This is a genomic window from Bradyrhizobium sp. WYCCWR 12699 (assembly GCF_032144035.1).
In the GTDB taxonomy this organism is placed as follows: Bacteria; Pseudomonadota; Alphaproteobacteria; order Rhizobiales; family Xanthobacteraceae; genus Bradyrhizobium.
Genome location: NZ_JAVTJN010000036.1, coordinates 1 through 113725, shown reverse-complemented (window position 1 = coordinate 113725; position 113725 = coordinate 1). Strand labels below are relative to the sequence as shown.

General features: G+C 64.5%; 104 protein-coding genes and 3 tRNA genes (1 of these 107 cut by a window edge). 51 read left to right on the top strand and 56 right to left on the bottom strand.

The genetic code is table 11. The annotated features are described in order from the left end of the window. The 4 genes from RPS27_RS25270 to RPS27_RS25255 form a co-directional block, all read left to right on the top strand. A protein-coding gene (locus tag RPS27_RS25270) for an efflux RND transporter permease subunit (protein WP_313754698.1) crosses the window boundary here: on the top strand, window positions 1-593 show its end. 2512 nt of this gene lie to the left of the window's left edge; only the last 593 of its 3105 coding nucleotides appear in the window; its start codon lies off the left edge, out of view; it ends in the stop codon at window positions 591-593. 37 nt (window positions 594-630) lie between these two features. Beyond that, on the top strand, window positions 631-1362 hold the full coding sequence (locus RPS27_RS25265) for a tRNA-uridine aminocarboxypropyltransferase (protein ID WP_212066509.1): 732 nt from the start codon (window positions 631-633) through the stop codon (window positions 1360-1362). A 98-nt stretch (window positions 1363-1460) separates the two neighbouring features. Beyond that, a tRNA-Cys gene (locus tag RPS27_RS25260) sits at window positions 1461-1534 on the top strand. A 202-nt stretch (window positions 1535-1736) separates the two neighbouring features. Then, a complete protein-coding gene (locus tag RPS27_RS25255; RefSeq protein ID WP_211417095.1) occupies window positions 1737-1883 on the top strand; it encodes a hypothetical protein in 147 nt (48 codons plus the stop codon). Window positions 1884-1970: 87 nt separating this feature from the next. Here the strand turns inward: RPS27_RS25255 and RPS27_RS25250 are convergent, their stop codons facing one another. Continuing rightward, a complete protein-coding gene (locus RPS27_RS25250; RefSeq protein WP_212066510.1) occupies window positions 1971-2168 on the bottom strand; it encodes a hypothetical protein in 198 nt (65 codons plus the stop codon). Between the two features lie 263 nt (window positions 2169-2431). On the opposite strand from RPS27_RS25250, the gene RPS27_RS25245 reads away from it, so the two are divergent. The 11 genes from RPS27_RS25245 to RPS27_RS25195 all read left to right on the top strand — a co-directional run bounded on the left by RPS27_RS25245 (window position 2432) and on the right by RPS27_RS25195 (window position 14434). Next, window positions 2432-2692 carry a hypothetical protein gene (locus RPS27_RS25245; RefSeq protein WP_212066513.1) on the top strand — a complete coding sequence of 87 codons (261 nt, stop codon included), beginning with the start codon at window positions 2432-2434 and terminating at the stop codon, window positions 2690-2692. A gap of 405 nt (window positions 2693-3097) precedes the next feature. Next, window positions 3098-4261, top strand: coding sequence for a PspA/IM30 family protein (locus RPS27_RS25240; protein WP_212066515.1), 1164 nt, complete (start codon window positions 3098-3100; stop codon window positions 4259-4261). 10 nt (window positions 4262-4271) lie between these two features. Continuing rightward, window positions 4272-4934: an OB-fold-containig protein gene (locus tag RPS27_RS25235; protein WP_194402127.1), complete on the top strand. Its 663-nt coding sequence runs from the start codon at window positions 4272-4274 to the stop codon at window positions 4932-4934. Between the two features lie 20 nt (window positions 4935-4954). Beyond that, the gene (locus RPS27_RS25230; protein ID WP_212066517.1) at window positions 4955-6661 is read left to right on the top strand and encodes a flotillin family protein; all 1707 of its coding nucleotides are present in this window, start codon (window positions 4955-4957) and stop codon (window positions 6659-6661) included. Window positions 6662-6869: 208 nt separating this feature from the next. After that, the gene (locus RPS27_RS25225; protein ID WP_194402125.1) at window positions 6870-7238 is read left to right on the top strand and encodes a hypothetical protein; all 369 of its coding nucleotides are present in this window, start codon (window positions 6870-6872) and stop codon (window positions 7236-7238) included. A 136-nt stretch (window positions 7239-7374) separates the two neighbouring features. Then, window positions 7375-7449, top strand: a tRNA-Asn gene (locus RPS27_RS25220). A 214-nt stretch (window positions 7450-7663) separates the two neighbouring features. Continuing rightward, window positions 7664-7843, top strand: a complete 180-nt coding sequence (locus RPS27_RS25215) for a hypothetical protein (protein ID WP_212066519.1) — start codon at window positions 7664-7666, stop codon at window positions 7841-7843. Window positions 7844-8131: 288 nt separating this feature from the next. Beyond that, a complete protein-coding gene (locus RPS27_RS25210; protein WP_212066658.1) occupies window positions 8132-8764 on the top strand; it encodes a protein-L-isoaspartate O-methyltransferase in 633 nt (210 codons plus the stop codon). 204 nt (window positions 8765-8968) lie between these two features. Next, window positions 8969-10354 carry a TolC family outer membrane protein gene (locus RPS27_RS25205; RefSeq protein WP_194402123.1) on the top strand — a complete coding sequence of 462 codons (1386 nt, stop codon included), beginning with the start codon at window positions 8969-8971 and terminating at the stop codon, window positions 10352-10354. Between the two features lie 303 nt (window positions 10355-10657). Continuing rightward, window positions 10658-11431, top strand: coding sequence for a PopZ family protein (locus RPS27_RS25200; protein ID WP_212066521.1), 774 nt, complete (start codon window positions 10658-10660; stop codon window positions 11429-11431). 126 nt (window positions 11432-11557) lie between these two features. Beyond that, complete coding sequence (locus tag RPS27_RS25195; protein WP_285812570.1) at window positions 11558-14434, top strand: valine--tRNA ligase; 2877 nt, start codon at window positions 11558-11560, stop codon at window positions 14432-14434. A 2-nt stretch (window positions 14435-14436) separates the two neighbouring features. Here RPS27_RS25195 and RPS27_RS25190 read toward each other — a convergent pair whose 3' ends face one another. Continuing rightward, complete coding sequence (locus RPS27_RS25190; RefSeq protein WP_212066525.1) at window positions 14437-15039, bottom strand: DNA-3-methyladenine glycosylase; 603 nt, start codon at window positions 15037-15039, stop codon at window positions 14437-14439. Between the two features lie 130 nt (window positions 15040-15169). Between RPS27_RS25190 and lipA the strand changes: the two genes are divergently transcribed. Together lipA and RPS27_RS25180 are read left to right on the top strand one after the other, a co-directional pair. Further along, on the top strand, window positions 15170-16126 hold the full coding sequence (gene lipA / locus RPS27_RS25185) for a lipoyl synthase (protein WP_212066527.1): 957 nt from the start codon (window positions 15170-15172) through the stop codon (window positions 16124-16126). A gap of 18 nt (window positions 16127-16144) precedes the next feature. Beyond that, window positions 16145-16615, top strand: coding sequence for a type II toxin-antitoxin system RatA family toxin (locus RPS27_RS25180; RefSeq protein ID WP_212066529.1), 471 nt, complete (start codon window positions 16145-16147; stop codon window positions 16613-16615). Window positions 16616-16798: 183 nt separating this feature from the next. Here the strand turns inward: RPS27_RS25180 and RPS27_RS25175 are convergent, their stop codons facing one another. The 6 genes from RPS27_RS25175 to RPS27_RS25150 are packed head-to-tail and all read right to left on the bottom strand — an operon-like array spanning window position 16799 to window position 21931. Continuing rightward, the gene (locus RPS27_RS25175; RefSeq protein WP_211417085.1) at window positions 16799-17614 is read right to left on the bottom strand and encodes a c-type cytochrome; all 816 of its coding nucleotides are present in this window, start codon (window positions 17612-17614) and stop codon (window positions 16799-16801) included. Further along, window positions 17614-19236 carry a b(o/a)3-type cytochrome-c oxidase subunit 1 gene (locus tag RPS27_RS25170; RefSeq protein WP_313754697.1) on the bottom strand — a complete coding sequence of 541 codons (1623 nt, stop codon included), beginning with the start codon at window positions 19234-19236 and terminating at the stop codon, window positions 17614-17616. Before RPS27_RS25170 ends, RPS27_RS25175 begins: the two co-directional genes overlap by 1 nt. Then, on the bottom strand, window positions 19223-19792 hold the full coding sequence (locus tag RPS27_RS25165) for a cytochrome C oxidase subunit II (protein WP_212066532.1): 570 nt from the start codon (window positions 19790-19792) through the stop codon (window positions 19223-19225). Before RPS27_RS25165 ends, RPS27_RS25170 begins: the two co-directional genes overlap by 14 nt. After that, a complete protein-coding gene (locus tag RPS27_RS25160) occupies window positions 19789-19965 on the bottom strand; it encodes a hypothetical protein (protein WP_194402114.1) in 177 nt (58 codons plus the stop codon). Before RPS27_RS25160 ends, RPS27_RS25165 begins: the two co-directional genes overlap by 4 nt. 8 nt (window positions 19966-19973) lie before the next feature. Next, a complete protein-coding gene (locus tag RPS27_RS25155; RefSeq protein ID WP_212066660.1) occupies window positions 19974-21212 on the bottom strand; it encodes a cytochrome c in 1239 nt (412 codons plus the stop codon). Between the two features lie 11 nt (window positions 21213-21223). Next, on the bottom strand, window positions 21224-21931 hold the full coding sequence (locus tag RPS27_RS25150; protein WP_212066533.1) for a c-type cytochrome: 708 nt from the start codon (window positions 21929-21931) through the stop codon (window positions 21224-21226). 935 nt (window positions 21932-22866) lie between these two features. On the opposite strand from RPS27_RS25150, the gene RPS27_RS25145 reads away from it, so the two are divergent. Continuing rightward, on the top strand, window positions 22867-23646 hold the full coding sequence (locus RPS27_RS25145; protein WP_212066534.1) for a mechanosensitive ion channel family protein: 780 nt from the start codon (window positions 22867-22869) through the stop codon (window positions 23644-23646). 6 nt (window positions 23647-23652) lie between these two features. Here RPS27_RS25145 and RPS27_RS25140 read toward each other — a convergent pair whose 3' ends face one another. After that, window positions 23653-24258, bottom strand: a complete 606-nt coding sequence (locus tag RPS27_RS25140) for a CinA family protein (RefSeq protein ID WP_194402110.1) — start codon at window positions 24256-24258, stop codon at window positions 23653-23655. A gap of 3 nt (window positions 24259-24261) precedes the next feature. Continuing rightward, window positions 24262-25443 carry a bifunctional 2-C-methyl-D-erythritol 4-phosphate cytidylyltransferase/2-C-methyl-D-erythritol 2,4-cyclodiphosphate synthase gene (locus RPS27_RS25135; RefSeq protein WP_212066535.1) on the bottom strand — a complete coding sequence of 394 codons (1182 nt, stop codon included), beginning with the start codon at window positions 25441-25443 and terminating at the stop codon, window positions 24262-24264. Between the two features lie 280 nt (window positions 25444-25723). Here RPS27_RS25135 and dusB point away from each other — a divergent pair, with 280 nt between their 5' ends. Genes dusB through ntrC form a run of 3 tightly spaced genes read left to right on the top strand, consistent with a single transcriptional unit; the run spans window position 25724 to window position 29343 of the window. Then, on the top strand, window positions 25724-26725 hold the full coding sequence (gene dusB / locus RPS27_RS25130; RefSeq protein WP_212066662.1) for a tRNA dihydrouridine synthase DusB: 1002 nt from the start codon (window positions 25724-25726) through the stop codon (window positions 26723-26725). Continuing rightward, window positions 26722-27891, top strand: coding sequence for a two-component system sensor histidine kinase NtrB (locus tag RPS27_RS25125; RefSeq protein WP_194402108.1), 1170 nt, complete (start codon window positions 26722-26724; stop codon window positions 27889-27891). The genes dusB and RPS27_RS25125 overlap by 4 nt, the downstream gene beginning before the upstream one ends. Before the next feature lie 9 nt (window positions 27892-27900). Further along, the gene (gene ntrC / locus RPS27_RS25120; protein ID WP_097662565.1) at window positions 27901-29343 is read left to right on the top strand and encodes a nitrogen regulation protein NR(I); all 1443 of its coding nucleotides are present in this window, start codon (window positions 27901-27903) and stop codon (window positions 29341-29343) included. 170 nt (window positions 29344-29513) lie between these two features. Here the strand turns inward: ntrC and RPS27_RS25115 are convergent, their stop codons facing one another. Then, a complete protein-coding gene (locus tag RPS27_RS25115) occupies window positions 29514-29660 on the bottom strand; it encodes a hypothetical protein (RefSeq protein WP_212066676.1) in 147 nt (48 codons plus the stop codon). A gap of 177 nt (window positions 29661-29837) precedes the next feature. Here RPS27_RS25115 and RPS27_RS25110 point away from each other — a divergent pair, with 177 nt between their 5' ends. The 4 genes from RPS27_RS25110 (at window position 29838) to hflX (ending at window position 35505) form a co-directional block, all read left to right on the top strand. Beyond that, complete coding sequence (locus RPS27_RS25110; RefSeq protein ID WP_211417079.1) at window positions 29838-32225, top strand: PAS domain-containing sensor histidine kinase; 2388 nt, start codon at window positions 29838-29840, stop codon at window positions 32223-32225. A gap of 17 nt (window positions 32226-32242) precedes the next feature. Continuing rightward, entirely contained in the window at window positions 32243-33613 is a 1371-nt protein-coding gene (locus RPS27_RS25105) for a sigma-54-dependent transcriptional regulator (protein ID WP_194402106.1), read from the top strand. Window positions 33614-33862: 249 nt separating this feature from the next. Beyond that, window positions 33863-34111, top strand: a complete 249-nt coding sequence (gene hfq, locus RPS27_RS25100) for an RNA chaperone Hfq (RefSeq protein WP_007591126.1) — start codon at window positions 33863-33865, stop codon at window positions 34109-34111. An 11-nt stretch (window positions 34112-34122) separates the two neighbouring features. Further along, window positions 34123-35505, top strand: coding sequence for a GTPase HflX (gene hflX / locus RPS27_RS25095; protein ID WP_211417078.1), 1383 nt, complete (start codon window positions 34123-34125; stop codon window positions 35503-35505). A gap of 12 nt (window positions 35506-35517) precedes the next feature. Here hflX and RPS27_RS25090 read toward each other — a convergent pair whose 3' ends face one another. Continuing rightward, window positions 35518-35895 carry a GNAT family N-acetyltransferase gene (locus RPS27_RS25090; protein ID WP_313754696.1) on the bottom strand — a complete coding sequence of 126 codons (378 nt, stop codon included), beginning with the start codon at window positions 35893-35895 and terminating at the stop codon, window positions 35518-35520. A gap of 94 nt (window positions 35896-35989) precedes the next feature. After that, the gene (gene mazG / locus RPS27_RS25085; protein ID WP_211417076.1) at window positions 35990-36808 is read right to left on the bottom strand and encodes a nucleoside triphosphate pyrophosphohydrolase; all 819 of its coding nucleotides are present in this window, start codon (window positions 36806-36808) and stop codon (window positions 35990-35992) included. A 127-nt stretch (window positions 36809-36935) separates the two neighbouring features. Here mazG and queC point away from each other — a divergent pair, with 127 nt between their 5' ends. Then, complete coding sequence (gene queC / locus RPS27_RS25080; protein WP_212066536.1) at window positions 36936-37649, top strand: 7-cyano-7-deazaguanine synthase QueC; 714 nt, start codon at window positions 36936-36938, stop codon at window positions 37647-37649. 104 nt (window positions 37650-37753) lie between these two features. On the opposite strand, the gene RPS27_RS25075 is transcribed toward queC, so the two are convergent. Genes RPS27_RS25075 through nthA form a run of 3 tightly spaced genes read right to left on the bottom strand, consistent with a single transcriptional unit; the run spans window position 37754 to window position 39413 of the window. Further along, window positions 37754-38131, bottom strand: coding sequence for a nitrile hydratase accessory protein (locus tag RPS27_RS25075; RefSeq protein ID WP_212066537.1), 378 nt, complete (start codon window positions 38129-38131; stop codon window positions 37754-37756). Further along, window positions 38131-38790: a nitrile hydratase subunit beta gene (gene nthB, locus RPS27_RS25070; RefSeq protein WP_211417073.1), complete on the bottom strand. Its 660-nt coding sequence runs from the start codon at window positions 38788-38790 to the stop codon at window positions 38131-38133. Before nthB ends, RPS27_RS25075 begins: the two co-directional genes overlap by 1 nt. After that, on the bottom strand, window positions 38787-39413 hold the full coding sequence (nthA, locus tag RPS27_RS25065; protein ID WP_212066538.1) for a nitrile hydratase subunit alpha: 627 nt from the start codon (window positions 39411-39413) through the stop codon (window positions 38787-38789). The genes nthB and nthA overlap by 4 nt, the downstream gene beginning before the upstream one ends. A gap of 62 nt (window positions 39414-39475) precedes the next feature. Here nthA and RPS27_RS25060 point away from each other — a divergent pair, with 62 nt between their 5' ends. The 5 genes from RPS27_RS25060 to RPS27_RS25040 all read left to right on the top strand — a co-directional run bounded on the left by RPS27_RS25060 (window position 39476) and on the right by RPS27_RS25040 (window position 44698). Further along, on the top strand, window positions 39476-40234 hold the full coding sequence (locus RPS27_RS25060) for a hypothetical protein (protein ID WP_212066539.1): 759 nt from the start codon (window positions 39476-39478) through the stop codon (window positions 40232-40234). Window positions 40235-40264: 30 nt separating this feature from the next. Next, window positions 40265-41071, top strand: a complete 807-nt coding sequence (locus tag RPS27_RS25055) for an enoyl-CoA hydratase/isomerase family protein (protein WP_194402097.1) — start codon at window positions 40265-40267, stop codon at window positions 41069-41071. Window positions 41072-41182: 111 nt separating this feature from the next. Continuing rightward, window positions 41183-42655 carry a DASS family sodium-coupled anion symporter gene (locus RPS27_RS25050; RefSeq protein ID WP_212066540.1) on the top strand — a complete coding sequence of 491 codons (1473 nt, stop codon included), beginning with the start codon at window positions 41183-41185 and terminating at the stop codon, window positions 42653-42655. Between the two features lie 236 nt (window positions 42656-42891). Next, window positions 42892-44043, top strand: a complete 1152-nt coding sequence (locus RPS27_RS25045; protein WP_212066542.1) for a methionine ABC transporter ATP-binding protein — start codon at window positions 42892-42894, stop codon at window positions 44041-44043. Next, window positions 44033-44698, top strand: coding sequence for a methionine ABC transporter permease (locus tag RPS27_RS25040; protein ID WP_194402094.1), 666 nt, complete (start codon window positions 44033-44035; stop codon window positions 44696-44698). Before RPS27_RS25045 ends, RPS27_RS25040 begins: the two co-directional genes overlap by 11 nt. Before the next feature lie 6 nt (window positions 44699-44704). Here the strand turns inward: RPS27_RS25040 and RPS27_RS25035 are convergent, their stop codons facing one another. After that, window positions 44705-45694 carry a helix-turn-helix domain-containing protein gene (locus RPS27_RS25035; RefSeq protein WP_212066544.1) on the bottom strand — a complete coding sequence of 330 codons (990 nt, stop codon included), beginning with the start codon at window positions 45692-45694 and terminating at the stop codon, window positions 44705-44707. 180 nt (window positions 45695-45874) lie between these two features. Here RPS27_RS25035 and RPS27_RS25030 point away from each other — a divergent pair, with 180 nt between their 5' ends. From RPS27_RS25030 to RPS27_RS25010, 5 genes are all read left to right on the top strand, one after another. Continuing rightward, window positions 45875-47071 carry a serine hydrolase gene (locus RPS27_RS25030; RefSeq protein WP_212066546.1) on the top strand — a complete coding sequence of 399 codons (1197 nt, stop codon included), beginning with the start codon at window positions 45875-45877 and terminating at the stop codon, window positions 47069-47071. Window positions 47072-47086: 15 nt separating this feature from the next. Next, complete coding sequence (locus RPS27_RS25025) at window positions 47087-49081, top strand: primary-amine oxidase (RefSeq protein WP_212066666.1); 1995 nt, start codon at window positions 47087-47089, stop codon at window positions 49079-49081. A gap of 583 nt (window positions 49082-49664) precedes the next feature. Continuing rightward, window positions 49665-51659: a TonB-dependent siderophore receptor gene (locus RPS27_RS25020; RefSeq protein ID WP_212066668.1), complete on the top strand. Its 1995-nt coding sequence runs from the start codon at window positions 49665-49667 to the stop codon at window positions 51657-51659. Window positions 51660-51713: 54 nt separating this feature from the next. Then, window positions 51714-53003, top strand: coding sequence for a siderophore utilization protein FsrB (gene fsrB / locus RPS27_RS25015; RefSeq protein WP_212066548.1), 1290 nt, complete (start codon window positions 51714-51716; stop codon window positions 53001-53003). A gap of 82 nt (window positions 53004-53085) precedes the next feature. Beyond that, the gene (locus RPS27_RS25010) at window positions 53086-53901 is read left to right on the top strand and encodes a hypothetical protein (protein WP_212066549.1); all 816 of its coding nucleotides are present in this window, start codon (window positions 53086-53088) and stop codon (window positions 53899-53901) included. A 17-nt stretch (window positions 53902-53918) separates the two neighbouring features. Here RPS27_RS25010 and RPS27_RS25005 read toward each other — a convergent pair whose 3' ends face one another. The 7 genes from RPS27_RS25005 to RPS27_RS24975 are packed head-to-tail and all read right to left on the bottom strand — an operon-like array spanning window position 53919 to window position 62856. Further along, window positions 53919-54914 carry an FAD:protein FMN transferase gene (locus tag RPS27_RS25005; protein WP_212066551.1) on the bottom strand — a complete coding sequence of 332 codons (996 nt, stop codon included), beginning with the start codon at window positions 54912-54914 and terminating at the stop codon, window positions 53919-53921. Further along, on the bottom strand, window positions 54911-55483 hold the full coding sequence (locus RPS27_RS25000) for a nitrous oxide reductase accessory protein NosL (protein WP_211417063.1): 573 nt from the start codon (window positions 55481-55483) through the stop codon (window positions 54911-54913). Before RPS27_RS25000 ends, RPS27_RS25005 begins: the two co-directional genes overlap by 4 nt. Continuing rightward, window positions 55480-56307 carry an ABC transporter permease gene (locus RPS27_RS24995; RefSeq protein ID WP_194402087.1) on the bottom strand — a complete coding sequence of 276 codons (828 nt, stop codon included), beginning with the start codon at window positions 56305-56307 and terminating at the stop codon, window positions 55480-55482. The genes RPS27_RS25000 and RPS27_RS24995 overlap by 4 nt, the downstream gene beginning before the upstream one ends. Beyond that, the gene (locus tag RPS27_RS24990; protein ID WP_212066553.1) at window positions 56304-57224 is read right to left on the bottom strand and encodes an ABC transporter ATP-binding protein; all 921 of its coding nucleotides are present in this window, start codon (window positions 57222-57224) and stop codon (window positions 56304-56306) included. Before RPS27_RS24990 ends, RPS27_RS24995 begins: the two co-directional genes overlap by 4 nt. Continuing rightward, a complete protein-coding gene (locus RPS27_RS24985) occupies window positions 57221-58561 on the bottom strand; it encodes a nitrous oxide reductase family maturation protein NosD (protein WP_212066670.1) in 1341 nt (446 codons plus the stop codon). Before RPS27_RS24985 ends, RPS27_RS24990 begins: the two co-directional genes overlap by 4 nt. 31 nt (window positions 58562-58592) lie before the next feature. Then, window positions 58593-60539, bottom strand: coding sequence for a TAT-dependent nitrous-oxide reductase (gene nosZ / locus RPS27_RS24980; protein WP_212066555.1), 1947 nt, complete (start codon window positions 60537-60539; stop codon window positions 58593-58595). Window positions 60540-60561: 22 nt separating this feature from the next. Further along, entirely contained in the window at window positions 60562-62856 is a 2295-nt protein-coding gene (locus RPS27_RS24975; RefSeq protein WP_313754694.1) for a 4Fe-4S binding protein, read from the bottom strand. A 179-nt stretch (window positions 62857-63035) separates the two neighbouring features. On the opposite strand from RPS27_RS24975, the gene RPS27_RS24970 reads away from it, so the two are divergent. After that, complete coding sequence (locus tag RPS27_RS24970) at window positions 63036-63911, top strand: ferritin-like domain-containing protein (protein ID WP_212066557.1); 876 nt, start codon at window positions 63036-63038, stop codon at window positions 63909-63911. 38 nt (window positions 63912-63949) lie between these two features. On the opposite strand, the gene RPS27_RS24965 is transcribed toward RPS27_RS24970, so the two are convergent. Next, on the bottom strand, window positions 63950-65146 hold the full coding sequence (locus tag RPS27_RS24965; RefSeq protein ID WP_212066559.1) for a M24 family metallopeptidase: 1197 nt from the start codon (window positions 65144-65146) through the stop codon (window positions 63950-63952). Between the two features lie 477 nt (window positions 65147-65623). Between RPS27_RS24965 and RPS27_RS24960 the strand changes: the two genes are divergently transcribed. The 4 genes from RPS27_RS24960 (at window position 65624) to RPS27_RS24945 (ending at window position 71839) form a co-directional block, all read left to right on the top strand. Next, complete coding sequence (locus RPS27_RS24960; protein ID WP_194402081.1) at window positions 65624-66655, top strand: TRAP transporter substrate-binding protein; 1032 nt, start codon at window positions 65624-65626, stop codon at window positions 66653-66655. 15 nt (window positions 66656-66670) lie between these two features. Further along, entirely contained in the window at window positions 66671-68560 is a 1890-nt protein-coding gene (locus RPS27_RS24955; RefSeq protein ID WP_313754693.1) for a TRAP transporter large permease subunit, read from the top strand. 21 nt (window positions 68561-68581) lie between these two features. Continuing rightward, window positions 68582-70231, top strand: coding sequence for an acyl-CoA synthetase (locus RPS27_RS24950; protein WP_212066563.1), 1650 nt, complete (start codon window positions 68582-68584; stop codon window positions 70229-70231). 249 nt (window positions 70232-70480) lie between these two features. Further along, on the top strand, window positions 70481-71839 hold the full coding sequence (locus tag RPS27_RS24945; protein ID WP_212066565.1) for an autotransporter outer membrane beta-barrel domain-containing protein: 1359 nt from the start codon (window positions 70481-70483) through the stop codon (window positions 71837-71839). A 69-nt stretch (window positions 71840-71908) separates the two neighbouring features. On the opposite strand, the gene RPS27_RS24940 is transcribed toward RPS27_RS24945, so the two are convergent. From RPS27_RS24940 to RPS27_RS24900, 9 genes are all read right to left on the bottom strand, one after another. Then, on the bottom strand, window positions 71909-72886 hold the full coding sequence (locus RPS27_RS24940) for a TRAP transporter substrate-binding protein (protein WP_212066567.1): 978 nt from the start codon (window positions 72884-72886) through the stop codon (window positions 71909-71911). Between the two features lie 39 nt (window positions 72887-72925). Further along, a complete protein-coding gene (locus RPS27_RS24935; protein WP_211417051.1) occupies window positions 72926-74239 on the bottom strand; it encodes a TRAP transporter large permease in 1314 nt (437 codons plus the stop codon). Window positions 74240-74241: 2 nt separating this feature from the next. Then, window positions 74242-74823 carry a TRAP transporter small permease gene (locus RPS27_RS24930; RefSeq protein WP_194402075.1) on the bottom strand — a complete coding sequence of 194 codons (582 nt, stop codon included), beginning with the start codon at window positions 74821-74823 and terminating at the stop codon, window positions 74242-74244. Between the two features lie 178 nt (window positions 74824-75001). Continuing rightward, window positions 75002-75799, bottom strand: coding sequence for an MBL fold metallo-hydrolase (locus tag RPS27_RS24925; protein WP_194402074.1), 798 nt, complete (start codon window positions 75797-75799; stop codon window positions 75002-75004). Window positions 75800-75818: 19 nt separating this feature from the next. Beyond that, window positions 75819-76595, bottom strand: a complete 777-nt coding sequence (locus RPS27_RS24920) for a TatD family hydrolase (RefSeq protein WP_212066569.1) — start codon at window positions 76593-76595, stop codon at window positions 75819-75821. An 11-nt stretch (window positions 76596-76606) separates the two neighbouring features. Then, complete coding sequence (gene metG, locus RPS27_RS24915) at window positions 76607-78637, bottom strand: methionine--tRNA ligase (RefSeq protein ID WP_212066571.1); 2031 nt, start codon at window positions 78635-78637, stop codon at window positions 76607-76609. Window positions 78638-78744: 107 nt separating this feature from the next. Beyond that, window positions 78745-79791 carry a DNA polymerase III subunit delta' gene (locus tag RPS27_RS24910; RefSeq protein WP_212066573.1) on the bottom strand — a complete coding sequence of 349 codons (1047 nt, stop codon included), beginning with the start codon at window positions 79789-79791 and terminating at the stop codon, window positions 78745-78747. Next, window positions 79788-80474 (bottom strand): dTMP kinase, encoded by a 687-nt coding sequence (tmk, locus tag RPS27_RS24905; protein WP_194402070.1) that lies wholly within the window; start codon window positions 80472-80474, stop codon window positions 79788-79790. The genes RPS27_RS24910 and tmk overlap by 4 nt, the downstream gene beginning before the upstream one ends. Before the next feature lie 2 nt (window positions 80475-80476). Continuing rightward, window positions 80477-81739, bottom strand: a complete 1263-nt coding sequence (locus RPS27_RS24900) for a D-alanyl-D-alanine carboxypeptidase family protein (protein ID WP_212066575.1) — start codon at window positions 81737-81739, stop codon at window positions 80477-80479. 153 nt (window positions 81740-81892) lie between these two features. On the opposite strand from RPS27_RS24900, the gene RPS27_RS24895 reads away from it, so the two are divergent. Next, a complete protein-coding gene (locus RPS27_RS24895; protein WP_212066577.1) occupies window positions 81893-82846 on the top strand; it encodes an alpha/beta fold hydrolase in 954 nt (317 codons plus the stop codon). On the opposite strand, the gene RPS27_RS24890 is transcribed toward RPS27_RS24895, so the two are convergent. Both RPS27_RS24890 and RPS27_RS24885 read right to left on the bottom strand, forming a co-directional pair. Next, a complete protein-coding gene (locus tag RPS27_RS24890; RefSeq protein WP_211417045.1) occupies window positions 82843-83769 on the bottom strand; it encodes a septal ring lytic transglycosylase RlpA family protein in 927 nt (308 codons plus the stop codon). The two genes, RPS27_RS24895 and RPS27_RS24890, sit on opposite strands and share 4 nt — an antisense overlap. Before the next feature lie 752 nt (window positions 83770-84521). Then, window positions 84522-84776 carry a hypothetical protein gene (locus RPS27_RS24885; RefSeq protein ID WP_211417497.1) on the bottom strand — a complete coding sequence of 85 codons (255 nt, stop codon included), beginning with the start codon at window positions 84774-84776 and terminating at the stop codon, window positions 84522-84524. Window positions 84777-84966: 190 nt separating this feature from the next. On the opposite strand from RPS27_RS24885, the gene RPS27_RS24880 reads away from it, so the two are divergent. Further along, complete coding sequence (locus tag RPS27_RS24880) at window positions 84967-85545, top strand: TIGR00645 family protein (RefSeq protein WP_211417044.1); 579 nt, start codon at window positions 84967-84969, stop codon at window positions 85543-85545. Window positions 85546-85560: 15 nt separating this feature from the next. Here RPS27_RS24880 and RPS27_RS24875 read toward each other — a convergent pair whose 3' ends face one another. Beyond that, window positions 85561-85878 (bottom strand): DUF1476 domain-containing protein, encoded by a 318-nt coding sequence (locus tag RPS27_RS24875; RefSeq protein WP_211417043.1) that lies wholly within the window; start codon window positions 85876-85878, stop codon window positions 85561-85563. Between the two features lie 257 nt (window positions 85879-86135). Here RPS27_RS24875 and RPS27_RS24870 point away from each other — a divergent pair, with 257 nt between their 5' ends. Beyond that, on the top strand, window positions 86136-86360 hold the full coding sequence (locus RPS27_RS24870) for a hypothetical protein (protein WP_212066579.1): 225 nt from the start codon (window positions 86136-86138) through the stop codon (window positions 86358-86360). Window positions 86361-86415: 55 nt separating this feature from the next. On the opposite strand, the gene RPS27_RS24865 is transcribed toward RPS27_RS24870, so the two are convergent. The 3 genes from RPS27_RS24865 to RPS27_RS24855 form a co-directional block, all read right to left on the bottom strand. Next, window positions 86416-86607: a hypothetical protein gene (locus RPS27_RS24865; protein ID WP_194402062.1), complete on the bottom strand. Its 192-nt coding sequence runs from the start codon at window positions 86605-86607 to the stop codon at window positions 86416-86418. Window positions 86608-86733: 126 nt separating this feature from the next. Continuing rightward, window positions 86734-87399 (bottom strand): endonuclease/exonuclease/phosphatase family protein, encoded by a 666-nt coding sequence (locus RPS27_RS24860; RefSeq protein WP_211417041.1) that lies wholly within the window; start codon window positions 87397-87399, stop codon window positions 86734-86736. Next, entirely contained in the window at window positions 87399-89432 is a 2034-nt protein-coding gene (locus RPS27_RS24855) for a VTT domain-containing protein (protein ID WP_212066581.1), read from the bottom strand. The genes RPS27_RS24860 and RPS27_RS24855 overlap by 1 nt, the downstream gene beginning before the upstream one ends. A 298-nt stretch (window positions 89433-89730) precedes the next feature. Between RPS27_RS24855 and RPS27_RS24850 the strand changes: the two genes are divergently transcribed. After that, complete coding sequence (locus tag RPS27_RS24850) at window positions 89731-90456, top strand: hypothetical protein (RefSeq protein WP_212066583.1); 726 nt, start codon at window positions 89731-89733, stop codon at window positions 90454-90456. A 245-nt stretch (window positions 90457-90701) separates the two neighbouring features. Here RPS27_RS24850 and RPS27_RS24845 read toward each other — a convergent pair whose 3' ends face one another. From RPS27_RS24845 to RPS27_RS24815, 7 genes are all read right to left on the bottom strand, one after another. Further along, window positions 90702-91166, bottom strand: coding sequence for a hypothetical protein (locus tag RPS27_RS24845; protein ID WP_212066585.1), 465 nt, complete (start codon window positions 91164-91166; stop codon window positions 90702-90704). Continuing rightward, window positions 91150-92067: a DUF2950 domain-containing protein gene (locus RPS27_RS24840; protein ID WP_212066587.1), complete on the bottom strand. Its 918-nt coding sequence runs from the start codon at window positions 92065-92067 to the stop codon at window positions 91150-91152. Before RPS27_RS24840 ends, RPS27_RS24845 begins: the two co-directional genes overlap by 17 nt. Further along, window positions 92064-93737 carry a DUF3300 domain-containing protein gene (locus RPS27_RS24835; protein WP_313754692.1) on the bottom strand — a complete coding sequence of 558 codons (1674 nt, stop codon included), beginning with the start codon at window positions 93735-93737 and terminating at the stop codon, window positions 92064-92066. The genes RPS27_RS24840 and RPS27_RS24835 overlap by 4 nt, the downstream gene beginning before the upstream one ends. Window positions 93738-93987: 250 nt before the next feature. After that, window positions 93988-95871: a HAMP domain-containing sensor histidine kinase gene (locus RPS27_RS24830; protein ID WP_212066591.1), complete on the bottom strand. Its 1884-nt coding sequence runs from the start codon at window positions 95869-95871 to the stop codon at window positions 93988-93990. Between the two features lie 130 nt (window positions 95872-96001). Continuing rightward, window positions 96002-96412, bottom strand: coding sequence for a hypothetical protein (locus tag RPS27_RS24825; protein WP_211417034.1), 411 nt, complete (start codon window positions 96410-96412; stop codon window positions 96002-96004). 24 nt (window positions 96413-96436) lie between these two features. Continuing rightward, entirely contained in the window at window positions 96437-97669 is a 1233-nt protein-coding gene (locus RPS27_RS24820) for an HlyD family secretion protein (RefSeq protein ID WP_313754691.1), read from the bottom strand. Next, the gene (locus tag RPS27_RS24815; RefSeq protein ID WP_211417496.1) at window positions 97662-98087 is read right to left on the bottom strand and encodes a hypothetical protein; all 426 of its coding nucleotides are present in this window, start codon (window positions 98085-98087) and stop codon (window positions 97662-97664) included. Before RPS27_RS24815 ends, RPS27_RS24820 begins: the two co-directional genes overlap by 8 nt. 166 nt (window positions 98088-98253) lie before the next feature. Here RPS27_RS24815 and RPS27_RS24810 point away from each other — a divergent pair, with 166 nt between their 5' ends. Next, window positions 98254-98706 (top strand): hypothetical protein, encoded by a 453-nt coding sequence (locus tag RPS27_RS24810; protein WP_211417032.1) that lies wholly within the window; start codon window positions 98254-98256, stop codon window positions 98704-98706. A 21-nt stretch (window positions 98707-98727) separates the two neighbouring features. Further along, window positions 98728-99528: a polyphosphate kinase 2 gene (gene ppk2, locus RPS27_RS24805; RefSeq protein ID WP_212066593.1), complete on the top strand. Its 801-nt coding sequence runs from the start codon at window positions 98728-98730 to the stop codon at window positions 99526-99528. Window positions 99529-99599: 71 nt separating this feature from the next. Here the strand turns inward: ppk2 and RPS27_RS24800 are convergent, their stop codons facing one another. From RPS27_RS24800 to RPS27_RS24780, 5 genes are all read right to left on the bottom strand, one after another. Continuing rightward, window positions 99600-100034 carry a hypothetical protein gene (locus RPS27_RS24800; RefSeq protein WP_194402052.1) on the bottom strand — a complete coding sequence of 145 codons (435 nt, stop codon included), beginning with the start codon at window positions 100032-100034 and terminating at the stop codon, window positions 99600-99602. A 20-nt stretch (window positions 100035-100054) separates the two neighbouring features. Continuing rightward, window positions 100055-101755 carry an aspartate:alanine exchanger family transporter gene (locus RPS27_RS24795; protein ID WP_212066595.1) on the bottom strand — a complete coding sequence of 567 codons (1701 nt, stop codon included), beginning with the start codon at window positions 101753-101755 and terminating at the stop codon, window positions 100055-100057. A gap of 18 nt (window positions 101756-101773) precedes the next feature. After that, entirely contained in the window at window positions 101774-104527 is a 2754-nt protein-coding gene (locus RPS27_RS24790) for a decarboxylase (RefSeq protein ID WP_212066597.1), read from the bottom strand. Between the two features lie 135 nt (window positions 104528-104662). Beyond that, window positions 104663-106366 carry a SulP family inorganic anion transporter gene (locus tag RPS27_RS24785; protein WP_212066599.1) on the bottom strand — a complete coding sequence of 568 codons (1704 nt, stop codon included), beginning with the start codon at window positions 106364-106366 and terminating at the stop codon, window positions 104663-104665. Further along, a complete protein-coding gene (locus RPS27_RS24780; RefSeq protein WP_212066672.1) occupies window positions 106363-107043 on the bottom strand; it encodes a YoaK family protein in 681 nt (226 codons plus the stop codon). Before RPS27_RS24780 ends, RPS27_RS24785 begins: the two co-directional genes overlap by 4 nt. Window positions 107044-107180: 137 nt before the next feature. Between RPS27_RS24780 and RPS27_RS24775 the strand changes: the two genes are divergently transcribed. The 3 genes from RPS27_RS24775 to RPS27_RS24765 are packed head-to-tail and all read left to right on the top strand — an operon-like array spanning window position 107181 to window position 110375. Continuing rightward, window positions 107181-108869, top strand: coding sequence for a transporter (locus RPS27_RS24775; protein ID WP_313754690.1), 1689 nt, complete (start codon window positions 107181-107183; stop codon window positions 108867-108869). 10 nt (window positions 108870-108879) lie between these two features. Next, on the top strand, window positions 108880-109767 hold the full coding sequence (locus RPS27_RS24770) for an alpha/beta hydrolase family protein (RefSeq protein WP_212066603.1): 888 nt from the start codon (window positions 108880-108882) through the stop codon (window positions 109765-109767). A gap of 23 nt (window positions 109768-109790) precedes the next feature. Further along, window positions 109791-110375 (top strand): invasion associated locus B family protein, encoded by a 585-nt coding sequence (locus RPS27_RS24765; RefSeq protein ID WP_212066605.1) that lies wholly within the window; start codon window positions 109791-109793, stop codon window positions 110373-110375. A gap of 12 nt (window positions 110376-110387) precedes the next feature. Here the strand turns inward: RPS27_RS24765 and RPS27_RS24760 are convergent, their stop codons facing one another. After that, window positions 110388-110756 carry a response regulator transcription factor gene (locus RPS27_RS24760; protein ID WP_212066607.1) on the bottom strand — a complete coding sequence of 123 codons (369 nt, stop codon included), beginning with the start codon at window positions 110754-110756 and terminating at the stop codon, window positions 110388-110390. A gap of 189 nt (window positions 110757-110945) precedes the next feature. Further along, window positions 110946-111569, bottom strand: a complete 624-nt coding sequence (locus RPS27_RS24755; RefSeq protein WP_212066610.1) for a response regulator transcription factor — start codon at window positions 111567-111569, stop codon at window positions 110946-110948. Between the two features lie 305 nt (window positions 111570-111874). On the opposite strand from RPS27_RS24755, the gene RPS27_RS24750 reads away from it, so the two are divergent. Beyond that, entirely contained in the window at window positions 111875-112558 is a 684-nt protein-coding gene (locus RPS27_RS24750; protein WP_194402043.1) for a helix-turn-helix domain-containing protein, read from the top strand. Window positions 112559-112587: 29 nt separating this feature from the next. Here the strand turns inward: RPS27_RS24750 and RPS27_RS24745 are convergent, their stop codons facing one another. Then, window positions 112588-113043, bottom strand: coding sequence for a potassium channel family protein (locus tag RPS27_RS24745; protein ID WP_211417023.1), 456 nt, complete (start codon window positions 113041-113043; stop codon window positions 112588-112590). Window positions 113044-113549: 506 nt separating this feature from the next. Continuing rightward, window positions 113550-113639 (bottom strand) — tRNA-Ser (locus RPS27_RS24740). Between the last annotated feature and the right edge of the window lie 86 nt (window positions 113640-113725).

Sequence of the window (113725 nt, the reverse complement as noted above, 5' to 3'; positions counted from 1 at the left end):
ACATGCCCGAAGGCATCCGCGGCAGCTTCGACGGCAATGCCGGCGACTTCGCCAAGACCAGCGGCCGCCAGCCGCTGCTCATCCTCGGCGCGCTGGTGGCGATGTATATCGTGCTCGGGGTGCTCTATGAGAGCCTTGCCCATCCGCTCACGATCATCTCGACGCTGCCTTCGGCCGGGCTCGGCGCACTGCTCGCCCTGCAGCTCACCAACACGCCGCTGACGGTGATCGCCTTCGTCGGCATCATCCTGTTGATCGGTATCGTCAAGAAGAACGGCATCATGATGGTTGACTTCGCGCTCGACGCCGAACGCCAGCGCGGCCTGTCGTCGGCGGAGGCGATCTTCGAGGCCTGCCAGGCGCGCTTCCGCCCGATCCTGATGACGACCATGGCGGCGCTGTTTGCCGGCATTCCGCTCGTGGTGGCGACCGGTCCCGGCACGGAGCTGCGCCGGCCTCTCGGCATCACCATCATCGGCGGCCTGTTCGTCTCGCAGATCCTGACGCTCTACACGACGCCCGTGATCTACCTCTTGATCGACCGCCTGCGGCGGCGGTCCGCGCCGCGCCCGCTGCCTGCGCCCGCGGAATAGGTTGTTGATGGCGCGCTTCAAGCGTATAGCAGCGCCCATGTCGAACCCACCCGATAAGGCCAGCGCCGATCCAATTCCCGAATGCCCGCATTGCCAGAAGCCGATGCCGCTGTGCATCTGCGACAGCGTCACGCCGATTGAAAACCGACTGTCGCTCCTGATCCTGCAACATCCGCAGGAGCAGGACAGGGCGCTCGGCACCGCGCGCCTGCTGGCGAAGCATTTCGCCGATGCCACGATGCGGGTCGGCCTGTCCTGGCCGAGCCTGTCTAAGGCACTGGGACGGCCGGTCGAGAACGCCGCGCGATGGGCCGTGCTCTACCTCGGCTCGGCACGCGCCGCCGATCTCGAAGCGGAAGGCGAGATCCTCGCACTCAACCGCAAGGGCGAGATCGCGGAGAACCAGCGCGCGATCCTCGGCAAGCTCGAAGGTGTCGTGCTGCTCGACGGCACCTGGAGCCAGGCCAAGGCGCTGTGGTGGCGCAATCCCTGGATGCTCAAGTGCCAGCGCGTGATCCTGAATCCGGCGCATCCCTCCCGCTACGGTCGCCTGCGCAAGGAGCCGCGCAAGGACGGGCTCTCGACCATCGAGGCCGCGGCGACGATTCTCGCGGGCCTCGAGCGGCGCCCCGATATCGCCGACACGCTGCATGCGAGCTTTGAACGGCTGTTGACGCGCTACCGCGAGGTCCAGGCCGAGATGCCGGAATTGGCCCCCAAGCCTGTCCCGAAAGCCCGGCGCGACTTCCGGCGACGCAAACGAGCCTGACTTCGGGTCGCATCCCCTGTACGGGACAGCCTCCGGTCAAAGTCGGATGAAGGCAGTTGCCTAACCCATTGATCCCCTATATTGCTCCGGCCTTACGGGGCCACGTGGCGGAGTGGTTACGCAACGGTCTGCAAAACCGTGTACACCAGTTCAATTCTGGTCGTGGCCTCCATCACAACCCTCTGATCTCTCGGCATAATTAGAAGCTCGGCGCGGATCCGCCGATGCTGCGCGCCCGCGCTCCGCCAAGCTGCGCGGTGGCACGATCACCGGGTTTGCCCGGAGCCTGCTGGAAACCTCCGATTCAGGCCGGCTGGCATAGAGTTCGCATCTGCGAAGTGATGCGTCTCGTCACCCGAGCACTGGAGCCACAAATGGGCGACATCGTCCGATTTGTCCCGAAATCCGAGCTGGAGCGGGCGCGCCTCATCCGTGAGGCCCGCGCGATCTATGACAGCATCTTCCCATCGGCCGCACCGGACCGGGCGCCGCAGGGTGACGAGGATCGCGTCAAGAATTGATCTTTTGCCGAGCCGGGCTTCCGGCGTAGGCCCCCACAGCAAAACGCCCGCGAGGGCGGGCGTTCGGTTCACCGCGAAGAGCGGCCCTCAGCAGGCCGCGTACCAGCCGTCGGGAAACGGCAGGAGGGGCCAGGCGCCCTCATTGTCATTGGCGGCTTTGGACGTCGCGTCGAAACTCCACGAGCGGGGCACGAATTCCTCCTCCGGCGCGGGAGCGAAATCTTCAATGAGCATGGCGTCCCGGACGGCATCCAGCAGCAAGTTGAATTCGGCTTCGCTTCTCATCGCACCCTCGCAAAACGCGGATGGCGCAATGTCGCAAAGCCGGTTTGTTACCTGATTGAGCCGATCGTTCGCATTTTAACGATCCGGCGATCTGGCCCCGATTGGTTAGCGATTTCTAAAGAAGTCCCGTCGGGAACCTACGTTCCACCCCAGCATCCCCAGTGTGAAAGAGATCACATCCTCCGCGATTTAATTCTCCTACCCCTTCGCACGACGCCGGCCAGCAAGGCCGGGAGGCGGGCAGGGCAGACAGGAGACGGGTCATGAAGGCGAGGTTCTTGCGGTTTGCGGGTGTGAAGTGCCGGGCGCGCCGCGCCTCGACCGTCGGGCTGTTCCTGGCGCTGTTCGCCCCCGCTGCCTACGCGCAAGGGACGGCGGAGCAGCGCCGGGCCTGTACGCCCGATGTCTACCGGCTTTGCGCCGGCGAAATTCCCAATGTCCGCGCCATCACGGCCTGCCTGCGCCGTAACCGCTCCAGCTTGAGCGAGGCTTGCCGAAGCGTGTTCGACCAGGCCGGCGGTTGATTTAGCGGGGCTGTGGGTTTGTGCGCAGCAAGTCGTCCGGTTGGCTGACGAATCCGCGCTACCGGTCCTGTGGATATGCTGCGGACAGGCTGTGGACCGGTGGCAGGTGCCGGTCGCCCTGAGAGAGCGGTAGGTGAACGCAGGTCTCGTACCCCGAGCGCTTTACGGTGCACGCGTCCGGGACACGAGACCGGAGCGAGACGCAAAAGGTCGTGCCGAACGCTCCCGGCATTTCGTCTCAAATTGCAACCCGCGGATGCAAGAAGTCTTGATCGGCCGTGACCTACAGGTGAGTGGCGGTCTTGAACGCGGCTCCGGGGCAGGACGACTAACAGGTTAGCGTGCATGAGGATCAGGGAAACGTGATCAGGCCTCCTCTTTCTAAAGCACCAAAATGGTGCTTTAGTGCTTTCCATGAGCCAGTCGCCCCGAAACGCGCCGTCCGCGCTGCGTTACAGGCTTGCCCCTGACCCGGTCGCCAAGGCCGCGCTGGAGGCGACGTTTAGGGCTTACGACCGCATGATGGAGATCCTCGACGAGGTCGCGCGGAGCCACAATGTCGGCTCCAACGTCGTGCTGCTGCATGCTCACGCCTATGACCCGATCCGCAAGGCGACCGCGCTGCCCTCGCGCCTGGTGACGTTGGGCCTGCGCGACCGGGCCGATTACCGCGCGGCACAGGGCCGCCGTCTGCCGCTCGACGACAAGCTCGCCAAGATCAAGGGTCCCGCGACCATTTCGATTGCGACCGTCGAGGGGCGCTTCAGCGTGCCCTTCGACTACGCCGGCTATGCCGAGGGCTGGGGACACAGCGTGCCCGCGCGCCTGGTCCGTACCGATGACGGTTTCGAAGTTCACTACGGCGTCACGCCGAACACTCTGCCAGAGGAGGAGAACGCTATGGATACCATCGCTGCCGCCCCCGACAATTTCCTGTCCCGGGTCGGGCGCCTGATCGCCGGCATCGCTTACGACGCGATCGAGCAGGCGGAAGGCAAGAACAAGCTCAAGGTGGTCGGCCAGGCGATCCGCGAGATTGAGCGCGCCGAGAGCGAAGCGCGCGACGCGCTCGCCGCCGCGCGTGCCGAGGAATACCGCCTCAGCGCGCGCCGCACCGAGATCGAGCGCGAGATGGCCGATCTCGCGCCCAAGATCGAAGGGGCGATCGCTATTAGCCGCGACGACCTCGCTCGTGCTGGCATCGCACGGCAGATGGATCTGGAGGCGCAGTTCGAGGTGCTCTCCCGCGCCATCGACGAGAACAACGAGAAGATCGAGCAATGTGTCACCTCGCTGCGTGCGGTGCTGTCGGCACTCCAGGACGCCGAGCAGCGCCGCGCCGATCTCGAAAAGAGCGAGGCGGCCGCGAGCCAGCAGGGCTCGACGTCGCCCCGCAAGCAGGGCGGCACGTCCGCTGCAGCCAAGGCCTTGCGTGCGGGCAGGGCGGTAGCGCGGGCCACCGGCGTGCCGCCGGGCATCCCGTATTCGAGCGACATCGACGAGCTCAGCACGCTCCATCGCGACAAGGAAATTGCGGCGAGGCTGGCGCGGCTGAAGTCGCGCTCCTGAGTGCCGTGTCATGAGCGCTCTGCTCGAACACGTCATGTCGCCGGAGGTCAGGCCGTTCGCGATCGCGGCGGCCATGATCGTCATCGTCGGCTCGATCGAGGTGGTCTCGATGCTGGTCGGCGCCTCCTTGAGCGAGATGCTCGGCACCAACATCGACTTTGGTCATCCCAGCGACAATGGCGTGATCAACGCCATCTCCTGGATCAATGTCGGCGGCGTGCCGCTCTTGATCTTTCTGTTGCTGCTGCTCGGCGCTTTCTCCATTACCGGCTTCCTGATCCAGGACATCGCACGAATGGTGGCCGGTCCCTTGCCGGCGACGCTCGCCTCGGTCGGAGCGGTTGCGGTCTCGGTGCCGCTGGTGCGCTCCGCGAGCAGGGCCATCGCGCGGGTCATTCCCAAGGATGAAAGCTATGTCGTCGGCCTCGGCGACCTCGTCGGCCGTGTCGGGGAGGTCGTCATCGGCCCGCTCGATCAGGGCCCGCCCGGCAAGGTCAGCGTGGCCGATATCCATGGCAACCGCCATTTCGTCTGGGCGGTCGCCGCGCCGTCGTCCTCGCCGCTGCCGCAGGGAACCATGGTCCTGCTGGTCGATCGCGACGGCACCCGCTTCGTTGCGGTGAAGGCCGAGGATGAACTTAAGCCGTCGAAGCCACCTCTAAGCAGCAGCTAGGTCATTCATTGGAGAATATCATGTTCGACATCGCAGTCCCGGCCATGATCGGCGTCGCGCTGATCGTCGTCCTCGGGATCGTCTTCACCATCCTCTACAAGCGCGCCACACGCGACGAGGCCTTCGTGCGCACCGGCCTCGGCGGCAAGAAAGTCGTGCTCGACGGCGGCGCCATGATCCTGCCGATCTTCCACTCCTATGCCAGCGTCAATCTGAAGACGCTGCGGCTCACCGTCGAACGCAAGGAGCGGGAATCCCTCATCACCAAGGACCGTTTGCGTGTCGACATCGTCGCCGAGTTCTACGTCCGCGTCCGTCCGGACGAGGAGAGCATCGCGCTGGCAAGCCAGACGCTGGGCGCCCTGACCAACGACGCCGAGGCGCTGCGCAACCAGGTCGAGGCGAAGTTCGTCGACGGCCTGCGCTCGGTCGCCGCGACCATGAGCATCCTGGAGCTTCAGGAGAAGCGATCGGACTTCGTCAAGCACGTGCAGTCCACGGTCGAGTCCGACGTGAAGTCGAACGGTCTCGAACTGGAGTCGGTGTCGCTGACCAAGCTGGACCAGACCGACGTCAAGTTCTTCAACCCGGAGAACTTCTTCGACGCCGAAGGCCTGACCCAATTGAAGACCGTCACCGAGACCCGTCGCCGCGACCGCAACGCCATCGTGCGCGACAACGAGGTGGCGATTGCGCAGAAGGACCTCGAGGCGCGGCAGCAGACCCTCGGCATCGAGCGGACCAAGAAAGAGGCCGAGCTCTCCCAGGAGCGCGACATCGCCAACAAGACCGCAAGCACCCGCGCCGAGGTCGCGACTGCAACCCAGACCGCGCGCCTGACCGAGGAGAACGCCCGCATCGATACCGATAGGGCGGTTGCCGAGAAGGAGGCCGGCGCCAAGCAGGTCAAGGAAACCGCGGTGATCGAGTCGGATCTGGCGATCAACAAGCGCAAGACCGACGCCCAGCGCGAGATCCAGATCGCCACGCAGGAGAACGAGATCCAGATCGCGGCCAAGAGCAAGCAGACATCGGAAGCTGTCGCGGAAGCCAAGACCGCCGAAGCGATCGCCGTCTCCGCGGAGGAAAAGGTCGTCACGGCGCGCGCCGTCGAGGTCGCCGATCGTGCCCGTCTCACCCAGGTGCTGGCCGCGCGCACCGAGGCCGAACGCAAATCGACCGAGCTGATCGTCGCGGCCGAGGCCGAGAAGAAGGCCTCGCTCGATCGCGCCGAAGCCGTGAAGACGCTGGCCACCGCGGAAGCCGAATCCAACAAGATCAAGGCCGTCGGCGTTCGCAACATCGGTGAGGCCGAGGCCGCCGTCATCACCATGAAGAACGAGGCGCAGAACAAGCTCGGCAGCAACGTCATCGACTTCGAGATCGCCAAGAAGCGGATCGAGACGATGCCCTTGGCGCTGGCCGAGATGGTCAAGCCGATCGCAAACCTCAAGGACGTCCGTATCCTGCACACCGGTGGTGCGTTCGGCGGCAATGGCTCAGGTGGAGGCAATGTCGGTTTCGGCGAAGGGCTCGCCGGCGAGCTGCTCAAGGTCCACGCGTTGCGTCCGATGATCGACGAGATCCTGCGCCAGAGCGGCTTTGCGCCGGGCGACGATCCCGTGCAGGCGCTGGTCGGCGCGGTGACCGGGAAGAGTAATGGCGCGGCTGTGCCGGCGCCTGCGCCTGCGCCGGCGCCGGCGAAGACAAACGCCGCCGATCTATGAATGCCCGTTCATTGCTGCGGAGAATTCGAAACGATAGAAGCAAGTCTGCGCGTCTCGCGTCGCGCAACGTTCCGGAGTGCAGATCGACGGCGTGTTGAACCCTTCGATCGCGCTCCGGACATGTCTCGAGGCAACGCTTTTTGTTGCCGCGGCGGCTGCGCCGATCGACGCCGGGCGCCGAGGCCTGTTTCGATCGGAGGATTTTCACATGAAGTATTTTCTGTCTGGATTGATCGCGATCGGTTTATCGGTCGCCGCCATGCCTGCGTTCGCGGCTGACGCCCGCAACGTCACCGTCGTCAACGAGACCGGCTATGCCATCAAATTCCTCGGCTTCAACGCGCCGGACGATGGACTGGACGAGTGGGAGAACGAGCTCGAGAAGGTGCTGCAGAACCAGGCCAGCACCTATGTCGAGTTCGACGAGGACGACGAGGGCTGCGTCTGGAACATCCGCGTTGACTGGCAGAACTACGACGAAGCGGTGCTGTGGAAGAACGTCAATCTCTGCAAGATGACCGCGCTTCGGCTGCGCTACGACCCCGGCACCAAGACCACCTCGTTTCTCGCGGAATAGCGATCGGCCGTCACGGCCTGGAGGAGGGACCTTTCAGGCCCTTCCTCAGCTACGTTCGGATGATGACGAATTCGTCCTTTGCAAGCGCAAGCGGCTTTGTTATACGCAGCCCCGCGCGAACGACTGGTTCGCCTTTTCCTCGGTAGCTCAGCGGTAGAGCATCCGACTGTTAATCGGATGGTCGCTGGTTCGAATCCAGCCCGGGGAGCCAAATCTTACCGTAAATTCAATGAGTTGCGACCGCGTCCTCATGCGGCAGGCGACCTCGTTGCATTGGTTTCTGAGCAGCGCCTTCGCGATTCCTGCCTGGAATCGCATTCAAGCAGATGTGTGGATGGGCGTCGTCACGCCATGCGGGCGGCGCCAAATCGACTCAATTGAAATCGAGCTTCGACAGCTGCCGGAATTTTACGGAGCTGATTCCCATGCCAGACATCCAGGTCGACCGTTCTCAGATGGGCCCCTCGATTCTGCCGGCCGAGATTCCCGAGCTCAGCGACGATGAATGCCTCGCCTGTCTGGCGCGTGCGGTCGAAACGCCCAATTCGGCGCGGCTGGATGAGGTCGCAGCTCTGATCGGCCGCCTCGCGGTGGCAATCGAGTAGGGCTGGTTGCCGCTGCGATCGGGAGGTTGCGGAAAGCTCCGGGTCTAGGGGCGAGTGTCATGTTGCGTTTTCGTCGGGCATGTTCCAAAGATGCCGCGAATTTTGGCTCGCGACCGACGGCTGGAGCTGTCGATCGCACCGCCTCGACAAGGCACCGCGAGACCCGACATGCCGCAGAATGACACGCTTCCCAAGACCGAATCCGGGTACCGGACGGACGCCCTGGAGATCCATCAGGCTGCAGAACGCAAGAAGCAGGCTGCGGAGAGCGAGAAGCGGCGCCTCAAAATGGTCGATGGCCAGGTGCGCACCAATGACGTCACCGACCGTCGTGTTCTCGATGCCATGCTCACGGTTCCGCGCGAGGCCTTCGTGCCGGCCGACAGGCAGGCACTGGCTTACCTCGACCTCGATCTTGACGTCAGCGAGGGTGGAGCCAAGCGCTTCCTCATCAAGCCGCAGCTGACCGGCAAGCTGCTACAGGCCGCCGAGATCGGCGAGGGCGACAACGTGCTGGTGGTCGGCTGTGCGACGGGATATTTCGCCGCGCTGGCAGCCAAGCTGGCGCGCCAGGTCACCGCGACGGAATGCGATTCGGCGCTGGCCGCGAAGGCCACGAATGCCTTCGCTGCCCTGAAGCTTGCCAATGTCGCCTGCAAGGCCGCCGCCTGCGGCGAGGGCGATCCGTCCGCCGCTCCCTATGACGTGATCATCCTCAATGGCGCTGCCGAGGTGATGCCGGAACCCCTGCTCGGGCAGCTGAAGGAGGGCGGGCGCCTGGTGGGCGTGTCCGCCGAATCCAGGCCGCCGCGGGCCGTGATCGTGACCCATACCCACGGTGAATTCGGCCATCGGGCCCTGTTCGACGCCGCCGCCCCGGTCCTTCCCGGGCTGGCGCGGGCGGCCGGCTTCGTCTTCTGACGGCAAAGCCCATTAAAATCCCGTTCTGAATCAGAAGTGTGGCCGGGATGCTGCACGTGAAGAGTTTCCACCGGGAACTACCCTCAGGTAGTTCCGTCGCGCCAATCCGCAGCCTATGTTGCGGCGGGGCAACGACTCCACTCGGTAGACGGTAACCCAGCTCGCGGGCACGAGCCGGGCGTTAGAATGAACGGAAATTTTGGGATGCATGGGGTGAAGCTCTCCACCGGAGCTGCGGTTTCGGTCCTGTTGCTGGCGCTTGCCGGGCCGACGCCTGCCTTGGCGGACACGATCAACGCCGCACTGGTGCGCGCCTATCAGAACAATCCGCAGCTCAACGCACAGCGTGCCCAGGTGCGCTCGACTGACGAAAACGTGCCGCAGGCTTTGTCCGGCTATCGCCCGAAGGTCAATCTGACGGCGAGCGGGGGCATTCAGTACTCGGACTTCAAGAGTTCTTCCACCAGCGATCCGGTCAACGGCAAAGGCTATCCCCGGAGCGTGGGACTGACGGCTTCGCAGACGCTTTACAACGGCAACCAGACGGCTAACAGGACGCGCGCCGCGGAGAGCCAGGTTTCCGGCTCTCGCGAAGCGCTGCGCAGCCTCGATCAAACCGTGCTGCTCCAGGCTGCTACGACCTACATGGACTATCTGCGCGACGCGGCGACGCTCGAAGTTCAGCGCAGCAACGTGCGGGTCCTCGAGCAGACCCTCAAGCAGACCCGTGATCGTTTCAACGTCGGCGAAGTGACCCGCACCGACGTTGCGCAATCGGAAGCACAGCTGGCGGCCGGCAGGACGCAGGCCCTGACCGCCGAGGCGAATCTCACCACGACGCGCGCGAACTTCCGCCGCATCATCGGCAACGAGCCGACGAACTTGGCGCCCGGCTCGCCCGTGGACCGTTTCCTGCCCGCGACGCTCGCTGCCGCGGTCGAGCTCGGCCTCGTCGAGCATCCGAACGTCACGGCTGCGATGTTCGGCATCGACGTCAATTACCTGCAGGTCAAGGTCGCCGAGGGCGCTCTGCTGCCGACAGTCACACTGCAGGCGGGGGTGACCCAAGCCTACGAACAATCTTTGATTCAATACCGTTCGCTCAGTGCCACAGCGCTCGCGCAGATCTCGGTGCCGATCTATCAGGGTGGCAGTGAATATTCGCTGATCCGTCAATCCAAGGAAAACCTGGCTCAGCAACGTCTCAACCTCGAAAACACGCGCGATCAGACCCGCGCGACCGTCGTGCAATGGTGGGGCTCGCTGCAGGCCGGCAAGGCGCAGGTGCAGTCGGCGCAGGCGCAGGTGGCGGCGTCCGAGATCGCGCTGAACGGCGTACGCGAGGAAGCCAAGGCCGGGCAGCGCACCACGCTCGACGTGCTCAACGCGCAGCAGGCGCTGGTCAATGCGCGCGTCGCGCTCGTGACCGCGCAGCACGACCGTGTCGTCGCATCGTACAACGTCCTCGCCGCCGTCGGCCGTCTGGCGCCGCAGGTCCTGGGCCTTGCGACCAATGTTTACGATCCCAGCGTTCACTACCATCAAGTCCGCGACAGCTGGGGCGGTGTGCGCACGCCTGACGGGCGCTGATCCCGTAATCGTCCGGTCGGCCACGCGAATAGCCGAGGCCGACCGGCGCTTTGCTTGCAATCGTCAAAATCCCTGACATAGCCTTGCCAAGAGAATGCGGGTCGATTCGCCTCGCACTGATGCTGTGTGCGTAAAGCTTGAGTGCCGGGGGCAGGGGCGCACCGCCGCACGTTGAGCCGTGATCTGGGGACAAGTCGGGCTGCCGCGACGAAAATGTCGGGCCACTTGGTGCGGAACCGGCCAATCCTGTCCTGCTTGGTGTAAAACAACGCATGCGAGGGCGTTGATGATGTGGAGTCGGAGATGACGCAGCCTGCAAAGGTTACAGAACCCTCGATGGAGGAGATTCTGGCCTCGATCCGGCGCATCATTGCCGACGATGAGGCCAAGCCGCCGCCGGCCGAGACCGCTAAGCCCGAGAAAGCCGCGGCCCCCGCAGCCCCGCCGAAGCCGCAGGTGATGAACGACATTCCGCCCTCCAAGGTCGCACCGCCCAAGCCGGCCGCCGAGAAGCCCGCGCCACCTCCGGCCGCAAAGCCGGCTCCAGCTCCCGCACCTGCGGCGGATGCATCGCCAAACAGCCAGGACGACATCGACGCGCTGCTGGCGGGGCTCGATGCGGCCACACCTGCGCCCGAGGTCCGCACGCCCGAGCCGGAGCCCGAACCCGAGCCTGAGCCCGACGTGCTCGAATTGACCGACGAGATGGCGATGGACCCGACACCGGCTCCGCCGCCACCGAGCTTCCGCAAGGTCGAGCCGCGGGACGATCTCGAATTCGCCGAAGCGCCGCCGCCGCGCCCAACGCCGCCACCGTCCTACGCGCCGGTCGATTTCGATGCCCCGCCGTTGCCGCCGCAGCAGCCCATGCTCGCGCAGTCGACGGTCTCGGCGGTCGAATCCGCGTTCAATTCCCTGGCCCATACGGTGCTCAGCAGCAACGCACGGACGCTGGAAGATCTGGTCAAGGAGATGCTGCGTCCGATGCTGAAATCCTGGCTCGACGACAATTTGCCGGGCCTCGTGGAACGCATCGTGAAGGCCGAAATCGAGCGGGTCTCGCGCGGCGGCCGCTGAGACCGGCGGTCCGGCCCCGATAAAGCCCTGCTCTCAGGGCATATTCGGCCTGCGGAGCGGGCCGAATGCCCTTAGCCGCTGAGCTTCCCGTTGACTTGACCCGCACACGCGGCTTTCTACAGCCCCATGATCGAGAAAAATTACCAGCCCGCCGATATCGAAGCCCGCATGTCCGTGGTGTGGGAGGACAGCCTTGCCTTCAAGGCCGGACGCCCTGACCGCCGCGACGCCGTGCCGTTTACCATCGTGATCCCGCCGCCGAACGTGACGGGCTCGCTGCACATGGGCCACGCCCTCAACAACACGCTGCAGGACATCCTCTGCCGGTTCGAGCGCATGCGCGGCCGCGACGTGCTGTGGCAGCCCGGCACCGATCATGCCGGCATCGCCACCCAGATGGTGGTCGAGCGGCAGCTGATGGAACGGCAGCAGCCCGGCCGCCGCGAGATGGGCCGCGAGAAATTCCTGGAGCGGGTCTGGCAGTGGAAGGCCGAGAGCGGCGACACCATCATCAACCAGCTCAAGCGCCTCGGCGCTTCCTGCGACTGGTCGCGCGAACGCTTCACCATGGACGAGGGCCTCTCGAAGGCCGTCGTCAAGGTGTTCGTCGAGCTGCACCGCGACGGCCTGATCTACAAGGACAAGCGGCTGGTGAACTGGGACACCAAGCTGCTCACCGCGATCTCCGATCTCGAAGTGCAGCAGACCGAGGTGAAGGGTCACCTCTGGTATCTGCGCTACCCGATCGAAGGCAAGACCTTCAACCCCGAGGATCCCTCGAGCTTCATCGTCGTCGCCACCACGCGCCCCGAGACCATGCTCGGCGACACCGGCGTGGCCGTGCATCCCGAGGATGAGCGCTATCAGAAGCTGGTCGGCAAAAACGTCATCCTGCCGCTGGTCGGCCGCAAGATTGCGATCGTCGCCGACGATTATTCCGATCCGGAGAAGGGCTCGGGCGCGGTCAAGGTGACGCCGGCGCACGACTTCAACGACTTCGAGGTCGGCAATCGCCACGGCCTGCGCCGCATCAGCGTGATCGACCGGGAAGGTTGTCTCGATCTCGTCGGCAACGAGGACTATCTGCGCGACCTGCCGGAAGGCGCCTCGCAATTCGCCGAGGAATTCCACCGGGTCGACCGCTTCGCCGCGCGCAAGCGCATCGTCGAGCGCCTGGAGAGCTTCGGCTTCGTCGAGCGGATCGAGCCGCACACCCACATGGTGCCGCATGGCGACCGCTCGGGCAGCGTGATCGAGCCGTACCTGACCGACCAATGGTATGTCGACGCCAAGACGCTCGCGAAACCGGCGATCGCGGCGGTGCGTTCGGGCGAAACCTCGTTCGTGCCGAAAAACTGGGAGAAGACCTATTTCGACTGGATGGAGAACATCCAGCCCTGGTGCATCTCGCGCCAGCTCTGGTGGGGCCACCAGATCCCGGCCTGGTACGGGCCTGACGGCAAGGTGTTCGTCGCCGAGACCGAGGAGGAGGCGATCAGCCACGCCCTCGGCTATTACGTCGAGCAGGAGGTCATCACGGCCGAGCAGGGCCGCGAGATGGCGCTCGACCGCAACAAGCGCGAAGGCTTCATCACGCGCGACGAGGACGTGCTCGACACCTGGTTCTCCTCGGCGCTGTGGCCGTTCTCGACGCTCGGCTGGCCCGAAGACGCCCCCGAGGTGCAGCGCTACTACCCGACCAATGCGCTGGTGACCGGCTTCGACATCATCTTCTTCTGGGTCGCCCGCATGATGATGATGGGCCTGCACTTCATGAAGGAGGTGCCGTTCTCGACGATCTACATCCACGCCCTCGTCCGCGACGAGAAGGGCGCCAAGATGTCGAAGTCGAAGGGCAACGTCATCGATCCGCTCAACCTGATCGACGAATACGGCGCGGACGCGCTGCGCTTTACCCTGGCCGCGATGGCGGCGCAGGGGCGCGACATCAAGCTCGCCACCAGCCGCGTCGAGGGCTACCGCAATTTCGCGACCAAGCTCTGGAACGCCTGCCGCTTCGCGGAAATGAACCACTGCGCCGTGCCCGACGGTTTCGAGCCGGCGAAGGCGAAGGAGACGCTGAACCGCTGGATCGCACATGAGAGCGCGCACACCACGCGCGAGGTGACCGAGGCCATTGAAGCCTATCGCTTCAACGATGCGGCCGGCGCGATCTACCGCTTTGTCTGGAACGTCTATTGCGACTGGTATGTCGAGCTCGCCAAGCCCGTGCTGCTTGGCCCGGACAGTCCCGCCAAGGACGAGACCCGCGCCATGGTCGCCTGGGCGCGCGACGAGATCCTGAAGCTGCTGCACCCCTTCATGCCCTTCATCACCGAGGAGCTTTGGGAGGTGACGGCCAAGCGTGACGGCCTGCTCGCATTGGCGCAATGGCCGCTGAAGCGGGCCGAGCCGACGCCCGAGCAGCTTGCGATGCTGGCTGCGACGACGGGGACGACCGATCCGCTCGTCTCGCCGGCCTGGGTGCTGCCGATCTTCGACCATGCCGACTTCACCGATCCCAAGGCGGAAGCCGAGATCGGCTGGGTGATCGACCTCGTCACGCAGATCCGCTCAGTGCGCGCCGAGATGAATATCCCGCCGGCAACGCTGACGGCGCTGGTGCTCGCCGGCGCCTCGGCCGAAACCAGGGAGCGCGCGCCGCGCTGGACTGACGTCATCAAGCGCATGGCCCGGCTGTCGGACATCTCCTTCGCCGACCGTGCGCCCGATGGTGCGGTCCAGCTGCTCGTGCGCGGCGAAGTGGCCGCGCTGCCGCTCAAGGGCGTGATCGACGTCGCCGCCGAGCGCACGCGCCTCGACAAGGAGATCGCCAAGGCCGACGCCGACATCAAGCGCGCCGAGTCGAAGCTCGCGAACGAGAAATTCGTCGCCAACGCGGCCGAGGAGGTCGTAGAGGAGGAGCGCGAGAAGCGCGAGGCCGCGCTGGCCCGCAAGGCCAAGCTGCTCGAGGCGCTGGAGCGGTTGAAGCAGGCGACGTAAGCCTATTTCGGGAACGGCTTGCTGAGAAACTTCGAGCCTCTGACGCCATAGCGCCAGGGCAGCTCGACCGCCTTGGTGATGCCGATCCGGATGCCGGTGGCGACCTCGACATCCTCCGTCCGCGCGTGCAGTGCGATCGGCGGGCGGTCCAGCGGCAGAGTGTTGTGGGCGATGGTGATGCCGAGCGCCTCGGTCAACTTGCCCGGGCCCGAGCACAGCGCGTGCAGATCCTGGAGATGACGGCGGCGACGCATGGCCCCGATGCCATGCGTCGGCTCCAGCGCGCGGATCAGCACGGCGCTGGCCGAGCCTTCCTCCTCGCAGACGAAGTTCACGCACCAGTGGATGCCGTAGGAGCGGTAGACATAGGCAAAGCCCGGCGGGCCGAACATGATCTGGTTCCGCGGTGTCGGGCCGTTGTAGGAGTGCGCCGCGGGCTCGGTATGATGATAGGCCTCGACCTCGACGATGATCCCGCCGACGCCGCCGACCAGTAGGGTCGCGCCGATCAGGTCGGGCGCGACCTCGTGGACGCTGCGATCGAAAAAGCCGCGCTTCAGGACTTTGCCGAGCCGGGGTGTGGACGTCTTGGAGGTTGGAGCCATTCGAGGTGAGAATCGCTTGAGAACAGAGCAGGATATTGCCCATATCTGCCATGTTCCCTGAAGCGGGGCGAGCCGGGTTGCGATGCACGGCCAGACCGACTAGGTAGGACCTGAACAGACCGGACACCCCATGGTCGTTATTGTCGATACCATCACGAACCCGTTGCGCCCGCGCCACCCCGAAAAGGTGAACCGGCCTGATTCCGTTTCCCCGCCGAAGCCGGACTGGATCCGCGTGCGTGCGCCGACCACCCGCGGCTATGCCGACACCCGCAACATCGTGCAATCCAACGGCTTGCACACCGTGTGCGAGGAAGCGGGCTGCCCGAATATCGGCGAGTGCTGGGACAAGAAGCACGCGACCTTCATGATCATGGGTGACACCTGCACCCGGGCCTGCGCCTTCTGCAACGTCAAGACGGGCCTGCCGAATGCGCTGGATGCGGCCGAGCCGCAGCATGTGGCCGAGGCGACGGCCAAGCTCGGCCTTGCCCATGTCGTCGTCACCTCGGTCGATCGCGATGACCTCGCTGATGGCGGCGCCGAGCATTTTGCCCAGACCATCCGCGCGATCCGCGCCGCGTGTCCCTCGACCACGATCGAGATCCTGACACCGGACTTCCTGCGCAAGGAGGGGGCGCTCGAAATCGTCGCGGCCGCCAAGCCCGACGTCTTCAACCACAATCTCGAAACCGTGCCTTCGCGCTATCTCACGGTGCGGCCGGGCGCGCGCTATTTCCATTCGATCCGGCTGCTGCAGCGGGTCAAGGAGCTCGATCCCACCATCTTCACCAAGTCCGGCATCATGGTCGGCCTCGGCGAGGAGCGCCACGAGGTGCAGCAGGTGATGGACGATCTGCGCTCCGCCGACGTCGATTTCCTGACCATCGGCCAGTATCTGCAGCCGACCCGCAAGCACCACGCGGTGATGCGCTATGTGCCGCCGGACGAGTTTTCGTCCTATGAGAAGATCGCCTACACCAAGGGCTTCCTGATGGTGTCCGCGAGCCCGCTGACCCGGTCGTCGCATCATGCCGGCGAGGATTTTGCGAGACTGAAGGCCGCGCGGGCAGCTAGCGCCCGCTGAACCGCCATCTGAGTCACCATGCCCAAATTTTCGAGCAAGCGCCGTGTCAATCACAGCGCATCCGAGATGTTCGACCTGGTCGCCGACGTCGAGCGCTACCCGGAATTCGTGCCGCTTTGCAGCGCGCTGAAGGTGCGCCAGCGGATGGCCAAGCCCGACGGCACCGAGGTGCTGGTGGCCGACATGACGGTGTCGTTCAAGCTGGTCAAGGAATCCTTCACCAGCCGCGTGACGCTCGACCGCGCCAATTTGAAGATTCTCGTCGAGTATCTGCAAGGTCCCTTCAGTAATCTGGAAAACCGCTGGACATTCGAGCCCAAGGGTGAGGGCGTCTGCGACGTCGGTTTCTTCCTTTCCTACGAATTCAAGAGCCGCATGCTGGCGCTCCTGATGGGCTCGATGTTCGATGCCGCCTTCGCGCGGTTCTCGACCGCGTTCGAAAAGCGTGCGGATGCCATTTACGGTCGACCGAAGCTGGCGTCGACGTAAGCTGTTGCAACTCTCGTGTCCAGGACGCGCTGCAACGCGCAAGCGTTGCTGCGCAGAGCCGGGACCCAGAAAGCAACACGGCAAGACGAGGTGAGATGGGCCCCGGCTCTGCAGCGCACCGCTCCCGGACGATGCTTCGCATCGCCTAGAGAGCTGCGCTGCGTCCGGGGCACGAGACCGTCCTCAATCCACCGCCTTCACCACATCGGGTGGCTGCGAGGCATAATATGCCGCGGCCTGCTCGATCTCCTGCGGTGTCATCGCGCGCGCGATGTTGCGCATCTGCTGGCTGATGTCGTTGCGGCGCTCACCGGAGGCGAAGGCCTGGAGCTGCGCCTTCATGTACGCTTCCGACTGGCCTTCCAGCCATGGACTGCCGGTCTTGTTGTCGAGGCTGCCATGGCAGGAGCCGCAGGGCGCGATGCCGCGCATCGGCGCGCCGTAGATGACGATGTTCGGCTTCGGCAGTTGCGGTGTCGGATGATAGGCCGGCAGCCGGGGCAGATAGGCGTAATAGTTCGCAAGATCGGCGATCTCCTGGTCGGTCAGGTTGACCGCGAACGGCGACATCACGGCATTGGTGCGCGCAGCCGAGCGGAAGTCGTGCAGCTGCTTGTAGATCACGGCGGCATACTGGCCGGCGAGATTGGGCGAGTCCGCGCGGCTGACGCCGGTCGGGCCGTGGCAGATCGCGCAACGCTGCGCCAGGGTCGCGCCGCGGCCGATCGCCTCCTGGCTCGGGCGCGACAGTGTGTTCGAGGTCAGCACGACCTCGGACAGACGCTTGGTCTGCTCGGGGGCGGTGACATCGGGCGCACGCTGCAGCACGCCGGCCGCGCTGCAGATCGCGTCCCAGACGCCCGCGAACTGCACCCAGGGCTGCGCGTAGGGCAGCACGAGGAAGCCGGCAATCGCGGTCACGATCAGGATCGCCGCGGTGACTCCGACGCCGATCCTGAAATGGCTGTTGCGGAGGGTGAAGAGGTCGCGCGTGCTCATCACTGCGCTCCCACATAGACGGCCGGCACCGAGGTGCCCGAGCTCAGTGCCAGGTTCAGGATCGGATAGCCGTAATTCGTCAGCGTGAGGCCGATCATCAGCGCCACCCACAGCGCGTGGGTGTTGAGCGCGACCGGCACGGTCGCGGGCTGATGCACGGCCAGCGCAAAGCGGTACGGGCCCGCGTCAGCCTGCGGCGCACGCATGCCGCGCGCCAGGATGACGATGAACATGATGCCCGAGGCCAACAGGATGAAGCCGCCGATCGCCGAGAGAGTCACTGAAAGCGCCTGCGGCGCGATCGCGGGATCGCCGAAGTCGAAATAGGCCATGCGGCGCGGCATGCCCAAGATGCCGACCCAGTGCCAGGGGAAAGTGGTGACGATCATGCCGACGAACCACAGCCAGAGCTGGGTGCGGATCAGGCGGAGGTCGATCAGCTCGCGCCCGGTCAGATGCGGCCACAAATCATAGGCGATCGCGAAATACATGATCACGATGGCGCCGCCGAAGATCAGGTGGAAATGGCCGGTGATCCACTGCGTGTTGTGAATGGAGGCATCGAGTTGGTAGCTCATGTTGATGAGGCCGCCGGCACCTCCGAAGCCCAGCATGACGAAGGAGAACGCCAGCGCCAGCATCATCGGATTGTCCCAGGGCAGGGCCTTGATCCAGCCGAACATCCCGCGCCCGCCGCGCAGCCGCGCCGCGATCTCGACCGAGGCGCAGATCGTGAACACGGTCAGCAGCGTCGGTAGCGCCACCAGCGCGGTGAAGGCCGAATGGATGAACTTGAAGCCGGCACCGACCTGCGGATCGGCGAAGGTATGATGCATGCCGATCGGCATCGCCACCACCAGGAACAGGATGAAGGAGATCCGCGCCATAGAGTCGGAATAGACCCGGCCGCCGATCGCGCGCGGCACGATGGTGTAATAGGCGATGTAGGTCGGCATCAGCCAGAAATAGACGATGGCGTGCAGCGTCCAGGAGAAGAACACGCGCGCCAAGCCGGCATCGATGGTCGTCTTCAGACCGGCCGCCACCGGGATGATCTGCAGCAGCAGCTCGAGCGCGGCGCCGACCGCAGTCCAGGCCCACAGATAAGAGCCCGCGACATTGGCGAACATCGCGAGCGGCACCGGTGCGCCGGGATTGGCCTTGCGCCAGACCCGCAAATTGATCGACATCAGCGCGACCCAGATCCAGGAGCCGACCACGACCAGGACCACGCCGAGATAGTAGAAGACGTTGCCGATCAGCGGCGGATAGAAGGTGTAGAGGACCGAGGCGCGGCCGAGCGCGATCGGGATTACCGCCATGATGCTGCCGGCGACGATCAGCCAGAAGCCGGCCCAGGCCCAGCGCACGCCGACCAGGCGCTGCTGCAGCCCGGACTCGCTGATGGCGTAGCCAAATCCCATCGCGACCAGCGTCGGGAACACGTAGCCCATCACGGTGCCGTGCGCGGTCAGCGAGCGGTAGTAGAGCTCAGGATTGGACAGCCATGTGCCGATCGGGCTCCGGATGAACATCTGCCAGGCGCCGAGCGTCAGCGCGATGCCGAACACGACAAAGGCCAACCAGAAATGGGCCAGGATGAGCTTTCTATTGACCAACACAGCTCAGCCTCCCGCCACCCTTTGCGCGGTTCGCAAATTCGGCTTTGTCGATCACCTTGACCTTACCCCACATGCCCTCGTGGCCGAAGGAGCAGAACTCCTGGCAGGGCATCAGATAGTCGCCGGTCCTGCTAAAGCGCATCAGCTGCTCGGAAATGTAGCCGGGCACCAACATGGTGTTGACGTTGGTGCCCTGGATCAGGATGCCGTGCACGACGTCGGCGCTGGTGGCGCGCAGCGTGATCGGCGTGTCGGCGGGAACTAGAATGCAGGCCGGCGTAAAGGAGTATTGCTGGCCGATCGCGCGCACCGTGACATTGCCGTTGGTTTCCAGCACGCTGCCGAGATTGCTCTCGACGAATTCCCCGGACAGATGCAGCCGCGAGGGATCGGTGATCTCGACGCGCGGCTGCGGCATGGTCGCGCGATGGATGCCGGCGAAAGCCGCAAGCCCCGCCATCACCACGATGATGATCACGGCAATGGTGGCCCAGCGCCGCTCGACGCGGGCTGCGACCTCGGCGCTGGCGCTGCTGTGGGTTTCGTGTGCGCTCATTGCAGCGGTCCGCGCGGCAGGAAGACAAACAGATAGAAAGCGAACCACATCGCGACGACGCAGGCCGTGGCGATGCCCGCGAGCACGATCGCGCCCGACGGCCCTTGGGCCACGACCTCCTCGACGGCCTGGTCGGCGGCCGCTGGGCTGGTGGGGGGATCGGAATTGATCATGCGATGTCTCAGTTCAGCGGCGCGGAACGCAGCTCGTTGGCCTCGCGCGCCGAGACCGGCGTGCCGCGATTGCCCCAGGCCGTGCGGATATAGGAGACGACGGCGGCGATCTCATTGTCCGACAACAGGCCTGCAAAGGGTGGCATGCCATAGGGCATCGGATTGCCCTTGGTCCCCGGCGGATAGCCGCCATTGAGCACCATGCGGATCGGATTGACCGCCGACTGCATCTCGATCGACTGGTTGTTGGCCAGCGGCGGCCAATGCGGCGGCTTGCCTTCGCCCTGCGTGCCGTGACAGCTCGCGCAGTGCTTGTCGTAGACGGTCTTGCCGAGGCTGATCAGCAGGCTGCTCTCGCTGGTCGGCAGCGTCGAGCTTGCCGGCGGCGGAGGCGAGGGCTCCGCAATGCCCTTGAGGTACACCGCCATGGCGCGCGTGTCCTCGTCGTTGAGATATTGCAGGCTGTTGTGAACCACTTCGGCCATCGGGCCGTAGACCACGCCACGCATGGAGACGCCGGTCTGGAGCAGGTCGGTGATGTCCTTGATGCTCCAGTCGCCAAGCCCGGCCTCGCGGTTTGACGTGAGCGACGGCGCGTACCAGTTCTGCATCGGGATCAGGCCGCCCTTGAAGGCGTCCGATTGTGAGGTGCCACCGAGCGCGTTGATCGGCGAATGGCACATGCCACAATGGCCGAGGCCCTCGACAAGGTAGGCGCCGCGATTCCATTCGGCGGATTTCTTGGGATCGGGCTTGAACTCGCCCTCACTGAAGAACAGCGTGCGCCAGCCGAGAATGAGCTGGCGGTTGTCATAGGGAAAGCGCAGCTCATGCGGTTTGTTCTTCTGGCTCACCTGCGGGATCGAGCGCAGATACGCGTAGATCGCGTCGCTGTCGGCGCGCGTGACCTTGGTGTAGGACGCGAACGGCATCGCCGGATAGATCAGCCCGCCGTCCGGGAAGCGGCCGCTGTGCATCGTCTTGTAGAAATCATCCGCGCTCCATTTGCCGATCCCGGTCTCCGCATCGGGCGTGATGTTGGAGGTGTAGAGCGTGCCGAACGGCGTCGGCATGGCGCGGCCGCCGGCGAACAGGCGACCCTCCGGCGCGGTGTGGCAGGCGGTGCAGTCCCCGGCACGGGCGAGATACTCGCCGCGAGCGATGATATCGCTGCTTTTGTTCTGAGCCTGCGCGACCGTCGTCAGAGCAACCAGGACAAGTAGTGTGATCGACAGTTTCGAGCCCATCATCCGCCTCGTCAGTTGGGCTGGCTGCCGCACGCGAATGGCAGTGCGTAGCTGCCTTTCGGGACGGGGGCCGGATTCGTGGGCGCGGGTCGCGTCGCGAGCCAGGCAGAGACAGCCGTGACATCGGCCTCGGTCAGATGCCCGGCGACGAGCTGCATGCAGTCAGGCGATTTCGCCGTGCGCGTGCCATAGCGCCAGGCGCCGAGCTGGGCGCTGATATAATTGGCGCGCAAACCGAGCAGGCCGGGGATGCCGGGCTGCATGCCTGCCAGCGCCGGGCCGTGACAGCTGACGCAGGCCGGAATGTTGCGGCTGGCATCGCCGCTTGTGGCGAGCAGTTCGCCCTGCGCGAGGACGTCCTTGCTGACGTCGCTCGGCGCCGGCTGCGGCAGCGGCGGATGCTCGCCGGCGAAATATTCCGCCATCGCCTCCAGATATGGATCAGGCAGAAACTCCAGCAGATAGTTCATCGGCGGATATTTGCGCCGGCCACTGCGGAAGGCGAGGAGCTGGTTGTAGAGATAGCCGGCCGGTTTGCCGGCGAGGCGCGGGAAATAGACGTCACTGGTGCCTTCGCCCTTGTTGCCATGACAGGGCGTGCAGGCCTCGACCCGCGCCGCCATCGTGTCGGGCGGCTGATTGACCGTTTGCGCGGCCGCGCCATCAATGGCGGCCAAGGTGATGATCACAGCGACTGACGCCGCGGTGCGAGCGAACACTTTCGTCGCCCTCCATAAGGCTGGTCCGGTTGATTCCGGACCACAAGGTAAAGCGACTTTATTGCGCCAGTATATTCTCGCGCAAGCTCGGACGTGAGCAATGACGTTTGGTCGCGTCGTCGGCATTCGCGATCCGATCGGATTCGACAAGATTTGCGTGTTTTTTTGAAAACTGCACATAACGCAGCAGCCTCGCGACAGTTCCTGTCCGAGTCTTGCATAATCATATCACCCTCTTTGTCAGAGGGCGCAGGGAAGACCGGATGCCGGCTGGCACCCGCGGTCCACTGTGCGAAACCTGCGTGTCAAGAAACTGCACAGCGGCATACAGGTGAAGCCCAACAGCCGGCCTTCCCTGCGCAGTGGTTTGACGGCTTATGCCGAGCTCTCCCCGGGGAGCGATGCACTATTGCCCCCGTCGCCTTGCAGATCGCTGATGCGCGTGCCCGGTCGGGCCGCCACATCACCGCAAGACTTGACGCACAGACCCCGGGCGTCAGGACCACACGGTTTTGCCGTACGCATGTCGCACCGGTCGTGTGCGCGAAGGCGCCTCGCTCACGGTTTTGCCGCCCTGCGATGCCTCTCGCGCCGATGTGACTCGCGTCCACCGCAGCTCACCCCACGTTTCGTGACGATCGCGATACGCCCCTCTGACCGGGGTGAGGTGGCCGGAAGATGCGATAAATCAGAAATTCTGTAAAGGCGAATATTTTTGCGGGCGCGCCTTGCCCCAGCGCTGGCGTGTTTTGCCCGTCGGGCAACGCAAGAGATTGTGCACCGTAGGGCGGATCAGGCGTAATCCGCCGTCCCGGTCGTTCCAGCTAGTGATGCGGCGGATTACGCTTCGCTAATCCGCCCTACGGGGCGGTGTTCCCTTCGGATCATTTCGGGCTGCCGCGAGTTTGGTACGGATTGTCCGGGTTGGAGCCGTCATGACCGTCAATTTCGACACGCTGAAAGCCTCGCTCGTCCTGTATGGCCTGAACGGGATCTACGCGATCCTACTGCTCGCGATCGGCTGGTATCTGTCCGGCGCCATGCAGCGTTTCGTCACGCGCCTGTTGAGCGTCACGCACCGCGTCGACCCGCTCGTCACCTTGTTCGTGGGCAGTCTGGCGCGCTACGGCGTCCTGGCCGTGGTCGGCATCGCCGTGCTTCAGCTGTTCGGCATCCAGACCGCGAGCCTCGTTGCCGTGCTAGGCGCGACATCGCTCGCCATCGGTCTCGCCTTGCAGGGCACGCTCTCCAATCTCGCCGCCGGCGTGATGCTGCTGTTGTTCCGGCCCTTTCACGTCGGCGACGACGTCGAGGTGGCCGGCAAGGCGGGGAAGGTGAAGTCGCTGTCGCTGTTCATGACCGAGCTGGTTGCGCCCGACAACACGCAGATCCTGTTGCCGAACGGACAGGTGTGGGGCGCGGCCATCGTCAATCACAGTGCTTACCCCGGCACGGGCGAGATCAAGGTGGCGTTTCCGGTCCCGGCGGGCGCGGCCAATGCGATGGCCGATCGCATCCTGAAGGAATTGCGCAACGACTCGCGCATCGACGATCACGCGCAACCTGCCGTCTCCGTCACCAAGGTTCTCGATGTCGCCAATCCTGCGGCGCCGATCCTGGAGTTGACGGTCAGTGCGAAAGCAAAGCCGTCGCAAGCTGACGCGGTCAAGCAGTGCGTGCTCGATCACGCAAGCGCGCTGCTCGCAGCCGCATGAGGCGCTTCAGCCCCGCGGCGACCGCGGCGGCCTGCGCTTCACCACATGCCGGCGCGGCGAGCGGGTCGCGCGCGGGCGCAGGCGGGTTGCGGCGGCACGCGGCTTGGTCTGGGCTTGCGGACCACGGGCGAGATCCATCAGCATGCGCAGCGCCTCGACGACGGAGCGCTGACGCACGGCGGTGCGGCCGATCGCGCCGAAGCGGTGCTCGCGGTGGATGATCCGGCCGTCGCGGGCCGCTGCGGCGAAGTGGACGAGACCGACCGGCTTGCCCGGCGTCGCGCCGCCGGGGCCGGCAATGCCGGTGATGGCGACGGCGAGATCGACGCCGGCGCGCTCCAGTGCGCCGATCGCCATCGCGGTTGCGGTTTCCTTGCTGACGGCGCCGAAATGGGCGAGCGTGCCGGCTTCGACGCCGAGCATCGCGCGCTTGGCATCGTTGGAATAGGTGACGAAGCCGCGATCGATCACGTCGGACGAGCCGGGGATGTCGGTCAGCGCGCCGGCGACGAGGCCGCCGGTGCAGGACTCAGCGGTCGCGATCGTCAGCTTGCGCATCCGGCACAGATCGAGCAGCGAGCGGGAGAGGGCGCGTGCGTCGCTGCCGCCCATGGCCTAGACGCCCCAGGGAAGACGGATGGTGGCGCTCGCGGTGGCCGCGATGCCTTCCTCGCGGCCGGTGAAGCCGAGCCGCTCGCTGGTCGTCGCCTTGACCGCGACGCGCGAGATGTCGACGCCGGAGATCTCGGCGATGCGCGCGCGCATCACGTCGCGGAGCGGGCCGATCTTCGGCCGCTCGCAGATCATGGTGACCTCGAGATTGGCGACGCGGCCGCCGCGCGCCGTAACGCGCTCGATGGCGTATTTCAGGAACTGGTCGGAGGAGGCGCCCTTCCACTTCGCATCGCTCGGCGGGAAGTGCGATCCGATGTCGCCGTCGGCGAGCGCACCGAGGATGGCGTCGACCAGCGCATGCAGGCCGACATCCCCGTCGGAATGGGCGAGAAACCCCTTGGTGTGCGGCACGCGCACGCCGCAGAGCATGAGATGGTCGCCTTCGCCGAAGGCGTGCACGTCGTAGCCGGTGCCGGTCCTGACATCGCCGAGCTGGGCAGCCAGGCGCGCTTCCTCGCGCACGAAATCCTCGGGAGTGGTGAGCTTCATGTTGGCAACATCGCCTTCAAAGGTTGCGACCGTCAATCCCGCCCATTCGGCAATCGCGGCATCGTCGGTGAAATCTGAGCGCCCGTCCTTCGCCGCGCGACGATGCGCCTCGAGGATGACGTCGAAACGAAAGGATTGCGGCGTCTGCGCGATCCGCAAGCTTGCCCGGTCCGGCGTATCCTCGACATTGCCGCTCGCGCCGGTGACCTTGATGGTGTCGGTGACGGGGACGACGGGGATCGCGGCGCCGGTGCGGCTCGCCGCCTCGATCGCGCGCGAGATCACGCCGGCCGAGACGAAGGGACGGGCCGCGTCGTGGATCAGCACGATGTCCGGCTTGTGTTTGGCGAGCGCCTCGAGGCCGGCGAGCACGGAGGCCTGACGGGTGGCGCCGCCATTGGTCGGCGGCTCGTGCTTCAGTCCGGCGACCGCGGCCGTGAACATGGCGCTGTCGTCGGGGTTCACCACCGGCTGCACCGCAAACACATCCGCGTGGCGGCTGAAGGCTTCCATGGCGCGATAGATCACTGGCACGCCGCCGATCTCGCGATATTGCTTCGGCCCCCCGGCGCCTGCACGCAGTCCACGCCCGGCTGCGACGAGAACGACTGCGGTGCGCTGTGATTTCGCCATAGGACTCGAATACTCAGTTGGTGATGGAGAGTCGGGGAGTGGGGTGATTGCCGCATGCCTCTAGCACGGCAGGCCCGCAAAAAAAGGGGGTTTCCCCGGATTGTTGGAAACAGCATTTTGCTGCACTGCACTTGAAAGATTTGCAGAATTGTCTAAACTGTAGGCATGGCGCTTGACTGCACAAGAATTGTGCGCAAGATAGGTCATGGCAGGCGCGATGAGGCCCTGCCCAGTCGACGAGACCCCTGTGACCGGTTCGACAGTATCCGGCTCTAAGCCGTTGAAAATAGGCGATATTGATGTCGCCACCCCGGTCTTCCTGGCGCCGATGTCGGGGGTGACTGACTCGCCTGTCCGCAAGCTGGCCGCGGAGCTCGGGGCGGGTCTCGTCGTCTCGGAAATGACCGCCAGCGATGAGCTCGCCAACGGCCACCGGATGTCCCGGTTGCGCTGCGAAGCTACTGGAATTGGCCCGCACGTGGTCCAGCTCGCCGGCTGTGAGGCGCATTGGATGGCCGAAGGCGCTAGGATCGCCGAGGCCGAAGGCGCTGACATCATCGACATTAACATGGGCTGTCCGGCCCGCCACGTCACCGGTGGCCAGTCCGGCTCGGCCCTGATGCGCGACCTCGACCACGCCGTCAGCCTGATCGATGCCACCATCGCCGCGGTGAAGGTGCCGGTGACGCTGAAGATGCGGCTCGGCTGGGACGACCGCAGCCGCAACGCGCCGGAACTGGCGCGGCGCGCGGAGGCAGCCGGCGTCAAGCTCGTCACGGTCCATGGCCGCACGCGCAGCCAGTTCTACAAGGGCGAGGCCGATTGGGATGCGATCCGCGCCGTGCGCGAGGCCGTCGCAATCCCGCTCGTCGTCAACGGCGACATCACCTCCTACGAGCGGGCGCTCGCGGCACTCGAGGCCTCCGGCGCCGACGCCGTGATGATCGGCCGCGGTGCGAACGGCCAGCCCTGGCTGCCCGGCCAGATCGGCCGCCGCCTCAAGGGCGGGGCCGAAGAGGCTGTGCCCTCGCTCGAAACCCAGCTGCATTATGTCCGCACGCTCTATGAGGGCGTCTGCGCGCTCTATGGTCTCCGCGTCGGGCTGAAGCATGCCCGCAAGCACCTCGGCTGGGCGCTCGATGTCGCGGCAGAGGTGAGTGGGGCTTCCGTCGAGAAGCTGAAGTCCTGGCGCCAGAATATCCTCACCTCGGAGGATCCGCGCCTCGTCCACCAGTCGCTGCAGGATGCCTTCGACGACTTCGCATGGAGCGCTGCTGCATGAGCTCAGCCGCTGACCATCGCCAGCCCGCCGACAGCGACGCGATCCTGGATGCGCTTCCCAATCCCGTGCTGATGATCGGGCCCGACGGCAAGATCGTCGCCGCCAACATTGCCACCGAAGCCTTCTTCGAGATCTCGACGCAATTCCTGAAGCGGCAGTCGCTGAAGGAGCTGGTGCCGTTCGGCAGCCCCTTGCTGGCGCTGATCGACCAGGTGCGCTCGTCGAACTCGCCGGTCAACGAATACAAGGTCGATCTCGGCACGCCGCGCATGGGCGGCGACCGCCAGGTCGATCTGCACGTCGCCCCGCTCACCGAGCGGCCCGGCCATATCGTGGTGATGCTGCAGGAGCGCTCCATCGCCGACAAGATGGACCGCCAGCTCACCCATCGCAGCGCGGCGCGCTCGGTGATCGCGCTTGCCGCGATGCTGGCGCACGAGATCAAGAACCCGCTCTCCGGCATCCGCGGCGCGGCGCAACTGCTGGAGCAGCAGGCCTCCTCGGAAGACCGCATGCTGACGCGCCTAATCTGCGACGAGGCCGACCGCATCGTGACGCTGGTCGACCGCATGGAGGTGTTCGGCGACGAGCGTCCCGTGGTGCGTGGTCCCGTCAACATCCATTCGGTGCTCGACCACGTGAAGCGGCTGGCGCAGTCCGGCTTTGCCCGCAACATCCGCTTCATCGAGGATTACGATCCCTCGCTGCCGCCGGTGCTGGCGAACCAGGATCAGTTGATCCAGGTGTTCCTCAATCTGGTGAAGAACGCCGCCGAAGCCCTGATCGACGTGCCCGACGCGGAGATCCAGCTCACCACCGCGTTCCGCCCCGGCGTGCGCCTGTCAGTCCCCGGTCAAAAATCCCGCGTATCGTTGCCTCTCGAATTCTGCGTGAAGGACAACGGACCAGGCGTGCCGGACGATCTTCTGCCCAACCTGTTCGATCCCTTCGTGACCACCAAGCAGACCGGCTCGGGCCTGGGTCTTGCGCTGGTCGCCAAGATCGTCGGCGATCACGGGGGCATCATCGAATGCGAATCTCAGCCGCGCAAGACCACCTTCCGCGTGCTGATGCCGATGTATTCCACATCGGTGAAACATGCCGATCAAAGCAGTCGCGCCGACTCTGCCGGGAAGTCGTCGCCTGTGTCACAGGGGGCGAAATGAGGATTAACGATGCCCGCAGGTAGCATTCTCGTAGCTGATGACGACACCGCCATCCGCACTGTTCTCAATCAGGCACTGTCCCGCGCGGGTTACGAAGTGCGGCTGACCGGCAATGCCGCGACGCTGTGGCGCTGGGTCAGCCAGGGGGAGGGCGATCTCGTCATCACCGACGTGGTGATGCCCGACGAGAACGCGTTCGACCTGCTGCCGCGGATCAAGAAGATGCGGCCGAACCTGCCGGTCATCGTCATGAGCGCGCAGAACACCTTCATGACGGCGATCCGCGCCTCCGAGCGCGGGGCCTATGAATATCTGCCAAAGCCGTTCGACCTGAAGGAGCTGATCGCCATCGTCGGCCGCGCGCTCGCCGAGCCGAAGGAGCGCGTCTCGACGCCTGACGAGGACGCCGAGATGGAGGCGATCCCGCTGGTCGGTCGCTCGCCGGCGATGCAGGAAATCTACCGCGTGCTGGCGCGCCTGATGCAGACCGATCTCACCGTGATGATCACGGGTGAGTCCGGTACCGGCAAGGAGCTGGTGGCGCGCGCGCTGCACGATTACGGCAAGCGCCGCAACGGTCCGTTCGTCGCCGTCAACATGGCCGCGATCCCGCGTGACCTCATCGAGTCCGAATTGTTCGGTCATGAGCGCGGCGCCTTCACCGGCGCCAACACCCGCGCCTCCGGCCGGTTCGAGCAGGCCGAGGGCGGCACGCTGTTCCTGGACGAGATCGGCGACATGCCGATGGAGGCGCAGACGCGCTTGCTGCGCGTGCTGCAGCAGGGCGAGTACACCACCGTCGGCGGCCGCACCCCGATCAAGACGGACGTGCGCATCGTCGCGGCCTCCAACAAGGATCTGCGCGTCCTGATCCAGCAGGGCCTGTTCCGGGAAGACCTGTTCTTCCGCCTCAACGTCGTGCCGCTGCGGCTGCCGCCGCTCCGCGAACGCATCGAGGACCTTCCCGATCTGATCCGCCACTTCTTTGCGCTGGCAGAGAAGGACGGGCTGCCGCCGAAGAAGCTCGACGCGCTGGCGTTGGAGCGGCTGAAGCAGCACCGCTGGCCCGGCAACGTGCGCGAGCTGGAAAACCTCGCCCGGCGTCTCGCCGCGCTCTATCCGCAGGACGTCATCACGGCATCCGTCATCGACGGCGAGCTCGCTCCGCCCTCGGTCAGCCCAGGCGCCGCGGTCCAGCAGGGCGTCGACAATCTCGGCGGCGCGGTGGAAGCGTATCTGTCCTCACACTTCCAGGGCTTCCCGAACGGCGTGCCGCCGCCGGGCCTCTATCACCGCATCCTCAAGGAGATCGAGGTGCCGCTGCTCACGGCCGCGCTGGCGGCCACCCGCGGCAACCAGATCCGCGCCGCCGACCTGCTCGGCCTCAACCGCAACACGTTGCGGAAGAAGATCCGGGATCTCGACATCCAAGTCTACAGGAGCGGGGGCTAGTCTTCGCGGACACCGGCGGTGGCTCAGCTCCCCCTACCAAAGCGGAGCTGAGCCTGTCCGGATCGCGCTGGCCGTTGTGGCTGACGCGGTGAGCAGAAGTCGGGACGGGGCGCAAATGTTCCGCCAGATCCATCCAATTGATCGACGGGCCGCATGGCGCGGCGTCGCACCTAGCGGATCAGGCGGCCCGATGCCGGCATCAGGCTGGCGACATTCGCCGGCGGCTCCTGCAGGCCGGGGCCATTGACCAGCAGGTCAGAGGCCACGATCAGCAGCAGGACGGCCGAGACCATGATCGCGAGAAAAAATCTGTCCATGCCGGGTCAAGCCGGGACGGCGGGAGTCCGTTCCCCCTAATCCGCCATTGACCTGTGGATGTGGCGCTCCGCCCCGCTGCAGACGCCTCGCAATTGTCGCAATTCGGCAACAATGTGGTACGAATACATCAGTATCCGCGCGCCCGCGGACCCGTTTTCAGCACCACCATTGCCGGAATGACCAGCGCAGATACCTCGGCCGCACACTTTGACACGGCCCCAGCGGATGAGCCCCGGCGTTGGTCGGCACGGCGCTGGCTGGCGCCGTTTGCCGTGGTGCTGGCGCTGCTCTCGGCGTTCCTGACCTTCCTGGTTCTGACCGGCCTTACCACGATTGAGCCGACGCCGGCGGTGGTCCGCTCGATCTACCTGACCAACGCGGCCACGATCCTGCTGCTGGTCGGCATCATCATCCGCGAGCTCTGGCAGTTGATCCTGGCGCGGCGGCGGGGCAGGGCAGCGGCGCGCCTCCATGTCCAGATCGTCAGCCTGTTCTCAATCGTGGCGGTGCTGCCGGCGGTGCTGGTCGCCGTCGTCGCCAACGTCACCATCGAGCGCGGCCTCGACCGGCTGTTCTCCGGGCCGACCAGGGAGGTGATCCAGAACTCGCTGACCATCGCGCGGGCCTACATGCAGGATCATGCCCAGCTGATCCGCGGCGACATTCTCGGCATGGCGAACGACATCGCCCACGCCCGGCCGCTCTACGACCAGGATCGCCGCTCGTTCCGCGAGTTGCTCACCGCCAGCGCCGGCTCGCGCAATCTGCCGGGCGCGATGATCATCGACAAGAACACCAACATCCTTGAATCCGCCGACACCGGCATGCGGCTCGCTTATTCGCCGCCCGCGCCCGACTTCCTCAGCAACGTCAACGAGAACGAGCCTGAGATCGCGGTGCTGCCGGACGCGAGCTTCGTCGCTGCGGTGATCCGGTTGCGCGCGTTCAACGACACCTTCCTCTATGTCGCCCGCCCCCTCGATCCGAATGTCGTCAATCAGCTCAAGCAGACCGAGGTCAGCGTCGCCGAGTACGCCCAGATCGAGTCGCGCCGGCTCGGTATCCAGGTCGCCTTCGCGCTGATGTTTGCCGTGATCGCGCTGACCATCCTGATGGCCTCGGTGCTGATCGGCCTCAACTTCGCCAACTCGCTGGTCTCGCCGATCCGGCGGCTGATGAACGCGGCCCACACGGTCTCGACCGGCGATCTCCACGTCCAGGTGCCGGTGCACCAGTCGGAAGGCGATCTCGCCCAGCTTGGCCAGACCTTCAACAAGATGACGCAGGAATTGCGCAGCCAGCGCGACGAGCTCGTCAATGCGAGCGATCTCATCGACAGCCGCCGCCGCTTCATCGAGGCGGTGCTGTCCTCGGCGAGCGCAGGCATCATCGGCGTCGATGCCTCCGGCAGCGTCGGCATATTGAACCGCTCGGCCGAGAAGCTGATCGGTCACGCCGAATCCGAGACGCTCGGCCACCCGCTCTCCGACGTGCTGCCCGAGCTCGACGAGATGATGAAGGCGGCGCGGGAGGGCACCCAGCGCCTGGTGCAGGGCCAGATCACGATCACCCGCGACGGGCAGGAGCGCAATCTGTCGGTCCGCGTCAGTGCCGAGAAGAACCAGCCGCACGACAGTTACATCATCACGCTCGACGACATCACAGAGCTGGTCTCGGCGCAGCGCACCTCGGCCTGGGGCGACGTGGCGCGCCGCATCGCCCACGAGATCAAGAATCCCCTGACGCCGATCCAGCTCTCGGCCGAACGCATCCGCCGCAAGTTCGGCAAGGACATCACCGAGGCCAAGGACAAGCAGATCTTCGAACAGTGCACCGACACCATCGTGCGCCAGGTCGACGACATCAGGCGCATGGTCGACGAGTTCTCGCGCTTTGCCCGCATGCCGAAACCGGTGATGGAGGGCGAGGACGTCGCCGACGCCGTGCGGCAGGCGGTGTTCCTGATGAAGGTCGCCCATCCCGAGATCGATATCGAGGCCGATTTCAAGCAGGACCCGCTCCGGGCCCAGTTTGACCGGCGGCTGATCTCCCAGGCGGTCACCAACATCGTCAAGAATGCCACCGAGGCGATCGAGCAGGTTCCGGCGGAAGAGCTCGGCAAAGGCCGTATCGATGTCGTAGTCTCCCGCGAGGGCGATGACGTGCTGATCGACGTGATCGACAACGGCATCGGCCTGCCCAAGGTCGCGCGCTCGCGGCTGCTCGAACCCTACGTCACGACCCGGGCCAAGGGCACCGGCCTTGGTCTTGCGATCGTCGGCCGCGTGCTGGAAGACCATGGCGGACGCATCGAGCTGAAAGATGCCTCCGAATTCCGCGAGGGCCAGCGCGGTGCCTGGATGCGGATGCGCTTTGCGATCTCCGGGCAGCCGGCGAAGGCCGACGGAGCCGAGCAGGCGCGGGCGGCCACGGAAACCGCCAAAGTTGCGACGGAGCCGGCGAAAGACGCGGCGCCGGAAACAAAAGAGCCGGCGCTCGAAACCAAAGAGCCCGCTGAAAAGACCAATGATTCACCGAAAATCGAAGCCCCCACAGGCAGCTGACAAGACAGGCGCGACCCATGGCAAGTGAAATTCTGATTGTCGATGATGAGGCCGATATTCGGGATCTCGTTGCGGGCATTCTCGAGGACGAGGGTTTCGTCACGCGAACTGCGCGCGATAGCGACTCCGCGCTGGCTGAAATTGCCAACCGCAGGCCGCATCTGGTGTTCCTCGACATCTGGCTGCAGGGCTCCAAGCTCGACGGCTTGCAGCTGCTGGAGCAGGTCAAGAAGGACAATGCCGATTTGCCGGTCGTGATGATCTCGGGCCACGGCAACATCGAGACCGCGGTCGCGGCGATCAAGCGCGGCGCCTACGACTTCATCGAGAAGCCGTTCAAGGCCGACCGTTTGATCCTGGTCGCGACCAGAGCGCTCGAGAACTCGCGGCTCAAGCGTGAGGTCAAGGAGCTCAAGCAGCTCGCGCCGAGCGCCAGCCAGCTCGTCGGCCGCTCGCCCAGCATGAACCAGCTGCGCCAGACCATCGAGCGCGCGGCCAAGGCCAACAGCCGCATCCTGATCGTCGGCCCCGCCGGTGCCGGCAAGGAGCTGACCGCACGCACGTTGCACACGGCCTCGGGCCGCGCCGACGGCCCGTTCGTCGTCATCAACGCCGCTGCGATCACGCCCGAGCGGATGGAGCACGAGCTGTTCGGCGTCGAGCAGTCCAACGGCGAGCACGCGCGCAAGCCGGGCGCGCTCGAAGAGGCCCATGGCGGCACGCTGTTCATCGACGAGATCGCGGACATGCCGCGCGAGACCCAGAACAAGATCCTGCGCGTGCTGGTGGAGCAGTCGTTCCAGCGCGTCGGCGGCACGGCCAAGGTGCAGGTCGACGTGCGCATCATCTCGTCGACCGCGCGCAATCTCGAAGAAGAGATCGCGGCGGGCCATTTCCGCGAGGATCTCTATCACCGGCTTTCGGTGGTGCCGATCCGCGTGCCCGCGCTCTCGGAGCGGCGCGAGGACATCCCGGAATTGATCGACTATTTCATGGAGCAGATCTCGGCCGGCAGCGGCCTGCCCAAGCGGCAGATCGGGCAGGACGCGATGGCGGTGCTGCAATCGCATGTCTGGCCTGGCAATGTGCGCCAGCTCCGCAACAACGTTGAGAGAGTCATGATTCTGGCGGCGGGCGGGCCCGAGGTCATCATCACGGCCGACATGCTGCCACAGGACGTCGGCTCCATGGTGCCGGCGATGCCGACCAGCAACAACGGCGAGCACATCATGGGCCTGCCGCTGCGTGAGGCACGCGAAGTGTTCGAGCGCGACTATTTGATTGCACAGATCAGCCGTTTTTCAGGAAATATTTCTCGCACGGCCGAGTTCGTTGGCATGGAACGGTCGGCGCTGCATCGAAAGCTGAAGGCGCTCGGTGTCGGCTAACGCCGAGTGCTGTGTTTACGGCTTTGGGATAGGTCAGGAAAATCATCGATTTCCGTAGTTTTTCGGGGCAATAGGACGTGCCTTGCCGCGTGAAGCGGCTTGCCTAATAGGTCCACCTGTCCTCTAATCGCACAGCTGTTCCTTCCGAGGGGGATCTCATGAGGGAACGGCAACCGGGAGAGGCCCCGAACCTCACAAAGAGGGTCGCAACCGGCGCAATAAAAAGAAACTCAAAGCGAGAAAAAAACAATGGCGGCAGACCGCGCACAAAACCTGCAGGACACCTTCCTTAATCACGTTCGCAAAACCAAGACGCCACTGACGATCTTTCTGGTCAACGGAGTGAAGCTCCAGGGCATCGTGACCTGGTTCGACAATTTCTGTTTGCTGCTTCGGCGCGACGGTCATTCGCAGCTCGTCTACAAGCATGCGATCTCGACCATCATGCCGGGTGCTCCGATCCAGCTGTTCGAAGGCGGCGAGGATCAGCCGGCTTGAGAGTGATCTGATTGGAACCCCGGAATTTCGACGGGGATGCCGACCGTCCGCGGTCGGCAGGGGCTAAGCAAACGGGGCGGGTGCTTGTCATCGGCCCCTACTTGCGTGTGCGCGCTGGCGGTGCCGACGCGCAATCGGAGAGTCATGTTCAACGCGACGCCGAGGCCCGGCTCGATGAAGCCGCGGGCCTCGCGCGTGCGATTGATCTCGTCGTTGCCGACGCCATCATCGCGCCGGTCAGCCAGATCCGCCCCGCCACCTATATCGGCAAGGGCAAGGTCGAGGAGATCGCCGGCCTGATCAAGACCCTCGATGTCGAGCTGGTTGTGATGGATTGCGCGCTGGCGCCGATCCAGCAGCGCAATCTCGAAAAGGAACTGCACGCCAAGGTGCTGGACCGCACCGGGCTCATTCTGGAAATCTTCGGCCGCCGCGCCAAGACCAAGGAGGGCTCGCTCCAGGTCGAGCTCGCCCATCTCAACTATCAGCGCTCGCGCCTGGTGCGCTCATGGACCCATCTGGAGCGCCAGCGCGGCGGCTTCGGTTTCATGGGCGGCCCCGGCGAGACGCAGATCGAAGCGGACCGCCGCCTGATCCAGGAGCGCATCTCCAAGCTCGAGAGCGAACTGAAGAAGGTGCAGGCGACGCGGCGGTTGCATCGCGCGGGCCGTCAGCGCGTGCCGTACCGCGTCGTTGCGCTGGTGGGCTACACCAATGCCGGCAAGTCGACGCTGTTCAATCGCCTGACCCGCGCCGACGTGCAGGCGGCCGACATGCTGTTCGCGACGCTCGATCCCACCTTGCGCGCGCTCAACCTGCCGCATGGCGGCAAGGCGATGCTGTCGGATACGGTCGGTTTCATCTCCAATCTGCCGACGCAACTCGTTGCCGCCTTCCGTGCCACGCTGGAGGAGGTGCTGGAAGCCGACGTCATTCTCCACGTGCGCGACATCTCGCATGAAGATGCCGAGGCCCAGCAGAGTGACGTCGACGCGGTGCTGCGCCAACTCGGCATCAACCCAGACGACTCCGGCCGCATCATCGAAGTCTGGAACAAGATCGACCGTTACGATGCCGAGCAGCGCGAAGAGCTCTTGAACATCGCCGCACGCCGGCCGGAGGATCATCCGGCCATGCTGGTCTCGGCGGTGTCGGGCGAGGGCGTCGACGCATTGCTCGCCGCGATCGAGGAACGCCTTGCCGCAAAGCGCACCACGCTCGACCTCTCCATCGACGCCGCCGACGGCGCCGGCATCAGCTGGCTGCATCGCAATTCCGAGGTGCTGTCGAAAGAGCTGCACGACGGCCGCTTCGACATGACGGTGCGGGTGGATGAGACCAAGCGGGACATCGTCGTGCACAGGTTCGACGCGGTGCCGCGCCTGTCGGCCTGAGCTACGATGCGATCAATTTGCGAGGTCGAGGCTCATGAACTGGTTATGCGGGCTCGCCTGATAATCGGCAAACGGTCCGCAATTTGCGAAGCCGACGCTACGATAGAGTGAAACGGCCGGCGCATGAAGCGACGCCGTGCCCGTTTCCAGGCTGAGACGCGCATAGCCTCGCTTTCGAGCCTCTGCAACGATGTGGAGCAGGATCGCGCGACCGACCCCGGTCCCGCGCGTGGCGGGCGCGGCCCGCATCGACTTCACTTCGCCATGCGTCTCATCCAATTGCTTCAGCGCACCGAAGCCAGCCAGCGCATCGTTCCGCCAGGCCGTCCAGAACGTCACAGTCGGAGCCGACAAGCCGCTTGCATCGAGCGCCTGCGCATGCTCGCCCATGACGCTGCGGAGCTCTTCCAGGTGATGCGCCAACAAATCGGCCACGTGTCGCGCCTTCGGATCGTCTTGCCTGATTTCCATGGCATGCCTTCCATCACGTCGCCGTCTTCGCTTCATTCCATAGCGCATCCATCTCCGTCAGCGATGCCTGCTCGAGGGTGCGTCCCTGCGTCTGCAGCGCGCGCTCGATATAGGCAAAGCGCCTTTCGAACTTGGCGTTGGTCGCGCGCAGGGCGCTTTCCGGGTCCGCGTCGACATGGCGGGCGAGGTTGACCAGCGCGAACATCAGATCGCCGGTCTCCTCCGCGATCTCCTGCCTGTCGCCACGGTCGAGCGCGGCCTCGATCTCGTCGGCTTCCTCACGGATCTTCGCCAGCACCGCGCGCGGGTCATTCCAGTCGAAGCCGACGGTGGAGGCCTTGCGCTGCAGCTCCATGGCGCGGGTCAGCGCCGGCTGGCCGGCCTTGACGCCCGACAGCAGCGATTTGTGCGCCGGCACGTCCTCCGGGGGGCGGCGCGCGGCGCGCTCGGCTTTCTCCTCGGCCTTGATGCGGTCCCAGACTTCCTTGACGTGGTGCGAGGCGAGATTGCCATCCTTGTCGGCGAAGACGTGCGGGTGACGCCGGATCATTTTTCGCGTGATGGCCTCGACGACGTCTCCAAAAGCAAAGGCGTTCTGCTCCTCAGCCATCTGGGCGTGGAACACGACCTGCAGCAGCAGATCGCCGAGTTCCTCGCGCAAATCGTCGAGATCGCCGCGGGTGATGGCTTCCACCACCTCATAGGCTTCCTCGATCGTGTAGGGCGCAATCGTCGCAAAATTCTGCTCGAGGTCCCAGGGGCAGCCGGTCACCGGCGTGCGCAGCGCCGCCATGATCTCGATCAGGCGGGAAATGTCGCGGGAAGGGGTCATTGCGGGGCGTCTCTCCTGGCTCCGAAACCTTATGCCAAAAGCAGGGCGCCGTTCCCAGCCGGGCGCGGCGGAACAGGCCGATTTCCACCGATTGGCTGAGACGTTCCACAGTGCTAAAGCGCGGGCCATGAGCGACGCATTTTCATCACAAACCGCTTTGGTGCTGTTCTCCGGCGGCCAGGATTCCACCACCTGCCTCGCCTGGGCGCTGAGTCGCTTTGCGCGGGTGGAGACGCTGGGGTTCGACTACGGCCAGCGCCACGCCGTCGAGCTCGATTGCCGCGAACGGCTGTTCGACGGCGTGAACGCGCTCCGCGCGGACTGGGCCGCAAAGCTCGGCGAGAGCCACACGCTGTCGATCCCGACGTTGGCGGCGGTGTCCGAGACCGCGCTGACGCGCGATGTCGCGATCGCGATGGGCGCCGACGGGTTGCCGAACACGTTCGTGCCGGGTCGCAATCTGGTGTTTCTGACGTTTGCTGCTGCGCTGGCGTATCGCCGAGGCATCACCCACATCGTCGGCGGCATGTGCGAGACGGATTATTCCGGCTATCCCGATTGCCGCGACGACACCATCCGCGCCATGCAGGCGGCGCTGTCACTTGGCATGGCGCGCAAGTTCGAGCTGCATACGCCGCTGATGTGGATCGACAAGGCCGCAACGTGGCAACTGGCGCAGGATCTCGGCGGCGACGGGCTGGTCGACCTCATCCGCGAGCACTCCCACACCTGCTATCTCGGGACGCGCGGCGCGCAGCACGATTGGGGCTACGGCTGCGGCGAGTGCCCGGCGTGCAGCCTGCGGGCGAAGGGGTGGCGGGAGTTTGCGGCGGGGAGGTAGCGCGTCTCTCACCGTCGTCATTGCGAGGAGCTCTTGCTGCGAAGCAATCCAGGCTGCCGCCGCGGAAAGATTCCGGATTGCGTCGCTGACGGGCGTGGCGAGAGCTAGCCGAAATCCTCCGGCCTGAGCTCAATCGGCTTGCCGTGCGGCGTGCGGTCCGCCGCGTGGTCCCAGGCATCGCGATAGCGGTGCAGCGTCTCCACGGATGCGACGCCTTTGCTTGAGACGAGGCCCTCCAGCGTGGCGAGCCAGTGCAGATAGTAGGTCTCGCCCGTATCGGGATCGCCGGCCGCCTGCGCGCGCTTGATCTCGGCAGCCAAGGCGGCTGCCCATTCCGGCCAGGTGAACACGCCGCGCTCGTGCAGTGTCAACGCCATGGCGAACGCATGCGCCTCCCAGGGAGCGCGGAACACCGGGCCGTCGTCATCGCGCGGAATGCTTGGAATGGCCGCCGTTGCGGCCGCCGCTGCCGTGCTGCTCATCACGCCGGGTCCAGATAGGGCTCGAAGGCATCGATCGAGACCTTCAGCGTGGGATCGCCGTCATCGCCCCAGAGGTCGCGGCCTTCGAACACGACCGTGTAAAGCCATTGCGGATGCTCGCCGCGCTCCATCGCCGCCGTATCCGGAAATACGTGGCAGCCATGGTTCAGCTCGACGATTCCGACATGGCCGCGCACATAGCGCGGCAGCCGCGTGTGCGTGGCCGGATGGATGTTCTTGGCGCGCACGCGATCGCCGATCCTGAATTTCGCGGGCGCAGGGGCAGGGCGGGCGAACTTGCCGCGGACCATGATGCGCTCGACCTGCGTGATGTCGAACTTGCCGTGCTTGAGCGCCTTTGCGGGCTGCATCGCATGGCCGGCGGCGACCTCCTCCCTCGTGAGGTAGCCCTTCTCGATCAGCATCTCCTCGAGCCCGAGAAACCATTTCTTGTAATAGGAGCTCGACAGATACACGGCTGGCGGCAGCGTCTCGCGGTAGAAGCGCGAGGTGTCGATGTTGAAGGCGCCGGCCGCGCCCATCGCGCGCACCATGGCGAGGACGCGGGACTCCCATTCCTCGTGGAAGACAGGTTCGTTCGGCTCAGCCTCGACCTTGCCGAAGCCGTCCATGCCGCCCATGTCGTGCACGCCGTTCACGACGGCGCTCCCGGCGTCTTGGGAAAGCCCGTGCCGATCATGGAATCGCGCGTGACGAGCTCGGCGAGATGTTCTTCGCTCCAGCCCTCGGTGCCCTCGGGGCGCATCGGCAGCACCAGGAAGCGCGTCTCGGCGGTGGAATCCCAGACCCGGATCTCCATGTCCTTGGGCAGGGTGACGTCGAAATCGGCGAGCACGCCGCGCGGGTCCTTCACGGCGCGCGAGCGGTAGGGCGCGGCCTTGTACCAGACCGGCGGCAGCCCCAGCATTTCCCAGGGATAGCAGGAGCACAGCGTGCACACGACCATGTTGTGTCGCCCAGGCGTGTTCTCGACCACGACGAGATGATCGCCGACGCGGCTGACATGGCCGAGCGTGCCGATCGCCTTCGAGCCGTCCTCCAGCAGCGCCTTCTTGAACGCCGGATCGCTCCAGGCCTTGGCGACGACGCGCGCGCCGTTGTGCGGGCCGATCTTGGTCTCGTAGGCCTGGATGATGGCGTCGAGCGCGGCCGGCTCGACATAGCCCTTTTCGGTCAGGATCGTCTCGAGCGCGCGGACGCGCAGCTCGGTCTCCGACAGCTCGGAATGGTCGTGATCGTGGTCGTGATGATGCTCGCTCATGGCGCAAAGATAGTCCCAGAATCCGGGCCTTGTCGAGGCGAAGACTCTGCTAACATCGCCCCATGGGCTGGGCCGTACGGACCGCAATAACCGCCGCAATCGCGGCTCTCATGACATGCGCGGCGCATGATGCGCGTGCTGCGAATGGCGCTTATGCGGTCGATGCCGCCGACATCTCCGAGGTCGGCTCCTGCAAGGTCGAGAGCTGGATGTCGGCCGCGACGAACACCGATTTTTCGGCGGTCGCCAATCCCTCCTGTGTGGTCGACCCCTTCAGGCCGATCGAGCTGAGCCTCCAGACCATCCGCGCCCGCAGCGATGGCGACTGGAGCACGACCATAGCGCCCAAAGCCAAGACGAATTTCATCCCCACGGGAATCGGACGGTGGGGGTTGTCGGCCTATGGCGGTGGATCGTTCGACGCGGCGACCGGCGAGGCGCTGAGCGCCTTTGCGGTCATCCCCGCGACCTTTCGCCTGTCGGAGACCATGCGCATCAACGTCAATGGCGGCTGGCTCTGGGATCGCACCGCGGACCGCCATTACTTCACCTATGGCGTCGGCTTCGACTGGAAGTTCACCGACACGTTGCAATGGACGATCGAGGCGTATGGCCAGGCCGGCGCGTCCGAGGTCGCGAGCGTCGTGCAACCGCGGCTGCAGACCGGTGTCCGCTACCGGCCGAACGAGATATTTTCCGTCGACGTAATCTACGGCCGCAACATCAGCGGCGAGAACGCCAACTGGATCACCATCGGAACGACGATCCGGTTTCCGGTCAAGGGCAGTGAGCCGGAGCACCGGCGCACCGGACATCTGTGATCAAGAGCAACAAGAAAAGGGGAACTTCCGTTGACCAATTATGTGACGATCGAGAAGGGGCATGGGCCGGAGGGGCGGATCGCTATCGTGCGGTTCGACCGCCATGACGGCATCAACGCGCTGTCGCCCGAAGCGTTGCGGCAGCTTACGGCGGCCGCGCGCAGTTTTGAAGACGACGCGACAACCTCCGTCGTGGTCCTGACCGGCAGCTCGGGCGCATTCAGCGCCGGCTTCGACCTCAAGGATGCCGAGGGACGCTCGCGCAAGGACATGGATCTCGGCGCGCTGCGGCGGCATCTCAAGCTCGGGCCGCGCCTCACCCACGCCTGGCAGGAGATGGAGCAGATCACGATCGCGGCGATCGAGGGCTTTTGTGTCGGCGGCGGCGTCGCGCTGGCCGTGGCGCTCGACTTCCGCATCATGGGACGCGATGCGCACTTGCGCGTGCCCGAGATCGGGCTCGGCATGAACATGAGCTGGCAGAGCATTCCGCGCATGCTGCATCTGATGGGGCCCGCCCGCACCAAGCAGGCGGTGATCCTTGCCGATCAGCGCATCTCGGCGGACGAGGCCTATGAGTGGGGCCTGGTGGAACAGGTGACCGATCCCGGCCATGCCTTCGATTCCGCCATGGAGCTCGCCCGCAAGGTCGCCGCGCAGCCGCCGCTCTCGGTCGCGATGACGAAGCTCACCGTCAACCGGCTCGCGCATGCGCTGGACGATCTCGCCAGCCATATGGACGTCGACCAGTTCGCGCTCGCCAGTCTCAGCGAGGATCACAAGGAGGGCGTCGAGGCGTTCCTGGGCCGCCGCAAGCCGCGCTTCAAGGGGCGATAGATCTTCGCCAGGCCATTGATCGCATCCCCGACAGTCCGTATACGCCGCATTGGGACAAGAGCAGGCTCGGCCAACGAGTCGCACGGGTGACGACAATCGAGGGGAGGGCCCATGACCGCCAATTCGCAGGCGCCTGAGGCAACAGGATTTCGCTGGAAACTGGTCGCACCGCTCGCGGTGTGGCTGGTGATCTATCTGTGGCCGGCGCCTACCGGGCTCAACGTCAATCAGTGGCACTATTTCGCGGTGTTCGCGGCCGTCATCACCGGGCTCATCCTGGAATCGATGCCGGTCGGCGCAGTCGGCTTCATCGGCCTGACGGTCGCGGGCGTCGCCGGCTATATCGATCCCGATCCCGGCAAATCGCTGCGCTGGATGCTGGCAGGCTTTGCCGAGAGCACGGTCTGGTTGATCGTCGGCGCCTTCGTGTTCTCGATCGGCTATCGCAAGAGCCAGCTCGGCCGACGCATCGCATTGGTGCTGGTGCAGAAGCTCGGCCGCAATACGCTCGGCCTCGGTTATGCCGTGGCGATGTCGGATCTCCTGCTGGCGCCGGCAACGCCGTCGAACACCGCGCGCAGCGGCGGCATCGTCTATCCCATCATCAGCAACATCCCGCGCATCTATGGCTCCGAACCGGGGCCGACCGCCGGCAGGATCGGCACCTATGTGATGTGGACGGCCTTTGCCGCGACCGCCGTCACGAGCTCGCTGTTCTTCACTGCGCTCGCGCCGAACGCGGCGGCGCTGGCGATCGCCAAGAAGACGGTCGGGGTCGAGGTCAGCTGGGGCCAGTGGTTCCTCGGCTTCGCGCCGCTCGGCATCCTCCTGATGGTGCTCGTGCCGCTGCTCAGCTATCTCGTTTGCCGGCCCGAGGTGAAGCGCAGCCCGGAGATTTCCGAATGGGCGGCGAAAGAGCTCCAGACGATGGGCCCGATGTCGCGCAACGAGTGGATCATGCTTGGCCTGATCGTGCTCGCGATGTTCCTGTGGATCGCGGGATCGAGCCCGGACATCCATGTGCCCGTGCTCGGCTCGAACTTCGTCAACGCCACCACCGTCGTGTTCATCGTGATCTCCCTGATGCTGGTGACCGGCGTGATCGAATTTGCCGACATCGTCAGCGAGAAGAGCGCCTGGGAGGTGTTCTTCTATTTCACCTCGCTGCTGACGTTGGCCTCCGGCCTCAACGAGATCGGCTTCATCAAATGGTTCGCGACCGAATACGCAAAACCGCTCGCCGGACTATCGCCGTCGACCGCGATGCTGCTGCTGGTCGCGCTGTTCTTCTGGATCCACTATTTCTTCTCGAGCATCACCTCGCATGCCGCCGCCGTGCTGCCCGTGGTGCTCGCGGTCGGATCGGGCATTCCCGATCTGCCAGTCACCACACTTGCGATGCTCTGCATGTACTCGCTCGGCCTGATGGGCGTGATCTCGCCTTATGCGACGGGACCTGCGCCGATGTATTTCGGCAGCGGCTATATCGGGAAGGGCCAGTTCTGGGGCTTTGGCCTGATCTTCGGGCTGCTCTATTTCGCCGGGCTGTTGCTGATCGTGTTGCCCTGGCTGCGGATGGGGTGAGCCGGGCTGGAGTCGGCCCCCGGGGCGGAGGAATATTCTTCTCCGGGGAGGGATTGGGGAATCTTCGTCCATCCCCTCGCAAATCTCTGACATTGCAAGAAAGACTGGAAAAGGCGATGGTACGTGCTGCGGTGCAGCGCGTGCCCCTTTGAGGCGTTTGCTGCTGTTCCACCCCTCGTCGCTGATGCGACCCGGCTTTCGTTTGCCTTTTCCGGCGAGCGAAAGAACTATTGTGCATGAAGGCCGTCTCCATGAACGCTCACCAATCGCTCGCCGTCGGACAGCCGATTGCGCCAGCTCAAGCGATATCGCATCCCGCGCCTGAGCCGGACGCGATGGTCCGTTTCGCCGGCATCTCGAAGACCTATCCGGCCTATCGCGGCAAGTCTGGCGTCAACGCCCTACAAAACATCGATTTCGCCATTCCACGCGGTTCCATTACGGGCGTGATCGGCCGCTCCGGCGCCGGCAAGTCGAGCCTTGTCCGGCTCATCAACGGGCTGGAGAAGCCGACCGCGGGCCGCGTGATCGTGGATGGCCGCGATATCTCGGCGCTGACGGGCCGCGAGCTGCGGCTGGCGCAGCGCTCGATCGGCATGATCTTCCAGCATTTCAACCTGCTGTCGTCGCGCACCGCCGCCGACAACATCGCGCTGCCGCTGGAGATCGCCGGCTGGGCCAAGGCCGACATCAAGGCGCGCGTGACCGAGCTGCTCGCGCTGGTCGGCATCGCAGACAAGCATGACCGCTATCCTTCCGAGCTTTCCGGCGGTCAGAAGCAGCGCATCGGCATCGCCCGCGCGCTGGCGACGCGGCCGAGCGTGCTCTTGTCGGACGAGGCGACCTCCGCGCTCGATCCGCAGACGACGCGTGCGATCCTCGACCTGCTCGCGAACATCAACCGCGAGCTCGGCGTGACCATCGTGCTGATCACCCACGAGATGTCCGTGGTGCGTCAGCTCGCCAGGGACGTCGTGGTGCTCGACGCCGGCCATGTCGTCGAGAGCGGCCACGTCGCCGACATCTTCACCCATCCGAAACATCCGATCACGCAGTCCTTCCTGGCCGAGGTGGTCGGCGACAGCCTGCCGGTCTCGCTAGCGAGCCGGATCGTGGCGGAGCCGCCTGCCGGCGGGCAGGCCGTGATCCGCGTCCAGGTGCGCGGGGCAGGGGCCGGCGACACGCTGGTGGCGCGGCTCGCCCGCGAGCTCGGCCTCGACATGTCGCTGCTGTCGGCGCGCATCGACGAGATCGGCGGCCAGCATGTCGGTTCGCTCGTTCTCGGCATACCTCTCGGTAGTCCTAGCCGCGACGACGTGCAGGCGCGAGTTCTTGCCTGGCTCTCTCAACATCAATTCCCGGCGGAGCATCTCGGCTATGTCGCCTGAACTCATCAACCTGATCATCCAGGCGACCTTCGAGAGCCTGTACATGGTCGGCATCGCCGCGCTGCTCGGCACCGTCTTCGGCCTGCCGCTCGGCGTCTTCCTCGCGACCAGCCGGAAAGGGGAGCTATTCGCGGCTCCGATCGTCAATCGCGTGCTCGGCATCATCGTCAACGCGACGCGGTCGACGCCTTTCATCATCCTGGTCGTCGCCATCATCCCGTTCACGCGCCTCGTTGCCGGAACCTCGATCGGATCGACCGCGGCGATCGTGCCGCTGACCATCGCGTCGGCGCCGTTCATCGCGCGCCTCGTGGAAGCTGCGATCCGCGAAGTCGATGGCGGCCTGATCGAGACCGCGTCTTCGTTCGGCGCCTCGCCGATGCAGATCGTGTTCAAGGTGCTGATCCCCGAGGCGCTGCCGGGACTTCTGTTGGCGCTGACTCTCGCAGTGGTCAGCCTGCTCGGCTATTCCGCCATGGTCGGCGCGGTCGGCGGCGGGGGCTTGGGGGATCTCGGCATCCGCTACGGCTATCAGCGCTTCATGCCCGAGATGATGCTCGCCGTCGTCGTCGTGCTGATCGCATTGGTGCAGCTTGTGCAGAGCGCGGGCGACTATCTGGCGCGCCGGGTCAACCGCCGGCTGCGGCATCACTGAGCCGGATCACACGGCTCGTCTTGTCCGCCGCAGCGTCTCCGAGGGCAGCTCGGAGAAATGGCGCTTATAGTCGAGCGAGAACTGGCTGAAGTGCCAGAATCCGTGCTGCACGGCAACGTCGTAGATGGATCTCCCAGCGCCGCCGGCGCGCTTCAGCTCGCGCCGCACGCGGTTCAGCCGCATCGCGCGCCAGTAATGCATCGGACTCGTGCCCAGCACCTCTTGGAAGGAATAACCGAGCTTACGCGGGCTGGCGCCGACGGCCTTGCAGACCTCCAGCAGCGAAAGTGAACGAGCACCGCTGCCATGCATCAGCTCGCGGGCGCGATCGACGGTTCGCCGCCGCGCGGCCGCGCTGCGTCCGGGATCGCTGGTTCGCGCCGTTGGCAGCATGTCCATGATCTCGACGAGAAGGGCGTCTTCAAGCGCCTGCCGGGCTGCCGGATCGCTGAACCTTTCCGGAGCGGTCGCGATCGTCTCTTGAATGGCGGCGAGGTGCGAGCGCAGCCGCACGACCGGAGCTTCCGCCATTTCGACCATCTGCAATTGGTGCCAGACAGTGCGCGGCAGCTCGATCTCGAGCCGGGCGGCAAGCTCCGAGATCAGCGCCGCGCTGGCAACGATGCCACGCAGCTCGAACGCCTTCGGCGTGCACATATCGACTTCGGCGTCGACGCAGGCGATGACCTGGGCGCCTGCAACGCTGGCGCCGTTGCAATTGACCTCGCCGTCGCCGTGCCAGGGCAGGCCGATACCAAAGCTGTCAGCGCCCAGCTGACCGTACTGCCGGACCTGCTGGCTGGTGATTTCGCGGAATACTTCGACATGGGGCAGGGAGAGCTGAGTGAAGCTGCCGCGAAACGCCCCGGCACTGATCTGGTCGTAGCTCAATCGCCAGCGGCCGAGGCTGGCGCAATGCTCATCGACGTCCGTGCTGCTGGCCTGGAACAGGCTGACAGCCGAGTCTTGAATCGGAAGAGTTGCGCGCAAGGTCATGACAGAATTTCGAAATTTGGCGGCAAAGTCCGGCAAGGACCTAGGGCAAGACTGGCATGACCATCGCCCGTGTCCAGCAAAATATTGCCGGATCTCGATAACGTCCGATACCGCCCCGGTGCAGTCTTCTCGCTCACCGTCCCAACACCATCGCGGGGCGAGGCTTCGCGGAGGATCGACATGCGGCCGACCGAGATCATGCGTGGCAGCCCACCAGCGCCAGAGGCCCAGGTGACGCGCGCCAACTGGCGCAGCTTCCCGGCGATCCGCTGGGGTTTCACCCACACTCGCGAAGTGTTGCCGACGGCCGAGGTTCGCCGCTCGGCCCACCCGAGCCCGATCACCAGCGCGCCGCGCGAGCTGAGCATGATCGGCTTCACCTCGCCCGACGGCACGCCGACCACGATCGCGGCGACGTTACGCGAAACTTTCGCCGACACGCTGCTCGTGATGCACCGGGGCACGCTGGTTCACGAATGGTATGGCGATGGCATGAGCGTGACCACACCGCATCTGATCTGCTCGATCAGCAAAGCGGTCGCCGGCACCCTCGGCGGCATTTTGGCCGCGCGCGGATTGCTCGATCCGGAGGCGAGGGTGGTGCGCTATGTGCCGGAGCTGGAGACCTCGGTCTATGCGGGCTGCACTGTCCGCAACCTGCTCGACATGGCCGTCGCCATCAAGTTCGAGGAGGATTACGAGGATCCCGCCGGCGACGTCGCGCGCTACCGATTCTCCTCCGGCTGGGACTTGCCGCCGCCGGGCGTCGAGCCAGGTCATCAGCGCGCCTATCTCACGACCTTGCGCGGCACCGGCAAGCCGCACGGCAAGGTGTTCCACTATGTCTCGCCCAATACCGAAGTGCTCGGCTGGGTCTATGAACGTGCCTGCGGCATGCCCTACCAGTCCATCCTCTCCGAATATCTCTGGCAGCCCCTGGGCGCGGAGGAGGACGGCTCGCTGACTCTCGACAGCCACGGCATGGGCCGCATCGCGGGCGGCCTGTCGGTCACGGCCCGCGATCTCATCCGCTTCGGCGAGATGATCCGCTGCCGCGGCGTGGTCGAGGGACGGCAGGTGGTGCCGGGCTGGTGGATCGACGACATCAGAGAGAACGGCGATCCCAAGGCCTGGGCCGACGGCGACCTCGCCGAATTCTTCCCGGGCGCGCGCTACCGTAGCAAATGGTTCACGATCGATCCGACCCGCAACGCGATCACTGCGATCGGCATTCATGGCCAGTTGCTCTATGTCGACCTGGACTCGGACACCGTCATCGCCAAGCTCGCCACGCAGCCGAAAGCGATGGACGTTCCGATCGACCAGCGCTGGTTTGCCGCCTTCAACGCCATCACTGCGCATCTCGCCCCGCGCTGAATCATGGACGTCCTCATGCTCGGCACCGTCACGTCCAAACCGTCAGCCCAAGCTGTCGCGCCACATCCGCTGGATCCGCTGACGGCCGAAGAGATCACCGCGGCCTGCACGCTCGCGCGCGCCGCCGCAGTTTCGCCGGAGAACTGCCGCTTCCCGATGGTGCGACTGGAAGAGCCGACCAAGCAGGAGCTGGCTACCGGGGGAGCTGGACGCTGCGCCTTCGTGCTGACCCTGGACATCACCACGGGCGAGGCGATCGAGCACATTATCGATCTCGGCCGCAGCGCGATCGTCGACCGCAATATCGTTCCCAACCGAGCAGCGCCGTACGGACAGCCGCCGGTGATGCTGGAAGAGTTCTTCAAATGCGAGGCCGTGGTGAAGGCCGATCCCGCCTGGCGTGCGGCGATGGTCCGGCGCGGACTCTCCGACAAGGATATCGAGCTGGTCCAGGTCGATCCATTCTCGTCGGGTTTCTTCGACAAGGAGTTCGAGCGCGGCGCCCGCATCGTGCGCGCCGTCAGCTATTTCCGCGAGCATCTCCAGGACAACGGCTATGCGCATCCGATCGAAGGGGTGGTCGCCGTGGTCGACCTGATCGGCGGTAAGGTCATTGATCTCACCGACGAAGATCCGATCGTGCCGATCCCGCGCAAGAAGCGAAATTACGGCGCGCATGACCTCGAAAAACCGCGCATCGGCATCAAGCCGCTCAACATCGAACAGCCGGAAGGCGCGAGCTTTGAGGTCGAGGGCTGGAAGGTCGACTGGCAGAAATGGAGTTTCCGCGTCGGTTTCACTCCGCGCGAAGGGCTGGTGCTGCATCAACTTGCTTACCAGGACGGTGAGCGCAAACGCTCCTTGATTCATCGCGCCAGCGTCACCGAGATGGTGGTGCCCTACGCCGACCCGACTGCCAATCATTTCTGGAAGTCGGCGTTCGATGCCGGCGAATACGGCCTCGGCATGCTCGCCAATGCGCTCGAGCTCGGCTGCGATTGCCTCGGTAACATCCACTATTTCGACGTGCCGGCTGCCGACAGCAAGGGCGAGCCCTTCGTCATGCGGAACGCCATCTGCATGCACGAAGAAGATTATGGAATTGCCTGGAAGCACTATGAGTTCCGCAATGGCCTGTTCGAGGTCCGCAGATCCCGACGACTCGTGATCTCGTTCTTCGCGACCGTCGGCAATTACGACTACGGCTTCTATTGGTACCTCTACCAGGACGGCACCATCCAGTTGGAGACCAAGCTCACCGGCATCATCCAGACCGCCGCCGTGCCGTCGGGCGAGACGTATAAATGGGGCGGCATGGTCGACGACAATCTGGGCGGGCCGACGCACCAACACTTCTTCAACGTTCGGCTGCACATGGATCTCGATGGCGGCGGCAACACGGTGACGGAGCACGAATTCGTGCCGCGGCCCTGGGGCCACGACAATCCACACGGCAATGTCTTCGACGTCACGACGCGCGTGCTGTCGCGCGAGCGCGACGCCGCGGCCATCGCCAACGGCGAGACCGGCCGGTTCTGGAAGATCAGCAATCCCAACGAGACCAACTCGGTCGGCAATGCTCCCGCCTACAAGCTCGTGGTCAACCCGAGCCCGCTGATGCTGGCACAAGAGGGCAGCTATGTGCGCGGGCGCGGCGGCTTTGCCACCAAGCATGTCTGGGTCACCGCGTTCGACAAGGACGAGAAATACGCCAGCGGCGACTATCCCAACGTCCATGCCGGCGGCGACGGCCTGCCGCGCTATGCGGCGCAGAACCGCAACATCGAGAACGCCGACATCGTGGTGTGGCATTCGTTCGGCCACACCCATGTCTGCAAGCCCGAGGATTTTCCGATCATGCCGGTCGAATATGCCGGCTTCATGCTGAAGCCGACCGGATTTTTCGCGGCGAATGCGGCGGGCGACATCCCGCCGGACCGCAATAGCCGCAGCGTGCTGGCGGGCGCAAAGGGCGCCGCCGCAAACTGTTGCCACGCGGACCCGGGGTAACATTCAGTAACTCGCGCGCCATTGGCTTCGGCCGCAACGCTGACCGCGATGCAGCCATGCGTGCGGCCCGTCTCGTGCAGATTGCCGCCGCCAGTTTGGAAATATTCCAATTCTAAAGAAGCGACGCCGCAGCGCGCGTGAGCGCATTGGTCGCACATGCTACGGACATCTCTGGAGAGATTCTAACGCTGTTCCTATCGCACTCGCAAACCGCCTGAGTTAGGGCGGGACATCAAGAATGATACCGGCAAAGCCGGCAGTGCGTGGGGCTTCGAAAGACGTGACCGACTTCCACTTTTCTTCGCGTGAGGATACGCGTCGTCGACAAATTCAGATGCTCTTGCTTGGAGCGGTCAGTACCTTCTCCGTCGTTATTCCCGTCAGTTCCGTGGAAGCGCAGACGCAGATTCCCGCCGTCACTGTCGATGCGCCGGCCCAGCGCGCCCGTCCTGCGGCGATCGCGTCGTCGAAGAGGGCGGCAACACGGACCTCGCGCGCCAATCGCCGCTCTCCCGCGCAGCAGTCCGCGCCAACGCAATCGGCATCATCGAACGACGCGACGGGCGAACGCGCCAACGGTCCTGTGCGCGGCTTCGTCGCCACGCGCAGCGGTACCGCCAGCAAGACGGATACGCCGCTGATCGAAACCCCGCAGTCGGTGTCCGTCGTCACCACCGATCAGGTCCGCAACCAGGGCGCGGTCTCGATCGGCGAGGCGCTGCGGTACACCGCCGGCGTCAGCGGCGACGTCAATGGCGGTTCCGATACCCGCTTCGGCGCGCTCCAGATCCGCGGCTTCGACACGACCATGTCGGGCCTCTACATCGATGGCCTGCGAATCCCTTCGAGCAATTACGTGCATTTCAACGGCCTCGATCCCTACGGCGCCGAGCGTCTGGAAGTGCTGAAGGGTCCGTCGTCGGCGATGTATGGCGGCAGCGGCACCGGCGGCATCCTCAACTACGTGACCAAGCTGCCGACCGCGCAGCAGTTCGGCGAGGTCTCGATCTCCGGCGGCAGCTTCAACCGCTACCAGGGCCAGTTCGACATGGGCGGACCCGCCAACAAGGAAGGCACGGTGCTGTGGCGCCTGACTGGCGTCGTTCGCGACGGCGAAACCCAGGTCGACTTCACCAAGGACAATCGCGTCTTCATCGCACCGGCCGTCATCTTCAAGCCGAACGAGGACACCACCATCACCCTGCTCGCCAACTACCAGCGCGACCGGGCAGGGTGGGGCCTGCAATTCCTGCCGGCCTCGGGCACGGTGTGGCCGAACAAGGGCCGCACCATTCCGGTCTCGTTCTTCGCGGGCGTGCCGGGATTCAACGCGTTCAACACCGAGATCGCAACCGCCGGCTATCAGCTGTCGCACAATTTCACCGACAACATCACGTTCCGGCAGAACCTGCGCTACGCCTACCAGCACAACGAGGAAAAGACCTTCTACGGTACCGGATACACCGACGAGGCGGCGGGGCAGCTGGGGCGTTTCGGCAGCTACAGCAACTCGTATATCAATTCCCTTGCGGTGGACAACCAGCTCCAGGGCAAGTTCAACACCGGCATTCTCAGCCACACCACGCTGGTCGGACTCGACTATCGCAACACCACGTTCCGCGACACCGCCTTTGCCGTCACGACGTCGTCGCCGGAGATCAACGTCTTCAATCCGGTCTACAGCAACGATTGGGCCATGGGCGGCCTCTACGACAACAAGGGCGTGAAGCAGTCGCAGCTCGGCCTCAATGCGCAGGACCAGATCAAGCTCGGCCGGCTGTCGTTTCAGCTCGCGGGCCGTCAGGATTTCGTGACGACGCAGCTGGACACCAATCTGCCTCCTGCCGATACATCAGTCACGAAGGACGCCTCGGCCTTCACCGGCCGCGCCGGCGTGATGTACAATTTCGACAGCGGCATCGCTCCCTACTTCAGCTATTCCGAGTCGTTCCTGCCGCAGCTCGCGACAAGTCCGTCCGGACAGATGCTCAATCCCGAGACCGGCGTGCAGTACGAGGTGGGCGTCAAGTATCAGCCGCTCGGCTGGAACGCGCTGTTCACCCTCGCTGCCTTCGACCTGACGCGTGACAACGTCGCTGTGTACGTGCCTGCGACGACCTTTTACGAACAGATCGGGCAGGTGAAGTCGCGTGGCATCGAGCTTGAAGGCTCGATGTCGCTCGCCGACGGCTGGAACCTGCGGGCGGCCTATGCCTATGTCGATGCCATGGTCACGCAGGATCCGGTCAATGTCGGCAAGGCCCCCGTCACCGTGCCGCTCAACCGCGCCTCGTTGTGGAGCGACTACACGCTTCAGAACGGACTGCTGGCGGGCCTGCAGTTCGGCGGCGGCGTTCGCTATGTCGGCGCGACCTGGGGTGATGATGCCAACACTTTCAAGGTGGGATCGGCCACCGTGCTGGATGCGCTCCTTGCCTACACCAGGGACAATTGGCGCCTGTCGGTGAACGTCACCAATCTGGCGGATACGCGTTATGTCGCCGCCTGCTACGGCCTGTCGGGCTGCATGTATGCCGAGGGACGGAAAGCCATCGGCAAGCTGACTTACCGCTGGTGAACCGAAGACGGTCCGGCAAAGCGAGCCGGACCTGCCGGATGAGAGTGCAAGACGATGAGGGCGATATTCGGCAAGCTGCATCGCTGGGCGGGACTGCTCACGGCCGGATTCCTGTTCTTCTCCGGCATCACGGGCGCAATCATCTCCTGGGATCACGAGATCGACGACGTCCTGAACAGCCATTTGTTCGACGTCACCAGCAAGGGGCCCGCCATCCCCTCGATCGAGCTCGCCAGGATGATCGAGCAGCGCGATCCCCGCGCGCGCGTCGTCTATCTCTTCATGACGCCGGAGGAGGGCCACTCGCTGTGGTTCTTCGTCATGCCCAGGATCGATCCCGCGACCGGCAAGCGTTACGCGCTCGACTACAATCAGATCTTCCTCGATCCCAAAACCGGCGCCGAACTCGGCCGGCGCTATTGGGGTGCGGTGTGGCCGGTGACGCGGGAGAATTTCGTCTCCTTCCTCTACAAGCTGCACTACACGATGCACATCCCGGAGTTCTGGGGCAGCGATCGCTGGGGCATGCGCCTGCTCGGCGTGATCGCCATCATCTGGACCATCGACTGCTTCGTCGGCTTCTATCTGACGCTGCCTTCGCGGCGCCGGACCAAGGCGGTGCGGGCACCTGAAGTCACGCGCCAGCTCGAGCGCGGCTTCTGGGCACGCTGGACGCCGGCCTGGTCCATCAAGACCTCGGGCAGCGCCTACCGGATCAATTTCGACATCCATCGCGCCTTCAGCCTGTGGACCTGGGGCGTGCTCTTCGTCATCGCCTTCACGGCGTTTTCGCTAAACCTCTATTTCGAGGTGTTCTCTCCGATGATGAAGATGGTCTCGAACTACACGCCGACGCCCTATGAGCAGCGGCCCTATCGCGATCTCGACAATCCGATCGAGCCCAGGGTCACCTTCGCCGAGATCGCTGCGCGCGCGGCGGCCGACGGCAAGGCGCGAGGCTGGACGATCCCGGTCGGCTCGGTCAATTACGGCCCGGCTCATGGCGTCTATGCCGCCGCCTTCTTCCACCCCGGCGACGATCACGGCGCCGGCGGCGTCGGCCCGGCGCAGCTCTATTACGACAGCGAGGATGGCCGCCCCATCGGCGAACGGCTGCCCTGGGTCGGCACCGCCGCCGACATCTTCGTCCAGGCCCAGTTCCCGCTGCATTCGGGCCGCATCGTCGGACTGTTCGGCCGCATCCTGATCTCGATCATGGGGCTCGTGGTTGCCGCGCTCTCGGTCACCGGCGTCGTGATCTGGTGGCGCAAGCGCCGCGCCCGCGTCCGGGTTCGTGAGACTGCGGCGGTGCGGCTCGATCGGCAACTCACGCCGGCGGAGTAGGGCGCGCCCGCCGACCGAGGATGAACCTTCCGGCTTGGCGCCGCCACCAATGGGGGACCGCTCCCAAGCCCCCGGACGTCGAATGAAATCGCTTGCCTTGCTCTGCCTGCTCGTCCTGGCGACGCCCGTTCATGCGGCGACGCCCGAGCAACGCTATCTCGACCTGCGCGATCGCTACATCGCAAAGTTCTCCAAAGCCAAGGAGAGCGAGGAGATCTACAAGCAGCACGAGGCCGCCCTGAAGGAGCTGGCGGGCGTGCTCCGCGGCCTGGTCGGACCGGTCGCGATCAAGGGGCTGCCCGCGGACGGCAAATCGAACGCCGACACGCTGTTCAAAGGTGACTCGGGCTTCGGCCATCTCGACGGTCTCGGTTTCGCCTCCGAAGGCGACAAGAGACAGGCTGTGGTGACCACAACGGGGCTGCTCAAGCACTGGCTGGGTGAGCACCGTGAGGACGGCATGCCGCAAGAGATCCGCGCGGCCTTCAAGTCCGACCGCTTCTACTATCAAGCAATTCAGGACTCGGCCTTCGCCAAATATGCGGAGCTGCCGATCATCAAGCCGGCGTCTGCGAGCGTCGCCGCCGCGGTGCTGGGCGTGCGCGGCAATGGCGATCTGAAAGCGCCGCCGCGTGAGATCGACGTCGTCGCGATCCAGGGTGACAAGGTCTTCTTCCTCGCCGACAGCGACGCCGTGAAGACGTCCGAGATTCCGGCCTGCGAGAAAGTCTGGAAGCAGATGATGGCCCGGAAAGCGCCGCAAGACGCCATGGCCAAAGAAGACCAGGCGATGGACGCCTACACCAAATGCTTTGCCAAGGAAGCACCAAGCCAGAGCTGGTACGGAGCGGCCGTCAAAGAGGCACAGAGCCAGTTGGAACTGTTGCTGTCGCGATAGCCGTCCCGACTGCTCTGCTACGCGGACAATTCGACCGCCTTGCCGGCCTCATCGATCAGGTGCACGCGATCGATATCGACGCGCGGCAGCAATGATCGGATCTGCTCCGTCGGCATCAGGCTGAACGCCGTCGACAGGGCGTCAGCGGCAGTCGCGCTGCGGGAAACGGTCGTCACGCTGCGATAGCGCAGGGCGCAGCCGCCCGATCGGGGATCGAACAAATGGTTGAAGCGCGCCCTGGAATCGAACTGGCAGCCGTAGCCGCCCGAGGTAGACACGGCACGATCGACGACCGGCAAGACCGCCTTCGTCTGGCCGACAATGTCGGGATCGGCGATGCCGACCTCCCAGGGATGTCCGTCCGGACGCGCGCCGATCGCGCGGGCTTCGCCCATGTCGACCAGGCTGTGCGAGACGCCGTGCGCCCGCAACAGGTCGACCACTTTGTCGGTGACGTAGCCTTGCGCGATCCCGTTCAGGGTGACGGCCATGCCCTTGGGCATCACGATCCGGGCGCGGCTGACTGACAGCCGGTGGCTTCCGATGCGCGCCAGCACCGCCTCGATTTCGGTTGCCGCAGGACCCGCCGGATCGGCATCGCCGCGCGCGAAGTAGCTGGAATAGAGCTCCCACAGCGGCTGCACCGTGACGTCGAACAGACCGCCCGTGACCATGGAATAATGCTGCGAAATCGAGAGCAGCTCGACCATTTCGGCGGCGGGATCGATCAGGACACCCGTCCGGTTCAGGACGACCAAGGCGGAATCCTGGAGGTAGAGACTGAACTGTCGCTCGAGCCGCCGCGCCTCGGCACAGGCCAACGTGATCAGCCGCTCCGCCCGGCTGCGATCCTCGTCGTGGATCTCCAACGTTGCAACCGCGCCCAGCATCGTGCCGCGCCAGGTGACCGGCGTGACCTCTGCACGAGCGGGATGGCCTGAGGACAGCGCGCCGAGGCTCGCTGCCGCCGCGCTGATCCGGATGAAGCGTCGCCGCGTCAGGGTTGGCGTCATGGCGTCCTCCTCGGTCGTTCGCCCGGCGGGCCTTCCGCTGCCTCGTCGGCCGCCGCAGTGCCGGGGACAGTCGCCGACGCCAGGACATAGTCCCGCGGCACATCGTTGAAGCCGACGATCCTGCCGCCGTTTTCACCGGCGAACTTCTCCGCCGCCGCCTTGTCCGAGAACGGAACGGCCTCGTCGCCGCCCATGCCGCTCTTGACCCGGCTCTCGATCACGAACAGCGCCTTGCGCGCCTCGATCCAATTGTCGGCGCCCGGCTTGTCCCAGTCGGGGGTCTTGCCCATGTCGGACACGTAGATCGCCAAAATGTCCTTGGGCTCGTCGGGCAGCATGGTGAAGGCGATGGTGTCCCGCACCGACGAGAACCACACGGGCTCAATGAGGCTCGCGGCAAAGATATGGCCCTTCGGTCCCGGATGCTCGAGCACGTTCATGCCGCAGTAATGGCCGATATCCTCCGCGGTCATCCGATGCGGCGGCGGGACCTTCGCCGCCTGCTTGTCGTTGCAGCCCGCGAGCGCCAGCGGCACGAGCAAGGCGAGCAGGATCGTTCGGCGCCTCATAGCTCCCTCCGCGAGAAGGCGAGCGCGGCCAGCGCCAGCGGCACCGAGGTCCAGCCGAGCAGGGCGGTCAGCAGGACCGGTATCGTCAGGGACGTTGTCTGGGCAAGGCCGGCCATGCCGGCGAAGGTGCTGACATTGGCAAATCCGGTGAGGTTGATCAGACGATAGGCGTCGGTCGGGTTCGCCAGCAGCATGGCGTTGAGCACGGCGGCCGAGATGCTGCGTCCCTGATCGAGCGCGAGCACGCCGAGCAGCGCCATGTCGTAGATCAGCACCAGCAGCAGCCACAATCCGATGCAGATGCCGGCTGCCGTTCCGCGGTCCCGCACGAGCGCGCTGACCAGATATCCGATCGCGACGAAAACGGCGCCGAGGAGCACCGAGGAGCCCACCATGGCACCGAACGCCAGCAGACTATCGCCGTCGATCTGGCTGCCCGTCGCCGCCAGCGCCCCAACCGCCGCGCCGTAGCCGAGGCACGTCGCAAAAGCGAGGACGGCGAGATGGCCCAGGAACTTGCCGAGCAGCACCTGCCATCGCGCGACCGGATAGCTCAGCAGCAACAGCATCGTCCCGCGTTCCATCTCGCCGACGATGGCGTCATGAGAGATCAGAAGCGCGATGAGCGGAACGAGAAAGATCGTCAGGCTCGACAGGCTGACGACGACCACGTCCAGCGTGCGAACGCCCACATTCCCGGTCGGCGCGCTGCCGAGAAAGGTCAGTGACAAAGCAAGCCCGGCGAGCAGGAGCGTTGCGGCAAGCACCCAGCGATTGCGGATGGCCTGATGGATCTCCTTGGCGGCGATGATCATGACGTTCATGGCGCCTGCTCCGATTGCCGGAGGAAATGAGCATAGAGCTCGTCGAGGGTCGGCGGAACCACATCGACATCCTCGACGGCATTGCCGGCGGCCGTGGCGCGATGCAGCAGCTCGATCTTGCGCTCCGGCGCGGCGTCGATCTCGACGATGTGGCCGTTCAGGCGGCGGCAAATCGCATCTTGCGGCGCCCAGCCCGGCATCTCGCTCGGAGCGAGGCCCGCCACCTTGAGGCGGATCCTGGTGGGCAGCCTGGCGAGACGACGCAGCTCGTCGATCGATCCGTCCGCGACCTTGATGCCGCGGTTCATGATGATGACCCGGCCCGCACGTTCCTCGAGTTCGGTCAGCGCATGCGACGACAGCAGCACGGTCGCGCCGCTGGCCGCCAGCCGCGCGATGATGTCGTAGAAGGTCTGCCGCAGCTCGGGATCGAGGCCGGTGGTGGGCTCGTCGAGCAGCAGCACGCGCGGCTGGCCGAGCAGCGCCTGCGCGAGCCCGAGCCGCTGGCGCATGCCTTTCGAATAGGTGCTGACCCTGCGGCGGCTCGCCGCGCCGAGCCCGACGCCTTCGAGCAGATCGAGCGCCTTGGCCACCGGCTCCCGCTTCAGCCTGGCGTAGAAGGCCTGCGTCTCGCGGCCGGTGAGGGCAGGGTCGAAGGAGACGTTCTCCGGGAGGTAGCCGAGCTGGCGCCGGCCCGCGAATTCGCCGGCGGCAGGATTGTCTCCGAGAACCTCGATGGCGCCGCTGGTCGGCCGGATCAGCCCCAGCATGAGCTTCATGAGCGTGGTCTTGCCGGCGCCGTTGTGGCCGATCAAGGCCACCAGCTCGCCCTGGCCAAGCGTGAACGAGGCGCCGCGCACGGCCTCGACCCGGCCATAGGTCTTGGTGACGTCGCTGACGCGTACCGTGCTGGTCATCGCGTCTCCTTCTGCGCTGCGCCCCGTGGCGGCGCTACCAGCGGATGGCTGTCGACCACGCCGCCGGGCAGCAACGCCGGAAACTGCGCCTGCGCCCAGCGGATCACCTGGACGGCGGGGCTGTTGATCAGGACCTTCGCAGCGGGCGCCGTCCACAGCACGCGATCGATGAGGTCGTTCGGCCGGTACGCCGTGTCGGCGATACCGTCGCCGTTGAGGTCGAAGGCCGGATTATCGCTCCAGTAATTGCCGCGCCCCCCGGTCGACCAGTCGAGATGCCGTGTGCCGACATATTTCACCTGGTTGGCGTTGCTGACGAAGGCGTTGCCGGTGATCTCGTTGCCTTCGGAGCCGGCCGTGAAGTGCACGCCGATGGCGCAGCGCTCGAACCAGTTGTTGCGGAATTTGTTGTGATTGGTGTTGTAGATGAACACGCATTTCTCGGGGCCGCTCCGCAGCGTGCTCTCCCGTTTGGCTTGCGGCAGCATGCCTCGCTCGTCGTCGGGACCTTCGTCCGCTTTCTGTACAGTCGAGCCGAGCGGGCCACCGATGACCCGATTGTCTTCGATCTGGGCATAGTTCGCGTAGTTGAAGAGCATGCCATAGTCGCGATCGCGATCGGAGGAATTGCCGCGGATCACGAGACGGTTCGAATACATGATGGCGTAGCCGACATGGTTGCCAACTGAAACGTTGCCGCTGATCTCGCTGTCGTTGGTGTACATGTAGTGGACGGCGAAGCGAACCTGCTCGAAGCGATTGTCGAGGAAACGGTCCTTGTTGCTGGAGATCGAGAAGATGCCGTCGCGGCCGTAACGGAAATTGTTGTTGGCGATGGTGACGTCAGGCGCATTCCAAAGCGAAACGCCGTTGCCGGCCTCGCTGAGACGTCCTCCGCGCAGTCCCTCGATCTCGTTGCGGACGACGCGGGAGCCCCTGGCGCCATGCACATAGACGCCGAACAGGTTTCCCACCAGCCGGTTGTCCTCGATCGTCGCGCGCTCGGCCGTCTTCTGCAGGAAGATCCCGGAATTCATCGCCTGAAGATCGCGGCCCGATCCCCGGATGGTCAAGCCGCGGACAGTGACGTCGGGTGCGCTGACGGTGATGACGTTGCCGTCGCCGTCGCCATCGAGCACGGCCTCGTGGTTGCCGACCAGCTGTAAAGGACGGTCGATGCGGATCGCGCCGTGATATTCGCCGGCCGCAAGCGCGACGACGTCGCCGGCGCGCGCGCTGTCCAGCACGGCTTGCAGCGACTGGCCAGGCGCAGCCGTCAACGTCTCCGCACTGGCGAAGCCGGACAATCCGGCGGCGACCAGCGCCGCCGGAAACATGCGTAACAATGGACCCACGAGGTCGCTCCGATCAGACCGATTTCGGCTCGACGAACATCCGGCCCTTCATCTCCATGTGCATGGCGTGGCAGAACCAGGAGCAATAGTACCAGTAGACACCCGGCCTGTCGGCCGTGAAACTCACGGACGCCGTCGCCATCGGCCCGATCTCCATCTGGATGCCGTAGTTCACGATGCAGAACCCGTGCGTCAGGTCTTCCACCGCATCGATATTGGTGACGAATACCGTCACTTCGTCACCTTGCTTGACCTGGAACTGCTCGAGACCAAAGGCTGGGGCGGTGGACGTCATGTAGACGCGCACCTTGTTGCCGTCGCGAATGACCTTCGAATCCGCCTCGAGGTTGATGCCGTCGGCCTTTGCCTGCTTGACCGCGTCCGCAAACATCGGATCCGCGCGGTCGTAGATCGAGATCGGGTTGATCTTGGAGCGGTGAACGATAGTCGCGTCATGCGGCTCGGCGAAGCTCGGGCCGTCATGCACCAGCTTCATCTGATCGCCGGAGATGTCGATCAGCTGATCGTTCTCGGGCTTGAGCGGGCCGACGTTCAGGAAACGGTCCTTCGAGAACTTGTTCAGCGAGATGAGCCACTTTCCATCCGCCTCCTTGGTCTGGCCCATCGAAGAATGGTTGTGACCCGGTTGATAGTGCACGTCGATCTTCTGAAGGATGGGATTGACCTTCTCGCCCTTGAACGCCCGCTTGGCGAGATCAATGCTCCACTTGCAGACCTGGCTGTCGAGGAACAGCGTCGTGTAGGCGTTGCCCTTGCCGTCGTAGGCGGTATGCAGCGGGCCGAGGCCGAGCTCGGGTTCCGCGACCACGACGTCGCGCGGCTTGATCTTGTCGTCGAACAGATCGTCGAATTTGCGGACGTCCATCACGGTCACGGTGGGCGAGAGCTTTCCGGCCGCCACGATGTGGATGCCGTCCGGCGCCGTGTTCATGCCGTGCGGATTGTTCGAGACCGGAACGTAGCGGGTGTAGGCCGAGCCCTTGCGGCCGTCGATGACGGGGACGCCGTTCATTTCCTTGAAGTCACCCTTCTTCAGGGCTTCCTCGATCCGCTTGATGTTGAAGATGACGACCCAGTCCTGTTCGCTGGCAGTCATCTCAGCGAGCGTGACGCCTTCCTCGCCGTTGTAGCAGGTCGCGAAGCAGTATTTGCCCTGATAGTCGGCATCGACGTTGTCGAGGTTGCCGCTGACGATCACCTGCCAGGCCACCTTCATCGTGTCGCCGTCAATCGCGCTGAAGATGGAGCGATACTGCTTGGCATCGTCGAGGACCTTGCCGTCATTGGGCAGAGGCACGCCATCCTCGCCATTGGCAAACACATACCCCGTGCGCGGATATTTCTGCACCCGCAGGCCGTGGACCGTGTGCTGGTTCGGCAGCTCGACGATCTTGTCGCATTTCATGATGTCGAGCCGCACCCGCGCGACGCGGCTGTTGGCCTTGTCGTTCATGAAGGCATAGCGGCCGTCATAGGTGCCGTCCGTGAACGAGATGTGCGGGTGATGGAGATCGCCGTTCAGGTACGTGCCGCCGCGGTTCTTGAGGAACTCGCGGGTCGCGGGCTGCATGCCTTCGGTCAGGACCTTGATGCTCTCGTTGGTCTGGCCCCAGCCGGTCGCGCTGCAGCGGTTGAAGACCGGGACGCGCATCAGCTCGCGCATCGAGGGAAGGCCGATGATACGCATCTCGCCGGACTGTCCGCTCGAGAAGAACACATAATATTCGTCGAGCTCGCCGGGCGCGACCTCGGTCTTCTGAACGGCCGGCCTCGCCGCCGGCGCTTTCGGCGCGGCATTCTTGGTTTGCGCGTCCGCGGAGGAGACGAAGCCGCCGTCCGTCAGCGCTACTCCGCCGGCAAGGCCCACGCCCGCTGCGGCCGCCGTCGTTCCCAGCACTGTTCGTCGGCTGACGCCCTTTGCCTTATCGTTCTCGCTCATGATTGCCTCCTCGGCTTTCGGTTCAGTTCGGTGGTGGAGAGATGGCGGGTGACGCGCCGACAGTCTTGCCGCCGGCGGTGATGACGGTCGCGGGACCCTTGCCGCCAGAGCGCATCGTGGGCGAGGACATCGCCGCGAACTTCTCGCGCTTGAGCCGCACCTGGATCATGTGCGGGCAGCGGTGGTCGTCGTAATAGAGTTCCTGACAGTGCATGCAGTAGATGCACTCATTGACGTTGATGTGACCCTCGGGATGGATCGATTGCACCGGGCATTCCTTGGCGCAGCGCTGACAGGGCGAGCCGCACTCTTCCCAGCGGCGCAGCCATTCGAAGGTCCGGATGCGGCCGGGAATGGCAAGCGCAGCGCCGAGCGGGCAGAGGTAGCGGCAGAAGAAGCGCTCGATGAAGAGGCCGATGACGAGCAGGGCGACGGCATAGGCGACGAACGGCCAGCTCCGCGAAAACTTCAGGATGATCGCGGTCTTGAACGGTTCGACCTCGGCGAACCGTTCGGCCATGTCGACCGAATAGAGCGACAGGCCGAACAGTCCGAGGAAGATGATGTACTTGATCGGCCACAGCCGCTCGTGGAGTCCCCACGGCACGGTGATTTGCGGCACCTTCAGCCATTTCGCGGCCGTGTTGGTGAGCTCCTGGAGCGCGCCGAAGGGACAAAGCCAGCCGCAGAACGGGCCGCGGCCCCAGAACAGAAGCCCGCCGGCCGTCGCGGCCCACAGGATGAAGATCAGGGGAGCGGCGAGGAAGAATTCCCAGCGGAAGCCCGTCACCAGCGCATTGCTGAAGGTGACGACGTTGACGACGGACAGCTGCGCGTTGGCGTACCAGCCAAGCCAGACCAGGACGAAAGCGAGATAGCCTCGTCGCACCCAGGTGTAGAGCACCGGCCGGCGCACGAGCAGGTTCTGGAAGAAGAAGATGCCGGTGAGGGCGGCCAGCATGAATGCGGTGATGCCGATCGACACGGTGCTCGACCGCCAGATCCGCATCCAGAGGGGCTCGTCTTCCTCCGCCGGCGGTGTGGCCGCAGCTTTTGCCTGCGAGACCGGAGGCGCCGCGCTCTCCGGCACCGTCACCGTGCGTTGCTCGCGGCGAATGTAGCTGTCGGGTAGGGCGTAGCCGAGGTCGAAGGTCAGGAATGCCTTGTCGCGGCCGCCGAGGCTCCGCTGCACCAGCAGCTGAAGCTGCCACGGCTGGGTGGGATCCAAGGTGAACTCGGGCGGGGTGACGAACAGGCCGATTTCTTTGAACTCGGGCGTGCCGACCGCCTCCAATGCGCCAAGACGGGTGTGATTACGGTCGCGGAAGCGGGTGCTGTTGCCGTCCTGCAGAATCTCGATGCGATCGAAGATGCCGCCGCGGACGTAGGCCGAACCCTTGAACGAGTAGGGACCGTTGCCTGCGACGACAATCGCCTGCTGTCCGGGCTTCAGGCCGTCCTTCAGCCGCCGATAGCCGTCATCGCCGAGCAGGCTTCGGCCGATCGTGGGCGCGCTCACGAGCGCGACATAGAGGTCGATGAAGGTGTCGCCGGCGTCACCTGGCTCGGGATACTGGCTCGCTGCCGCGCTGCCGGATTTTGCAAAGGCATCGTTGATGTCGCCGATGCCAAGATGAAGCCGGCGTATCGAGCCGTCGCCGACGAGGCTTTCCCAGTCGCGCACCTCACTGCGTTCGAGATCGAGCGTCTTGATGACGGGGGGCAGGGCTGCCGAAGCCGCCGCGCCGTCGCCGCCGGCCACGCGACCGCTTCGGATGAGCTTGGACGCCGCGCGAACGATACTGTCGCCCATCACCAGCACGGTGACGGTTGCGCCGCTCACGATGTCGACCTGCGGCGGTTTCTCGGCGCCACTTGCGACAGGCTTCATGTCCTTGCCGATCAGCCCATTCACGGCGGCGACGATGCGCGCTTCCGGAATGCCGACCAGCACGATCGGCTCCTTGTGATCGACCAGCTTGATGCCGGTGATGACGCCCTTGGGATCGATGCCGGCCAGCAGGTGAATCGGTTTGCCGGAGTAACCGACGGAATTGGCGAAGTCGGAGTTGAGGAAGACAAATCCCTGCAGCTGATCGCCGCGGTATACAGGTACAATCGGCGGATCACCTTGTGGCGGTCCGAAACGATCAGCGCCCGGGAAAAATTCCGCAGGCGCGATCTTCGGCAGGTATGTCGGTAAGTCAGCCGCAGCGCAGGCGGGCGAAATATAAGTCAGACACACCAGCAGCAAGCCTGCGAGCGCCAGCGCTGCACGCCTTGCGAAGGTGGACTCTTCATGCGGTCGCTTCGACATGTCGGTCAAATGCCATCTGCGCGACCAACCGGGTCGCGCGTGCCTTGAGACTCTTCGTCGATGATTTGTCGCCGCTGACGTGCCACAGTCGTCGTGCGCGACTACATCTGTCAAGCTAAAGTGGAATGATTGCGCATTCGAACAACCAAGTCACACATTTGCATCGGGAAACCCTCGCCATGCCATTCCTGCGCACTTCATTGCTCAGTGCTGAGCCCGCGGGTGTATTGGAGTCGATCGACGAGCTCTTTGCGCTAGGTCATGCAATGGAGCAGGAAGCGGCCAAAAAATACGATTCCCTTGCCCAAGAGATGCGCGGGCAGGGCAAGGATGATCTGGCGGAAGTGTTCACGCGGCTCGCCGCCGCCGAGCGCGAGCACGTGGACAGTGTGACGCAGTGGTCGCAGTCGCGCCGGGGCAAGCGCCCGGATCCCGCCATGGTGCGCTGGGAGGCGCCGGAAGCGCTGGCCCCGGAAGCTGCAGCCGAGATGAAGACATCGCGGCTGATGACGCCGTACCGCGCACTCGCCATGGCGGTCCGCAACGAGGAGCGGGCCTTCGCCTTCTGGTCATATCTGGCAGCCTATTCGCATGATCCAGAGGTCAAGAAGGCGTCCGAGGCGATGGCCCGGGAGGAACTGGGCCATGTCGCCACCCTCCGCAAGGAGAGACGCCGCGCTTATCATCACGAACACGACCGCAGCGGCGCCGAGGCATCGTCAGCGCCGGTGCGGCAGATTGATGCGCGAGAACTCGAGCTGCGCCTGGTCGCGCAGCTCGCCGAGATGGAACAAAGCCTGAGCGGACCAGAGGCGATCCGCATACGGGACATCCGCCAACAGGCCATCGGGATGGCCGACGCCGCAACCGGCCTCGGGAGCTTTCCAGCGTCGATGGAGAATAAAGGCCCATTGGAGATCGCCGAGGCGCTCGTCGATGGTTATCTCGAAGGCGCCGAGCGGTCGAACGACGCTGCCGATCTCGAACGTTTGCAGCAGCTCGCCGAACGCGCGATCTCGCGACTGGCCTGGCTGCGATCGCTCGCGATGAATTAAAGGCAGCCCGCCGCTTACGGCGGGTTTCGCTGCGCCGTCTAGGCGGCAGCGTTCCGGCCCAAATTCCACCCGCGTCCAGCTTCGCCGAAAATCTGGTAGCCGCTATCCGTCACAGCAACCGTATCCTCAAGCTTGATGAAGCCGCGCTTTGGATGCTTCATCGTGGTCTCGATTGAGATCACCATGCCGGCTTCGAGAGGGCGGCGGGCGTCGCTGTCGTCATAGGGAACCGGACCCGTTGCGGTCAGGCGAGGGGCCTCATGGCTGACGAGGCCCATACCGTGGGCGAGGAAATCCGTGCAGTCGCGTTGGGTGATCTGCGCAAGCTGGCGCTCGGCCGCAACATAGATGTCGCCGCCCATCGCGCCTGGCCTGACCGCAGCAAAGGCGGCTTGCTGGACCGCCTCGATCTCGGCCAGATAGTCCTTCAACTCGGCATCCGGCTCGCCCAGGACCGCCATGCGCGCGACGTCGCCGATATAGCCGAGGTAATTGCCACCCGAATCCAGCGACAACACCTCGCCTTGCCCCCAGCGCTGCGATGACGGCGCCCGATTATGGCTGCTGCCGCAGGCAAGCAGACAATACTCGAAGGTCAGGCCGCGGTTGACTTCGGCAAGACGCAACGCATCCGACAATTGCTGTTTGGTCGTACCCCGACCGTGACCGCAGATCACTGCCAACATGGATGCAATGACGAGCTCGGACGCCGTCTTCAACTTCGCCAATTCCTCCCCCGATTTGACTGCCCGCAGCCGCTCCAGCACCAACACTGCGTCCCCGAGCTCGGCGCCGGGCAGGGCGTCGGCCAGCGCCTTTCCTGCATCCATCGGCATAAACGGCATCTCCACCCCAACCCGCTTCCAGGGCACGCCCGCCTGACGGATCAGCTGTGAGGCGCGCTGGACGGCGTCCATCGAACCATTCGATTCGGTCCGGACCAGCGGCACCCAAGGCGGCGCGACCGTGCGCTGGTGGGTTTCCAGCCGATGCCCGACATAGATCGACTTCTCCGGAGCGCCCTTGGCATAGACCAGCACTGGCAGATAGCGGCTGACGCCCAAGGCATCCATGTAGTCGAAGAAGATCGCCCGTTCGGCCCCCAGCAGGTATTGCACGTTGTGCTTGGACGTCGCGATCAGGACATCGAGGCCTGCCGCCTCCATGAGACGGTCGAGCTTGGCAGTATCGAACGGAATGGCGCGCGAGGCGGCACGAGCAACAGTTTCCTGCATGACGGACCTCCGGGTCGCCGCTGATCTGATCTGTCCTGGATGTCTGCGACCTCGGAGTTAACTGCCGGATGGTCCGTTAGCTCCTGATGTGGCTGGAAGGAGGGATGCTGGAGGCCCAGGCAGCCGGCCGATCAATTCATTCTACGCCCAATCCGTAATTCGCATAAGGTATATTATGGAATATCTTTATATACAATCAGATCAGTTATTTAGGCGACTTTCCTGCCATCGCGCCTTCGCTTGCGCTGGTTTTTCGCACCCGCGCCTCACGCCTCGTCCCGGTCGTCGGCGGCTACTGTGCATGGGGTTGTTTTTCAGATTTTGAATCGGCCCGATGCCTCCGAAAGCCGATATTGCCGTGACCTTGTCCGGCTGCAATAAGCGAGGCTTCCGCGAGATCGCAGATGACCTTCTGACCTGACGTCCGTATAGGTTTGCATCTCAGAACAACAACAAACCTTCCGAGGAAGCAGACCCATGGTCTTTTCGACGCGCTTTTCCCGACGCACGCTTCTCAAGGCCTCCGCCGCGACCGCGGTCCTGGGCGGCCTCGGCGCGCCCCATGTGGCCCGCGCCCAGAGCGCCGAGTTCACCTACAAATACGCCAATAACCTGCCCGACACCCATCCGCTGAACGTTCGCGCCAAGGAGATGGCGGCGGCGATCAAGAGCGAGACCAACGGCAAGTTCGACCTCCAGATCTTCCCGAACAACCAGCTCGGGTCCGACACCGACATGCTGAGCCAGATCCGCTCCGGCGGCGTCGAGTTCTTCACGCTGTCCGGCCTGATCCTGTCGACCCTGGTGCCGGCCGCGTCCATCAACGGCATCGGCTTCGCGTTCCCGGACTACGACACGGTCTGGAAGGCCATGGACGGCGACCTCGGCGCCCATGTCCGCGGCGAGATCAAGAAGGCCGGCCTCGAGGTCATGGACAAGATCTGGGACAACGGCTTCCGCCAGACCACGTCGTCGAGCAAGCCGATCACCGGTCCCGACGACCTCAAGGGCTTCAAGATCCGCGTGCCGGTGTCGCCGCTGTGGACCTCGATGTTCAAGGCGTTCGACGCGGCGCCCGCCTCGATCAATTTCAGCGAAGTGTATTCGGCGCTGCAGACCAAGATCGTCGAAGGCCAGGAGAACCCGCTGGCGATCATCTCGACCGCCAAGCTCTACGAGGTCCAGAAATACTGCTCGCTGACCAACCACATGTGGGACGGCTTCTGGTTCCTGGCGAACCGCAGAGCCTGGGAAAAGCTGCCGCAGGACGTGCGCACCATCGTCGCCAAGAACATCAACGCCGCCGCGGTCAAGGAGCGTGAGGATACCGCCAAGCTGAATGCCAATTTGCAGCAGGAGCTCGCGGGCAAAGGCCTGACCTTCAACCAGCCCGCCGTGGCGCCGTTCCGCGACAAGCTGCGCACCGCCGGCTTCTATGCCGAGTGGAAGGGCAAGTATGGCGATCAGGCCTGGGACCTCCTGGAGAAGGCCGTCGGCAAGCTGTCGTAACGCGTTGGGGCCATCATGGCTCATGTCGAGGTCGAGGTAACCGCAGTGGTGGGCAAGGCGGCGTTGCAGTCCCCTCGCCGACCTTCGTTGCTGACTTCGGTCGAGCGCGCGCTCGGTCTCCTCGTCGAAATCCCGGCGGCGATCCTGGTCGTCGCCGAGATCGTGATCCTGTTTGCCGGCGTGGTCGCGCGCTACGGCCTGCACCGGCCGCTGATCTGGTCGGACGAGCTCGCCTCGATCCTGTTCCTCTGGCTCGCCATGCTGGGCGCGGCGGTTGCGTTCCGTCGCTCCGAGCACATGCGCATGACCGCGGTCGTCGCCAGCGCGCGGCCGGCCATGCGGGCCTATCTCGATCTGGTTGCAACTTGTGCGGCCCTGGCGTTCCTGGCCCTGATCGTCTGGCCCGCCTGCGACTACGCCTATGAGGAAAGCTACATCACGACGCCGGCGCTGCAGATCTCCAACATGTGGCGCGCCGCCGCGCTGCCGGCCGGCATCGGCCTGATGGCGGCCTTTGCCTTGCTGCGGCTGCTGCGCGCCGCCGATTGGCGGATGGTCGCGACGGCCGTCGCCACCGTTGCCGTCGTGATCGGCCTGTTCTGGCTGGCGGAGCCGTTGCTGCGGCCGCTCGGCAATCTCAACCTCGTCATCTTCTTCGTCGGCGTCGCCGGCTTCTGCGTCTTCGCGGGCGTTCCCATTGCGTTCGGCTTTGGCCTTGCGATCTTCGGCTATCTCGCACTGACCACGCGCACGCCTGTCATGGTGCTGGTCGGGCGGATGGACGAGGGCATGAGCCACCTCATCCTGCTCTCGGTGCCGCTGTTCGTCTTCCTCGGGCTGCTGATCGAGATGACCGGCATGGCGCGCGCCATGGTGGCGTTCCTGGCGAGCCTGCTCGGCCATGTCCGCGGCGGCCTGCATTACGTGCTGGTCGGCGCCATGTACCTGGTCTCGGGCATATCAGGCGCCAAGGCCGCGGACATGGCGGCCGTCGCGCCCGTGCTGTTTCCGGAGATGAAGCAGCGCGGCGCCAAGCCCGGCGATCTCGTCGCGCTGCTGGCGGCGACCGGCGCCCAGACCGAGACGATTCCGCCGAGCCTCGTGCTGATCACGATCGGCTCGGTCACCGGCGTGTCGATCGCCGCCCTGTTCACCGGCGGTCTTCTGCCCGGCGTCGTGCTCGCGTTCACGCTTTGCATGCTGGTATGGTGGCGCTACCGCCACGAGGACATGAGCCATGTCCGCCGCGCCACGGGTGGCGAGATCGGCAAGACCTTCATCGTCGCCCTGCCCGCGCTCGCGCTGCCCTTCGTGATCCGTTACGCCGTGGTCGAGGGCATCGCGACCGCGACCGAGGTCTCTACCATCGGCATCGTCTATGGCGCGATCGTCGGCCTCCTCGTCTATCGCCGCTTCGACTGGCGGCGGCTGCTTCCGATGCTGGTCGAGACGGCCGCGCTGTCGGGCGCCATTCTGCTGATCATCGGCACGGCGACCGGCATGGCCTGGGGGTTGACGCAATCCGGCTTCTCGCGCTCGCTGGCCGCCGCCATGACCGGATTGCCGGGCGGAGCTGCGACCTTCATCGCCGTCTCGATCCTGGCCTTCACGATCCTCGGCAGCGTGCTGGAGGGCATCCCGGCGATCGTGCTGTTCGGACCGCTGCTGTTTCCGATCGCCCGCGCTGTCGGGGTGCACGAGGTGCACTACGCCATGGTGATCATCCTCGCCATGGGCATCGGACTATTCGCGCCGCCCTTCGGCGTCGGCTATTATGCCGCCTGCGCCATCGGACGCGTCGATCCGGCGGAGGGTATCCGGCCGATCTGGGGTTATCTGCTGGCGCTGCTGGTGGGATTGATCATCGTCGCGATCTTTCCCTGGATCTCGATCGGATTCCTTTGAGACGTTTGACGGAGGGTGTCGATGAGTGAGCGGCAGAACCAGTACAATATCGGCCTCGACAAGACGCCCGCCAACTACGTGCCGCTGAGCCCCCTAAGCTTCCTCGCGCGCAGCGCCGCCGTCTATCCCGATCATGTCAGCACGGTCTATGAGGGCCGCAGCTTCACGTGGGCGCAGACCTATGAGCGCTGCAGGCGCTTTGCGTCCTGGCTTGCGCGCAAGGGCATCGGCGTCGGCGACACCGTAGCAGCGATGCTGCCGAACATCCCGGCGATGAACGAGGCGCATTTCGCGGTGCCCATGACCGGCGCCGTGCTCAACGCGCTCAACATCCGTCTCGATGCGCCCTCGATCGCGTTTCAGCTCGACCATGGCGGCGCGAAAATCATCCTGGTCGATCCCGAGTTTTCGGGTGTGATCACCGACGCGCTGGCGCAGATGACAGGCCCTCGGCCATTCGTCGTCGACGTCGACGACGCATCGTTCAAGGGCGGCAGTCGCATCGGTGAGATCGAGTATGAGGCGGCCGTCGCGGAAGGCGATCCCGCTTTCACGGCGATCCCGCCGAGCGATGAATGGGACGCGATCGCGCTGAGCTATACCTCGGGCACCACGGGCAATCCCAAGGGTGTCGTCACCCATCATCGCGGCGCGTATCTGAACGCTGTCAGCAACATCCTCGCCGGCAATCTCGGCCAGCATCCGGTCTATCTCTGGACGCTGCCGATGTTCCACTGCAACGGCTGGTGCTTCCCCTGGACCATCGCGGCCGCGGCCGGCATCAATGTCTGCCTGCGCAAGGTCGAGCCGACCAGGATATTCGAGCTGATCAAGCGCCATGGCGTCACCCACATGTGCGGCGCGCCGATCGTCTACAACACGCTGATCAACGCGCCGGACGCGCCCAAAGGCAATGCGGCCCGCCGCGTCGTCGGCCTGATCGCCGGCGCCGCGCCGCCGGTCGCGGTGCTGGAAGGCGCCGAGAGCATCGGCATCAAGCTGACACACGTCTATGGCCTGACCGAGGTCTACGGCCCCGCCTCCGTCTGCGCCGAGCAGCCCGGCTGGGACGAGCTTCCGCCCGCCGAGCGCGCGCGCATGAAGCGCCGGCAGGGCGTACCCTACCCGCTCGAGGAAGGCGTCACCGTCATCAACCCGCAGACCATGCAGGAGGTGCCGCGCGACGGCGAGACCATCGGCGAGGTCATGTTCCGCGGCAACATCGTGATGAAGGGCTATCTCAAGAACGAGAAGGCGACCAAGGAAGCGTTCGAGGGCGGCTGGTTTCACACCGGCGATCTCGGCGTGCTCGACGAGCATGGCTACGTCATCATCAAGGACCGTTCCAAGGACATCATCATCTCCGGCGGCGAGAACATCTCCTCCGTCGAGGTCGAGGACATTCTCTACAAGCACCCGGCCGTGCTGTTCGCCGCCGTGGTCGCAAAGCCCGATCCGAAATGGGGCGAAGTGCCCTGCGCCTTCGTCGAGCTGAAGGACGGCGCCAGCGCCAGCGAAGCCGACATCATCGCGTTCTGCCGCTCGCACATGAGTGGCTTCAAGACGCCAAAGGCCGTCGTGTTCGGACCGATCCCGAAGACGTCCACGGGCAAAATCCAGAAATTCCTGCTGCGCAACGAGGTGGGATCCGCGAAGGCGATTACGGCCTGAGGTCGTTCGGTCGTAGAAACATTTGGAAACATAAGCTGCGTGTTCGCGGCAAGCATGCGTCGTCCGACATCGATTGTGCGGCTTCGACGACATCGCGACACGCCAGGAAAAGATTGGAAAGCGTTAGAGACGCATTTACGATTCCACTTCACCGGATTCGCTGATTCCAGACGATTCGCCGTGCGGGCTGCGCGGCTGGCAACCGGCGCGGTTGGGGCGCTTCATGCGGTTGGTGTCGTGAGCACGGACGTGCGTGTGCGTCTGGCGCTGCTGCTATCGGCGGCCTGGCTGCTGCTGCCGGATGCGGCCGCTGCGCAAGCCACGCGCGAGTTCGGCGCATTCGCGGGCACGCAAGGGTTTGGCCCCGGCAAGCCGAATGCCCCAGCAGGGTTCAACAGTTTCTCGGCCGGAGCATTTGGCGGACCGCAGCCGGCAGGTTTCCCGGGAGCTTCGTTCGGCAATGGCGGCGGAGGCGGCGTGCAGTCGGCCTATGGCTGGAATGCCGAACCGCCCGGACTTGCCAGCGCGGCACGCTTCGACATGCGGCAGGCCTTCGGCGGCGGCGCCGATCGCGTCCCGCAGGCCGAGACGGCACAGGCGACATTTCTTGCGATGACGCAGTTCACGCAGACCCTGCTCGATCCTGCCATCGACGGGCGCGGCATCGGGCCCGCCGAGGTCGATGCGGAGCTCACGGCCTACGCCGAAATCGGAAACGAGCGGACGCATGGCGGCATCGGCCGCGAGGCCTACGGCGCGCTCTACGGCAAGCCCTCGCTCGCGGCCCCGCAATGGCGTGTCTGGGTTGCCGGCTTTGGCGGTTCGCAGATGTCGACCGGCGGCAACGGCTCGGCCACTCGGAGTTTTGGCACGGTGGCCGGCGCGGATTATTCGCTCTCGCCGCAGACGCGGATCGGCTTTGCCCTCGCCGGCGGCGGCACCGGCTTTGCCAGCAATTTCTCGAGCGGCCGCTCCGACCTGTTCCAGGCCGGCGGCTTCGTCAGGCACTCGGCTGGGTCGGCCTATGTCACGACCGCGCTCGCTTACGGCTGGCAGGCCATCACCGGCGACTATCAGGTCACGCCGGCCGGCACGGACCAGCTCAACGCGGCGGTCAACGCCCATGCCTATTCCGGCCGCCTCGAAGGCGGTTATCGTTTGGCCACGCGCTGGCTTGGCATCACGCCCTATGCGGCTGCGCAGATCACCAATTTCCGCCTGCCCTCCGACACGCCGCAGCCCGCCTCCGTGGCCGACAGATTCCCGACGGCCGCCGGCGGCAACAGCTTCACCGACAGCCGCACCGAGCTCGGTCTGCGCGCGAGCACCTCCGTTGCGCTGTTCGGCAGCCTGATCAGCCTGCGCGGACGGCTCGCCTGGGCCCATGATTTCAGCGCGGGACAGTCGATTCCAGCGGCGTTCCAGTCGTTGCCGGGCCAGCGGCTCGTCACAGGCGGCGTGTCATTGGCGCCGAACGCAGCGCTGGCAGGCGTTGCGGTCGAGCTACGCGATTTGAACGGCTGGTCTGCCGTTGCGAACTTCGACAGCGAAGTGTCGGACCTGGTGCGCTCTTACACCGGCAGGGCCACGCTGCGTTACGCCTGGTGACCCTGCCCTGCGATCAAGTGACCGATGTCCGCCGGCGCCGGAACACGCCGGACGAAAAGCGGCTCGTCCTCACATCTTCTTGTAGGCGTCGACGATGGCTTGACCGTCGGCGCCGGCCTTCTTGAGCCAGTCGGCCGTGAGCTGTTCGCCGATCTTCTGGAAGCCGGCCTTGAGCGCCGGGCTTGGCGGCTCGACATTCATGCCTTTCGCCTTGAGCTGGTCGAGGTACCAGGTGCTCTTGTCCTGCCAGGCCTTCCAGCCGCGGGTTTCCGCCGTTGCCGCCGCCTTGAGGATGGCCTCCTGGGTCGGCTTGTCGAGCGCGTCGAACGCGGCCTTGTTGACGAAGGTGTAGTCCTTGGGGATCCAGGCCTGCACGTCGTAGAAATACTTCAGCGACTCCCAGGCTTTCGCGTCGTAGCCGGTGCCGCCCGACGACATGAAGGAATTCACGACGCCGGTCGCAAGCGCCTGCGGCAGTTCGGCGGCCTGAATCGTGACCGATTGTGCCCCGACCAGCTCGCCGATGCGCGCCGTCCCGACGTTATAGGCCCGCCATTTCAGGCCCTTCATGTCCTCGATGGAGGCGAGCGGCTTGTTGACATAGACGCCTTGCGGCGCCCACGGCACCACGAACAGCAGCTTGAGACCCTGCGCATCGAGCTTCTTGGCGATCGCGGGCTTGGATGCCTGATACAGCTTCATCGCGTCCGGGAAGCTGGTCGCGAGGAACGGCACGACGTCGACGCCGAACAGCGGATCCTCGTTCTCGTGGATCGAGAGCAGCACCTCGCCCATCTGCGCCTGCCCGGTCACCACCGCGCGCTTGATGTCGGGTGCCTTGAACAGCGAGGCGCCGGGATGAACCGTGATCTGAAGTTTTCCGGACGTGGCGGCTTCCACGTCCTTGGCGAAGGCGACCAGGTTTTCGGAGTGCGGATTATCCGCAGGATACGCGGCCGGCAGATTCCATTTGGTTTGGGCCAAAGCGGGCGTTGCGGCCAGCATGGCGCCGGCAATCAGACCTGCGCGAACTAAACGAGACTTCATCGGACTTCTCCTCACGGTCGAATTGAAAACGTGGCGTGATCAATCTGGAAAGGCAAGCTTCGGCAGGAACATCACGATCTGCGGATACTCGGTGATGATGAACACGGCGGCCAGCAACAGCACGAAGAACGGAAACGCCGCCCGCGCGACCGTCAACGTATCGCGACCGCTCATGTTCTGCAGCACGAAGAGATTGAACCCGACGGGCGGCGTGATCTGCGCCATCTCGACATGGATGATGAGATAGACGCCGAACCAGACCAGATCGAGCCCGGCCTGCTTGACCATCGGCAGCACGATGACGGCAGTGAGGACGATCATCGAGATGCCGTCGATCAGGCATCCGAGGATGATGTACATGATGCTCAGATACAGCGCGAGCATGCCGGGCGTGAGCTCCTGCCCCTGCACCCAGGTGGCAAGCGCCGCGGGGATGCCGGTATAGGCCATCGCCGCAGTGGTGTAGGCCGCGCCGGCCAGGATCAGCATGATCATGCACGTCAAGCGCGTTGCGCTCATGATGCTCTCAAACAGGGTCTTGCGCGTCAGCGTGCCGCTCCACCACGCCAGCAGCAAAGCGCCCGACACACCCCATGCAGCGCATTCCGTCGCCGTCGCGAAGCCCAGCACGAGTGACAGAAAGACCCCGAGGATCAGCAGCAGACACGGTGCGAGCTTGGCGGATTGCCGCAGCTTCTCCCGGAACGGCATCGGCGGGTCGCGCGGCGGGATCTTCGTCGGGTTCAGCAGCGACCAGATGATGATGTAGCCCGAATAGAGCACGATCACGAGCAGGCCCGGCAGGAAGCCGCCGAGGAAGACCTGAAGCACCGAGACGTTGGCCGTGACGGCATAGACGACCATCGGAATTGATGGCGGAATCAGCAGGCCGAGGGTGCCGGAGCCCGCCAGCGAGCCCAGGCTCAGGCCCTTGTCATAGCCGCGCTTGTCGAGCTCGGGCAGCGCGATCTTGCCGATCGTTGCGCAGGTCGCGGCCGACGAGCCCGAGACCGCCGCGAAGATCCCGCAGCCGATCACGTTGACATGGGTCAGGCGCCCGGGCAGCCACTGAACCCAGGGCGACAGGCCACGGAACATCTCTTCCGACAATTTGGTGCGGAAGAGGATCTCACCCATCCAGATGAACAGCGGCAGCGCGGCCAGTGTCCACGACGAGCTGGCGCTCCAGGTGGTGGTCGCGAGCACGGCGCCGAGTGGCAGGCTAGTGGTCAGCGCCATCGCGACGAAGCCGACGAGCCCGAGCGAGACGGCGATCCAGACGCCGCTTCCCAGCAGCAGGATCATGACGCCGAGCAGGACGAATGACAGCTCGATCATGCCGAGATTGGCCATGGTCAACCTCCGCCGCCTTGCGAGATGCGTTCGACGAATTCTTCCGGCGTCTCGTCCGGCGAGCCCCTCTCGTAGGTCGGCCGGTTACCGCCGATGACATTGACCATCTCGTCGATCAGCGCGATCGACAGGATCGCAAGACCGCCGGCAAAACCGAGCTGCGGAATCCAGAGCGGAAGCGCGACGACGCCCTGCGCCACATCGTTGAAGCGCCAGGAATCGTACGTCATCTGCACGGCATAGCGGGTGAAATAGAGGACGAAAGCGGTCGCGATCCCGAGCGCCACGATCTCCGCGATCCACTTGGTCCGCCCGCGCAGCCGTTCGAGCAGAAGGCCGACACGGATCATCTCTCCGCGCTTGAAGGTATGCGCAAGGCCGAGGAAAGCCAGCGCGGCCATGCACCAGGAGGCGAAATCATCACCTGCGGGGATGTTGATCGCAAATTGGCGCCCGACCGACATGATCATCATGATTGCAAAGATCGCAACCAGGAAGACGCCGGCGGCGTAGCCTGCCCCGAGATAAAGGAGATCGAGCGCGCGGCGCACTGGTCCCCCGGCCTTTACGTCGTTCCCTGCCACACCATCCCCATCATCGCACGAGGCGATTCAGCCGGCCCGGCGATCGCATGTCGCTCGCCGCCGGTCCGCCTCAATATCGCCCCTGGCCAACCGCCTGTCTTTCAGACGTTAGATCAACATGATGCAGCCGGTGCAAGCAAGGACTATGCCTGCTCGCGACGGAATTTCTACCGCAGGTTCAATGCGTCTCCAGCCGCAGCCCGTCAAAGGCGGGCACGACGCCCGCGGGCAGCGATTGCCGGATCACCTCGTAATCGACGTCGGCCGTCATGTTGGTGATGACGGCGCGTTTCGGCTTGAACCGCTCGATCCAGGACAGCGCATCGTTGATGCTGAAATGGCTGACATGGCTGGTGTAGCGCAGGCCGTCGACGATCCAGAGGTCGAGGTTTTCCAGGGCGCCCCAGCTCTCGCGCGGGATGTCGTTGAGATCGGGTGTGTAGGCGGCATCCCCGATGCGATAGCCAAGCGCGGGAATGGCGCCATGCTGTACCAGGAAGGCCGTCATCGTCACGGCGCCGCCCTTCCCCAGGATGGTCTGGCTTTCGCCCGCCTCGATCGAATGCCGCGTCAGGATCGGCGGGTAGTCGCTGCCCTCCGGCGAAATGAAGCAGTAGGAGAAGCGCGCCAGGATATCCTTGGCCGTCGACTGGTTGAGATAGGTCGGGATCCGGCGGCGCATGTGCATCACGACCGGGCGCAGATCGTCCATGCCGTGGGTCTGATCGGCGTGCTCATGCGTCAGGAACACCGCGTCGATGTGATCGACATTGGTCGAGAGCAATTGCTCGCGCAGGTCCGGCGAGGTGTCGATCAGGATGCGCGTGGTGCCATGCTCGGAGATCCGTTCGACCAGCAGCGAGCAGCGCCGGCGGCGGTTTTTGGGATTGTCGGGATCGCAGGCGCCCCAGCCGAGCGCCGGACGCGGCACGCCGGCGGAGGAGCCGCAGCCCAGGATCGTCAGCGTCAGCGTCAGCGTCATGCGGTTTCCAGTTTCAAGCCTTCAACTTCGAGAACAGGCGGAAGAAGTTTTCGCTGGTCTGGCGCGAGATTTCGTCGAACGACACGCCGCGCGTCTCTGCCAGCACCTTTGCGACCTCCACCACATAGGCAGGCTCGTTGCGTTTGCCGCGGAACTTGCCCGGCGCAAGATAGGGCGAGTCCGTTTCGACAAGGATACGATCGGCCGGCAGTTCGGCCGCGAGCGCGCGCAACGCTTCCGACTTCTTGAAGGTCAGGATGCCCGTGAAGCCGATATAGAGCCCGAGCGACACCGCCTTCAGCGCCAGCTCGCGCCCGCCCGTGTAACAATGCAGCACGGCGCGAAACGATCCGCGTCCCGCCTCCTCTTCCAGGATACGGGCGCAGTCCTCGTCGGCTTCGCGGGTGTGGATCACGAGCGGCAGGCTGGTGGCGCGGGCCGCGGCGATGTGGGCGCGAAAGCCCCTCGCCTGCGCTTCCGGCGAGCCGTTGTCGTAGAAATAGTCGAGCCCGGCCTCGCCGAGCGCGACGACCTTGGGATGCTCCGTGAGCGCGATCAGCTCCTCCGGTGCGATGCCGTCCTCCTCGTCCGCGTTGTGCGGGTGAGTGCCGACCGAGCAGTAGACGTCGTCATAGCGCTCCGCGATCGCGAGCAGGCCCTCCAGCTTTCGCACCCGCGTCGAGATCGTGACCATGCGCCCGATGCCGGCCGCGCGTGCCCGCGACACGATCCCGTCGAGATCTTCCGCAAAGTCCGGAAAATCCAGATGGCAGTGGCTGTCGACCAGCATCGCGAGCGCCTTCAGGCCGCCGGCTCGATGTAGCGCGGGAACGCCGGCGTCGGCGCCGGCAGCGTCGAGCCCGGCGCGATCCGCTTGGCCCCGCCGAGCATGGCAAAGCTGCGCTCGCCCTCGGGGATACCAAGAGAGTCGAGCAGCTTGTTGGACGCGACGGGCATCGCGGGCTGAGCCAGGATCGCAATCTGGCGCACGACTTCAGCGGTGACGTAGAGCACTGTCTTCTGCCTGGCCGGATCGGTCTTGGCGAGCGCCCACGGCGCCTCGCCCGCGAAATAACGGTTCGCCTCCGCGACCACGGCCCAGACGGCGTTGAGCCAATGATGGATCTGCTGCGTCGCCATCGCCTCACGTGACGCCGCGATCATGCCGTCGGCCATCGCCAGGATCGCCTTGTCGCTGTCGCTGAATTCGCCGGGCTCGGGCAACACACCGCCGAGCTGCTTGGCGATCATCGACAGCGAGCGTTGCGCGAGGTTACCGAGATCATTGGCGAGGTCGGCATTGATGCGCGCGACGATGGCCTCGTGGTTGTAATTGCCATCCTGCCCGAACGGCACTTCGCGCAGGAAGAAATAGCGCATCTGGTCGACGCCGTACTGGTCGGCAAGGTTGAAGGGATCGACGACGTTGCCGACCGACTTCGACATCTTCTCGCCCCTGTTGAACAGGAAGCCGTGGGCATAGACCCGCTTCGGCAGCGGAATCCCGGCCGACAGCAGGAAAGCCGGCCAATACACCGCGTGGAAACGGATGATGTCCTTGCCGATGATGTGCACGTCGGCCGGCCAATAGCGCCAGTTCTTGTCGCTCTCGTCGGGGAAGCCGACGCCGGTGATGTAGTTGGTCAGCGCATCGACCCAGACATACATCACATGGTCTTCGTCGCTGGGCACCTTCACGCCCCAGTCGAACGTGGTGCGCGAGATCGAGAGGTCGCGCAGGCCACCCTTTACGAAGCTCACCACCTCGTTGCGGCGCGAGTCCGGGCCGATGAAATCGGGGTGATCCGCGTACAGCTCGAGCAGCTTGTCCTGGTACGCCGACAGGCGGAAGAAATAGCTCTTCTCCTCCACCCATTCGACCGGCGTGCCCTGCGGTCCGAGCCGCACGCCGTCGTCATTCAGGCGCGTCTCGTCCTCGGCGTAATAGGCCTCATCGCGCACCGAATACCAGCCGGCATAGGTGTCGGCATAGATGTCGCCATTCGCCTCCATGCGCCGCCAGATCTCCTGGCTGGAGCGATGATGCTGCTCTTCGGTGGTGCGGATGAAGCGATCGAACGATACGTTCAGACGCTCGTCCATCTCCTTGAAGCGGCCGGCATTGCGGGTTGCGAGGGCTGCTGCGGACATGCCCTCGCCGGCCGCCGTCTGCACCATCTTCTGGCCGTGCTCGTCGGTGCCGGTCAGGAAGAACACGTCCTTGCCGTCGAGCCGCGCAAAGCGCGCCAGCACGTCGGTCGCGATCGCCTCATAGGCGTGACCGATATGCGGGCTGCCGTTGGGATAGGCGATCGCGGTCGTGACGTAGAAGACGTTGTCGCGCGCGGGGGCGGCAACGGGCGCGGCAGGCTTCGGTGCAGCTACGGGCGCTGAGGCTTGCGGAGCCGCCGCGGGCTTCGGCGCGCGCGGCGCCTTCGGCTTGGCAGCCTTCGGCGGTGCGACGACGGGCGCCGGCGCTGCGATCGCAGCGGGCGGCGTCACTCTGGCCTTCTCGGCCACTTTCCTTGCCGGAGTCTTGGTCGGCTTCTTGGCTGGTTTCTTGGCTGGTTTCTTGGTTGGCGTTTTGACCGCTTTCTTAACCGCCTTCGAGGCGACGGCCTGCTTCTTCGCGGACTTCTTGCCTGCCTTCTTTGACGCCTTGGCAGCGCTCTTCTTCACGCCCTTCCTGGCGGCAGCCTTCTTCGGCTTCGCGGCCTTCTTGACGGCCTTGGCAGCTTTGCGCGCACGCGCCTTCACCGCCGTCTTTGCGGCCTTCTTCGCAGCCCTCTTGCGGCTCTTGCCTTTAGCTGTTTTCTTAGCTCGCGTTGCCACGACGAATTCCTTTACCGGCTTCTCAAAATTGGAAACGAGCCTGCGTCAGGCCGTTGTTTGCACATGATCCCGTCGGAAAACCGCTGCGCACCTTTCCGGATCATGCTTTAGCGCGTTGCGTCCGCCAGCCAGCCGAACACCGAGAAAACCAAGGGCTTGCGCTCCAGATTGTAGGTTTCGGTGTCGCGCGCGGCGCGGACGATCTTTTCCCATACCTCAGCTAGCCGCGCAAGGCGCGGCAGGTTCTGGTTGGCATTGGCCTCGTCCGCGTGCAGGCGTTCCGCGATCCAGCGATCGATGCCGTCGATGAAGGCGGCGAGCGCGACGCGGTCGCTGCTGCCGAGCGAATCGCCGAGCGTGTGCAATTCGCGCGGATCGACTTGCGGCAGGCGCGCCAGCAGTGCGGCCGTGCGTTGCTGAAGCTTCAGCGCGTCGCCGCCGAGCAGCGTCAGGGCCCGTGCAACGCTGCCCTCGGAGGCCTCCGCCGCCTCGCGCAGCGCGGGGTCTTTCGGATCGAGCTCGGCGGCCGAAGCCGCGGCGCTGATCACGTCGTCCGTCGCGAGCGGCCGCAGGCGCAGCTTGCGGCAACGCGACTGGATGGTGGCGAGCACGCGCGCGGGCGCGTGGCTCACCAGCAGGAACAGCGATTGCTGCGGCGGCTCCTCGAGAATCTTCAGAAGCGCGTTGGCGGCGTTCGGATTGAGTTCGTCGACGGTGTCGACGATGCAGACGCGCCAGCCTTCGGCCGCCGCGGTCGAGCCGAAGAAACCGATCGTCTCGCGCGTCTCGTCCACGGTGATCACGGTGCGCATCACGCCGCGGTCGTTGGCGGTACGCTCCAGCGTCAAGAGGCCGCCATGCGAACTCGCCGCGACCTGGCGCGCCACGGCGTCATCAGGATCGATCGCAAGGTCTTCGGCCCGCTGCACGGCATTTGCGAGCGGCTGGCCGTGGGCGAGCACGAAGCGCGCCATGCGATAGGCCAGCGTCGCCTTGCCGATCCCTTGCGGCCCGCCGATCAGCCAGGCATGCGGGATCCGCCCACTGCGATAGGCCGTCAGCAGTGCCGTCTCGGCCTCGCGATGGCCGAACAGACGGCTGGTCTCGCGCGGATGCGGAATGGCGCTTTCGCGCTCGGTCGGACGCCGGCTCATGCGGAAACCACCGAGGCCGGTGTGGGCAGGAGACGATCGCGCAGCGCCGCCCAAACCCGGGCCGCGACCGTGTCAGGGTCGGAATTGGCGTCGATCAGCACGCAGCGCGCTGGGTCCTGCGCGGCGATCTTGCGATAAGCCTCGCGCAGGCCCTGGTGGAAGCTGAGCTTCTCGCCCTCGAACCTGTCGGGCGTGCCGTTGCCGCGGCGCGCGGCGGCGCGCTGCAGGCCGATCTCGACCGGCAAATCGAGGATGATGGTGAGATCCGGCTTGAGATCGCCGATCGTGACCCGCTGCATCGCGTTGATCAGTCCTTCGGGCACGCGGCCGAGGCTGCCCTGATAGGCCCGCGTCGAATCCGCGAAACGGTCGCACAGCACCCAGGTGCCCTGGTTCAGCGCAGGCAGGATCACGGTACGGACATGGTCATCGCGCGCGGCGGCGAACAGCAGCGTCTCCGCCTCGGGACCGAGCAGCCTGCCCATGCCCGACAGCACCAGATGACGCATGATCTCGGCGCCCGGCGAGCCGCCCGGCTCACGGGTGACGCGGATGCGGAGCTTGGCGGCCTTGAGGCGGTCGGCAAGCTTCTTGATCTGGGTCGACTTGCCGGTGCCCTCGCCGCCTTCAAAGGTGATGAAGCGTCCGCGTCCGGACGGCCGCTGTCCCGCGCTCTCACTCATGATCAGAGCTTCTCGGCGCCTGCGCGGAACATGCCGATCACGAGCTCGCTGGCGCCGTCGATCGCGCGTCGCACGGTCGAGCCGGTACCGATCGCTTCGGCCGCGTAGACCGGCGTCTCCACCGCGATGTTGCCGCTGCGCCAGACCCTGACCACGCCGACCTGCTGGCCGGCCTCGACCGGCGCTCGTACCGGACCGCTATAGACGACGCGCGCGATCAGCTTGTCGCTGCCGTTCTTGTGCACCATCACCTTCACCGGCGTCTTGGCGACGAGCTTGACCGAGCGGCTCTCGCCGCCGAACACCTTGGCGTAACCGACAGGCTGGTCGGCCGCGATCAGCGTGCGGGTCTCGAAATTGCGAAAACCCCATTCCAGCATCTTCTTGGCTTCCGTGGCGCGATCCTCGGGGTCTTCCAGCCCGTTGACGACGACGATCAGCCGCGTGCCGTTCTGCACGGCCGAGCCAACCATGCCGTAGCCGCCTTCCTTGGTGTAGCCGGTCTTGAGGCCGTCGGCGCCTTCCATCGAATTGAGCAGCGGATTGCGGTTGGGCTGGCGGATCTTGTTCCAGGTGTACTCCTTCTCGCCGAACAGTTTGTAGAACTCCGGGAAGTCCAGGATGATGTGCCGGGCGAGGATGCCGAGCTCGCGGACGGTCATCTTGTTGGCGGGGTCGGGCAGCCCGTTCGAATTGCCGAAGGTCGACCTGGTCATGCCGAGCTCGCGGGCGCGCTTGGTCATGAAGTCGGCCGCGAAGATCTTCTCGTTGCCGGCCATGGCCTCGGCGAGCGCGATGCAGGCATCGTTGCCGCTCTGGATGATCGCGCCGTGCAGGAGATCGTCGACCGAGACCTTGCTGTTGATGGCGGCAAACATGGTCGAGCCGCCCGAGGGCGCACCGCCCCGCCGCCACGCGTTCTCGCTGATCCGATACTCGTCGGTCAGCTTGATGTCGCCCTTCTTGATGGCGTTGAAGACGACCTCTGCCGTCATCAGCTTCATCATGCTGGAAGGCGCGCGCAGTTCGTCGGCGTTCTTCTCGAACAGCACGCTGCCCGAGGAGGCTTCGATCAGGATCGCGGTCGGAGCATCGCCGTCGAAGCCGGCATCTTCCGTTTTCTTGGCGCCCTGGATGCTCTGGTTGGCGGCCAGAAGCGCCCCGCTCCAGCCGATGCCGACAACCAGAGCCGCAGCGACCAGCCCGCGCGCCAGCGTTCCGGCGGTGAGCCGGTTGCGACCAAGCAAAGGAAGACGAAATGCCATGGCGAAGCCCTGAGAGAGGCGTTCTAACAGTTGGAACAGATGCGAACAACACGCGGTTCGATACCTGTCCCCGAGATTGCACGATTCTCGCCGCGCCCCTATCGTGGCGTCTTATGTTTTTCGACCAAACCCCTGAAACAAGGCGGAAAAGCGATGTCATCCACCCGCGTGATCAAGGCCAACGGCATCGATCTCTTCATCCGCGAAGCCGGCCAGGGTCCACTGGTCGTGCTGTGCCATGGCTGGCCGGAGCTGTCCTATTCCTGGCGCCACCAGATCTCCGCCCTCGCCGCGGCCGGGTTTCACGTCGTCGCCCCCGACATGCGCGGCTACGGCCAGAGCGCGGCGCCGCCTGACGCTGCCGCCTATTCGATCTTCGACACGGTCGGCGACGTGGTCGGCCTGGTGCAGGCGCTGGGCGAGAGCAAGGCGATGGTGGTCGGCCACGATTGGGGCGCCCCGGTCGCCTGGCATGCGGCACTGTTCCGGCCCGACATCTTCACGGCGGTCGCTGGCCTGAGCGTGCCGCCGCCGTTCCGCGGCCGCGGCAAGCCGCTCGACCTGCTGCGGCAGGGGGGCGTCACCAATTTCTACTGGCAGTATTTCCAGGCCCCTGGTGTCGCCGAGGCCGAGCTGGAGCGCGACGTCGCCCGCACCATGCGCATCGTGCTCGGGGGACGAGGCCTTGCCGACCCCACCGCCGCCATGTTCGTGCAGGAGGGCAAGGGCTTTCTCAGCCACGCGACGACAGAGGAACCACTGCCCGACTGGCTCAGCGAGGCTGATCTCGCCTACTTCACCGAAAGCTTCCGCAAGTCCGGCTTTCGCGGCGGGCTGAACTGGTACCGCAACATCGACCGCAATTGGGAGCTGACGGCGCCCTGGCAGGACGCGCAGATCCGTCAGCCCTCGCTGTTCATCGCCGGCTCCAAGGACGCCGTCATCACCGGCTTGATCGGCGCCAAGCGCGTCAACGAGCTCGAACGCGTCCTGCCCAACTTGAAGCAAAAGCTGATCATCGAGGGTGCCGGCCACTGGATCCAGCAGGAACGACCCGACGAGGTGAACACGGCGCTGGTAGCGTTCCTGAAGGCCAGCGCGGCTTAGTAGAGCCCGCGGCCGCTCAGGATGCTGCGAGCCTCGGCGGCGCCGTCGGTCGACGAAGCAGCGCGCTCCGGCGCGTAACGGCCGTCCTCGTCATAGGACACCGCGCGGGCGTTCTGCACCGCCCGGCCCCGGCTACGGCTCGAGGCCGACATTTCCGAGGTCGCATTGAGCGAGGCCATGTCGGCGGAGGTGTTGCCGAGATTGTAGGGCCGCCCCTCCGGCATCGGCACGTCGCCGCGAATGGCGCCGCGGCTCGATCCCGGCAATTCCGGCACGAACGGCTTTGCCGAGGCGACCCTGACCATCGAAGGCGACGGCGCCGGAACGCCGGTGCGCAGGGTCGCCAGGAGCTGGCGGTCGTCGGAGCCTTCCAGCGGCGCCCGGCCGACATATTCGACGCGGACCTTGGCGACACCATTTCCTTTGAATTCAAGGAGTTCGGCGGCCTTGTTCGAGACGTCGATGAGGCGGTTGCCGTGATAGGGGCCGCGGTCATTGACGCGGACGATCAGCGACTTGCCGTTCGAGACGTTGGTGACCCGGGCGTAGGACGGCATCGGCAGGGTCGGATGCGCCGCGGTCAGCGACGTCATGTCGAACACTTCGCCATTGGCGGTCAGGCGACCGTGGAAATCATCGCCATACCAGGACGCCATGCCCTCGGCGCGATAGTTGACGTCCTCCTCCGGCACGTAGGTCCTGCCTGCCACGACATAGGGCTTGCCGACGCGGTAGGTGCCGCCGCCCTTCGGGACCGGCTCCCCGAACGCCACAACCCGGGGGCTCGATGACACGCCGTATTTGGGATCGACGCGGCTGGCGAATTTGTTGGAGGAGGCGCAATTGGCAAGCGCAACGCAGGCCGCGACCGCCGCAACACCGCGCGCGGCCCGCAAAACCGAATCTGACCGTCGGATCCCCATTCGCCCCAAATACCACTTTGCCGGAGACGAACCCAACCCCGCTTTGGCTACGGGGAGCGCCGTCCGGTCATCTGATCCAAGGCGGCCCACCACCGTCTCGGAAGCGGTAACGATAACGCAACCCGAACGCGGCGGAAATGGGGAGGCCTCAGCGATCCCGCCGGGATGGTAAACGAGACGTTCGCATTTTTCCGTTGTTCTACGGAGCGATGGCGCCCGCGCTGTCTCAGGGCTGGACATTCTGTTGCGCCAAATCCTCACTCCACCCCCATTGTCGCTGCCTTCACTGGAATTCTTTTGACTGTGCAAGGCCGCACGCGTTCTCTCGGATGCAAGGGCGGGATTTGGAATTTAACGATGATCGAGACGGTTTCGGCACTGATGGGTCTGGTAAGCGCGGGGATCTTCCTGGCCCATGCGTTTGAAGGCTACCGCACGCGGGCCTGAGGGCACTCGCGCGGGAGACAAGCATCACCTCTTTCAAGACGGCATGTTCGGACAATTTTAATCGATCCGACCGAGCATCGAAGACGAGAGCGGCAGGTGTCCCATGCGCAACCATGACCTGGTATCTGACGGCTTCCTGGCATTGACCGCCGGCGGTTTGGTCCTGCTGTGCTCGAGCCTCGTGGCCCTGGCCTTCGCCTGAGCCCCTCCTCTCCTCGGCATTTTCCATCCGCGGCACCGCCGAGACTCAGCTCGCAACGTTGCCGATCTCACATCCACTTAAATTTGGACTGCGCAGGCGCCGTTCAGCGCAGGCCCAGCAGGGAGCGGCGATAGAGGCCGCCGCGGGCTTCGTTCTGGCAGACGAAGCTGCCGTCGAAGCCCTGGCCGTACCGCTTCTGACCCTTGCGGTAGTAGACGCCCTTCCTGAAATCGAGCCAGACCACCTTGTCGTGCGGACAATGACGCTGCGCCTGCGCCTCGTAGCGAAACGGCGTCAGCGGTGTCGCCGACACCTCCGCAGAGCCAGCGCCCACCATGATCGCGCCGGCGAGCGCCATCCCACTGGCCCATCTGCCCAAGCCGCTTCCCCTCACTCCCCGCCTCCCAATCCGGGCCGTCGCACGACAGCCGCGCGGCACGCTATCACGGATGGCGCGATCCGCCGAAGGCGGCTGGCGCGCCGCGTCTTCCGCCGGCCATCTTACCGGGTTAGAAAGCGATCGTCTCGATTGCGAGGATGCGGCCTGAATGTCGGTTGAGCCTTCACCCCAATCCGAACCGCGCCCGCCCTTGCCGCGCCTCGGCGTCCTGCCGATGATCATCTTCGGCTCGCGCTGGCTGCAGCTGCCGCTCTATCTCGGACTGATCGTGGCGCAATGCGTCTACATCGTTCTGTTCCTGAAGGAGCTTTGGCACCTCTCGTGGCACGCGATCGATCTCACCGAGCAGCAGATCATGATGAGCGTGCTTGCGCTGATCGACGTCGTGATGATCTCCAATTTGCTCGTGATGGTGATCGTCGGCGGCTACGAGACCTTCGTCTCGCGGCTCGACCTGCAGGGCCATCCCGACGAGCCGGAATGGCTCGGCCACGTCAACGCGAGCGTCCTCAAGATCAAGCTCGCCATGGCCATCATCGGCATCTCCTCGATCGCGCTGCTGCGCACCTTCATCGAGGCCGGCAATCTCGGCTCGAACCGCGCCGGCTACACCGAGACCGGCGTGATGTGGCAGGTGCTGATCCACCTCACCTTCGTGGTCTCGGCGATCGGCATTGCCTATGTCGACAAGCTCGGCGATTCCGGCGCGCGCAAGCAGGCCGAATAGCGCCTGACGGCCGCCTTACCTGTCTGTCTCGAGCTGCTGCATGGCCTGATGCAGGCATTCCTGCAGCTTGACCGCGATCTGCTCGCGCGCAAGGCCCGTGCCGGCAAGATCGCCTGACACCTTGTCGAGCACCTCGTCCATCGTCCTGTCTTGCAGATGGTCCGTCACCAGCGTCGTTGCGTAGCTCGTCGCGGCATCGCCGTTCAGACCGAGCCGGCCTGCGGCCCAGAGACCGAGCAGCTTGTTGGACCGGGCCGTGGCCCTGAACATGAGTTCCTCGTCGTGGACGAATTTGGCCTCAAAGCCCTGCTCGCGCTTGTCGAACGTGGTCATGGTCAGCTCCATTGCGCTTTCGCTGATGAGGGTCGGACTGGCTGGGGGGCGAACGTCTCCGCGGTTCACGCTGGTTTAGGATCATTTGAAGCTTCCGGCGGAAGGAAGACGCCGTCAAGCCTGCCAATGCCCCCTTGGCCCGGCGCGCGCATGGCTGCACAAGCTCAGCGCCAGCCAGCCCGGCTAAGTCGAGGTCGTTTACCGTTCGTTAAGCAGACTCAGCGCCGCATGGCCTTGGGCACACCGGGAGCTGACGCATGAACAGAGAGCTTCGGGAATTTCGACGGCTTGAACGGGTCTGCCTGGAGCAGGCCGCCCTCTCCAACATGGACCTCACGCGAAGCGGGCTGCTCAAGGTCGCCGACGATTGTCGCATCGCAGCCGAGGCGATCGAAGCGCAAATGCCGCGCCGCGCCTTCACAGGGGCCGTCCAGGCGCTCATGCTGGTTCTGAGCACCGCGCGGATTTCCCCCCGGCACTAGCGCCGCCGTCCGGACGATCGTGTCGGAGGATTGCGGACGAGAGCCCGCGCGAGCTTCAGTCCTTTGCCGCCGCGGCTTCGCGCGCCAGTCGTTCGGCTTTCAGCCGCTCCTTGTTGGCGTAAAACGCCTTCTGCGCCTCTTCATGATCGCGCATGGCCTTTTCGGCCTCGATCCGGCGAGTCGCATCGCGCGCCTGGCGCTGCTCGGGGGTCAGGGGTTTGCGTCGGAAGGAAAGATCTTCAGCCATGGGAAGATAACGCCGCTGTGAGGAAAGAGTTCCTTACCTCCTCTGAACGCGCCTTACCCAAATGTGGAAAAACAACCCCATGCACAGTAACTATGCTATTGTAAAATAACGCCTTTCTCTATGCCCCTAAAGCTCGATTTCGGCAATGACGGGCAGATGGTCCGAGAAGGCTCGCGCCGCCTCGTCGGTCCAAACTTTCACGATTTCGCTGTCGGACGTCGCATAGATCCGGTCAAGCCGCAGGAGCGGCAAACGCGACGGGAAAGTCCGCAACCGCGTACGGTTCGGGCAGACCTGTGCGAGCACGCGCCGCACTGACTTGACCCAAAACCAATCGTTGAAGTCGCCGAGGACGACGGTCCTCGCCGGCTTGACGAGGCTCACCAAAGCCTGAGCCTGCGCATAGCGCTCGTGGATGCTCAAGCCCAGATGCGTGGCGACGACCCGCACGTCGCCGGCGGGGGTCAGCAGGCTTGTCGCAATGGCTCTGCGCGGCTCACGCTCTCGATACGACACGTCGGCGATCTCGGGCGCACCGGAGAACGGAAAGCGGCTTAGAAGCATCTGACCGTAATCGCCATCCGCAGTGACGATCGACTTGGCGTGAACGCGGTGATCGCCGACGACACTTGCGAGCTTCGAAAACGGATCGTCCGACCTCGATCGCGAATCCACCTCCTGGAGCGCGACGACATCGGGAGCCCATTTGCGAATAATGGAGCACACGCCCTCCAGATCGAACTTCGGATTGAGGTTGAACGTGCCATGCACGTTCCAGGTCATGAAGCGCATCAGCGCCTCCCGGCGAGCCAGGTCGCGACGAATTGCGCGCCGGCGCAGATGCCGAGCCAGCCCAGGAACGCCAGCACGAGCAGCAATATGCTGCTCCAGGACGCATTGCGGGCCACATCCGCGATCTGCGCCCCGAGAACCGCCATGGCAAGGATGCCAGGGGTCATGCCCAGCAGGGTTCCGACCAGGAAGTCACGCAGAGGCAGCGTGCTCGCACCGGCCACGACATTCACCACCGAGAACGGTGCGATGGGAATCATCCGGATCACGACGACAGCCAGGATGCCCTTGCCGACAACGCGGTCCTGGATCCGCGCCGCACGCCGTCCGAGCAGTTGCTGGAGCCGCTGTCGTCCGAGTGCCCGTCCGATCACGAACAGGATGAAGGCGCTGAGCAAGACTCCGGCGATCGCCGTGACGAAGCCCAGCCATGGCCCAAGCGCGGCCGCCGTGGCCGCAATGAGCACGAGCACCGGAAACACCACCAGGCCGCCGACGACAAAAGCCACGACCGCAAGTGGAGGCCCCCAGACCGACTGCGAATAGGCGGACAGCAAATTCGAGATGCGTCCCGTGTCAGCGAAACCGCTCAAGGACGTGTATGACCACGCCATGGCGAGGCCAAGGAGCGCCACGGCGATCGAGACGATCCCGATGATGGTCTTGGTGCTCCACATGCGAGAGGCCGCACGCTCGAGGTGAAGGGGCCGCTCGGGATCCGCCACCGGCTGAACCATCGTGGCCAGCGTGCTGTTGAGGACCGAGGCCTCCACGCCCCGCAGCATCTTCGCCCTATCGGTTCCCGAGACCTCGTCCAGGAGAGCAAGGAGACGATGGTCGTTTTGCGCGACGGTGTGTTGGTCGACGCCACAGAAATGGGCGACCAGGCGATGGCGAACTGAAGCGACGAAATCCCGATGCTCATCGGACGCGGCTTCAAAGATCAGGTCACATTCGCTATCGGCCCCCATCGACCGGTTGTTGAGATTGGCCGATCCGATGCGCAAGATCCTGTCGTCGACGATCATGAGCTTGCTGTGCACCATGACGGCCGCTTCCGTCTCCCCATCGCGCGAGACCGGGTAGACGAAGCGGATACGATCGGCGACTCCGGCCTCGCTGAAACAGGCGATGAAGGCGCCGCGGCCGTTCTGCATGGCCTGGGATTCCAGCCACGAGGAATGCAGTTTCGGCGCAACGACCAAGACCCGCAGCGCCGGCACGCGCTGCATCTGCGCGGCCAATTCCTGAGCAATCTTGTTGGCGCTGGTGAACTGATTTTCGATGTAGATGAAGCTCGTCGCGGACCTGATCGCTGCGATCAGCGAACGCTCGACCTCCCTGATGGTCGAGTCGATGGGGCAGACGACATCGGTCCTGGCGATGCCCACGGGCATGTGCTCGGCCTCGACCGGCACATGCGACGGCCAGCGCGCACGACTCCGCCCGCGCCGCTCATGCGTCAGTTGGCCTGCCGCACGCCAGCGCTCCTCCGCCAGTTCGAACAGCGAGGCGGCGGCATCGCCGTCGACCAGGCATTGAACATCATGAAACGGCGGATATGGCTTGCCTTGCGGATCGCAGCGCAACGGTTGATCGGCGCAATGCTCGCTCGTGTCCCAGCGCCTGATCGTCAGATCGAGCCCGCCGACGAACGCCAGTGAACCGTCGATGCAGACGATCTTCTGGTGCTGCGCCGAGCCGAACGGAAGCGTGGAATCCAGCTGGAATTGGACGCGGCCGTCGGTGTCGGCGGTGAATTTCGCCGCGGAATTCCATTCCCTTTCGGAGGCGTAGAACGAGACGAAATCCCAGACCAGAATGTTGATCCGCAACTCGCGGCGGCGATGCACGAGCGCGCGCAGAAATGGACCCAACTGCTCGGGCAAGCCGTCATCCGCACGTCCGGCGGCCCCGACCAACGTCGTCTCGCTATGGATGTCCCACCCGACGATGTAGACGAGATCCTGCGCATCGAGCAGCGCCTCGCGCAGGGCCGCAAAATATGCGGCAGCATCGTTCAAAACCGCCACGCGCCGCGTCTTGCACCGTCGCCAGACGGTATCGCCGGGGATCAGGGTCGATGAGCTCTGAAGCAGGTTGACCTCGCAATTCGCGTTCGCGTCTAAACGCACTGAACGCTCAAGGGGTTCCAGAGCTTGCGAGGGGCGGTTCGGTGGGGCCGCGACCTGCAAGCGCAGCAGCACTGCACAGCCGAAATTCCGCCGCCCCGTATTCTCACGGAAGTCGATAACGCGCGAGTTCTATTGATGTCCCGCAAGGGTTGCGCTTGGATGATGGCTTTACGGCTGGGGGGCCAAAATGCGTTGTTTGAGCATACTCGCGCTTTGCGCGTTATTGGGCGGCTGTGTCACCGCCGAGACCGTGCAATTCAAGGCTTCCAATCCGCAACAACAGGCGCTGATGCGCGATGGCCAGCCCGCCCTGGTATCGCGGCAGAAGACATCACTGGTGCTGGTCCGTCCAGCAGCCCGTCAAATGCAGGCAAATGGCCGGCCAGTCTTCGTTGTCGGCATCAATAATCTTGGCAAGCAGCCCGTCGACTTCCGAGTCTCCCAGGTTGAGGCCGTGCAGCACGCAGCCGGGTCGGATTTCGAGATGAAGGTGGTGACCTATGAGATGCTGGTGCAGGAGGAAAAGAACCGCCAGGTCGCGGCCGCACTCCTTACGGGTGTTGCCGCCGCCGGCAACGCGTATAGCGCTTCCCGAGCCGGTTACGGCCACTACACCACGCCCGGCGGGCGTACCGGAACGTTTTATAGTCCCACAGCGGCTGCGATAGCCCAGAACAACGCGGCCGCTCAAAACGAAGCCATGATTGCAACCACTGTCGAGACAGGGCAGCGAAACATGGCGGTGCTGGAGCAAGCGGTGATCAAGGACAACACCATGATGCCGGGGGAATGGTATGGTGGACAGCTCCACATTGCACCACCGACCGACCAAGGCGGTGGTCCCAAGATGTACACGATCGTGATAACGGTCGGGAGCGATCGGCACGTAATTGATATTTCGCAAGGACCAGCCGGGGTCTAGAGCCAGCGCTTTGCGTTCTGAACCGGCACTGCAGGCGATCGGTTTCACGCGCCCCTGTCGCGTTTCCACCTCCGCTGATCGAGGGCCATAAAGTCCGCCTGATGCTGGGGAGCGGCAGCAGAGCGGCGGCGCCATCGAGCTTCTTCGGCGCAGACGAGGCTGGGTCACATTGGGCGGGCGAAGTCCATCGTTGCGTCACCATGTTCCCCGGCGGCTCTCGTACCGCCATGACGACGAATACTTCCTCATCTCATGGAAATCATGATCGCGCTCAGATTGGCGGCGAATTCTGCGCCCAGCTTTCCTCCTTGCAGGACCATTGTCACCCCTTTGTCGTTCCGCAGGTGAGCGCCGTTGATGCCCCCGACAACGGCCGCACCACCGCCGACCGAGCTATAGACGCCGGCGAAGTCGCTCACATCCTTTATGCCAGAGGCCCAGCCCTCCAGCCGTGCGACACTTGCCCCTGCCGTGATGCCAAGGCTCGCTCCCGTTACGCGGAATGGATAATTGCGACCGCGATAGGTCAGAACGCCGTTGCCGGCGCCGCCTCCGATCAGCAGGCCAGCCTTCACGATCTTGACGCGCACTTGCCCCGCTGCTTGGGCGAACGACGGGGCGGCAGGCGCGGCAAAGGCGAGCAGCGCGCCCGCAGCAAGACAACGCGCGATCGACAGAAGGGCTGCTCTCACCTCACTTTGCCGGGGCATCGACCTTCTTCCAGGTCTCATCAGGATCGAACAGCGTGGTGCGCTCGGCGACGAAGGCCGTGCGCTTGCCGAGATCCTTCTGGTAGACGGTGCCCGCATGATTGACCAGGAAGGTCATGATGCCCGAATTGCCGTATTCGGCAGGCCAGGCGATCAAGGCGAAGCCCCCGATCATCTTGCCCTTGACGACGTAATTGAGCGCGCCGCCGGGAGCATCCCGGCCCTGCCCTTTGAGAATCCGGAAGTAGTAGCCGTGATAGGGCGCAGGTCCGACATCGCCGGCGCGGTAGCCCTCCTTCGAGGCCTCGGCCGCCAGCGCGCCGAGTGGGCTCGGGTCGTTGTCGTCGCGCCAGAACAGGCCGTCCTTCTTGCCCGGCGAGGAGACGATGCGCTGCGCATAGACGCCGGCGCCCTCGCCGCGGTCCTTGTCGGCATATTCATTCTGCGCGTCGACAAAGGCGAGCGCGGTCTGGATCGCATCGAGTTCGTTGCGGCCGATACGCCGGCGCAGCACTTCGATGCGTCCCTCGTCGGTGTCGAATTCCCAGCCGGCCTTGGTGTTGACCAGCGGAATGGGGAACGGGAAGTCATCCGGACCCAGCACCAACGTCGCGGTCTTGTTGCCTTCGGCCTTGATGGCGTGCCTGGCGTCATACATCGACGTGAAGCGCGCTCGGATGTCGTTGTCGGCGATCTCGTCGCCGGAGGACACGATGTCGTCGGCGGCACGCCCAAGCACTTTCAGGATGTCGTCCGGTCCGCTCTTGACCGCGGCGGCGAGCGCAGCCGCCGCATCCTCCGGCGTCTTGAAGGATTGCTGCGCCTGCAGCTCGGAGCCGAGCAGCACCAGCGTGATGATGCCCGGCAACATTGCGCGACGGAATGAGTCTAGGACAGTCATGGCGTCACCTCCGCAGGGACCTTCGCGCCGCCAGCGAGCCAGTCGCGGTAGGTGCGGAATGTCAGCCCGAGCTTTTCGTAATGGACCCGCAGATAGCCATCGCTGCCGCGCGTCACCGCGGCAGGCATCACCTGCTCGACCTCCTGCGCCATGACGCCGACATAGGCCTTGTCGCTGCCGATGTAGCTGAAGCGATAGTAGCCGATGCCGCTCGAGAGATGGCCGAGGAGCGTGATGTCGTGCTTCAGCGCGATATCGGAGCGCCGACCACCGCCGCCACCGCCACGGAAGCCGCCGCCGCCACCGCCTCCACGCATCGCCGCTCCGCCACCGCCGCCGCGGCCGGCAAAGCTCGGGCCGCCGCCGCCACCGCGCGGCATGCTCGCCATGCTCGACCGTCCACGGGCGGATGCTGCAGCTGCCGAGCGGCCGGAGGAGACGTTCATGGCACCGCCACGATTGCCGCCGCTGCCACGATTGGCCGCAGCGCCGCCGGCGCGGTTAGCAGCCTTTGCGCGATCGCCGCCGGCCTTGTTGGCAGCCTTGGCGCGGTCGCCGCCGCCCTTGGCGCGATCCGCAGCTCCAGCACGATCACCTCCGCCGGGCCGATCACCGCGGTTGCCGGCACGATCGCCCGCACGATCTCCTGCCCGGTCACCGCGATCACCAGCACGATCACCAGCACGGTCGCCTGCCCGATCTCCCGCGCCCTGATTGGGACGCAGCACCTGATTGCCATCACGACCGCGGAAATCCATGCGGTCCGACACGCCGGCCTTCAAATTGTTGTTGCCGAAGCGCTGCTGAACGTTGCTGTTGTTGTAGCGGACGCCGCCGCGATGCGCCGGATTGTGCTGCCAACCATTGCCGATATTGGTGGTGCGGTGGTTGACGTAAACGTTGCGATTGCCCCAGTTGCAGCCGCCGCCCCAGTAATTGCCCCACCGCCCGATCGCCCATGCGGTGCCGAAAGCAAGCCCCGCCGCGACCACACCCGCGCCGATATAGGACGGATAGCCCCAGTAATAAGGCGGATATTCCGCATAGGGCCAGCCGCCATAGACCGTGGCCGGATCGTAGTACGGCACATACATCTCCGCGGGATTGGCCTGCTGGATCACGACGACCTGCTTGCCTTCCTGAGACTGAACGCTGACCTTCTGCTGCTTGGTGGTGACCAGCTTCTTGTTGTCATAGGCCTTGGTGCGCAGGCGCTGGATCGCATCCATCACATCGGGCTGCTGCGCGAGAAAGGCATCGCCGAGCTTCTTGGTCCACTCGAGCTGGTCGCTCATCATGGTCAGGACGTCGGCGGTGCTGGCGAGCGCCTTGACGCTGTCGTCCCAGGCCTGCTTGTCCACCTCCGCCTTCAGTGCGTCACCCTTGAGGGTCTTGCGCTCCTTCAGCCAGCGGTCAGCCTGCACCACCTCGAGCGGATAGGTCGAGGCGGCCAGAACGTTGGCGAGGAGTTCATCCGGATAGAGCGCAATCGGCGCAACGAGGGCCTCGAGCTGCTCGGGTTTCAGAAGCTCGGCCGACGGCGCCGCGGGACTTGCCGGCTGCGCCTGCGGAACCGGGGCCGCAGGCGTCGTTGGGGTCTGCGCCATTGCAGCGAACGAGGTCGCAATTATGAACGCAAGCGCCATCAGGATCTTGCCGCAGCGAAACATCACACCCTCCTTCGTACTTCCAACTGGGGAAGATCGAGCCGGATCGGAGGCGTTCGTTGATCGAGATCAACGAAACGAGATCCTCGGGACTGCTGCAGCGCAAGACCAAACCCTCATTCGATCAGTTCGGCATCCATCATGAGCCGGCACGCGGCGCTGCGCCAACAGGGTAATCGTCACTTCTGCGACCGCGGAAGAGGAACGGCCGCGGCGCCCAGGAGGCTCGATCAAGATCAAGGGTATCGCCTCTTCAGCCCGCGATCGGGAGCCGCATCGTGAACAAGGCGCCGCCAGCGGCGCGGTTTGCCGCGACAATTTCGCCGTGATGGGCCTCGATGATGGTTTTGACGATCGCCAGTCCCATTCCCATGCCTTGCGGCTTGGTCGTGAAAAACGGATCGAAAACCTGAGCGAGGTCGGCCGGGGCTATTCCGGGTCCGGTATCGGCGATCCTGATCTCGGCCTGATTGCCGGCCCGAAGGGTCGAGACGCTGATCTCCCGCCTTCCGGCGCCCGCATCCGACACCGCATCCATCGCGTTGATGACCAGGTTGAGGATGACCTGCTGAAGCTGGACTGGATCGCCCTTGACATGGAGATCGGTCAGGACAGGCGCGTAGGTCAAGGCGATGCGGCGTCCGTCGGCGACGGCCTTCAGAAGGTCGAGCGCTTCGCGAACGGTACCGTTGAGCTCGATGTCCTTGATTTCGAACGGCGTCTTTTTCAGGATGGAGCGCAGCCGGCGGATCACCTCGCTTGCCCGTTGGTCGTCGCGCCTGATGTCGGCGAGAATCTGACGAACCTCGTTGATGTCGGGCGCCTTGGCGCTCAGCATGAGTTCTGCCGTCTCGGCATTGGTCAGGATGGAGCCGAGTGGCTGGTTCAGTTCGTGCGCGATGGACGTGGTCAACTCGCCGACAGCGGAATAGCGATTGGCGTGAGCGAGCTCGGCGAGACGCTGGCGCGATTCGACCTCGGCAACCCGCCGCCGCCGCCGCTCGTGCAGCAGGCCGCTGATGAGACCGCCCTGCACGAGGAACGCAGCAGCGATCATCAACATCTCCCAGCGATAACGCTCCCAGATGTTCGGCTCGCGAAACAGGATCTGGCTGTCAGGAGGCAAACGGCTCTCGCTGATGCCCCAGCGCTGCAATTCCCGCCAGTCGTATCGGGGCGCGGAGAAGCCGATCGTCTCGTAATTGATGTTCGCAGGTTTCGCGCCGCCGAGGATGCCGATCGCGGCGCGAACAGTCCTTGAAGTCGTTTCCGCGATCAAATGCATCGGTCCTCCGACGGGACCGTCACCGAAAAAAGGCTCCTGGTAGGAGAAGATCGGAGCATTCGCGACTGCATGAAGGCTGCGCAGGGCAATGTCGCTCTCGTGGACGACGCCGGCCGCATCGACCGACATCAGCCCCCAGAACAGCACGGTCTCCGGCGGGAGCTTCGATGCGCGCCTCAGGATCTCCTCGAATGACAGATCCGAATACCAGACCAGCTCGACTCGCCCGTCGAGAGGTTTCAGCTCCCGCTTGACCTCCTCGACCCAGAACTTCTCGAGTGGCGAGGCTCCAACCACGACGGCAACGGACTTGGTGCCCGGCAGAAGCTGCAGGATGTTCTCAAATGAGGCCATAAAATCGTTGCGAATTGCCACGACCACATCGTTGGAGCCGAGACCTGCGCGATCAATCAGCCGATTCTCGACCGCGGTGAGAATGAGCGGCGCATCTGGGAACAGTCTTGCTCGGTATCTCTGCGCAAACCGGGCGGCAGGCGCGCCGATGCTCAACACCACGTCGGGCTTCGCGCCCTGATACAGCGACTGCAGATATTCGACGAATGGCGCCTCGGGGCCAGGATTGTTGAAGCGCGCTGTGAGCAGCGCGTGCTCCTGGATATCCAGCGGCCAGGGCGACTGTCGCTCGAGTTCATTCTTGATGTCGCGGGCATATTCGCTCCACGGCCGAAACTCGCGGCCGAAGGAGTGCAACACCAGCACGCGCTTGAGCTCGCCGCGCCGGCTTCGTTCGACGGCTTCGGCGCGCGCGGACGGCAGGCTCACGGCGACGAACAGGCCGAGATACAGCAGTGCGGCCGCGACTGACCACGGCCTGACCGAAACACCGCACATGCCCCGTTCAGCTCCATTAACGCAGCTTCCGACGGCTGCTTACCAGACCATTCTATCGGAAATTGCGACGCGCCGACAGGCCGCAAGCCCACGCCTGTTAGAGACGCGTCAACATTACCACGTGTTCTCGCTATAGGCCCGGGCAACGGTGATAGCGGATTTCCATGTCCTCCATGCCCGGGAATAGCCGGGCGAGACCGTTTGCATCCAGCTCTTTCAGGCTGAACTGAACGCTCGAAAGCATCATGTCGGTGGCGCAAGCCGCGATCAGATTGACGTTTTGTCCGCTGTCCTTCCTGGCCTTGATCCGGCAACGGGCAAATTTTCCGATGATCTGATCGCCATCGACGATGAAGCCGCCACCATAGGCGTCGGACATGTCGGTGAAGCCGAGCTGCGTCCCCTTGCGCGCAAACACCTTGGGACAATTATCGGCGTCGGTCACCCATGCACCGTCGAGATCGAGCGCATCGGCACCCACGCTTCCAAGCAGGGAGATCATCAACGCGGCGCCAAGCGCGGCAATCTTTCGCGAATACATATCGTCTTTCCCTCCTGAGGCCGATCAATGACCGCTCAGCACCAATGTCTGAATCGGCAGCAGCAGCGCCTGGATACGCAGCAGCAGCGCGTGGACGAGGCCGACGCCATCGACGACGTGGAGCGCGATCTTCCGGCTGGTCGACGTGCCCTTGGCGGAGATCTCCTCATGATTGCTGGTATAGGCATTGACGATGCAGCTCGAGCCCGGTGTGACCCCGTCCAGGCCCCCTTTGTAGAGCGGCTCGAGGAACACAAGGATGGTGCCGGGACGCACGGCGTTCTGCGGATCGATCAGTTGCTCGCCGGATCGAAACTGCCCGGCCGCGATGTAGTCCTGCACTGTCGTGATCACCATGGGGATGATCACCCATGGCTTCGAAATACAGGTTGCCTCCGCCACCATACCTTCCTTCATCACCTGGGCCTCGATCTGGCCGAAGCCGGCTTGCAGGGCCTTGCGGCCGGCGCCTTCCGGAACGAGCACGCCGGCCGGCCGCATCAGCTGGTTGACGACGTCGCCCGGTCGAACCAGGAACTGCTCGACGCGCCCATCCACGCCGGCGCGGACGAGCGTCTTGTCGAGATCGACCTGAGCCTGGGCCAGCGCAGCCTCCGCACTCGCCTTCTGCGCCGGCAGCAGAATCGAGATCTGCAGCGACGCCGATTGTTTCGCGGCCGTCGCCGCATCGATGCCGGACTGACGCTGGTCGACCAGGACCTGGAGCTTGTCGATGTCGCGCTGCGGAACGATTCCGGGATTGCGGCGCTGGAGTTCGCTCTTGGTCTCCAACTCGTCCCTGGCCTGCTGATAGTTGGCTCTCGCCTCCCCGACCTGCGCCTCGGCCTTGGCCACATCGGCTTGCGCCGTCTGCATGGTCGCATCGACCTCCGCAACCTTCCGTTTGGCGGTTTCGAGCGCGGCTTGCTGCTTCGAGCTGTCCAGGGTGAACAGCACATCCCCCTTCTTGACCGGCGCGCTGAAGCCGACCTTGACCTCGGCGACGCGTCCGGAGCCTTCAGGCAGGATTGGAACCGTGCGGAAATACAGCGTCACCGACGACGTCGCCGGATGGAAATAGAAGATCATGGTGATCAGCGACACCGTCAGCATCAGGCAGCCGGTGATGCCCCAGCGCAGCTCGTACCAAATGGAGAAGAACGTGATCTCCTTGCCGAACCGTTTGCCCTGAGCATAGCGGCGGTAGAGGTAGTCCGGCAGGATCGTGACCAGGGAGCAGATCAGGAGCTCAAGCATGGCCGGGCTCCTTCGCCTTGGCCGGTACCGGCTTGTCTGCTGGAGGCGGCGCGGTCACCGCCTCCCTCTCCGGCTCAACGTCCTCGCCGGCCGGCGTGGCGTCCGCGATCCGCTCGACAGAGCCGGCAATGCTGCGCAGCGGCGTGCCAAAATCGGGCAGATCAATCATTGCGAGCAAGAGTCCTGCGATCCAGAAGATGTGCATATGCGTGAACAGCGAGATCAGACCGAGCACAGCGACGAACTCGAATTGCAGCTTCTGCGACTTGTGCGCCATCCGCTCCGGCAGGCTGTGCAGCTTCCAATAGAGCGTACCGACCCAGAACACGGTACCGAGCAGGAAAATTCCCATGACGACCATGAGCGTGTCGATCCCGCTTCCCGGCGCGAGATAAAACGGCAAATGGTGCGGAGCCATCGGGTGAAGCTGGTCGCTCAAACGTCTCTCCCGGTCAGTGAAACGGCACTTCTGGTACCCTGTTCAGGTAGTCTCGCTGTTTGCTTGATTTGAATCAAGGGAACGCCTTTCGCCCGACCTAGCGTCTTCCCGATGCTGATTGGATAATCATCAGGAGCCGCCAGCCATGCCGGGTCTCGACGATCTCATCCCCAACGCCGCCCAGATTCGACAAGAAGCCGCTCTCAAGGAGGCGGAGAAGGCTGACGAATATGTCCGCCTCGCTGCGGCGGCCGATGCGGAGAAGCGCGCTCTGATCGAGCGTCTGAGCAAGCCCTCGGGCAAGAGCGAGGAGGAGAAGATCCAGCTCGCCTCCACCATCATCAAGCGTGCGGTGCGAAATGGCCTGACCGAAGTGCTGGTCTATCGCTTCCCCAACTCGCTCTGCACGGACAAGGGCCGCGCCATCAATCAGATGGAAAAAGGTTGGGAGAACACCCTGACCGGAATTCCAAAGGAAATATTCCAGCTGTGGGTCGACTATCTCAAACCGCGCGGCTATCGCATTTCCTATCAGGTCATCGATTTTCCCGGCGGCGTGCCCGGCGATATCGGCGTGACCATCTCCTGGGACGAATGACGCGCAACAGGAGGCAACGGCATGGCCAAGGACGCGCCTGCGGAGCGGATGAAGCGCAAGGACTACGAGAAGGAGCTCGGCAAACTCCAGGTCGAGCTTTGTCACCTGCAGGAATGGGTCAAGGTCCAGAAGCTGAAAGTGATCATCATCTTCGAAGGGCGCGACGCCGCCGGCAAGGGCGGCACCATCAAGGCCCTGACCGAGAAGGTGTCACCGCGCGTCTTCCGTGTCTGCGCCCTGCCCGCCCCCTCGGACCGGCAGAAGTCCCAGCTGTTCATGCAGCGCTATATCGAGCAATTTCCCGCCGGCGGCGAAATCGTGATCTTTGATCGCAGTTGGTACAATCGCGCCGGGGTCGAATACGTCATGGGCTTCTGCTCGCCGACCGAGCACAAGCGTTTCCTGGAATTGTGCCCGCTGGTGGAGAAATTCGCCGTCGACGCCGGCATCATCCTGATCAAGCTCTGGCTGGAGGTCGGGATGGAGGAGCAGGAACGCCGCTTCATGGCACGGATCGAGGACCCGCTGCGGCAGTGGAAGCTGAGCCCGATGGACACCGAATCGTTCGGGCGCTGGTACGATTATTCGCGCGCGCGCGACATGATGTTCGAGGCGACCGACACCAAGCATGCGCCGTGGCGATTGATCCGCTCCGACGACAAGCGCCGCGCGCGGCTCAACGGCATCTCGCACGTCTTGAGGACGATCCCCTACAAGAAAGTCAAGCGGGACAAGGTCCAGCTGCCGCCGCGATCTCACAAGGGACGCTACAACGACCAGGCAAGCCTGCGCGGTCTCAAGTTCGTGGAAGAGCGTTACTGAAACCCAGCATGATGAAATACGAAACGGGCTGCGACGACGCAGCCCGTTCTGTTTGCGACCTCCGGCTTGGACTATTTGAGCTTTATCGTGACGCCGCCAACCGCGGCCGACACTTCCGCGCCGACCCTGGGTCCGCTGAGCTGAAGGATCACGCCATTGGCGTTCTGAAGTTGAACCGCACCCGCGCCTGCCGCGACCGCACCGCCGGCGCCTCCAACCGCATACGATCCTTCGATCGACGCGGGCCCCTTCAGACCGATGGCCTTGCCGACGAACTTCGTCGTCGAGGCGCCGACCGTGAGGCCGACGCTCATGCCGGAGACGGTGAACGGATACTTCTTGCCCCTGTAGAGCAGCACGCCTTCCCCTCCGCCGACGCCGACGATGAAACCGCCTTTGGTGAAGACGACCGCGACCTGGCCGGTATCGGCACGCGCCGGCGTACTCACGGTGATGGCCGTTACGAGCATGGCGGCCGCAACCGCACCGAAGCTGACTTTTCTCATGAGTCTGTTTTCCCTTTTCATCATTGCGCCAGGAGCATCGCGAAGTAGCCGAAGATCGTCAGGAGGATGCCCGAGACGGCATAGCCGACCGGGAATCCGATCCATGGCACCGAGCTCTGGATCTCGACCGCGGCTTCGCGGCACGGACCTGAATGCGATCGCGCGCCGGCAACGCCGCCCATCAAGACGGCCGGGTTGATCTTGAAGACGTGGAAGCCGATCGCCCAGACGATGAACGGCGGGATGGTGCAGGCGATGAAGCCGACGATGAAGATCTTCAAGGCGATGGCGCCTGTCAGCTGCGACAACAATCCTGCGCCCGCATTGACGCCGACGATGGCGACAAAGACGACGAGGCCGAGATCCTCGAGGACGTTGCGTGCCGCATTCGGCGTGTTGCCGAAGAAGCGCAGCCGCGACACGACCGAGGACACGATCACGCCCGAGAGGAGCAAGCCACCTGCGTTGCCTAGGCCAACCTTGGCGCCGAAAGCCGGAAACTCGATCATGCCGATCAGGAAGCCGATGATCATGCCGAGGGACAGGGTCAAAAGATCGGTCGACGTGTTGGCGCGCGCGATGCGGCCCCACATCTCCCCGAGCTCGTTGACGGCCGACTTCAGGCCGACCACCGAGACGATATCCATGCGTTCCAGCTTGGTCTTGAGACCAGCCGGAATCTGCACACCACCGCGCTCGACCTTGGTGACCTGCAGCTGGCCGGCGATCGCCGTGTCGCGGAAGGACTCGAACGTCCGCCCCACCATGTCCTTGTTGATGACGAGGATGTCCGCCTGGTCCATGGGAATGCCGAGCGTCTTGGCGTCAGCGACCTCCGGGCCGATAATGCCCATCTTTTCTGTGAGGTGCTCGGTCGATCCGCCAAGGGCGACGATATCGCCCTTTTGCAGCACGAAATCGGGGTCGGCGCCTTGGGGCTCGCCGTTCCGCCCCACATTGACGATCCGGTACTCGGGATTGACCGTCCGGAATTTTGCGATGCTCATCCCGACGGTTGCCGGGTTCTCCAGCCGGTACGCGCGCAGGCCGAACTGGCGGTAGCCGGTCAGGCCGCCACCTTCGAGATCCTTGACGCCGAACTCCTGCTCGTACTGTTTCGCGGCGGCCTTGGCGTCGACGCCCCACCAGCGCGGCAGATATTTGCAGATCAGGATGATGCCGACGGTGCCCCAGATATAGGTGATGCCGTAGGACAGCGCGATCATGCCGGATGCGTCCTCAGGCTTCATGCCAGCGGGCAGCTTTACGACGCCGGACGTAACGGCCTGCTCGGCGGAGCCGATCGCCGCCGACATAGTCTGGGAACCCGCCAGCATGCCGCCGGCAGCGCCGGGCGGAAGCGCAAACAGCTTGGCGCCGATGACCACAAGCGCCAGGCCGAGCACGCTCGATACGAGGGCGAGGATGCAGAACTTGAGGCCATCGCCCTTCAGGCTGTTGATAAAGGAGGGGCCGACGCGCAAGCCCACACCGTACATGAACAGATAGTAAAACAGGCTCTTGGCGAAATTGTTCAGCTCGAGCTTCACGCCGTAAGTCGAGGCCCAAACCGACAGGCCCGCCCCCACCACGATGGCTCCGGCAACCATGCCGAGGCCATAACCCTTGATGCTGGCCCGGCCGATATAGACGGCGAGACCGACGACAAAAAACAGCAGCAGATACGGATACTGCCGCAGAAACTCGAAAAATGCCTGCATGTTGGTCCCCTCCAAGCGCTAAGATGCGGCCTTGAGCTTCGGCTTCGCGTCGGCCTTCGGCCGGCCGAGCTTCGCCAAAGCTTCGCTGCGCACGAGCTTCAACCCTTCCTTGGCGTCGTAGCCATGGATCTCCTTCACATCGAGCTTGCGCATGAAGTCGATGGTCTCCTGAGTGATCACTTGGCCCGGCACCATGATCGGGAAGCCCGGCGGATACGGGATCACGAAGTTGGCGGAGACGAGTTCGGGGCCGGCCTTCAGCCGCCGGTCGATCTCGGGATCGCTGAGGCGGATGTGCTCGCAGCCCGCGGCGTCGTAGGCCGCATAGAAGCCGGTGCGAATATCGCCCTCGTTGGTCTTGGTGCCGGCATCGCCGCGGAAGCTCGGGTGGAAATGCGAGAAGTTCGGCAGATCCGGCACATCTTTCATCAGGCTCGTGACCCGAGCTTCGAACGTCTTCCTGGCATTGGCACCGCCCTGGGTAAGGCCGCGGTCGATCTCGCCCGCGATCTCGGCGAGCACGCGGATGAGATGCGCGACGTCACTGCGGGTGTTGTTGATGTTGGACTGGACCAGGACCGAGTTGCGCGACGTCTTGTTGACCTGGATGTTGTAATCGTTGGCGAGAATGCCCTTGAACTGCGTCCCGTCATAGCCGGCCGTGCCGCACACCAGCGTCATGCGGGTCGGATCGAGGCAGAACTCGTCCTCGTCCAGGCTCTTGAGCGTATTGGCCCAGTTGACGCCGGGTGCCAGAAAATCGGTGAAGCCGCTCTGGCGGTATTGCGCCGGCACCATGGCATCGGCGCCGAGAATGCGGAAGTATTTCGAGATCAGCGGATTGTTGTTGACCGCCTGGCGGATCGCGAACGCAATCTCGATGGCATTGGCGACAAGGCCATAGCCTTCGAGCTCCATCTGCCGCCGCGAGATGTCGAGGCTCGCGATCAGCTGCTGGTTCGGACTGGTCGAGGCATGGGTGAACACCGCCTCCTTGAACTGCTGCTCGACGGTGTGGAATTCGACGTCCTTGACCGACAGCATCGAGCCCTGGCGGATCGCCGACATCGACTTATGGGTCGAATTGGTCTGGTAGACGCGCAGCCGAATCTGTCGCGGATCCGGGATCAGCCTGGTCTTGAGCAGCACCTCGTTGGACGGGGTCTTGCCAAGCTCGGCCTGCTGCTTGTCATAGGCCGCGACCGACTTCGGATCGCGCATCCACGCCTCGATCTCGTTGGCGGCGCCCATGGCGGTGCGTCGGCGCAGGAAGGGCGAGAAACGCGCGAAGCCGAACCAGGCCTCGTCCCACAGGAAGATCAGGTCGGGCTTGATGGCGAGACATTCTTCCATGACCCGCCGGGTGTTGTAGATGTGGCCGTCGAACGTGCAGTTGGTGAGATCGACCATCTTGACGCGGTCGAGCCGGCCGTCGGCCTTGGCGTTCAGAAGCGCCTGCTTGATGGTCTTCAGCGGTACCGCGCCGTACATCGAATATTCCGTCATCGGGAAGGCTTCGACATAGAGCGGCTGCGCACCTGCCAGCACCATGCCGTAGTGATGCGACTTGTGGCAGTTGCGATCGACTATCGCGATGTCGCCCGGCGCGAGCAGCGCCTGCACCGCCATCTTGTTCGAGGTCGAGGTGCCGTTGGTGACGAAGAAGACGCGGTCGGCGCCGAGCGCCCTCGCCGCCTTCTCCTGCGCCTTCTTGATGTTGCCGGTCGGCTCCAGCATGCTGTCGAGGCCGCCTGTGGTGGCACTGCTCTCGGCCAGGAACAGGTTCGGGCCGTAGAACTCGCCCATGTCGCGGATCCAGTCGGACTTGAAGATCGACTTGCCGCGCGCGATCGGCAACGCGTGGAACGTGCCGATCGGGCGTTGCGCGTATTTCTTGAGATTGTCGAAAAATGGCGTGTCGTATCGATCCTGGATGCCCTCGAGGATCGACAAGTGCAGCTCCAGGAGCTCTTCCACCGAATAGAAGATGCGGCGCACCACGGCCGCCTGCGGATTGCCTGCCAGTTCCTCGACGTCGCGATTCGAGATCATGTAGAGATCGAGCTCGGGCCGGACGCGCTTGATGATCTGGGCGAGCCGCAGCGCCGAGGCGTCGGTTTCGTCGTTGAGCCCTGCCCCAGCCATGATCGAACGCAGGACCGGCGCATCGTGGCGTGAGCGCAGCCCGAAGCCTTCGTTGATGATCACAGCGCCGAGGTTGGGATTGAGCATCGTCGCGCAGAAGGCGTCCTCCAAGCTTCCGACGATGACCGGTTCATAGATGAAGGCATCGACCGGGCGCCGCAGCTTGCGCCATTCGGCCGCGAGCGCAGGCCATTGGCCGGGCGACAGGCCGGTGACGATCAGCGTCTCGAAATAGGGGCGACGCGCGCTGTGCGCGCCAAAAGACGGCGGCACCAGCTCGGGCGTATCGCCATTGCCGTCGTCCTTGGCGCTCCAGTCGCCGGCATGCTGGCGAAAGGATCGCGTGGCCAGCGCCTGGGCGATCCGCGTTGCAAGGGCGAACGAGGTTGCGCCGTCGCCCGCGGACGCGGCCTCCCGCAACGTTGCCATCAGTTGCAGGCCGGGATAGCCGTGAAACTCCTCGGTCACCGAGAGATCGGCCAGCGCCGCGTCGTAGGCCGCGCGATTGCCGACCCGAGCCCAGGTCTTGGCGGCTTCGACCAGATCGCGCCAGTCGTCCGCCCGTGCGCCGGGTCCGGAGAAGAACTGGTCAATGCGCTTCAGCGCGGCCTTGGGCTCTTTGGACATGTATCTCTCCCGATCCATGAGGGCAAAGGTGATGCCGGATCGTGAGTGCGGTGCCGGTCGTTCCATTGATCCAAGTCAACGGTTCCGTGCATTCTGACGGATGATGCCATGCCGCTCGCGACGCAATACGAGGCGTCAGGCTGTTCCTTGCCCGCACCTTGCCTGATCATCGGCAAGCAGCTTGTCGAGCGACCGCAGCCACTGGGTGCTGTCGGTCCTGTCCGCAAGTCCTTCGGCGCGCAGGAGGTCGCGCAGCTGCGCGTGGGCGCCGACGATGCAGAACGTCACCTTGCGTGACGCAAGTTCGTCGTGGAGATCACGCAGCATGCGGGCACCAGCCAGATCGATATAGGGTGAGGCCGAGAGGTCGCAGGCGACCAGGCGCACGGCCGGTGAGGTCCGCAACGCCGTCAGGACGGTGTCCAGGATCGTCTCGGCGTTGATGTAGAGCAGCGAGGCTTCGGGCCGGAATGCAATGACGCCCTCCAAGGGCTCCACGCCCTCATGTCTGGCGCTGTCCGAATAGCGGCCGCTGCCCGGCAACCGGCCCAGGAACGCGACGTTCGGTCGCGAAGCGCGCGCCAGCAGCAGGAAAATCGACGCGATCGACGCCAGCAGGACGCCCTGGAGAATGCCGAGCAGCAGCACGGCGATCAGCGCGATCGCTGCCGCGTGGAAATCGATCCGGCTGACACGCCACATTCGGAGCAGCGCACGAACGTCGACCAGCCTGTAGACGGCGGCGAAGACGATTGCCGCGAGCACCGCCTTGGGCAGATTGGTCAGCAGCCCCGTGAAGAACAACAAGCACAGCCCAAGCGTCACCGAGCAAATGACCAGCGCGAGCGGCGTCCGCGCTCCCGCGTTGTCGTTGACGGCCGATTGCGACAAACCCCCGGCGACGGGATAACCATGGCCGAACGCAGCGGCGAGGTTTGCCGCGCCCAAGCCCAGAAACTCCTGGCGAACATCGAGCGGATAGCCGTGCTTGGCAGCAAAGCTGCGGGCCGCCGATACGCCCTCGATATAAGCCAGCAGGACGCAACCGGCTGCGAGTGGAAACAGATCGTCGAATTCCAGCAAACCGAACGTCGGAATTCCCAGCGCTGGCAGCCCTTCCGGTATCTTCCCAGTAACGGGCACACCCAAGGCCGGGAGGCCCAGCAGCGTTGCCAGAAGGATCGCGAGCGCAACGACGGTGATGCCAACCGGCTTGCCGGGCAGGAGCCGCTCGCCGAGTAGCAGCAACATCAGCGCGACTGCCCCAATGGCGAGCACAAGCGGGTCAATGCCGCCGAGCTGCCCGACCAGCTTGACGGCGCGATCGAAGAAATTGTGGCCGCCACCGGTAACTCCGAGCAGGCTCGGCAACTGGCTCATGATGATGGTGAGCCCCGCCCCCGCCTTGAAGCCGACCAGAATACTGTCGCTGACCAGCCGGACGAGGACGCTGAGCTTGAACAGCCAGGCGATGAGGCACAGCACCGCCACGGCAAACGCCGCAAGGCTCGCGATTTGCGCATAGCGGACCGCATCGCCCCCCGCGAGCGCGCCCACGGTCCCCGCGATCATCAGGGAAATCGCCGACGTTGGACCGATCGCGAGTTGGCGCGACGTCCCGAGCAAGGCGTAGCCGATGCCGCCGAGCATGTAGCCGTAGACGCCGATCTGTGGCGGCAAGCCGGCGAGCGCCGCATAGGCCAGCGAGACCGGGATCGCGTAAGCGGCGAGCGTGATGCCAGCGATCGCATCGGACCGCAACCATTGGCTTCGATATGCTGCAAGCCACTGAGCCGGTGGAAAGAATCGCATCCAGGTCGGCTCCGGAGGCGAGTTCATCTGGTCACCTCCTGCGGGGTCGCTTCGCAACGCAACAGAACGATCAACAGCGCGACCACGGGAATGCCGAGTGCGAGATCAGGAATGATCTTTGTAGCGTATGCGCCGGCCGCCGCGCCGAAGCCGAACACCGCACACAACGCAAAAAAGATTGCCGACTTGCGCAACGTCCCGAGCGGTGCACCGCCATGCACGACCAAGAAAACGTTCTCGATGGCTTGACGCATGTTTCCCGTGATCATGACCGTGCTGCAAAGAGTGCCTTCGACCCTTGCGAACATCGCCGATTGCATGGCTGCGACCACGGAGATGCCAAGCGTTCCCGCCAGGTCCGGCAACCGGTTGTGCAGAACACCAATCGCGATCAAGAGCACGATCTCGACGACGGTACTAATGGCCCCGGCACGCTGGCCGGCGACACGGCGCAGCCAGGCCGCGATCACGATGCCGACTGCGAAGGCCAGGATCGGCGGCACGAAGTGCAAGGCCTTCGCCCAATTGCCGGCCATCGCATAGACCCAGAGGAAGATCAGATTGGCGGTCTGCGCATTGGCCAACACACCATGGATGATCCAGGTATAGGCGTCGATGAAGCCGCCGGCGAAGGCGAGCAGCAGCACGATCTCGACCGTCTCGTCGCGGCGGATCGCGTCGGCAGCGACGTCCATCGTCGTCATGTCCGTCATGAGGGCTGTCGCAAACGCATCATCAAGTCATAGGGATCGCCCCGTGCTGCCTAAAGCTTGATCTGGATCAAGCAATGTTCCGTGCGCGAGCAATCAAATCGCAGCAGAGCGCCGGGGGAACTGCGACCATGGATACCGTCAGGTGGATCATCTCCGCCGCACCGGAAATTTTCCTGCTGCTCGCCATCGCGATCGGTACCCTCCTCGGCCGGATCAAGGTGCGCGGCTTCTCGATCGGGACCACCGCCTGCATCCTGGTCGTCGCGGTCCTGATTGGACAGCTCGGCAGTTTCTCGTTTCCGCCGATCCTCAGGGCGCTCCTGTTTAGCCTGTTCGTGTTCACGATTGGCTACCGTTCCGGGCCGGAGTTCTTCGCCTCCCTGAGCGTGCGGACCCTGGCGCAGGTCGTGCTGACGCTGGTGATCGGAGGGACCGGGCTCGTCATTGTGCTCATCTTCGCGCGCGTCTTCGCGCTGGATACGGGGACGGCCGCAGGCTTGACCGCCGGCGCGCTGACACAGTCCTCCGTGATCGGGACGGCCTCGGGCGCGCTGACACAGCTCGGACTGCCCCCCGACGTGCTGAAGCAGCAGGAAGCCAATATCGCCGCCGGCTACGCTGTGACCTACGTGCTCGGTTACATCCTGACGCTGCTGTTCGTCCCGTTCGTCGCGCCCCGGCTGATGGGCATCGATCTGAAGGCGGAGGCGAAGAAGCTCGAAGCCGAGCTCGCCGGCGGCGCGCCGCCGAAGACGGAAAACCTTTCCTATCGCAAATTCCAGGCGCGCGCCTATCGCGTCTCGGCCGGAGCGGGCCGTAGCATTGCTGCGATCGAGGACGAGATCGGCAGCCGCACGGTCGTGGAACGCATCGTACGCCGCGGAGCCGACCTCAAACCGCAGCATGACACGTTGCTCGAGGCCGGCGACGACCTCGTCATTACCGGTCCAACCGCTGCGATCGTCGCCGCCGAACCCGTCATCGGGGACGAAATCGACGCGGGGGAATTGCTGCGCAGCCTGCCGGGCAATGTGATCGAGGTGCTCGTGGAAAGTCGCCACCTGCACGGCCGCTCGCTCCGCGACATCGTTGAGCGGCTTGGCGACAATGCGCGTGGCGTCTTCCTGCGAGCGCTCACGCGGATGGGTCGGGAGGTCCCGCTCGGTCCCGATACGCGGGTCTATATCGGCGATGTCATGACGCTGGTTGGCAGCACCGGCAACATCGCGCGGGCCACGGCGAAGGTCGGACATGCCCTCAATACCAGCGACCGGACCGACATCGCCTTCGTTGCCGCGGGCATCGCGGTGGGTCTGCTGGCCGGACTTGCCAGCTTTAAGGTCGGCACTGTCGCTCTGACGCTCGGCGGCGGTGGCGGTGCATTGATCGCGGGGCTCGTCTGCGGCTGGCTGCGGACGCGCAGGCCCGGTATCGGCGCCATTCCGCCGGCGGCGCAGCAAACCTTGAGCGATCTCGGCCTTGGCGGCTTCATCGCGGCCATCGGCCTCGGCAACGGGCTTGCCGCCTGGTCTGCGATCCAGGCGCACGGCCTGCTGCTGGTCGGGATGGGCACCGTCGTCACGCTGGTCCCGATGACGATCGGGACGCTCGTCGCCTATCATCTGCTGCGCATGAACCCTGTGGTGACCTGCGGTGCGCTGGCCGGTGCCATGACCGTCGATGCCGCCGTCACCGGCGCATGTGACGTTGCCGAGAGCCAGACGCCGGTGCTCGGCGTCGCCGTGCCCTATGCGGTCGGCAATGTCGTCCTCACCGTGCTGGGCCCGATCGTCGTGGCCGCCACGTTCAACGGGTGACGAGGCAGGCATGCACTCCCCTCTCCCCGCAATCGGACAAGTCCTTGCAGTCATCCTGTCCCTTCTCGGCGCGCTTGCGGCACCGGCGCATGCGGAGGACGAGATCCGCATCCAGGAGGAGATCTGGGCCCTGCCGCTGCCGCTGCCGATGTTCGCCTATCTGGTCCGCCCGGTCGGTGACGGTCCCTTCCCGCTGGTGATCATGAACCATGGCGTCTCGCTCAATCCGACCGATCGCAGCTTCTTTCCGCTGGTGGAGTTTCGCGATGCCGCCACGTGGTTCGCAAGGCGCGGCTATCTCGTGGTGGCGCCGGTCGGTAGCGGCTATGGCGCAGCCGCCATCGACATTCCAGAGCGTGCGATCTTCGGTCCGTTCTTCTCCAAGATCGGCAAGTGCAGCAATCCGAACTTCCGTGATGCAGGCATGGCCGTCGCCCAGGTCGATCTCTGGATCATCAATTATTTGGCTGCGGAAAAGCGGATCATCCCAAAGGACGTGATCGTGGTCGGACAGTCCGCCGGCGGCTGGGCGTCGATCGCGTTGTCGAGCGTGAACCCGCCCCAGGTGAAGGCGATCATCACTTTCGCCGCCGGCCGCGGGGGGCGCGTCGGCGGCAAGCCGAACAACAATTGCGCGCCGGACAAGCTCGTTGAAGCCACTGCGGATTTCGGCCGCACCTCGCGCGTGCCGATGCTGTGGATCTACATCGAGAACGACACGTTTTTCGGGCCCGACCTGTCAAAGCGCATGCATGACGCATTCACCGCCGCGGGCGGCCGGGCCGAATATCATCTGATGCCGCCGTTCGGCAATGAAGGCCACTTCTTCATCGGCTCGCCCGAGGCGATCCCGCTCTGGTCGCCGCTGGTCACGAAGTTCCTCGATGCGCCGAAGTGAGTTCAGACCCCGGAGATACGCCGATGCCCCGCCCGCTTAATTGTCTCTCTGGCCTCCTGATGGCTGCAATCGCCGGGGCTGCGACGAGTTCGGGCGTCGCCGCGCCGAAGGCGGCGCAAGCCGGCAAACCCGGCGAAATCGCAACGCGCGGCCAACGCGAAGCAAAGGACATCAGCTATGGCAGTTGGGAGAAACTCTGCTTCAGGGCGGGCGGTGCGCCCATCCTGTGCCGGACCTCCATCACCGGCCAATTCGCGACTGGACAGACGGCCGTTCGCCTCGATCTGATCCAGCGGGAGGACGCCCCCACGGCCCGCCTGCAACTGTTCGTACCTGCCGGCATGTATCTGCAACACGTGCCGAAATTGAGCGTCGACAACGGCGGGGTCGTCCGCCTGCCCTATACCTGGTGTCTCGCCAATCTGTGCGTCGCTGCCGACATCGCAACGCCAAGAATGATCAAGGAGATGGAAACCGGCAAGGTGCTTGTGCTGGAAGTCGTCGATTCAAATCTTCTCGCTCTGACGACCTCGATCCCGTTGGCGCAATTCGCCTCCGTCCACCGGGGTGCGCCGGCCAGGACTCTCGAGCAATATATCGACGAATGACGGCTCGAGCAGCTACGAGACGCGGGCGCGCTCGACGGAATCGATCAACGACTGCGCGGCAAATGGTTTGGTCAGATAGGCAACGCAGCCGGACGCAAGGGCCGCCGCGCGGTTTGCGGGGCAGTCGTTGCCGGTCACATAGATCACAGGCGCTTCGACGCCCTTCTCGGCCAATGTTCGCCGCAAGTCGATGCCGGACTTTTCACCAAGATTGACGTCGAGGATGATGCAGACCGCGGTGTTGAACCTGCCATGATCGAGCAAGGCCGCCGCATTGCCGAACAACTTGGTGTCGAAGCCGCGGCCACGCAAAAGCCGGTCCATGCTGGCACGCACGGACGGATCGTCATCAACGATAAAGACGGACTTTCGCAGGGGCAAGGCAAGCTGCCTTTCGTCAAACCAATGAAAAGCGGCGGCGGTTACGAGACATCAACTTTGAAGGCTTCGCATTCCGAGCGCACCATCTGTGCACTATTGCACACGGCAGGCCCAACGCTGTCAACGCGCCTCAGGATTGTCCTTTGGTGCAGGTTTGTGTGGTGGGACCGAACCTAGCCAACGCGCCAGCTAATTCTCGTTCGGATCAAGCATTCCAAGCCGCTCCGCGATCGAAACGAGTTCCGCAAGTGAATGAACCTGCATCTTCTCCATCACCTGCTGGCGATGCGCCTTCACTGTGCGTTCGGTTGTCCCAAGCTCGTGCGCGGCCTGCTTGTTGATTCGGCCGCGCACGATGAGATCGAATACCTGTCGCTCACGGTGGGTCAGCCTGGCCAGATCACCGCGAAGTGCATCGAGCCTGTTGCGGCGAACCCGCGCCGCCCGTTGGGTTGCCAACGCGCGCTCGATTGCCTCGATCAACTGCTCGGAGCTTATCGGTTTGGTCAGGAAGTCTTCCGCACCTGCCTTGATCGCTCGCACGGTGGTCGGCGTGTCTGCATGCCCCGTCAGGAAGATGATCGGCAAATGCGAGCCCGACTCGATCAACCGGGTCTGCAATTCGGGGCCGCTCAGTCCCGGTATCCGTACGTCGAGCAGGATGCAGCCCGCCTGTTCGTCGTTCGGTGTCATCTCCAGCAACGCTTGTGACGACGCGTAAGTGACGACGTCGTAGCCCGCAAGCTTCAGGCGGCGTTCGATCGCCGTACGAAAGGACTCGTCGTCATCAACAACGTGAACGAGGCCCGGCACCTTCCACCTCCAGCCTTCCAACGGGACCGTTGAGGTCCTCTCATCTTGGAGCAGTCATTCCCAACAGATTGGAGGATAACATTCCTGCCTGGCAATGAGCCAGTTTCTCGCAGGGGCAGCGCCTTCTCATCCTGCGCATCAAAATCTCTTCCTGTCCCTTGGTACAATGAACCTTGGAACAATGGATTGAACCACTACCGACGGCGTAAATCAACTTCGGCGGGAGTGGGACTGCCCGGCGCGTTTCGCGCTTGGGATATTTTCGTCTTACGGACCAATTCGGCGATGAGCTGAGGAGTTGGCCTATGTTTGTTCGCATCACAACGGATTCCCCGCTCCGCCCTCATTCTCTCCGCGTCTTTGGCATGGATAGTGAATCAAATGCGCGGGTCAGTTTAAGCGAATTTTCCTATCGGAAGGGCACCGAGATCTACGGCGAGAAAGAGCCGGCGGAATATGTCTACCAGGTCAAGTCCGGAGCCGTACGAAGTTACAAGCTGCTAACGGACGGCCGGCGGCAGATCGGAGCATTCCACCTTGCAGGCGACATCTTCGGGCTCGAAAATGGCAGCGAACACCGTTTCACGACCGAGGCGATCGTCAACACCACCGTGCGCCTCGTTAAGCGTCAGAGTCTGGAGACGGTCGCCGACAGCGACGCAATGGTTGCCAAGAATCTGCTGAGCATGACCACCAACAATCTCCAACATGCCGAAGACCACATGCTGCTTCTGGGACGCAAAACCTCGCTGGAGCGAGTTGCGGCCTTCCTGCTGGAAATGGACAAGCGATTGACGGCGGCGGGTGTGCTGGCGCTGCCGATGTCGCGGCGCGATATCGCCGACTATCTCGGCCTGACGCTGGAAACCGTCTCGCGCGCGCTGTCACGCCTGCATGAACTCGGCGTTCTCGGCTTCGTGGGCAACACCCAGCGCCAGATCGTGCTGCTCGATCGACAACAGCTCGCCACTCTCGATCTGCAGTCGTGAATGGCCGGGCTCGCGGCGATTGTGCTCGTTTAGGCCTCCGGGGACCGATATCCGTGAACTTCGGTGATCCCGAGGTGCTCCAGTGTCTTGCGCAGCACCTCGAACAGGATCGCGGCGGACCAGCCGAACAGCAGAACGCCGTTCATGGCTGTCATGGGCCCAATCAGCCGCCATTCAGGTACAGGCGTGATATCGCCGTAGCCGAGCGTCGTGTAATTGACGAAGGCGAAGTAGAGAATATCGCTATCGGCCGCGACAGCGCGCAGAGCGAGGTATGTCGCGGCCCACACCAGGATTTCGAACGCATGCGAGATCATCAGGACGACCGCAGTCGCAATCATCACACCCATCAGATGTAGCCTCGGCCGTCTGCTCGGCCGCAGACCGGCACGGCGGGCAATTGCCACCGCCAGAACCGTAACGAGTGCATGAAGGCCGATATTGATGACGCTGACAAGCGTGCCGACCAGCAACTGTAGGAGCATAGCTCAGCCCTTGTGGCCTGACGATCGATGTCTTGGATAGCAACGCCTGCCAACCGGCGAATGCGGCGGTCGCCAGTGCTCCGCCAATCACGTCAATCAAGATAACGAGCGTCGGCGTCGTCAGCCAGCGCTCCATGACGAGCGGTTCCAGAATGTTGTCGAGAAGGCCTACGACCAAGAGATATGATGCAGAGCAAGGCCACGACGACTTGCTTGTCGATCCAGATCCAGACGACCTCAGGCAGGAGAACGATGGCAACTCCGATCTGCAGGATCGACAGTTACCGCACGACCATCATCGCTTTTGCACCGCTGCATCGGACGCGAGCGCCCAAGCTCAGGGGGACCAAAGCGCCCAACTCTCCTTCAATTCCGTGCAATGTCGGAATTCGCCGCGCCCCGATCTGTAGCTCTCACCAGGGCTGCTCACGTTGTTCTTGGGCAAGCTGGCGCAAATTGGCGTCAACTCAATGGCTTAGCGCGTCCCGCTTGGAGGGGGCCCGTATTGGCGGAAGGGGTGGGATTCGAACCCACGGTACCCTTGCGGGCACGCCGGTTTTCAAGACCGGTGCCTTAAACCACTCGGCCACCCTTCCAAGTCCGGAACGGCTGTCGCTTAACGCAGTCGACCGCGTAAGGCAACGCGAAGTTGGCCCCCTCGCCTCAAGCCCCTCCCGCCCGC

What these genes read in the sequence shown, in the direction of transcription:
- RPS27_RS25025 (WP_212066666.1), top strand. Translation starts at nt 47,087, where the DNA reads ATGCTCGGCACCGTCACGTCCAAACCGTCAGCCCAAGCTGTCGCGCCA.
- RPS27_RS24790 (WP_212066597.1), bottom strand. Translation starts at nt 104,527, where the DNA reads ATGTCCAAAGAGCCCAAGGCCGCGCTGAAGCGCATTGACCAGTTCTTC.
- RPS27_RS25135 (WP_212066535.1), bottom strand. Translation starts at nt 25,443, where the DNA reads ATGGCGAAATCACAGCGCACCGCAGTCGTTCTCGTCGCAGCCGGGCGT.
- RPS27_RS24995 (WP_194402087.1), bottom strand. Translation starts at nt 56,307, where the DNA reads ATGAACGTCATGATCATCGCCGCCAAGGAGATCCATCAGGCCATCCGC.
- tmk (WP_194402070.1), bottom strand. Translation starts at nt 80,474, where the DNA reads ATGAGTGAGAGCGCGGGACAGCGGCCGTCCGGACGCGGACGCTTCATC.
- RPS27_RS24920 (WP_212066569.1), bottom strand. Translation starts at nt 76,595, where the DNA reads ATGCTGGTCGACAGCCACTGCCATCTGGATTTTCCGGACTTTGCGGAA.
- RPS27_RS24810 (WP_211417032.1), top strand. Translation starts at nt 98,254, where the DNA reads ATGCCGGGTCTCGACGATCTCATCCCCAACGCCGCCCAGATTCGACAA.
- RPS27_RS25255 (WP_211417095.1), top strand. Translation starts at nt 1,737, where the DNA reads ATGGGCGACATCGTCCGATTTGTCCCGAAATCCGAGCTGGAGCGGGCG.
- RPS27_RS25035 (WP_212066544.1), bottom strand. Translation starts at nt 45,694, where the DNA reads ATGACCTTGCGCGCAACTCTTCCGATTCAAGACTCGGCTGTCAGCCTG.
- RPS27_RS25045 (WP_212066542.1), top strand. Translation starts at nt 42,892, where the DNA reads ATGAAGGCCGTCTCCATGAACGCTCACCAATCGCTCGCCGTCGGACAG.
- RPS27_RS25245 (WP_212066513.1), top strand. Translation starts at nt 2,432, where the DNA reads ATGAAGGCGAGGTTCTTGCGGTTTGCGGGTGTGAAGTGCCGGGCGCGC.
- RPS27_RS24775 (WP_313754690.1), top strand. Translation starts at nt 107,181, where the DNA reads ATGGATACCGTCAGGTGGATCATCTCCGCCGCACCGGAAATTTTCCTG.
- RPS27_RS24940 (WP_212066567.1), bottom strand. Translation starts at nt 72,886, where the DNA reads ATGAAGTCTCGTTTAGTTCGCGCAGGTCTGATTGCCGGCGCCATGCTG.
- RPS27_RS24840 (WP_212066587.1), bottom strand. Translation starts at nt 92,067, where the DNA reads ATGACTGTCCTAGACTCATTCCGTCGCGCAATGTTGCCGGGCATCATC.
- RPS27_RS24770 (WP_212066603.1), top strand. Translation starts at nt 108,880, where the DNA reads ATGCACTCCCCTCTCCCCGCAATCGGACAAGTCCTTGCAGTCATCCTG.
- RPS27_RS25115 (WP_212066676.1), bottom strand. Translation starts at nt 29,660, where the DNA reads ATGGACAGATTTTTTCTCGCGATCATGGTCTCGGCCGTCCTGCTGCTG.
- RPS27_RS24780 (WP_212066672.1), bottom strand. Translation starts at nt 107,043, where the DNA reads ATGACGACGATGGACGTCGCTGCCGACGCGATCCGCCGCGACGAGACG.
- RPS27_RS24965 (WP_212066559.1), bottom strand. Translation starts at nt 65,146, where the DNA reads ATGCAGGAAACTGTTGCTCGTGCCGCCTCGCGCGCCATTCCGTTCGAT.
- RPS27_RS24860 (WP_211417041.1), bottom strand. Translation starts at nt 87,399, where the DNA reads ATGCGCTTCATGACCTGGAACGTGCATGGCACGTTCAACCTCAATCCG.
- RPS27_RS24885 (WP_211417497.1), bottom strand. Translation starts at nt 84,776, where the DNA reads ATGGCGCTCGCCGGCGCGATCATGGTGGGCGCTGGCTCTGCGGAGGTG.
- RPS27_RS25230 (WP_212066517.1), top strand. Translation starts at nt 4,955, where the DNA reads ATGTTCGACATCGCAGTCCCGGCCATGATCGGCGTCGCGCTGATCGTC.
- RPS27_RS25190 (WP_212066525.1), bottom strand. Translation starts at nt 15,039, where the DNA reads ATGGCTCCAACCTCCAAGACGTCCACACCCCGGCTCGGCAAAGTCCTG.
- RPS27_RS24935 (WP_211417051.1), bottom strand. Translation starts at nt 74,239, where the DNA reads ATGGCCAATCTCGGCATGATCGAGCTGTCATTCGTCCTGCTCGGCGTC.
- hfq (WP_007591126.1), top strand. Translation starts at nt 33,863, where the DNA reads ATGGCGGCAGACCGCGCACAAAACCTGCAGGACACCTTCCTTAATCAC.
- RPS27_RS25235 (WP_194402127.1), top strand. Translation starts at nt 4,272, where the DNA reads ATGAGCGCTCTGCTCGAACACGTCATGTCGCCGGAGGTCAGGCCGTTC.
- RPS27_RS24970 (WP_212066557.1), top strand. Translation starts at nt 63,036, where the DNA reads ATGCCATTCCTGCGCACTTCATTGCTCAGTGCTGAGCCCGCGGGTGTA.
- RPS27_RS25200 (WP_212066521.1), top strand. Translation starts at nt 10,658, where the DNA reads ATGACGCAGCCTGCAAAGGTTACAGAACCCTCGATGGAGGAGATTCTG.
- RPS27_RS24765 (WP_212066605.1), top strand. Translation starts at nt 109,791, where the DNA reads ATGCCCCGCCCGCTTAATTGTCTCTCTGGCCTCCTGATGGCTGCAATC.
- nthA (WP_212066538.1), bottom strand. Translation starts at nt 39,413, where the DNA reads ATGAGCGAGCATCATCACGACCACGATCACGACCATTCCGAGCTGTCG.
- RPS27_RS25040 (WP_194402094.1), top strand. Translation starts at nt 44,033, where the DNA reads ATGTCGCCTGAACTCATCAACCTGATCATCCAGGCGACCTTCGAGAGC.
- RPS27_RS25195 (WP_285812570.1), top strand. Translation starts at nt 11,558, where the DNA reads ATGATCGAGAAAAATTACCAGCCCGCCGATATCGAAGCCCGCATGTCC.
- RPS27_RS25155 (WP_212066660.1), bottom strand. Translation starts at nt 21,212, where the DNA reads ATGGGCTCGAAACTGTCGATCACACTACTTGTCCTGGTTGCTCTGACG.
- RPS27_RS25125 (WP_194402108.1), top strand. Translation starts at nt 26,722, where the DNA reads ATGAGCTCAGCCGCTGACCATCGCCAGCCCGCCGACAGCGACGCGATC.
- RPS27_RS25050 (WP_212066540.1), top strand. Translation starts at nt 41,183, where the DNA reads ATGACCGCCAATTCGCAGGCGCCTGAGGCAACAGGATTTCGCTGGAAA.
- RPS27_RS25110 (WP_211417079.1), top strand. Translation starts at nt 29,838, where the DNA reads ATGACCAGCGCAGATACCTCGGCCGCACACTTTGACACGGCCCCAGCG.
- ppk2 (WP_212066593.1), top strand. Translation starts at nt 98,728, where the DNA reads ATGGCCAAGGACGCGCCTGCGGAGCGGATGAAGCGCAAGGACTACGAG.
- RPS27_RS24835 (WP_313754692.1), bottom strand. Translation starts at nt 93,737, where the DNA reads ATGTTTCGCTGCGGCAAGATCCTGATGGCGCTTGCGTTCATAATTGCG.
- RPS27_RS24820 (WP_313754691.1), bottom strand. Translation starts at nt 97,669, where the DNA reads ATGCTTGAGCTCCTGATCTGCTCCCTGGTCACGATCCTGCCGGACTAC.
- RPS27_RS25180 (WP_212066529.1), top strand. Translation starts at nt 16,145, where the DNA reads ATGCCCAAATTTTCGAGCAAGCGCCGTGTCAATCACAGCGCATCCGAG.
- RPS27_RS25010 (WP_212066549.1), top strand. Translation starts at nt 53,086, where the DNA reads ATGAAATCGCTTGCCTTGCTCTGCCTGCTCGTCCTGGCGACGCCCGTT.
- RPS27_RS25265 (WP_212066509.1), top strand. Translation starts at nt 631, where the DNA reads ATGTCGAACCCACCCGATAAGGCCAGCGCCGATCCAATTCCCGAATGC.
- RPS27_RS24890 (WP_211417045.1), bottom strand. Translation starts at nt 83,769, where the DNA reads ATGGGGATCCGACGGTCAGATTCGGTTTTGCGGGCCGCGCGCGGTGTT.
- RPS27_RS24950 (WP_212066563.1), top strand. Translation starts at nt 68,582, where the DNA reads ATGAGTGAGCGGCAGAACCAGTACAATATCGGCCTCGACAAGACGCCC.
- RPS27_RS25215 (WP_212066519.1), top strand. Translation starts at nt 7,664, where the DNA reads ATGCCAGACATCCAGGTCGACCGTTCTCAGATGGGCCCCTCGATTCTG.
- RPS27_RS24785 (WP_212066599.1), bottom strand. Translation starts at nt 106,366, where the DNA reads ATGAACTCGCCTCCGGAGCCGACCTGGATGCGATTCTTTCCACCGGCT.
- RPS27_RS25225 (WP_194402125.1), top strand. Translation starts at nt 6,870, where the DNA reads ATGAAGTATTTTCTGTCTGGATTGATCGCGATCGGTTTATCGGTCGCC.
- mazG (WP_211417076.1), bottom strand. Translation starts at nt 36,808, where the DNA reads ATGACCCCTTCCCGCGACATTTCCCGCCTGATCGAGATCATGGCGGCG.
- RPS27_RS24795 (WP_212066595.1), bottom strand. Translation starts at nt 101,755, where the DNA reads ATGCAGGCATTTTTCGAGTTTCTGCGGCAGTATCCGTATCTGCTGCTG.
- lipA (WP_212066527.1), top strand. Translation starts at nt 15,170, where the DNA reads ATGGTCGTTATTGTCGATACCATCACGAACCCGTTGCGCCCGCGCCAC.
- RPS27_RS25000 (WP_211417063.1), bottom strand. Translation starts at nt 55,483, where the DNA reads ATGAGGCGCCGAACGATCCTGCTCGCCTTGCTCGTGCCGCTGGCGCTC.
- RPS27_RS24895 (WP_212066577.1), top strand. Translation starts at nt 81,893, where the DNA reads ATGTCATCCACCCGCGTGATCAAGGCCAACGGCATCGATCTCTTCATC.
- RPS27_RS24910 (WP_212066573.1), bottom strand. Translation starts at nt 79,791, where the DNA reads ATGAGCCGGCGTCCGACCGAGCGCGAAAGCGCCATTCCGCATCCGCGC.
- RPS27_RS25175 (WP_211417085.1), bottom strand. Translation starts at nt 17,614, where the DNA reads ATGAGCACGCGCGACCTCTTCACCCTCCGCAACAGCCATTTCAGGATC.
- nosZ (WP_212066555.1), bottom strand. Translation starts at nt 60,539, where the DNA reads ATGAGCGAGAACGATAAGGCAAAGGGCGTCAGCCGACGAACAGTGCTG.
- RPS27_RS25205 (WP_194402123.1), top strand. Translation starts at nt 8,969, where the DNA reads ATGCATGGGGTGAAGCTCTCCACCGGAGCTGCGGTTTCGGTCCTGTTG.
- RPS27_RS24865 (WP_194402062.1), bottom strand. Translation starts at nt 86,607, where the DNA reads ATGGCTGAAGATCTTTCCTTCCGACGCAAACCCCTGACCCCCGAGCAG.
- RPS27_RS24985 (WP_212066670.1), bottom strand. Translation starts at nt 58,561, where the DNA reads ATGTTTCCGGCGGCGCTGGTCGCCGCCGGATTGTCCGGCTTCGCCAGT.
- queC (WP_212066536.1), top strand. Translation starts at nt 36,936, where the DNA reads ATGAGCGACGCATTTTCATCACAAACCGCTTTGGTGCTGTTCTCCGGC.
- RPS27_RS24750 (WP_194402043.1), top strand. Translation starts at nt 111,875, where the DNA reads ATGTTTGTTCGCATCACAACGGATTCCCCGCTCCGCCCTCATTCTCTC.
- RPS27_RS25165 (WP_212066532.1), bottom strand. Translation starts at nt 19,792, where the DNA reads ATGAGCGCACACGAAACCCACAGCAGCGCCAGCGCCGAGGTCGCAGCC.
- RPS27_RS25140 (WP_194402110.1), bottom strand. Translation starts at nt 24,258, where the DNA reads ATGGGCGGCAGCGACGCACGCGCCCTCTCCCGCTCGCTGCTCGATCTG.
- RPS27_RS24900 (WP_212066575.1), bottom strand. Translation starts at nt 81,739, where the DNA reads ATGGCATTTCGTCTTCCTTTGCTTGGTCGCAACCGGCTCACCGCCGGA.
- RPS27_RS24745 (WP_211417023.1), bottom strand. Translation starts at nt 113,043, where the DNA reads ATGCTCCTACAGTTGCTGGTCGGCACGCTTGTCAGCGTCATCAATATC.
- ntrC (WP_097662565.1), top strand. Translation starts at nt 27,901, where the DNA reads ATGCCCGCAGGTAGCATTCTCGTAGCTGATGACGACACCGCCATCCGC.
- RPS27_RS24960 (WP_194402081.1), top strand. Translation starts at nt 65,624, where the DNA reads ATGGTCTTTTCGACGCGCTTTTCCCGACGCACGCTTCTCAAGGCCTCC.
- RPS27_RS24800 (WP_194402052.1), bottom strand. Translation starts at nt 100,034, where the DNA reads ATGAGAAAAGTCAGCTTCGGTGCGGTTGCGGCCGCCATGCTCGTAACG.
- RPS27_RS24830 (WP_212066591.1), bottom strand. Translation starts at nt 95,871, where the DNA reads ATGTGCGGTGTTTCGGTCAGGCCGTGGTCAGTCGCGGCCGCACTGCTG.
- RPS27_RS24870 (WP_212066579.1), top strand. Translation starts at nt 86,136, where the DNA reads ATGAACAGAGAGCTTCGGGAATTTCGACGGCTTGAACGGGTCTGCCTG.
- RPS27_RS25145 (WP_212066534.1), top strand. Translation starts at nt 22,867, where the DNA reads ATGACCGTCAATTTCGACACGCTGAAAGCCTCGCTCGTCCTGTATGGC.
- RPS27_RS25160 (WP_194402114.1), bottom strand. Translation starts at nt 19,965, where the DNA reads ATGATCAATTCCGATCCCCCCACCAGCCCAGCGGCCGCCGACCAGGCC.
- RPS27_RS24990 (WP_212066553.1), bottom strand. Translation starts at nt 57,224, where the DNA reads ATGACCAGCACGGTACGCGTCAGCGACGTCACCAAGACCTATGGCCGG.
- RPS27_RS24880 (WP_211417044.1), top strand. Translation starts at nt 84,967, where the DNA reads ATGTCGGTTGAGCCTTCACCCCAATCCGAACCGCGCCCGCCCTTGCCG.
- RPS27_RS24955 (WP_313754693.1), top strand. Translation starts at nt 66,671, where the DNA reads ATGGCTCATGTCGAGGTCGAGGTAACCGCAGTGGTGGGCAAGGCGGCG.
- RPS27_RS25250 (WP_212066510.1), bottom strand. Translation starts at nt 2,168, where the DNA reads ATGAGAAGCGAAGCCGAATTCAACTTGCTGCTGGATGCCGTCCGGGAC.
- RPS27_RS25210 (WP_212066658.1), top strand. Translation starts at nt 8,132, where the DNA reads ATGGTCGATGGCCAGGTGCGCACCAATGACGTCACCGACCGTCGTGTT.
- RPS27_RS24875 (WP_211417043.1), bottom strand. Translation starts at nt 85,878, where the DNA reads ATGACCACGTTCGACAAGCGCGAGCAGGGCTTTGAGGCCAAATTCGTC.
- RPS27_RS24845 (WP_212066585.1), bottom strand. Translation starts at nt 91,166, where the DNA reads ATGCCCCGGCAAAGTGAGGTGAGAGCAGCCCTTCTGTCGATCGCGCGT.
- RPS27_RS25075 (WP_212066537.1), bottom strand. Translation starts at nt 38,131, where the DNA reads ATGAGCAGCACGGCAGCGGCGGCCGCAACGGCGGCCATTCCAAGCATT.
- RPS27_RS25090 (WP_313754696.1), bottom strand. Translation starts at nt 35,895, where the DNA reads ATGGGCGAGCATGCGCAGGCGCTCGATGCAAGCGGCTTGTCGGCTCCG.
- RPS27_RS25030 (WP_212066546.1), top strand. Translation starts at nt 45,875, where the DNA reads ATGCGGCCGACCGAGATCATGCGTGGCAGCCCACCAGCGCCAGAGGCC.
- RPS27_RS25060 (WP_212066539.1), top strand. Translation starts at nt 39,476, where the DNA reads ATGGGCTGGGCCGTACGGACCGCAATAACCGCCGCAATCGCGGCTCTC.
- RPS27_RS25005 (WP_212066551.1), bottom strand. Translation starts at nt 54,914, where the DNA reads ATGACGCCAACCCTGACGCGGCGACGCTTCATCCGGATCAGCGCGGCG.
- RPS27_RS24815 (WP_211417496.1), bottom strand. Translation starts at nt 98,087, where the DNA reads ATGGCTCCGCACCATTTGCCGTTTTATCTCGCGCCGGGAAGCGGGATC.
- RPS27_RS25105 (WP_194402106.1), top strand. Translation starts at nt 32,243, where the DNA reads ATGGCAAGTGAAATTCTGATTGTCGATGATGAGGCCGATATTCGGGAT.
- fsrB (WP_212066548.1), top strand. Translation starts at nt 51,714, where the DNA reads ATGAGGGCGATATTCGGCAAGCTGCATCGCTGGGCGGGACTGCTCACG.
- RPS27_RS24825 (WP_211417034.1), bottom strand. Translation starts at nt 96,412, where the DNA reads ATGTATTCGCGAAAGATTGCCGCGCTTGGCGCCGCGTTGATGATCTCC.
- RPS27_RS24975 (WP_313754694.1), bottom strand. Translation starts at nt 62,856, where the DNA reads ATGTCGAAGCGACCGCATGAAGAGTCCACCTTCGCAAGGCGTGCAGCG.